The following is a 115,343-nucleotide window of genomic DNA, read 5'->3' as shown; positions in this document are numbered from 1 at the left end:
GGCCATATAACAGAAGCTTCTGCCGGTTGTAATTTAATAACTAAGAGCGGTAACGTACATGAATTAAAGGCCCAGGGTTGGAATGCTTTTAAAGAGTAAAGTACAAGCTAACAATCTTAATATTTATTTAAAACAAACTACCTATATAGCAAATAAAATATTTGTTATGTTTATGGAAATATTATTGTCATGAAAAAAACATTAACTGTATTATTCTTTTTTGTGTTAGTATACAGCGAGTTAAGAGCACAAAAAGAAGTTGTTTTTAAATTAAAAATTTTACCTAACAAAAATTATTCATCTGTTATAAAAATGGATATGAATATGGAAATGAATATGGTTGGCGATAGTGTTTTTTTAGACCAGGTAAAAAAAAGCGGGCAAACATTTCCAATGTTGATGACAATGCAACTGGGCTATAACTCAAATGTTAAAACCAAGACCGCCAATTTGCAAAAAGAAGTTCCTTTTGTGATGAATATTCAATCGTTGCCATCTAAAATGATTATTAATGGTAAAGAAAATGATACTGCTATACCCGCTACAAATCAAACCTTTTACGGTGCTTATACCAGTGAAATGAAAACCAAAATAGACTCGATACCGGGCAAGGTAATGGATGAAAACTTAAAAGAATCTGTTATAAAAATGGTAGAGGGTATACAGGCAAATATTAAATTTCCAGAAAAACCTTTAAAAATAGGAGATACTTTTTTACAGGATGTGCCTATGGAGATACCTTTGGGAGGTATGTCGGCTAAAATTGTATGTAAAACCACTTATAAACTGATATCTATTGCAAATAACAAGGCCAATTTTGATTTAAAATATGTGATGCAGATGGATGCGTCAGGTCAAAATATGTCGTTAGATATGTCGGGCAGTGGCGATGGAAAATTTATTTACGACATGATTAGCAGCTATCCGGTTAATATGGTTAACAACATGAGCATGACTTATGCCATGGTGATGCCGCAATCAGATAAAGTAAAGATGAATGGCAAAGCCAAAATGGTGATGAGCAATCAAACTACCGTAGACGCAGCAAAATAGACCGTTCTAATCTGTTGATTGGTTAAGATATTTTTGATCAATCTGTTTATCAGCTTTAGCGCCCAGTTTTTTTATTTTATCCGACGTAGTCATTAAGTTACCACGGCCGGTTGATAGCTTATTCAGGGCCTTATCGTAATTATCCTGGGTTGATTTGATGCTTTTGCCGATGCCTTCCATGTCGGTAACAAAGCCTGCAAATTTATCATACATTTCGCCGCTTAAACGGGCAATTTCCAATACATTGCGGTTTTGCCTTTCCTGCTTCCATATACTGGCTATGGTGCGTAAGGTTGCCAATAAGGTTGAAGGGCTTACAATAACTACTTTTTTATCCCAGGCATAATTAAATAATTCGGCATCTAATTGTACCGCTATACTGAATGATGATTCGATGGGTACAAAAAGTAAAACAAAATCGGGCGAATTGATCTGGTACAGATCATGATATTTTTTTGATGAAAGTGAATTGATATGGTTCCGTAAAGACTCGATGTGTGCCCGGGCAAATAATTTCCGCTCCTCTTCGGTTTCACAATTAACTAAGCGCTCGTAAGCTACTAACGATACTTTTGAATCTATAACCAAGTGTTTTTCGTCGGGCAGATCAATAATTACATCCGGCTGATACCTGTTGCCATCTATTGTTTGCATACTGGCCTGTATGCGGTACTCCTGATCCCTAACTAAGCCCGATCGTTCCAGTACACGTTCCAAAATTACTTCGCCCCAGTTGCCTTGTTTTTTGCTGTCACCTTTAAGTGCCTTGGTTAAGTTATGGGCTTCGTCGCTGATCTGTTTGTTCAGATCCATCAACTGAGTAATTACGCCTTTTAAAATATTGCGCTCTTCGGCTTCCATTTTATAAACCTTATCTACCTTATCTTCAAAATCCTTCAGTTTTTCTTTAAACGGATTGAGTATGACATCCAGATGAGCCCTATTATGCTCAGTAAACTTCTGCGATTTATCTTCCAGTAGTTTATTGGCCATATTTTCAAATTCGTGCTTAAAATTTTTCTGCACTTCGTGCAGATATAGGTCCTGTTCAGCCAGGCGCTCACGCTGCGCCTTCAAAGCTTCATCTCTTTTAGAACTCAGGTTTTTTTCGGCCAGCAATTCCTTGTTTAATTCAGCGATCCCTGCTTCTAAGCGTAAACGTTCATTGTGCAATAATTGTGTTGCATTATCCCGTTCCGCAGCCAGGTTGAAAGCACGTTCTTCCATCCGGGCAAGCCTGATGTTTAAATCGTTATTGATTGCTTTAATCTTCAACAATTCTTCAGCCGAATCCTTTTCGGAACGCGGTTTGCTCAAAAATAAAACAACAGCAATAATTAATATAACAGCCGAAACCGATAACAGAATAATTTCCATTTGGTAAAAAAAATTAGCAAACAAAGTTACAGTAATTAATAAAAACTAAAAATTATAGTTATTATATTATCCAGTTGCTTTTTCCGGTAAGCCAGTGTTGCTCATTTGATGTGAACGATCATAGCCTCGTGTCAACGATAAAATGTTGGTCAGCCTTGAGTCAAGAGTTATTAAATGCGATCAAGAACAAAAACAACGGAATTTGAATCAAGATTAAATACCATCGACTTAACAGTAGCCTGTTTTAAATTTCGTGGGATATAAAGTAAGTTCAAGGTATAAACAAGAGCTGATAAGTGGTTGACGCTAAAGATGTTTTTAGTTATATTTGTTATATGTACAAGCAAATTTTAATACCGGACAAAAAGAACCACAGCATCATATTGCCTGAGGATTTATATGGTAAAAAAATTGAAGTAACTGTGATTGAGATTTTTGACACTTTATCAAAAGAAGAAAAAATAAAAGATCAATGTTTCTTGGATGATATACAACCCATACAGGATTTTCCTGGCATTGATGAAATACGAAAAGACGGATGGCCAAACCGATGGTAATACTGGATTCTTGTATTTTAATAGAAGTTCAGCGTGGAAACCGGGAGATTATTAAAAAAATTTATAAATTTTCGCAAGATGACTTATATATAACACCGGTTATTGTAGCAGAATTTTATAGGGGAGCACGTAGTAAAGATGAATTTCTGCAATGTAAAAAATTGGTTAGTAAATTTGCTGTACTATCTTTAACCAATGAAGTCACCTTAATTTTTGATAGTTTATTTAATGAGTATTCTTTAAGTCATCGTCCGGCAATACCCGATATGTTAATAGCTGCGGCTGCTTAATATTATAAAGCAGCAATTTATACGCATAACACCAAGGATTTTGTTTTTATAAAAGGTTTGAATCTGATAAAATAATTATTCAGCCTTTTCTACCCGTAAACCGGCATCGCTCACCTGGTGTAGAGGGTTATCGCGCATGTTTTGTTCAATACTGATATGATATTTCCCCTTCTCCGGGAATTTGTAGTTTGTTTTGAACGGGACCTGGTAATTATACAAGTTTCCGGTACCTTGCCCCAGCCATTCGCCATCCTTATTGGCCAAAGTAAATTCATAGCGGGTAGTTATCGTTTTTTTGTCGGGCCCGGTTTGGTGGATCAGCACAAAAATATTGGAGTATTTATAATCAGGCGTTACCCTTAAATTTAAGTACAGGTTGTAAGGTAAAGCTGCGTCATCTATAGTAAAATCGGTATTCACCTTATTATTGTACGACCAGTTTTGATTGTCGATCTCTATATTTTGATCAACAATCATTTTCTGATCTTTTATATTGCAACCATTGATAAACAATATTGTGCAGACTGCCATACAAACAACAATGGTTTTAAAAGCCTGGTTCATTATTCTTTTCCGTTTGGCTTAGCGTTATTGTTCGGATTATTATTATTGCGGTTTGGCCGGTGCCTGCGGTTATTGCGCTTGTTGGCGTTATTACCAGGAGCAACAACGGCTGTTCCTTCGGGTTTATTCACATCAATTACCCTGGCCGCCGGTTTTTGCTGGGCACGCGGTTGCTGCTGCGGCTTAGGCTGCTGTGGCTTATTAGCTTGTTGCGGCTGCCCTTGCCTTACTTCCGGTTTCTGGGGTTTACCATCCTGCGGTAATTTCTTTTTGTTCCGGTTTTTGTTATTTCTATTCTGATGGCGGTCATCTAACCTGGTCAGACTATCCTGACCTACCACGTTTTCGTAATCCGGTGCTTTAATTAACGACAACGCTTCAACCACTTCGCCTAAATCGGCTGGAATAATACCTTCCTTGTTTTGTTTTTGGATCTCTTTTACGCGATTAATTTCAACCGGAACCCAGTTATCATCCTTAGGATAGCTAAACCACATCAGCTTTTTAAAGATGTCGGTTTTTTGAAGCCTGGCCTCCCCTTTTTCCGTTTTTAAATAATTAACATTATCAGGGATGTGTTTTAAGGCATCCATGTAAGTATCCAGTTCGTAATTGAGGCAGCATTTCAATTTGCCGCATTGCCCGGCCAGTTTTAGGGTATTTAATGATAAATTTTGATACCGGGCGGCAGAGGTTGATACCGTTTTAAAATCGGTTAACCAGGTTGAACAGCATAATTCGCGGCCGCAAGAGCCTATGCCACCCAGCCTGCTGGCTTCCTGGCGCATGCCTATCTGGCGCATCTCAATCCTGATCCTGAAACTTTCAGCCATCCGCTTAATCAGCTCCCTGAAATCTACACGGCCTTCGGCCGTATAATAAAAGGTAGCCTTGGTTTTATCGCCCTGGTAATCCACATCGCTTATTTTCATGGAAAGGCCCAACTCAATGGCCAGTGTACGGGCCTTGTGCATGGTTTCCCATTCCAGGTCTTTGGCAATCTTCCATTTATCAACATCGGCAGCGGTAGCCTTGCGGTAAATCTTTTTAGCTACGTCGGCTTCGTTTACATGGCGTTTTACCATTTGCATCCGTACCAGTTCGCCCGTCATGGATACGTGGCCAATATCAAAACCACCTGTTGTAGTTTCAACGGCAACCAATTCGCCTGCTTCCAGGTAAAGGTTATCAATATTGTTAAAAAATTCCTTCCGCGAACCCTTGAATTTAACTTCGATGATTGGAAAAGGCTTATAATTAGTTGGCATATCCATATTGGAGAGCCAATCGTAAACATCTAATTTGCTGCAACCATTAGTAAGGCATGAACCGTTACTTTTGCAGCCTGCAGGCGCACATCCGCCTGTTGAACAACTTCCACATCCCATAATTTAGCTCGATATATAGTGAGTCCCCTGAGGGATCGTTTTAAATTTTAAAATCTTAACAATCTGTAAAGATACATCTAAAAATAAAATTTTTGGGTTTGCATTTCTCTCTACATGATAATGTGCTTTTTCAAGCAGTTCGCTTATGGCCTCGGCCATGGGCAAACTCATTACCTTGATCATTTTTTGAGCCGTATCCAGCTCTTTGGCAGGCAAATGTACCAAGTTACCTGCCCCTGCCAGTATCATACAGCATTCGCGAATATAGCTGATGCCGTAACGCATAAAATTTTTTTGATTTTCGCGGCCCAGTTTAGCAAGTACATCCACAAAATCAACAATCTCCAACCCTTTGTTTGAAAAACACATCCGCAGCCAGCGTAAAAAATAATCGTGATAGCTGTTTTCGTCGTTATTCAGCATGGCCAGTGCTTCGGTTAAGTTACCATCACTTAAAAAAGCAATTTCGGCAGCGGCATGTTCTGTTTGATGATGTTCTGCTATTAAATATTGTTTGATCTCGGCATCGTTAAGGCAGGGTACCTTGATCAGCTGGGTACGCGATAAAATGGTATTCAGTATCTGATCCTGGTTTTGGGCCACCAGTAAAAAAAGCGTATTGGGTTGCGGTTCTTCAATAATTTTAAGCAAGGCATTCCCTGTTTTATCCAGGTACTCGGGCAACCATAGTATCAGTATTTTGTAAGCCGATTCAAACGGTTTGAAACTTAATTTTTTGATGATCTGGTGGCACTCGGCAATGTTGATATTGGCCTGCTTGTTTTCGGCATCCAGGTAACTACGCCATAAATCAAGGCTCAGGTACGGGTTTTTTAATAAAGCCTCGCGCCATTGCTCAACAAAATTAAGCGCAGTATCATCCTTATGTTTAGCGAAGAAGGGATACGAAAAATGCAGATCCGGGTGAACAAGCTTTTGATATTTACGACACGACGAGCATACCCCGCACGAATCATTTTCCTGCTTATCCTCACACGAGAGATATTGCGCATAAGCAATGGCCAGCGCCAAACTTCCGGAACCTTCTGGCCCTAAAAATAACTGCGCGTGGCTAACCCGGTTCTCTTTCACCGTATTGATCAATCGTTGCTTGATCTCCTCTTGTCCTACAATTGAGCTAAACTGCATTTGGTGCAAAATAGTAAATTAGTATTGAGATATACGTATTGCGTATTGCGATTTTTTGATTTATGACAAAAAATGAATCTCAAATAGTATTGCGATAAGCGTATTGCGTACTGCGATTTTTAGAATAATGACAAAAAATGAACCTATAAAAGTAAGTCATCTACATTTTAGTATGTCGCAATACGCAATACTCAAATCGCATTACTAAATCAAATCATCTACATTTGTATGTCGCAATACGCAAATCGCATTACGCAATACTATCCATGAGAATAATGGCTTTTGACTACGGTACCAAGCGGATTGGTATAGCGGTGACCGATCCTTTACAGATCATCGCTACGGGTTTGGATACCGTACATCCGAAGGATATAGTTGAATATTTAAAAAAATATTTTGTGCTAAACCCGGTAGAACGTTTTATTGTGGGCGAACCTAAGCAGATGGATAATACCGCTTCGCAATCGGCACCGCATGTTAAAGGCTTTGTTACCATCCTCAAAAAAAATTTTCCGGATATCCCGGTGGAGATGCTTGATGAGCGTTTTACATCAAAAATGGCTTCGGCTGTTATCGCGCAAAGCGGAATGAAAAAAATGGACAGACAAAATAAAGCTTTGGTGGATACCATTTCGGCGACTATTATATTGCAGAGCTGGATGGAACGATTTAACCGCTGATTTAATTGATTTATGTGATTTCGTTGATTATACCTTGTATGATTTGATATTTTCTAATTAATCTGATTTTAGCGATAATTGATTACTTTTTTTGATATGATTAATAACAATTACAAACATTCTGAACTTACAGGCAAGATTATAGGATGTGCGATGAATGTTCATAATCAGTTAGGCAACGGATTTCAGGAAATAATTTACCAGCGTTGTTTAGCTATTGAATTAGTAAAGGTAAACTTGGATTTCACCCGAGAATTTGAATTGGATATTTATTACGATGGACTCAACGTTGGCACACGAAGAGTCGATTTTTTAGTTGAAGATAAAATTATGGTAGAGCTAAAAGCAACATCATGTTTAAACGATATGCATCTGGCACAGGCCATCAATTACCTTGAGGCCTATAAATTAGAAACGGGCCTATTGATAAACTTCGGTGCCAAAAGTCTCGAATTTAAACGCATCACCAACCAAAGAAAATTAAAAAGTCAGCCGCCACTATAAATTCTCTAAAGATCAGTCCATCAAAAATTAGATTAGCTAAAAAGGTAATCAGCGGGATCATATAAATCAATTAAATCAACGGTCAAAATCAGTGGTTATGGAAATACTACCTCCCCCCTTACAAGCTTATCTCGACGCACATTGCGACCCCGAACCTGAAATGTTAATAACTATTAACAGGGAGACACATGTAAAAGTACTTAAACCGCACATGCTATCGGGCCATTACCAGGGGCGTTTATTAAGTATGCTGAGCAAGATGCTGCAACCTAAATGTATACTGGAAATAGGCACCTACACCGGTTACGCTACGATTTGCCTGGCCGAAGGACTTGCCGAAGGAGGCGAAATACATACCATTGAAGTGAACCTGGAGATGGAAGAAATGATCAGAAAAAATTTCAAAAATTCGGGTTTCGAAAAAAAAATTTTTCCACATTTTGGTGATGCTCAACGAATTATATTGGAATTATCGGATAAAAATTACGATCTTGTGTTCATTGACGCTGATAAGAAAAATAATTACGCTTATTTTCAGTTAATTATAAATCAGCTAAAACCCGGAGGGGTAATTATTGTTGATAATGTCCTGTGGAAAGGAAAGGTGTATAGTGAAGCAAACGATACTGATACCCGACTGATTCGCGAGTTTAACGATTTGATCAGTGCCGACGATAGAGTAGAGAAACTAATACTACCCGTTCGTGACGGAATTACGCTGATCAGAAAAAAACAACTATGAGAAAATCCTTACTGATTGCATTGCTGTTCGTATCCGTACAAGCCTCAGCCCAAACCGCCTCAAAATCGTATATCGAGAAGTTCAAAGATGATGCCATTCGTATCATGCACCAGTCGGGAGTTCCGGCAAGTATCATTTTGGCGATAGCCATGCACGAGTCGGGCAGCGGAACGAGCGACATCGCCAAAAATCTCAACAACCAGTTTGGCATGAAGGGCTACTCTGCAATTGTTTATAAAAAACGTCGCAAAAAAGTTCGTACCATGTACAAACGCTACGATTCGGTTAAAGAGTCGTTCGAAGATTTTGCCCGTATCATGACCGAAAAGAAAAAATTTACAGGACTGGCTGAAACCTTAACTCATTACGATTATTTGGGCTGGGCACACGGTATACAGCGTGCCGGTTATGCCAGTAGCCGCAAATGGGCTTCACAGGTTTTGGGCCTGATAACCAAATACAAATTGAACGATTTTGATGAAAATCCAGATACCCAATTAAACCTGGCATCTGCCGCAGACGAGATCAAATAATATTCATGATCGCCTTACATTAGTCTGAAAGTGTATTTTTACTTTTGACGGTAAATAGCAATCGGTTTATGCGAAAATTAGTCTGCGCCCTCTCTGTCCTCGTTCTGCTGTCGGCATGCTCATCACGTAAAAAAACAATAAGCAACAGCCAGGCGCACCACAATAACAAAGAGATACAAAAGGCCCATAGCGACGCTATAGCCAATTACACCACTTACACAGCCGATCAGTACATCCAACGGTTTAAAACCATCGCCATACAGGAAATGAATGCTTATGGCATTCCGGCCAGTATTACTTTGGCGCAGGGGCTGTTTGAATCGGGTAATGGTAATGGCGACCTGGCGCGTATAGCCAACAATCATTTCGGCATCAAATGTACCGCCGATTGGAAAGGGAAAAGCTATTATAAGGACGACGACCAGGTGAATGATTGTTTCAGGGTTTACGATCATCCCGAAGATTCTTTTCGCGACCATTCTAATTTTTTAAAAAGAAAGCGTTATGCGGCTCTTTTTGAACTGGATAAAAACGATTACCAGGGTTGGGCTTATGGCTTAAAGGCCGCCGGATATGCCACGAATCCCAAATATCCGCAATTGCTGATCGGTGTGATCCAGAAATACAACCTCGATCAATATGACAGGCCTGAAGGCGAACTTCAAAAAATTAAACGCGAAGACCGTGTGCTTTCCCAAATCAATCAAAACATCGGCAAAGCCGTTAAAGATTCCATTATCCAGGTTACGCCCACTGATAAATTATACACCGTAAAACAGGGCGATACACTATTCAATATTTCTAAGCGTTTCGGATTAACAGTTGACGAGCTGAAGGCTTTAAATAACATGGGCGATAACAATATAAAAATTGGCCAAAAACTTGTTGTTATAAAGTAAGGGGGTGTTAATTTTTGTTAAAGATATGGCAATAAGGAGCGGAACGGTTAGTTTTAAGCCGATAATGAAAATAGGAGCAATATTTATTTTAGCTGTAGCCCATGTAGGCGCGGTGTTTGCCCAGGGAAAAACTGTTGACGGAATTGTTTTTGATAAGATTACTAAAGAGCGTATTGCCAAAGTAAGCGTTGTTGATTTAAATAGCCAGGCAAGCATCTACAATAACCTAAAAGCCGAGTTTACAATACCTGCCAAAAAAGGCGATGTGCTGGTTTTTAAGAAAGAGGGCTATTTTAACGATACCATCAAATTAAAAGATGACCCCACCCTGGCTGTTTATTTAACCCGTACCAGTATCCCATTAAAAACCGTATACATTCAGGGCAGGTTTTTAACACCTCAAAATCAATTAGAGATTAATAAACAACTATATAACAAAGCTTACGGCTCGCTCGCCGATCATGATCTGATCAGCATTAACCGAAATGGTGCGGGGCTAAGTATTGATGCCTTGTATAACATGTTAAGCAGGCAAGGCCGCAATGCCACACGTTTGAGGGGCATTATAGACCGAGATTACCATGAAAGCCTCATTGACGCCCGGTTTAACAATACTTTAGTAGCTTCTATTACCGGCTTAAAAGACCAGCAGCTTACAGATTTTATGTTTAAATATAGGCCGGGCTATTATTTTGTACAAGAAGCCAGCGATTACGATTTTATAAAATACATCCGGAATAATTTCAGGCGGTATCAAAGAAATCCAACGGCCTATTCTTTGGCGCCTTTGTATCAGGATAAGTTGGATAAATGAGAGATGGTTTTGTAATCGTAGTACCGGCGTTGCGGGTAGAAGGTATGGCTCTTTTTCCGTTTATACTTGTGAAGCACGAGTCGTTAAAATACGATGAAATTTTATTGCGCCACGAAAGGATCCACCTTAGGCAAGAGTTAGAATTATTGGTTATACCTTTTTATATGATGTATTTGCTACATTATTTGTATAATTTATTAAGGTATCTTGATAGCGGCAAGGCGTATTTAAATATTGTTTTTGAAAAGGAAGCATACGCTAAGGAAGCGGAAACAGATTATTTACAGCGAAGAAAATTTTGGGCCTGGTTAAATTTTTGTTAAAATTAACAGATAATGTGCCGATGGTTGTGCCTGTTTCAAAGGGTGCAAATCAAATTGTCGTTAGGCAGCGATATTATTAAAAGCAGCTTTAGCTTGTTCTGTTTTTATGAGATCAATCACTTTATTCCATTGATTGCTCATATATACTACCCTTAAATTGAGTACGTTCTGAGCACCTTTAATTCCCCCATCTTTGCCCAGATTGTTTAAGCCTCTTTTGAATTACTGTTCTATGGGCGGATTCAATGGCCCCAGAACCGATAATACCGGAACCGATTTTTGCATACCGTGCATAATCCATTCTCTCCTTATTTTGTTCATAATAGTTGATCAAGCCTTCCTTAGCCTCCTGCGCCTTTTTGTTTTCTGTACCGTGATTTTGTATCTCTTGAATGACTTGTTCAACTTTACTCTCCATTAATAGCTTTTCTATGCTTTTGCCCCATGTTCTGCCCGTTTCTATATCTTTAAAGGCCAATGTGATAAATCCATACAAGTGTTCAACAGCATGGTAATAATCTAATACATGAACCGCCTTAGGATAAATATCCTTACACCATTGGTGTATCCAGGTTGCTCCGTCATTGATCAGAACCAAGTGTTCACCCAAGGAATTGCCACCGTATGCATCCAGCAGTTCACTCATGGCACGGCAAAACGGCTTATTCCCTCCTAAATGAGCTATGTATTGAGATTGCAAGATACTGCCTTTGTCTGATCCATCCTTTATACAGTCACCTGACTTAAAGACCCGTCCTAATTTGGTTTCCTTCCATCCACCACGGGTCAGGATCATGCTGCCATCTACCATCGCATATACCCCTTCCTGCTTCACAGGTGGCCCTAAAGTACGCTTTGATTGGTCTTCCAATCCGAATTCTGCTCCATAAGCATTGGTTACCCGTAACACCTGTGAAGTAGAAACCTGCCTGTTAAGAAAAACCTCTATCAATTTATTGCAACTCCCATAGTTATCGTATTGACCTGCAAAGACCATCTTTTCCTGCATCAGGGGACTGATCTGAAAACCTTTTGCGCCCTGACTGTAAGGGTGGCTTTTGGCTATCTCTATTACTCCAGATTTGCAGAGAGTTTTTTTTACGCCTGTCGGCGGGAACTTTTCCTATTTTAGTCTCAAGCAGGTCCCTGGTCATGGCATCCATAATCTCCGAAAGCCGTTTCTCGAAATCATAAAAAACTCATCCCATCATTCAGGGCATTCACTTCTTCATAGCGCTTACGTGCTATCGACTAAAAACTCTTCTTCGCTCATAACTGATTGTTTTATAGATATTAAACATGTTTTTTCTAATACCTAAATTTAATCATTCTTTTTTATTCGCGACAATTTGATTTGCACCCGTTTCAAAATTGTCATCGATATTTTAAAAAAAATCTTTTATTTTGCCGTATGTCGAAAATTGGCTTTTGCATTTTTACAATAGCTTTGGTTTTTTCTATAAAGCAAAGTATAGCTCAAAAGGCCGATTCTGTAAAAATAGATACTACGCTGATCAATAAGTTAAGAATTGATCCTCCAAAAAATATTTTGCCGGTGCATAGCCGCCCGCTTTTAATACGCCCGCAACCTATACCGGTTACTATGTTAGATTACCAGGTAAGTTACTGGCGCAAATATTTAACAGTAGGCGTTAACTTAAACCAATCAGCTTTTAGTAACAATTGGAGTGGCGGAGGGGTAAGTTCTTTTGCTTTAGGCGCCAATATTGATTTTAAGGCTGAATACAACAAACAGCCGTTGAGTTATACAACAGAGCTTTTATTGATATACGGGATATCCAAAAACAAAGGACAGTTCTCGCGTAAAACCAACGACCGTATTTTTTACGATAATAAATTAGCTACCCAGCTATCAAAAAAATGGTATTTCTTCGGGTCTGTAAGTTTTGAGTCGCAGTTTGATGTAGGTTATCAGTATTCCGATGGTGTAGCTCCGTTGCTGATATCTAAATTTATGTCGCCGGGGTACTTAACGGAGGCTATCGGTTTTGAGTATAAACCCGTTAAATATATTGATATCCGTATCGGTACAGGCACAGCGCGCCAAACATTTGTGTTGGATACTACTATTTATCATAATATCTCGGGCAATTACGGTGTTACGCCAGGTAGTACTTTTCACAACGATCTGGCATTCCAGGTGGTATCTACCATTAACAAAGATATCGCCACCAACATGAACCTTCAGGCCAGGTATGCACTGTTTATACCATATAACAATATTATCCATAACACAACGCACAGGCTTGATGCTACCCTTGCCGCAAAGGTAAACCGTTTAATTAACGTTACCTTAAACGGCACAGTGTTGTACGATGCCACTACTAACACTAAGGTGCAAGCTACACAGGGCCTGGCCTTGGGTATCATTTATAAATTTCCTAATTGAGCCTCACAAATAGATAAGCAAATTGAAGCATAAACAACTGTGCTGATTTGCTTTAAAAGCATAACTTTGTGGGCTTAAATTTTATAATTTAAATAATAATATAAAGATGTTTGAAAATCTTTCGGATAAACTCGACAGGGCATTTAAAGTACTGAAGGGTCAGGGAACCATTACAGAAATAAACGTGGCGGAAACCATGAAGGAGATCCGCAAGGCACTCCTTGATGCCGACGTTAACTATAAAACAGCAAAAGCATTTACTGATGATGTTAGGCAGAAGGCGCTGGGCCAAAATGTATTAACATCAATATCTCCAGGCCAGTTATTAACCAAAATTATGAATGATGAACTTACCCAGTTAATGGGTGGTTCAACAGCCGAATTGAATTTTCCGGCTACACCAACAATAATTTTGATAGCGGGTTTAAACGGTGCAGGTAAAACAACCTTTACCGGTAAACTGGCTAATTTTTTAAAAACACAGAAAGGTAAAAAGCCTTTATTGGTTGCCGGCGACGTTTATCGCCCGGCGGCTATCGAGCAATTAAAGGTTTTGGGCGAGCAGATCGGTGTTCCTGTTTATGCAAACCTGGAATCAAAGGATCCGATAGCGATAGCCCGCGAAGGTGTGGCTTTGGCCAAACAAAACGGCAATAATGTGGTAATTGTAGATACCGCCGGTCGCTTGTCCATCGATGAGGCCATGATGGTGGAGATTGAGCAGGTAAAGGCCGCGCTTAACCCGCACGAGATATTGTTTGTTGTTGACTCCATGACCGGTCAGGATGCGGTAAACACAGCCAAAGTATTTAACGACAGGCTCGACTTTACCGGTGTGGTATTAACTAAATTGGACGGTGATACCCGTGGTGGTGCTGCCCTGTCTATTAAATCGGTAGTAAATAAGCCGATTAAGTTTATAGGTACCGGCGAAAAAATGGAGGCCCTTGATGTTTTCCACCCGGATCGGATGGCATCCCGTATATTGGGAATGGGCGACGTAGTATCGTTGGTAGAGCGTGCCCAGCAACAATTTGACGAAAAGCAAGCCGCCGAACTACAGAAAAAGATCCGCAAAAATAAATTTGACTTTAACGACTTTTATGGCCAGATCCAGCAGATCAAAAAAATGGGTAACATGAAAGATCTGATGGGAATGATACCTGGCGTTGGTAAAGCCATGAAGGATGTTGAAATTGACGACAATGCATTTAAAGCCATTGAGGCCATTATCCAATCCATGACTCCTTTTGAAAAAGAGAATCCGGATAGCATTAACCAAAGCAGGCGCAACCGCATAGCTAATGGATCAGGCACTAACTTGCAGGAGGTGAACCGGTTGATTAAGCAGTTTGATGATATGCGTAAAGTGATGAAGCAAATGAGTAACCCCGCCGCAATGGCCAGCATGATGAAGCGAATGCCCAAGATGTAAACATAATAACAAGAGGCTGTCAAAATGGTGTGACCCCAAAAAGTTGGACAGTTTACAAAATTAAGTTTTTTGTACGAGAGCTCGGTATTCCACCGGGCTCTTTCCATTTAACCTGTTTTTTATTCTTTCATTGTTATAGTAATGAATGTATTCTTTTAACGAAGTTATAAATTCTTCCGCAGTTTCAAAGCTCTGTTTGTACAGTAATTCTGTCTTTAAGATCCCAAAGAAGCTTTCGGCCAAGGCATTATCCAAGCAGTTTCCCTTTCTGGACATGCTTTGAATAATTCCATGTTTTTCCAAAGCCTTTCTATATCCATAATGTTGATATTGCCACCCTTGGTCAGAGTGAAAAATAAGTCCCCTTATATCTTTCACTTTATCAAAAGCCTCATATAACATTTCATCTATCATCTGCATATTTGGAGATTTTGAAATACTATAAGAAATGACTTCCCCGTTGAACATGTCAATTATAGGAGATAAATAGATCTTCTCCCCTTTAATGTTCATCTGAGTGACATCCGTAGCCCATTTCTGATTAGGCAGATTTGCCTCAAAATCCCTTTCAAGTACATTAGGGGCAATTTTACCAACCTCACCTTTGTATGAGCGATAACTTACTTTCCTGATATTGCATTTTAGGCCTAATGTTCCCATCAATTTTTGGACAGTCTTGTGATTTATGCTATAACCCCGGTTCTTCATTTCGGCGGTGACCCGCCGATAACCATATCTGCCTTTATGCAAGTGGTATATACTTGCGATCTCTTCTTTTTCATGCTTGTATTTATCATCATTTAGGCGCTTGCGATGATAATAAAATACAGAACGAGCCATCTGTTTGCAATCCAATAGAATTGAAACATCATGTTCGGGCCTTAGTTCTTCGATGGCTTTTGCCCACTCATGCGTTCGCGGGCTTCTTTTTCCTTGACTAAGGCCGTGACTTTTTTTAATAGTGCGTTCTCCGCCCGCAAACGGCTATTTTCCGCCTGGAGCTTCTCTACTTCTGTTTCAGGTTCAAGCTTCTTTGATCTTCCCATGCATTTAGGTGGTCGTCCAGGATTCTTTTGCTGGTATAGTACTGCATATCCCTCAACCCGTACTGATCTTACCCAGCGCTCTAAAGCAGTCTTGCTTAATCTATATTCCAGAACAACCTGATTTAAAGGTACTTTTTTTTCTATGACAAGCCTTACAACTTCTTCTTTGAAATCAGGCGTGGGCTTGACGTTAGGTTGTTTGAGCAGCCCACTTTCGCCATAAAGATCATATTTCCGAACCCATTCCAATATCATGCCTTCACGGATATGGCGTTCGCGGGATATCCGTAGAATCGGCTTTCCCTTTCTTACTTGAGAAACTACATCAAGTTTCTCTTCAAATGTGTGCTTTGACATAAATAATAAACCCCAAAAGTTTTTGTCTAACTTTTGGGGTTCACTTCAAAAAGGCAGCCTCTTGTTAAAAAAAAACGGATGTTTTCAATTAAAAATTTTGTATATTCATTTGAATTTCAGATATTTAAGTATAAATAGTTATGATTTATGGCATCCGGAAAACCAACTTTCAAGCCCTACTACCAATCCCAGGTCATGGCCATTCCGCCTACCTTAGATGAACTTGTAGCAAAAGGTCATCCTGTTCGTATTGTAAATGATATTGTTAACAGGATCAATATACAGGGTCTTTTGGACGCTTATCATATTAAGGGCACCTCAAGCTACCACCCACAGATGTTGCTAAAAGTTTTGGTTTATGGCTATGTCAGCAACGTTTACAGCAGCAGAAAGCTGGAAACGGCCTGTAAAGAGAACATCAACTTGATGTGGCTGAGCGGAATGAGCTATCCAGACCACAATACCATTAACCGTTTTCGTGGTGTTCGCCTTAAGGACGCCCTGCGCAGCGTTTTCGAGGAAGTAGTAAAACTGTTAGCCGAAGAAGGCCTGTTAAGCATTGAAGAAGTCTATACCGATGGCACCAAGATAGAGGCCAATGCCAACAGATACACTTTTGTATGGAAAAAGGCGATCCAGACCAATAAGGAAAAGATGAAAAAAGCGCTGGGTGAAATCTGGGAATATGCTCAAAGTATAGCCAAAGCCGAAGATAACCTCCCTGAACCACCGGATTTTACGGATATCAGCCCAAAAAGGGTACAGGATACGGTGGATACGCTCAACGCGGTACTGGCCGAGAAGCCCCATACCAGTAAAAAGATGAAGGCAAAGCTGAAATATGTAAGCAGGGAATACCCCAAGAAAATAGCCGAATATGAACGCAAAGAGGCCATTCTGGGCAATCGAAACAGCTTCAGCAAGACCGATACCGATGCAACCTTCATGCGGATGAAGGAAGACCACATGCAGAACGGACAGCTTAAAGCAGGCTACAACGTTCAGATCTCCACATCCAACCAGTTCATCGTCAATTACACCATCCACCCGAACCCCACCGACACCACGACATTACAAGCGCATTTAGAGCAACACAAGGCCAGTTATGGTAAAACCCTGGAAACTATTACTGCAGATGCCGGTTACGGAAGTGAAGAAAATTATGACCTGTTAGAAGCCCGGAATATTGAAGCCTATGTTAAATATGGGATGTTCGATAAACAGCAGAGCGAACATTACAATACCAAGCAGCCATTTAGTGCCGACAAACTGTTCTATGATCCGGCCCAGGATTGCTACATCTGCCCGATGGGACAAAGAATGCACTATATCGGTGATGGAAAGCGAAAAACAAGTACCGGCTTTGAGCAGACCAGCAAAAGGTATCAGGCAAAGAATTGTTCTGGCTGTCCATTAAATGGGGCCTGCCATAAATCTCAGGGGAATAGAATTATAGAGGTTAACGAAAATCTAAAGCGACATAAAGCAATAGCGTACGGACTGCTCAATAGTGAAAAGGGCATCGAAAAACGAAAGCAGCGATGTTATGATGTTGAACCAGTTTTCGGAAATATCAAACAGAACCACGGGTTCCGCCGCTTTATGCTCCGCGGCAAGGAAAAAGTGGCAATCGAATGGGGGTTATTGGCAATTGCACAAAACATCAGGAAAAAAGCAGCTTAAAAAAGCTGTTTTTGTGCCTCTTTTGAAAATAATCGGTTTAGAACAGCAAATTAAGACGGTACAGTCAAAGGATAATATAAAATCCAAAAAAACATAAAAAAGGCCATCTCAGTATTTTGAGACAGCCTCTTGTTATTAGCTGCAAATGTTAAATATTGCCTTCTACGCTTAAATATGCTATTTTCTTTGTAATTTTAACCGTCTAATCCCTTAATTACAATGGCTGAAAAAGTAGATCCAAAATTAGCAGCAGGCTGTGTAGCCCTTTACGAAAAAATGTATCAAAGCGATGATATCGCAAGTATTAAAAAAGCTTATACAGCAAATGTTTCATTTTCTGTAGAAGCGGTCAGATCACTTTTGGTTGACAAATTGGATACCGACAGAATTTGTATAAAACTCGGTATTTATACTAAAGAGTTTATAGAAGCTTACCCTGAAACAATGGGTAAAGAAGGTAGGTTAACCTCATTTCTATATACTGATTGTGATACTGTTACTGATGGTGGCGGTGGCGGTGGACCTGCGCCTCAAGACCCTTTAAATCTCGGAGAACTGAAGCCATAATTTAATGGAATTCAGACTTTTTGAAGTTTTTCAAATGTTAAGCCTTTTGATAGCAGTTTACTGTTATAAAGGGCTTAACAGGTTTAAGTTGTCCGCATTTATTCCTTTATTAATAATTGTAGTTGTCACAGAAAATTTAGCAGTTAATTGTGATAAACTTGGATGGCACACAAATTACTGGATATATAACACCTATCTGATTATATCTACCCCTGTTTCTTTGTGTATTTTTTTTCGAATGCTTTTGTTAAAAGGTAAAGGTCGTGTCATGTATTTGGCATTTAGTATTCTCCTGATGGCATGCCTGTTATTTAACATCTGCTTTTTTCAAGGAATTTATCAGGCTGATACTTATAGCATGATTTTGTGTGAGTTTGCAATGGCGGTTATATCCCTGCTTGCCGTAGTAAAATTGTTTCTGGAGGACGATTCTGCAATTATGTTAAACACTCACCCTTATTTTTGGATAAGTGCCGGAACCTTAATTTTTAGTGCCGGAGCCCTAATTATTATGGGGCTTCATCAATATATTTTGGTAAAAAACCTTCGATATTACGGGCTCAGGGTTGATAGATATGTTATGCCCACGCTAAACTATATTCTATATTCGTCTTACGGGTACGCTTTTATCTTATGCAGGAAATTGACAAACAAGCCTTCGCAACAATAATAGCTGCAGTAGTTTTATTGATTGTTATTGGCATGATTATGCTTTTTTTAGCTGTTTATTATACCAACAGGAAAAAAAAGCTGATGCGGGAGAAAGAGCAATTGAAAGTGGTTTATGAGCAGGCCATTTTGCAATCGCAGTTGGAGATCCAGGAACAAACCTTACGTAACGTGAGCAAGGAAATCCACGATAACATCGGCCAGGTATTATCCTACGTTTCGCTGAGCCTGGACAGGGCCGCAGATTTAAATGAGGACCAGAGAAAAGGCATCATAGCCGAAAGCAAATTGTTGGTAAATCAATCCATGAACGATCTGCGCGACCTCTCAAAGAGCTTTAGTTTAGATAATATAGCAAGCAAAGGCTTATCCGCCACAATTGAGGCCGAAGTTATCCGGCTGAACAAAAGCAGGCTGATTAGGGCGAATTTAAATATTGAAGGGCAACCTACCTCCTTCGGCGAAAACCGGGAGTTGATACTATTTAGGATACTCCAGGAATTTATCAATAACACCCTGAAACATGCCCGAGCCAAAAATCTCAATATCGATTTGAAATACCAGGCCGATAAACTACTTTTTAAAGTAGAGGACGATGGTATCGGCTTTAACCTGGATGATCCCCAGAATAATAATGGTTCTGGTATAAGGAATATCCGTACACGGGCCGGTATTATCGGGGCCGATGCTGCGGTACAAAGCAGGATTGGCGAAGGCTCGTCTATAACTCTAAGCCTTACCCTGGCTTAAAAACTTTTTTTGAAGCGCTAATACGTGGCTCATTCGCCATAAAACTTTGATCTTTTATAAAAGCTTGTTTTTTGCTAAGATAATTAGCAAATTTGTTTAATGGCACATGAGGATAATCCTGAGTATTTTAAGGGCAGAGGGGCGCAGGTAAACACACATAATAAGTTTCTGAAGAATAAATATGTGTTAGAGCATATTGAAGGGCTTGATGAACCCATGCTCGAAAACAGCCATACCCAGATATTTGAAGAGAACGCCAAAAAAATTGTAAGCGAATCCAACAGTCCTGATCTGCATTTTATGCACTCTATTAACCCTTATCAGGGTTGTGAGCATGGTTGTATTTATTGTTATGCGCGTAACACCCACGAGTATTACGGCTTTAGCGCCGGACTGGATTTTGAACGGAAAATCATAGTGAAACGCAATGCGGCCAAATTGCTGGAGCAGTATTTTAATAAAAAAAATTATAAGCCTGCTATCATTATGCTCTCGGGCAATACCGATTGTTACCAGCCGATGGAACGGAAGTTAAAAATTACCCGGTCACTGCTCCAGGTATTTTTAAAATACAAACATCCTGTAAGCATCATCACCAAAAACAATTTAATATTACGCGATATCGATATTTTAGAACGCCTTGCCGCTTTAGGTTTGGTGCATGTTAACGTTTCGCTTAACTCGCTCGACGAGCAGTTGCGCCAGAAATTGGAGCCGCGAACCATTACGGCTACGGGCCGCTTAGCTGTAATTCAAAAACTCTCCGAGCGGAATATTCCGGTAAGGGTAATGGTTGCACCGGTTATCCCGGGATTAAACAGTACCGAAATACCTAATATTATTAAAGCGGCGTCAGAACGGGGGGCCCGGTCTGCGGGATTTACCATTGTGCGGCTAAACGGCAGTATCGGCGAAATATTTACAGATTGGGTACATAAAGCGTTTCCGGAAAGGGCAGAGAAGGTTTTAAACATGATAGCGTCCTGTCATGGCGGACAGCTTAATGATAGCCGCTGGGGAACGCGTATGAGTGGCGAGGGGCATATAGCAGAATCCATACACCAGCTTTTTAAAATGGGCTGTACCCGTTTTTTAACTGGTCGGCAAATGCCTGAGTATAATTTTACTCATTTTACGCCACTAACAGGCAGGCAAACCGCGTTATTTTAAACTTAATTCTCGCCCAGGCGTTTAAGGCCTTCCTTAGCTTTTTGTTCAAGGCTGTTTCTAAACTGCTTATTTTTTAAATCGAGAACAAGTTGGTAGGCGTTGCGGGCTTTTGTATAATCTTTACGTTGCTCATATATCGCTCCCATTTTGGTAGCTGATGTTGCCGCGTAATGGTAGTTAGAGGCTTTACCAATATTGATGGTGTTTTGATAAAACTTTAAAGCCAGATCGTCATTATCCATCGCATCGTAAATTCGTCCCAGGCGGTAATAATACTCTATCTTATCGCGCCCCAGCGAAAAATCGTTCAAAGTTTTGCTATTCAGCAAGGCAATGGCCTTGGTATAAAAGCCGCCGTCGTATAATAAGCGGGCCCGTAATAGTATAACATTTGGAGGGGCATCGTTAGCTTCATCAAGCGCTTGTTTGTCTTTATCGTTATAAAGTGAGCCCTTGCTCTTAACCAGTTGTATAAAACCGTTATAGCGCCTTATATCGCCTTCCAGCAAACATTTCCAGGCCAGGTGCAAGTATGCATCTTTGATGAAATTGACGCCGTGATTGGTTTGTAAAAATTGGTTGAAGTAATTATTGCAGTCGGCGTCTTCCCTGTTCATCTTGGCTATGCCAACCAGGTAATCAAGATAAGGGTAGCTCTGGTATCCATCGCCCTGATGCCGCTTTTGAAGCCTGCTAATGGCCTCGCTGCTATGGCCGGTACGTAAAGAGATATAGCCGACAATATAATCGGTTAAGAGGCTTGTACTGTCGGCTTGAGTAACCAGGTGCAGCATTTTTGTATAAGCCAGCGGATCATTAACCACATCGGTTTGGATATAGGTTAAATAATAGATCAATTCGGTGTAATGATAGGCATATCCAGAACGGGGCAGGTCCGCAGAAAGCTTTTCGAGCATTTTAACCCCGGTTTGCGTATCACCTTTGATACCTAAAAAGCCTAATACTGTTTTAAGTGCCCCGCCAGGCAGCGAGCCTAATAAAACGTTAACAACCCCAAGCGGCATGTTATTTGGTAAAAAGGACGGAAATTTTTTATTATTGGCCTGCAACAATCGGTAGGCCTTATTAATTTCAAAGCCCGCGGTTGTATATTCACCAAAGTGGCTGCGCAGCAAAGCCCATTGCAGGTTTACCTGGGCTATTGAAAAATTATAGTAAGGAGATTTTTCGTCTTCGTTATCCAGCCGGTCTATTCTGGCAGCTTTATTGGCCTTTAGCTTATCAAAGCTGTCTTTGTTGCCAGATGTAAGTATTAAAAAAAAATCGTAATAATTATCAAGCAGTACTGTGACGGAGTTTTCAGGATGCTGTGCTTTTTCTTTATCAATTAATTGCCTGCCCTCGTTTAAACGGAGGCTAAGGATGTTTTTATACGCCAGAACACAATTGCTGTTAAAATCAAAATTTGCGGAGGCCCTGGTGCTGAGGCAAAGAACAAAGGTGGCTGCTAAAGATAGTTTTCTAAACATTATGCAATAAAAATGGCGCCTTTAGGGCGCCAAATCTATAAATTTAATACGATAAATCGGTATTAAGCAGGTTCAGCTTCAAGTGCCATCTGTTCATCAACCAAAATACGGCCACAATGTTCGCACACGATGATCTTTTTACGTTGACGGATATCTGATTGCCTTTGCGGCGGGATCTGGTTAAAACAGCCTGAGCACGAATCGCGCTGGATAGTAACTACAGCCAGGCCATTTTTTGCATTTTGACGCAGGCGGGTGTAAGCTATCAGTAAACGCTCTTCAATGTTTTCTTTTGCTTTATCGGCCAGGGCCAATAAATCTTGTTCTTCCTTCTGTGTTTCGGCGGTAATGGTATCCAATTCCGCTTTTTTAATATCCAGGTCTTTCTGGCGTTCTTCCAGGTCGGCTACAGCTTTTTCATAGATCTGGGTTTTAGTAGCTATTTCAAAGCCATATTCCTTGATCTTTTTTTCGCTTACCTGTATATCAAGGCCCTGAATTTCAATTTCTTTCGAAATTGCGTCATATTCACGGTTGTTCTTAACATCGTTCAGCTGGGCTTCATACTTTTTGGTATTTGCCTGAGCGTCTCTGATTAGATTTTTTCTGGTTACGATTGAATCTTCCAGATCATCCAATTCACTTTTTATCTTCTCAATACGGGTTTCCAATCCGGCAACATCATCCTCCAGGTCCGAAACTTCCATCGGAAGTTCACCTCTTACCTGGCGTATTTTGTCAACCTTAGTGTGGATTGTTTGTAGGTCGTATAAAGCTTTAAGCTTTTGTTCTACGGTTTGTTCCATTAAATCAAATATTTGATGGGGTTTGTATTTACTTCTGTTAAACGGACGGCAAAGTTAGCAAATTTTTTCCGAATAATTTCACATAATAAATTCTGCGTAAATTGCTCACTTTCAAAATGTCCGATATCCGCTACAACCAACTTTTCGTCGGCATCAAAAAACTCGTGATACTTAAAATCAGCCGTTATAAAAACATCCGCCCCGGCGGCTATGGCCTGCTTTAACAAAAAGCTCCCCGAGCCTCCGCAAACAGCTACTTTTTTAACGGCTTTACCCCTCAAATTAGTATGCCGTATTACGGGAGTTTTCATTTTATACTTAACCAATTGCAAAAAGGAGGCTTCGTCTATCGCTGTTTCCAGCTCTCCTACCATGCCCGAGCCTATGTTTTGATATTGATTGGTAATGGGATATAAGTCGTAAGCTACTTCCTCATAAGGGTGCTCCATAAATAAAGCCATCAGTACTTTACTTTCCAGGTTGGCAGGAAAAACGGTTTCCAGCCTTACTTCGGGCTCCAAATGCCGTTTACCCGGTTCTCCAACAAAGGGATCAGTATCGGCGCCTCCCTTAAAAGTACCGGTTCCGTTAGTGTTAAAGCTGCAATCGCTGTAATTGCCAATATGGCCGGCTCCCGCATTAAACAATGCATCGCGTACCTTGCCGGCGTAATTATCGGGTACAAAAGTAACCAGCTTTTTCAGCAGATTTTGTTTTGGCGAAAGGATGCGGCAGTTTTGTAAGCCAAGCGTTTGGCAAATACGCGCGTTTACGCCGGTATCCATATTATCCAGGTTAGTATGGATGGCATAAATAGCTATATCATGCCTGATGGACTTGGCAACAACCCGCTCGATATAAGTTTTGCCGGTAAATTTTTTTAAACCACGAAACACAATGGGGTGATGAGAAACAATGACCTGGCAGCCTTTGGCGATGGCTTCGTCAACCACAGCTTCTGTACAGTCGAGCGATACCAAGGCCTGATGGATATCTGCATCTGGGTTTCCAACAATTAAACCCGAATTATCGTATTCTTCCTGGTAAGTAAGGGGGGCGAGGCTTTCAAGATAACCGGTTAGTTCGGATAATTTCATAATGAGGATGATATGTTCCCAAAAATCAGAATAAACATCAACAGTGGCAAACCGGGTATATTAACTAACAGATAAAAATATAATTGTTGCTTTAATTCCCCGATTCTCCCTTGATTTTCCCGAATAGAGAAAGTAGCACGATTTAAATAGTGCTTTAAGCCCTTCTAAGGCATATTTAACTAATTGGTATTGAATTTGAAATAGATAATATAATGTTAAAAATCTCTTTCCCCTAATTGATTGTTAATTTGTTTTAGACTATGTATGGCTGCTGAGTATGAAAAATATTCTGTAGCCATTTTTTTTGCCAAATGATTTTATACTTTTTGATGACTAATTTCCGTTTTACAAGTATTAATTTTGTAAGGTAAACTTACAAGTTTAACTACTTAAAAAAATGAACGAGCAAAACCTGCAATTAGCATCAGACCTGCGAACAGTTATTACCCGCCTCAATAAGAAGCTAAGGAAGAAATCGGTATCGGCCGAAAAACTGTCGCTTACCGAACGATCAACCATTGCCCTGCTTGATCAGCATAAAACATTATTGCCGAGCGAGCTGGCCGCTATGGAGAAAATAACCACACAATCAATGTCGCAAATTTTAAATCACCTTTTTGAATTGGGGTGTGTAACGCGTACCCCATCCGAAACAGATAAACGGAAGGTATTGATTTCCCTTTCACCGGCCGGGCAGGAAATTTTGTACAAAGCAAGGACGGAGAAAGATGAGTGGCTCAACAAAGTTTTAACTGATCATTTTTCTGAAGCGGAAAGGGTATTGTTAACTAAGGCCGTAGGGCCGCTAACGCGCCTTGTAGATTTTGATTAAGTGAGTTTGGTAGGGTTACAATAACCACAATATTTTATATGCTATGAATATCAGTACATTTAACGCCTTTAAGAGCCGGAACTACAGGTTGTATTTTGCAGGCCAGTCAGTTTCGCTTATCGGCACCTGGATGCAAAAAACAGCTGTAAGCTGGGTAATCTATTCGCTTACACACTCTAAATTTATGCTGGGGCTTACGCTTTTTGCCAGCATGTTTCCCTCTTTTTTATTTTCATTTATAGGTGGTGTAGCTGCCGATAGGTATAACCGTTATAAACTTTTGCTGTTAACACAGGTAGCATCCATGATACAGGCGGTACTTTTAACAGCACTGATTTTTTTTAAGCATTATTCCGTTTGGGAAATTATCGCTTTAAGTGCCTTGCTGGGTTTAATTAATGCTTTTGATGTTCCGGCCCGGCAATCGCTGGTTTATGAAATGGTTGATGATAAGGCCGATTTGCCCAACGCGCTTGCCCTAAACTCATCCATGGTTAATTTATCCCGGTTGATTGGACCGGGGATAGCCGGTATTGTACTGGAAAAGCTTGGGGATGATGTTTGCTTTGGTTTAAACGCAGTAAGTTTTATAGCGGTAATAGGTTCAATTTTAATGATGAAGTTGCCCGCCTACGTAGCTAAGCCACACACCAAAAATGTTTTTGGTGAATTAAAGGAAGGTTTTGCCTACATCAAAAATACGCCATCCATCAGTTTTATATTAATGATGCTGGCCCTCATCAGCTTGTTTGTGTTGCCTTACAGTACCTTGATACCAGTTTACGCCAAAGATATTTTTAGGGGTACAGCATCAACATTTGGCATTATAGATAGTGTGATTGGGCTTGGTGCATTTTCGGGTGCTATTTTTCTGGCATCGTTAAAGCCTGGTCGAAACCTGAAGAAGATATTGGCCATTAACACCTTGATATTTGGTGCCGGGTTGGCACTCTTCTCTCACGAAACACATTATATCCTTGCCCTAATATTTGCCGCCATAGGCGGTTTTGGTATGATGTCGCAAATAACAATCAGTAATACCCTTATACAAACTACAGTTGACCCGGATATGCGCGGCCGGGTGATCAGCTTTTATGCGATGGCCTTTTTTGGAATGCAACCATTGGGAGGCTTAATTATAGGAGCGGTTTCGCAATGGATCGGGGTTCAAAATACTATGCTGGCCGAAGGGGGAGTTGCTTTAATCATCGGCTTGATACACCTGCGCTTTTTAAGAAAAAACAGATTGAAAAAGAAACAATTACCCCTGATGGAGCAGGCTCCGGTAGCCGCGCTACAATAATTATCTACTTTAAAAACAATTAACAAATGATAACTGCACTCGACAAAAACACAGCGCTTGTTTTAATTGATCTTCAAAATGGCATCGTACAATTGCCGCTGGCACATCCCGTTAGTGATGTTCTGGCCAATGCATCAAAACTGGTTGAGGCTTTCCGCAAGGCTGGCCTTCCTATCGTCATTGTAAATGTAAACCCTGCCGGAGCCGCCTGGACAAAGGCCCGTAAAGATTCAAACCCAACTGCCGGAGCCGCTTTTAAAGAGGATTGGCTTGATATTGCTGCCGAAATTAACACACAACCCGGGGATATTTTTATTACCAAACATACCTGGAGCGCTTTTTATGAAACTCAGATTGATGAGAAACTGAAAGAAAAAGGAGTTACAGGTATTGTATTGGCTGGCATATCAACCAGCATTGGCGTTGAAGGAACCGCTCGTGATGCAAGTGAGAGGGGTTATAACATAACCTTTGCCACCGATGCGATGACCGATATGTTTGCCGATGCGCACCATAACAGCTTAAAATATATTTTGCCAAGAATTGGCGAAACCGGTACTACTGATAAAATTATCGAGGTTTTGGGCTGAGGTTAAAAACAAAATGGGTGTTAACTTAAACACTCATTTTGGCCACTTGGTAACTTTCATAGGCTACCCTCCGCTGCCGCAAGGGTCTCCCTTGTGGCCCGCATGCTGAGTATTGGATATACCAATCCCGAATGTTATCATTATTCTGCAAATTGTATTTTTACTAAGTGAGCTCTAATTATAAAAATCGGGAAGGATTGTATTTTGTGATTTTTACAGCCGTGTTTTGGATAGATGTGGTTTGTGCGATTGCCGTATTTTGATGTTTGGTGCCCGAAGAATAACGTATACTTAGCACTTGGGCCACAAGGGAGACCCTTGCGGCAGCGGGAGTTTTGGGCTGAAGTTAAAAACAAAATGGGTGTTAACTTAAACACCCATTTTGGCCATTTGGTAGCTTTCATAGGCTCGAGAGACATCTCTCTGAAAAAACATAAAAACCCTGGCATAAAAACAATATTCGCCTGAATATGATAATTATTGCCGGGATGCCTAACCAATGCGCATGTAGCGAAGCCGGGATGTTGCCATGAAAAAGATACGAAATAGAGTGCCCAAGCCCACAACCAGGGCACCAGTTTATGCCCAATAGCTTTAATGGGCATAATTCAAAATGGGCCGCTTGATAGGGGTTGCTTAAACACAGCGTTAGCATAGCCGTAACCCAGAAAATCAATTCGAAATGATTAACGATAAACTTTTTGAAGTCGCGAGCGAAGCTTTTGTTCATTTTAAATTATAAACTATCGCAAGCTAAAATAACGAAAGATCAGGACTATATCTCGTATTTGAATACAGATCTGAGAATGCCCGGATCAAAGCCGGGCATTTATTTACATGTTTTTGCTTTTCGTCATTAACAGCAACGATACGCCGAGCGAAAATAATAAACCCAACAGCAAGGCTCCGAATATATAGCCCGAAAAATCGGCGATGGTACCGGCAGCTACGTAATTAATATACCAGATAGCAAAAGCCATGGTGATTATGCCCCCTACAACTAATATTTTAAAGCCTTCAACTAATCCCTCTAAAAAGCTCATCGCACCTCCTAAATAGTTTTCGCGGTAATTACGTACGCCAAAATAGAGGCCTATTAACGGTATTAAGCCCGATGTGTATTCTATCGGTTTGAGTTCGTGTGTAGATTCCGTAGAGCCGCCCGCCCAATGCATCACATAGATCCAGATACCACTTACTATACCTATAATTACTCCTGAGATAACTGCATTTTTCATAAAACATTGTTTTTAATAAGGTTGACTAATAGTATATATAAGATCGTTTATGGAAATTTGTTTGCTTTACTGTTAGAGTAGCAAATTTATCGCCTGCTTCACAATAGCTTTTTACTTATATTTGCATCGTTTTGAATATCCGTGAAATTTTAGAGCGCTATAAGACTGACGAACGCGTGCAAACGTTAGCAAAAGCGCTCAATAGTGTAAAACATCCGAGGGTGCAACTCCGCGGATTAGTCGGGTCGAGCGATGCGGCCATGGCGGTAGCTTTGTATTTTTTAAAGCACAGCCACATGTTGTTTATCCTTCCCGACAGGGAGGAGGCCGGTTATTTTCAGTCGGATCTGGAAAATTTGCTGGATAAGGAGATATTACTTTTCCCCTCATCATACCGTAAGCCTTTTGAATTTACCCAGCCCGATAGCAGCAATGTTTTGGCCCGTGCCGAAGTATTGAATGAACTGAACCATACCTCAGAATATGGCCAGCTGATTGTTACTTATCCTGAAGCATTAGCCGAAAAGGTGATTGACAGGGCCTCGCTCGAAAAAAACACCCTCGAAATTGGGGTTACCAATAAGCTGAGCCTTGATTTTATTAACGAGTTTTTAATTGAGTATGCTTTTGAACGAGTTGATTTTGTGTACTCGCCCGGGCAGTTTTCCATTCGTGGGGGTATTGTGGATATCTTCTCCTTCTCGCACGATCTGCCCTACCGGGTAGAGTTTTTTGGAGATTTTATTGAATCGATCAGAACTTTTGAGATAGAGAGCCAGCTCTCTGTCGAGCAGGTTAAAACCATTACCATTGTACCCAACGTACAATCTAAGTTTTTAACGGAGAATAACATTTCCTTGCTTGAATATATTGATCCATCAACACAAATTTGGATCAAGGATGTGCAGTTTACCCTGGATATTATCCAAAGTGGCTACAAAAAAGCCACCCAATTGTGGAAAGCCCTATCTGCCGAAGATAAGAATGCCAACCCCGATTGGATTGACCCCAAGTTTGGTTTTACCGACGAAAAAATGATTGCCGACCAGCTTCATGATTTTGGCTTGGTAGAATTTGGCAAGCAATTTTTTTACACCCCTACCGATAGCGTACAGTTTGACATCCGCCCGCAACCCTCTTTTAACAAAGATTTTAGCCTGCTGATCCATAACTTTAAAAATAACGAAGCGGAAAAGATAGAGAACTGCATTTTTACCGACTCCACCAGGCAGCTCGAAAGATTGTATGCCATTTTTGAGGACCTGGATAAAACTATCAAATTTACGCCGGTAAATATCTCCATCCGCGAAGGATTTATAGATTATGCTCAAAAGATAGCTTGTTATACCGACCACCAGATTTTCGACCGGTATTATAAATACAAGTTAAAAAAAGGCTACCAACGCTCGCAAGCTATTACCTTAAAAGATCTTCGTGAACTAAAACCCGGAGATTATATTACCCATATTGACCACGGTATCGGTAAATACGCCGGACTTGAAAAAGTTGAGGTGAACGGCAAAATGCAGGAAATGATCCGTTTGCTATACTCGGACAACGACCTGTTGTACGTTAACATTAACTCGCTTAACCGCATCTCTAAATACAGCGGGAAGGAAGGTACCGTACCCAAAATGAATAAGCTTGGTACCGATGCCTGGGAAAAGCTGAAGAAAACAACAAAAAAAAAAGTTAAGGACATAGCCCGCGACCTGATCAAGCTTTACGCTGTACGCAAAGCGCAGGACGGTAATGCCTTTTCGCCCGATAGCTATTTACAAACCGAACTGGAAGCATCCTTTATTTACGAGGATACACCAGATCAGGAAAAAGCGACCGTCGACTTTAAAAGGGATATGGAGTCGCCGCACCCTATGGACCGGTTGATTTGCGGCGATGTGGGCTTCGGTAAAACCGAGATAGCCATCCGCGCGGCTTTTAAGGCCGTTGCCGATAGCAAGCAGGTAGCCGTACTGGTGCCCACTACCATTTTAGCTGCGCAACATTATAAAACCTTTACAGACCGCCTGAAGGGCTTCCCTTGCAATATTGATTATGTTAACCGGTTTAAAACCAGCAAACAGATTAAAGATACTCTGCAAAGGCTGGCCGAAGGTAAATTAGATATTATCATTGGTACGCACCGCTTAGTAAGTAAAGATGTAAAATTTAAAGATCTGGGTTTGATGATTATCGACGAGGAGCAGAAGTTCGGCGTATCAACCAAAGAGAAGCTGAAGGCCATGCGCGTTAATGTAGATACCCTCACCTTAACAGCTACCCCTATCCCGCGTACACTGCATTTTTCGTTAATGGGCGCACGCGATCTTTCCATCATCTCCACCCCTCCGCCTAACCGCCAGCCCGTGGTAACGGAGCTGCATGTTTTTAATGATAAGTTGATTAAGGAAGCGGTTGAATATGAAATAGACCGTAACGGCCAGGTCTTTTTTATCCATAACCGGGTGGCCGATTTGCCCCAATTGGGCGGCATGATCAAGAAACTGGTACCCAAAGCCCGAATAGGAATAGCACATGGGCAACTGGAAGGAGACGACCTGGAAGATGTAATGCTCAAGTTTGTAAGTAACGAGTACGATGTATTGGTAGCTACCACTATTATTGAGGCGGGTTTGGATATCCCCAACGCCAATACCATCATCATCAACTACGCACACATGTTTGGGTTGAGCGATCTGCACCAGATGCGTGGCCGCGTTGGCCGGAGCAACAAAAAGGCCTTTTGCTATTTGCTGAGTCCTCCCCTGTCAACCTTAACATCCGAAGCGCGGAAGCGCCTGAGCGCGATTGAAGAATTCTCTGACCTGGGCAGCGGCTTTAACGTGGCCATGCGCGATTTGGACATCCGCGGAAGCGGAAACCTTTTAGGTGCAGAGCAAAGCGGCTTTATTGCCGAAATAGGCTTCGAGATGTACCATAAGATATTGGACGAAGCAATACAGGAGCTGAAAGATGATGAGTTTAAAGGTTTGTTTAAGGATGAGAAGCCAAGGCCGTTCATCTCGTTCACACAAATAGATACCGACCTGGAGATACTGATACCAGACGAATATGTAACCAGTATCCCCGAAAGGTATAACCTGTACACCGAACTATCAAAACTGGAGAATGAAACCGAACTGGCCGCCTTTGCCCAGCAATTGCATGACCGTTTTGGCCCTGTACCAAGGCAGGTGAACGACCTGATGAATACCATGCGCCTGCAATGGTTAGGTAAATCAATCGGGTTTGAAAAATTATCCCTCAAAAAGAATGTGCTGCGTGGCTACTTTATCGCCAACCAGCAGTCGCCCTATTTTGAAACTACACAATTTAGGCAGGTGCTTAATTTTATGCAGGCCAATCCCCGCCGCTGCAACATGAAAGAGGTGAAAAATACCTTACGCATCAGCATTGATAACGTGCGTACTATTGACGAAGCTGTAGCCATATTGGAAGAAATGATGGAGCCGGTTGTGGGATATAGTTGATGTTTGATGATTTTTATTCTGCCACATAGTTGGCTTTATCCTCTTTGCGTGATCCAACTCAGATAATTTTCCTGGTTTAAAATTGTAAATTCAGCCTCCGGATAAGCCTTATCAAAAGCAATGGGTTTCTTGGCTTTTGCATTTTTCCATTTACACTCAAAGGCATGTAGTTGGCCATTGTAAGATTCTACCAGATCTATTTCCTGGCCATCATAAGTACGCCAGAAAAAGTATTGCGGCTGATAACCAAGATAGGAATTACATTTAATCCGCTCGCTCAAAATATACTGCTCCCAAAGTTGGCCGATATCATTACGTTGGTGTAAGGGGCTAAAGTTATTGATGAGCGCATTTCTCAGTCCGTTATCATAAAAATACCATTTTTTACTTTTGGTCACTTCTTTACGCAGGTTATTGCTGTAACCAGTTAGCGGATAGATAATAAATACTTTGGTCAGCAAATCCATATACCTTTCTACTGTAGCCCGGTTAAGTTGCAGGCTGTTACCCAGTTCTACCGTGTTTACCTGGCTTCCCACTTGCCAGGCCAGCATCTGTAATAATTTATAAAGTACATCCGCCCCTCTTACCGTTTCCATAGTCAAAAGATCCTTAAGCAGGTAACTGTTAACCATCTGTTTCAGATAATTCTCTTTCTCCAAAAAATTATCGATGTGCCATAGTTCAGGATAACTTCCATATACCAATCTTTGCTCCAGGTTGCGTGTTGTGGTCATATAATCTTCAACAGTTGATAGCTCGGCCTGCGCTATAGGATATAAATGATATACAATGTTTCTTCCTACAAGGGGTTCTCCGGCAGCATAAACCAGGTCGAAACTGCTACTGCCGGTTACAATTATCGTTATTCCTTTAATGCCATCTATCATCAGCTTTAATATTTTGCCAATTTCAGGAATGGTCTGTGCCTCATCTATAATGATGATTTTCTTTCCGGCGGTCAGTTGTGTATAGTTAGCAATGGTTCTGCGCTGCAATAATTCCGAAACCTGCATATCTTCCCCTTGTAGCAACAAAGCATCATTTGGATATTTTTGAACGATGTTTTCTATTATCGTTGTTTTGCCTGTACGCCTGGTGCCGTACAGCATCAACACTTTTTGGCTGCCTATTTTGGCAACCATTTGTTGCTGTATTAACCGTGGAATATTCATTTTTTGTTAATTAGTTTAGTCGAGTAGGCTAATTTATGTAAATTAGTCTACTCGACCGTCGCAATTTACATTTTTTGGTGTGAAAAGTGAAATTAACACAAACTGAAACTTGCCGGATTGTTGTGCATAGATAATCACATTTGATCGTAGGGTTTACCACGGAGATCACACCAAGAGCGAAACACAGAGAGGCCAAAAGCTTATGGAATTCCTATCTATGTTATTATTACCCCTTATTCAATTTTCAAAACCGGCCATCCATCATTATCCCAATCCAATTGCTCTATCCTCAACTTTGATCTGCCATTGTCGCTGGCATCATAAGCGTGGAAAACAAGATAATCTATACCATCAAAACTGACAACGGCATTGTGGCCTACGCCATACCAATCTTTATCGCCGGCTAACACCAAAGTACCGCCTCCGTTTTCAAGCTTTACGCCTTCCCGGTCCAGATAAGGCCCGGTTATGTTCTTTGAGCGGCCAACCATTATCTTGTAATTACTTTTAGGGCCGCGGCAGCAGTAGTCCCACGAGGTGAAGAGGTAATAGTACTTACCCTTTTTAAATAAAAAGGGAGCTTCAATAGCTTTGCTTCCTGCTGTACTACCGGGTTGGTTTTTGTTGTGCGAGCGGGCTGCAATGATTCGCCAGGGCTTGGTGTCTATTACCGTTTTCAGGTCGTCACTTAGCCTCACTAAGGTTATACCGTTCCAGAACGAACCGAAAGTTAGCCAGGGTTTGCCCTGCTCGTCTAAAATTAAATTGGGGTCGATGGCGTTAAATTGGTCTTGACCGGGGATTGTCTTTACTACCATACCCAGGTCTTCCCACTTAAAATCCGGCGAGTCGGAATGCAGGGTTTTGTTGGTAGCGAGGCCAATGGCCGATGAATTTTTGCCGAAAACGGATGATGAGTAAAACAGGTAATATCGCCCGTGCTCATAAGAGATATCCGGTGCCCAGATATCATTCGCCTTGGTGTTGGGAACTTCTGTAAGCGTCCATGCCGGGGCCGTAGCTAAAACGGGTTTTTCCCGCTTCCAGTCTACCCGGTTTGTTGACGACCACACACTGACGCCCCTACCAGTACAGAAAATATAATACAGGCTATCTTGCTTAATCATCACAGGATCGTGGACGGATATGCGTTGCTGTGTTTGTCCGCATAACATAGTCGACGAGAATAAAAGCAATATGATGCAGCAACAGCGTTTCATACTATGGTATCGTCAGCTAATTAAATCGTTTAACGCAGTCGGCGATATTTAATCCTTAGGCTTACTATTTACCATTTCGGTAAAGCTTTTGGCGGCGTTGGTAAAGTCCGATGGTACCAAAACAATGGTTGTGGTATTGTTATCAATGCCGATCTCTGATAACATCTGCATGCGCCTTAATTCAAGCGCGATGGGGCTGCCTTCCATTTGTTTGGCGCCTTGGGTCAGTTTAATAGATGCTTCGAGCTCGGCCTCCGCTTTGATGATACGGGCGCGCTTTTCGCGGATGGCCTCCGCCTCACGGGCCATGGCCCGCTGCATGGATTCGGGTATCTCTACATCCTTCATTTCAACCATTTCTATTTTAATGCCCCAGGGTTCGGTGGCGCTATCCACAATTTTTTGGAGGGTACTGTTAATCTGCTCGCGCTCCCTTAAAACTTCGTCGAGTAAATTCTGACCGATAATGTTCCGTAACGCGGTAACCGAAAACTGGTAAACGGCCTGGTTGTAATTGGCTACTTTGATAATGGCTCTTTCCGGGTCGGTAATGCGAAACCAAAGTACCGCGTTCACCTTAATGGTCACGCTATCTTTGGTAATCGTTTCCTGCTGTTCCAGATCTACCGTTTTGGTACGGATATCCAGTTTAATTTGCGTGTCGATAAACGGAATGATCAGGTAAAGGCCCGGGCCCTTGGTTTTATGATACCGGCCAAGCCTGAATACAACGCCGCGCTCATACTCCTGAGCGATACGTACGCCCATTAAAATTAACACAAAAACAACAAAACCAAGGATAGGTAGCAGGTACATGATTTTTTGAATTGAAGGTTACAGAAATAATTACCCGGTAAATGTATAAATCATTTATAATGAATACATAAGGGTGGGATAAATAATTTTTATCCGGTGCGGAATTGACCCGAATAACATGAAATATCCTGGTTTCTTTAAAATAAATATTTGTAAATTTGAGTATGGTGACATTGACAGTTGAGCTCGATAAGGAAAAGGACCTGCCGGTATTACAGGCTTTATTGAATCGTTTGGAACTAAAATACCATATCGAAAATGAAGACTATCCACTTTCGGAAGCCGAACTTGAAGGTATTGCCAAAGGCATGGAGGATTTTAAAGCGGGCAGGGTACACACAACTGTGCAGGTACAAGCACGCATAAAGCAGAAGCTTGCGGATTTGCGTAATGGCTGAGACTCAATTATTGTGGTCGGACAGGGCTTTGAATGACTACGAGAATCTGGTAGCTTATTTATGGAGTGAATGGGGCGAACAAATTACTTTACGCGTCATCAATGAGTTGGAGGCTACAATAACACGTATTCAACATCAGCCGGAGCACTTTCCAATAGTTTTAAAAGACAAATCAATCCGCCGGTATGTGTTTTCTCCTCAAACCTCAATTTTTTTCAGGATCAACAGTGATACCATCGAAATTATATCACTGTTTGATAATCGCCAAAATCCAAATCAGTTAAAAAATTTGTAACTATAAATCCAATTCCAGCAATACCGGGCAATGATCTGAATGCCGAGCTTCGGATAGTATAGCCGCGCGTTTAATAAGCGGTTGCAAAGGCTGTGTTGCCATATTATAATCAATACGCCAGCCCAGGTTTTTGGCTCTTGAATTTGCCCTGAAGCTCCACCATGTATAATTATGGGGTTCTTTGTTTAAATACCTGAAGGTATCAACAAATCCCGATTCAATCAGGTTCTCCATCCATTCCCTTTCAGCCGGTAAAAATCCGGAAGAATTGGCATTTGATTTTGGATTATGAATATCTATTGGCCGGTGGCAAATGTTATAATCGCCCGAGATTACCAGGTTGGGGTAGGCCCACTTTAATTTGTTAATATACTCGCCAAACTCATCCAGAAACCGGAATTTAAAATCCTGCCGCTCATCGCCGCTTGATCCGGACGGGAAATAAACGCTCATCACCGATACATCGTCAAAATCAACACGGATGTTTCTACCCTCACGGTCAAAATCGCTGATGCCGCAGCCATACTCTATATGTTTTGGTGTTTGTTTGGTAAAAATGGCGGTGCCGCTGTACCCCTTTTTTTCGGCAGGATACCAGTAGTGCTCGTAGCCCAATTGTTCAACCAGTAACAGGTCGGTCAATACATCGGGTGTCGCCTTAATTTCCTGCAAACAAACTACGTCGGCATCCGAGGCTTGCAGCCAGGATAGCCAGTTTTTACTCATGGCAGAGCGTATGCCGTTAACGTTATAAGTGATGATCTTCATTCTGGTAATAAAATCTGTTTCGGTTATTGGGTATTGAGCAGGAGCAACTTATCCAGTTGTTTACATTCGCGTTTGCTCAGTAATTCAACGGATATGGCTACATCTTGCAAAGGGCGGTCGCGCTCGTCCTTTTTAATGGCGGCAATCCTGTCAACCATATCAATGCCGGTTATTACCTCGCCAAAAACGGTATAATTATGGTCAAGTTGCGGCGTGCCGCCTACGCTTTTATACCATTCGCGCTGCGATGGTGGTATTTTACGTCCTTGCAGGCGTTTTATCTCTACCTTATCCAGTTCCTCGTCGGTATAGCGCTTGCCTTCAACAATGTAAAACTGCGAACCGCTGGATGCTCTTTTAGGATTAACATCATCATTTTCGCGGGCGGCGCCTAATACGCCTCGTTTATGAAAAAGGCTATCGTTAAATTCAGCATCAATGGTATATTTTGGCCCCCCGTTGCCTAACTCAATAAGCGGTTTGGCATTTTTAGAATCCGGGTCGCCGCCCTGTATCATAAAGCCCTGGATAATGCGGTGGAAAAGCGTACCGTTAAAATAACCTTGCTTAGTAAGTTTAATAAAATTATCCCTGTGCTTTGGCGTTTCGTTATACAAACGGATAATGCACATCCCGTAGCTGCTTTTAATCCGGATGTATTGATTTTTAGGCGCTTTGGCAAATGCCGTGGATAATATTAATAAGGTTAGGCCCAGGGTAAAAAGTTTCTTCATATTCAGCTATTATAAATCTCATCAAAATAATCAATAATGAGAGATTTGATGAGCATTTCCTGTTCTAAAAGAGTATAGTTTGGTATCGGAACAATCATTTTCCAATGCGGCCAACCATCCTGGTCCAGCCCTTCCAGTTCATAAAAACCAAGTTTACTAAAAAGCCTGCAATTAGCAATATGCATCAGTTCTTCCTTTTGCCGCTTACTAAATTTTTTTGGCCCCTGCCCCAGTTCCTGCACACCTATTAAAAATAGCATCACCTTAATATCAGGAGTATCTGTATCAAAATCAGTTGCTATGCGTTGTTGCAGTTCGGTCCATTTAAAATTAACTTCAGCAGGTTTCATTCGGCAAATATAAGGTTAATATGACGATACCTTCGCGTTGGGTGCAATCGCCTTAAAACGGCATCACGATAATGTTACCAACGCATGACGGGTAAAAAAATCAATTTTGAAATAAAATATTACTTTTGTTAGCAGTTTGTTACTGATCAGGCGCTAACGGTAATAAAATAACGCGAATAAGTAATTAACCCTGTGTTGTAACGTTACACCATAAGTTGAAAAAGAAAAAACTCCATATCCGTTTTGCCTGGATCATATTGATCTGTTTTATAGCAGGGCAAACTATGGTGTATTCTCACCAGCATTTTCATTCTTTTAAAACGCCGGTTCAGCATACTGTAAAAGCTCAGCAACCGGTACAAACCGTAACCGACAAGTGTAATATATGCGATATGATGCATCATACACACATGGCTATATTTGGCAACGCCACAGTAAGCCCGCTGGTTACCATTTGCGATACGCATTACACCCGTCAGCACGATTATAAAGGCATCGCGCTCATCCTCTCTGCCGGGCGCTCCCCTCCCACCGTATAACATTTTTAAATTTTATTGTATCCAATTTTCCGGGGATGTTTCCCACGGGATGTTCTATTTATTCAATTTTTATATGTTATCATGAAATTAAAAATTTTTATAGGTTCATTTTTTGCCCTGTTTATCTATTTTTCTGCCTACTCAATTAACACCATTAAAGTTAACGGCGATGAGCCCAAAGCCGCCGCGACCGGCACACTAACCGGGCTGATAACCGATAAGGCCGACGGGCAGCCTTTAATTGGCGTAACCGTAAGCATACCCGATTTAAAAAACGCTACTACTACCAATACCCAGGGTAGATATATTTTAAACCGCGTGCCTAAAGGTACCTACCTGGTGCAGGTGCGTTATATTGGTTATGCCACCATCAATCAAAAGGTTGATTTTACAAAAAACAGTGTCATGAATTTCCAGATGCATGTATCCACCATTGAGGCCGGAGAAGTGGTTATAACAGGTGTTGCACGGGCAACCGAATTGAAAAAGAGCCCCATCCCCATCGTTGCCATCACCAAACAAGCGCTTGATGAGCGGGCCGGAGCGGGCAACGTGATAGACCAGATAGCCAACTTGCCCGGTGTAAGCGCGGTTACCACCGGTCCCAACGTATCTAAGCCCTTTATACACGGTTTAGGCTATAACCGGGTAATTACGTCGGTAGACGGGATACGCCAGGAAGGCCAGCAATGGGGTGATGAGCATGGTGTTGAGGTTGACCAAAACGCGGTTGACCGGATTGAAGTGATCAAAGGACCTGCAAGTTTAACTTATGGGTCTGACGCGATAGGCGGCGTGGTGAACCTGATATCGCCGGCACCGGTTGCGGAAGGGAAAATATTAGGATCGGTACAGGGTATTTACGGTACCAACAATGGTTTATACAATGGTTCGTTCCGTTTGCAGGGCAACCAAAATGGTTTGGTTTGGGGTACGGTAATCTCTGCTAAAGGCGCTAAAGATTATCAGAACCAGCATGACGGCCGTGTATATAATACCGCCTACCAGGAGCGTGATGCGCGGGTAATGGTGGGTATAAACAAATCATGGGGCTACTCGTACCTAAACGCTTCGGTATTTGACGATCAGCAGGAGATTCCCGATGGAAGCCGCGACTCGCTTACACGCCAGTTTACCAAACAGGTTACCGAAGCGGATGCCTTCCGCCCTATCGTATCCTCATCTGAGTTAAACTCCTACAGTATTTCTCCGCTGCATCAGCATGTGCAGTTATACCGCATTTATAGCAACAGCAATTTTGTATTTGGCGATAATGGCAGTTTAAGCGTAAACCTGGGCTATCAGTATAGCCATCGCCGGGAGTTTACACACCCTACCGCTACCGATATACCGGGCTTAAACCTCAATCTTAATACTTATACTTACGATTTAAGATACAACTTTAACCTCGCTAAGGATTATGAAACATCGGTTGGTTTAAACGGCATGTATCAAACCAATAGCCTGGGCCCGGGCACCAATTTTCCGATACCGGCCTACCACCAGTTTGATATTGGCCCCTTCTTTTTAATTAAAAAGAGCTATGGCAAATTAGATGTATCGGCAGGTGGGCGATTTGATAGCCGCTCATTTACCGGACAGGCTGCTTATGTTGATACTACCAATGCTGCTTTCCCATTATTATATACTGGTAGCAATCCAACCACCACGCCTAACGTGGTTTCGCAGTTTAATGCCTTGAGCAAAACCTTTACGGGCTTTTCGGGAAGCTTTGGCGCAACGTACAATTTCTCGAACGAATTTTTGATCAAGGGTAATATCGCGCGTGGTTTCAGGGCACCGAGCATTGCCGAGCTATCGTCCAACGGGGCCGATCCGGGTTCGCAGATCTATCATACCGGTAACAAAAACTTTGTTCCGGAGTTTAGCTTGCAGGAAGATATAGGGGCTTTTTTAACACTACCTAACGTGAGCGCCAGCGCGGAGGTTTTTAACAATAGTATTTCAAATTATATTTTTCAGCAGCAATTGCTTAATGCCGATGGTTCGCCGGTATTAACACAGGGGTATAACACTTTTGAGTATGTACAAACCAAGGCCCAAATTTATGGCGGCGAATTGAGCCTGGATATTCATCCTGTTAAATGGTTACACTTTGAAAACTCCATGAGTTTAACTTACGGGCAGAATAAAGGTACCGGTGGTAAGGTGCCCGATAGTTTAAAGTATCTGCCGTTTATCCCGCCTTTGCACACCCATTCTGAACTGCGCGGAAAATTTGACAAAGGGTTTGGCTCATTGAAAAACGTATATGCCTTTGTTGGTTTTGATCATTTTAATCCCCAGGACAGATTTTTTTCGGCGTATGGTACAGAAACCTATACTGCGGGCTATAACCTGATTAGCGCCGGTGTTGGCGGCAATATTGTTAACGCGGCCGGTAAAAAAGTGTTGGAGTTATTTATTGAAGGCACCAACCTGGCGAATGTAAATTACCAATCGAACATGAGCCGGTTAAAATATTTTGATAATGCTGAGCCGGGGCCGGGCGTTCAGCCTGGTATATTTAACATGGGCCGGAATATCAGCTTTAAGGTGGTAGTGCCTTTTGATTTTTCGCCTAAGAGTAAGGGGTAGGGGCCCCCTAATCCCCTGAAGGGGGAACAAGAGAGCATTGGCGTCTTTTTTTAACAACAAACCCGGCCTCGGCCGGGTTTGTTGTTTTTATTTCTCTGTTAATTTAATCTGGTCTGCTTCGGTAATTACAATTTCGGGTTTGCCTTTGTAATCAATTACCGTTCCGGTAACACAAACAGCTTTGTTTTTAAAGGCTACTTCGGGAGCATCCTTAAACTTTTTCCGGTCGTCGCCTTTAATCAGCAAGGTCAATAACTCGTTGGGGTGTGCTGCACCTAAATCCAGCAGGGTGATACCGCCGCCGCTTAAAAATTTACCACCATATATTTTATCGCAAATGGTTACTTTTTCGCCAATGTGCTTCGCGGCATCTTTGGCATCAATGGTGGTTTGCGCAAAAGTTTTAACGCTTGCAAAGCCTATCAATAGTATGAAGCCGATTTTTTTCATGTCTGTTAATTATTGTTATTGATAAAGTAACAGCATTTGCGGCAAATTGCCTAATAATTAAATGTAAATTGTTAGTGATGCTTTACCGTTTATAATATACAATGAGCGATGCTTTGCTGATCAGGTTATTGCTGATGGCAAACCCAACATAAGCCGGTGAAGCATTTTTATCTAGGCCCAGTTTGGCCGTTTTTAAAGCGTAAACCGTTATAATGTACGGATGCGGCGCATCGCCAACCGGTGGGCAGGGGCCGCCGTAGCCTGGTTGGCCAAAATCTGTAATGCTCTGGATAGCCGTTTGCGGTAACAGGTGTTCCTGGTTATTGCCCGCGTTTTGTTTTAACTCGCTTACCGTGGCCGGGATATCAAATACCACCCAATGCCACCATCCGCTGCCGGTAGGTGCGGCAGGGTCGTGAATGGTGATGGCGAAGCTCCTGGTTTCTTTAGGTGCGTTTTGCCAGTATAACTGCGGCGATTTGTTGGCGCCCGTACAACCGAAACCATTCAGGGTAAACTCATTGCTGAACTGCCCGCCGAGGTCGTTGCTTTTCAGGGTAAAGGTTTGCGCATTTACTGTCGCATCCGCGATCAGCATAAAAAAAAGAAAGTGAAATAAAGTTCTCATGGTCGTCAATTATTTTGTTGACCAAAAGTGCCTCAATATGTTTTTTTCATCAATTGAAATCAGGCCAAAAAAGGCTGCAAAAAGCTCAATCCTTATTTGGCCTGGAGCTGATATTGCTTAGGTGTTAAGCCGAATTGCTTTTTAAAGGCCGATGTAAAGTTGGACGCGCTCTCGTAGCCCAAATCAACATACAATTCGCTTACCCGTTTTCCTTGCATCAGCTCGGCGGAAGCGATTTGTAATTTGCGCTCGCGGATGTACTTGCCCGGGCTAAGGCCGTATGCTTTTTCAAAATCGCGCTTAAAGGACGATAAACTTTTGTTGGCTAAAAAAGCAATCTCGTCTAATGTTAAATTATTCACCAGGTTATTTTCAACCAGTTTTTTGAGCGAAAGTTCGCGGGTATCAATCAATGGTTTAAAAACCGAGGCCATTTCGCTGAGATGTTCGGCAGGGATGCTCAAAAAAAGCTCTTCAAGCTTATGTTTGCCCAGGGCAGTTGGGATGCTTGGCTGGTGCTGAATAATGTGCAGCAAACTTTGCAGATAACCGGCCTGGTAAGGTGTTTGCTTAAATTTTACCAGCTGGTTATCCGCATCAAATAATTCTCCGGGCTTTGGCGATATATCGGTCCGGTTTAAAAAATCAACTAAATAACGCGTCGGAAACAAAATCAGGATGCTGCTGTACTCCGACCGGTTGAGCGAATGCTCGGCGATGATGCTGTGCCCTTCGGTGATCAAAACTGCCTCTCCGGTATTAATAATGGTCCGTTGTGATGATTTATAAATATCCTTTACGCCATTAACCACAAAACTGATCACATTACAATTAAAAATCACCCGGTTCTTTTGAGCTTGTGAATGCTCTTTATATAGCACAAAAGCAATATCATCACAAGCAGTTTGCGGATGCTTTTTTATCGCTTGCGGAATATTGATGTGCTGCATATATACAAATGTATCATTTATGCATTTATTACATCATCTGCATTTTTCCATATTATAGATTTCCAGTATCTTTCACCGTTATACTAAACCATCATAAATTGTTAGTTAAAACCTTTGGCAGCGCTGTTTACGGAATTGAGGCCACAACCATTACAGTTGAAGTTAATATTGCATCGGGCACTAAGTATTCTATAGTCGGCTTGCCGGATAATGCCGTTAAGGAAAGCTATTTCCGGATACAGTCGTCGTTAAAAAACTGTGGTTACCACATGCCGAGGCAGCAGGTAATTGTAAATATGGCACCGGCAGATATCAAGAAAGAAGGCTCATCGTACGACCTCACCATAGCCACCGGTGTTTTGGCGGCATCTAACCAGATTACGCCTGACGAATTGGACAAGTATTTGATTATGGGCGAGCTCTCGCTCGATGGCGGGCTACAGCCCATTAAAGGCGCTTTGCCCATTGCTATCCAGGCCCGCAAAGAAGGGTTTAAAGGTTTTATCCTGCCAAAACAAAACGCGCGGGAAGCCGCTATTGTAAGCGATCTGGAAGTTTTTGGCGTTGAAAGCATCACGGAGGTCGTCGGCTTTTTTAACGGGACCGTTCAGCTAAAGGCCGAAATTGTGAATACCCGCGAAGAGTTTTATAACAGCGTTAACAATTACGACAGCGATTTTTCGGAAGTACGCGGGCAAGAGAATATTAAACGCGCCTTAGAAATTGCCGCCGCAGGCGGCCACAACGTGATACTGATTGGTCCGCCGGGAGCGGGTAAAACCATGCTGGCCCGCAGGCTCCCTTCCATACTGCCGCCCTTAAGTTTGCAGGAATCCTTAGAAACTACCAAGATCCATTCGGTAGCCGGGAAGCTTTCGGCAAGTGATGCGCTGGTTACTGTAAGGCCCTTCCGCTCACCGCACCACACCATCAGTGATGTGGCTTTGGTTGGCGGAGGCACCAATCCACAGCCCGGCGAAATATCGCTGGCACATAACGGTGTTTTGTTTTTGGATGAATTGCCCGAGTTTAAGCGCACGGTGCTCGAAGTAATGCGCCAGCCGCTGGAAGAACGCCGGGTAACCATATCGCGTGCGCGGATGTCGGTCGATTATCCCTCCAGCTTTATGTTGATAGCCAGTATGAATCCCTGCCCTTGCGGTTATTATAATCATCCCGAAAAGGAATGTGTTTGCCCTCCGGGGATGGTACAAAAATACCTGAGCAAAATATCGGGTCCGCTGCTGGACAGGATAGACCTGCATGTTGAAGTAACACCGGTAAACTTTACCGAACTATCATCAGACAGGCTGGCCGAAAAAAGCGAAGGCATCCGCGAGCGGGTGATTAGGGCAAGGGATGTACAAATAGCCCGGTTTGGCTCCCAGCAGGGATTACACTCTAATGCCCAAATGAGTACCAAAATGGTGCGCGACCTATGCAAGATAGATACAGCAGGCCAAACCTTACTGAAAAAGGCGATGGAGAAACTGGGCCTCTCGGCGCGTGCCTATGACCGTATCCTGAAAGTTTCCAGAACCATTGCCGACCTTGCCGGAAGCGAGAACATTGAAATGGAACACTTGGCCGAAGCCATCCATTACCGAAGTTTGGACAGGGAGAATTGGGCGGGATAATGGCCTTGCTGAGTAGTATAGCCTCCATTTACCAAAACAAATTAAAGTGTGTATTTGCCAAAGGAGAACGTTAAAATAGACACATTCAATTAAATAACCATCTGCAACAATGAACAGTTTTACAATTCAGTCACAACTTTTAAAAAGGGAATATCTTAAACTACATTACCAGCTTATGTTTGCCAGGGCCTGGATGTTATGTATGTGTGTATTTGCAGGGCTGTTTATAGTTTTTTCCACAGGGCTGTTTGTAACACACAACTACGCCATTTTTGATTCTGACCTCTATTATTACGGGCTAATGGTAACTATTTGGACTATATTAATCATCATAATTCCGTTAATCACGGTGCCACTAAGCTTTAAAAGTAACCAGATGCTGCAGGAAGCAACCAGCTACGAGTTTACAGAGGAGGGTGTAAATGTTACCGGCGAATCATTTACATCTCTTTATAAATGGGCTAAAATTTATAAGATCAAAGGAGTGAACGGCTGGATATTATTATATCAAAGCCACAGGTCGGCAAATATTATTAAAGTTGGTTTGGATAACGGCACGGACATCAGGGCTCTGAAAGATTACCTGAAGCAAAGCGGGTTTAAAATAAAAATTCAGTTGTAAATTGAAAGGCCTTATCCGCACTCCCGCAATAATATATATTTTCCTGATCATTCTATCCATTATCCTCGGCTTTTTATCCCGAATGGTTACGAGTGTTCCGCTTTGGGTGGGCGATGTATTGTGGGCAACTATGGTGTTTTTTATGGTTCGGTTTATTTTTATTAATCAAGCTTTAAAGCAAGTGGTCATCATCAGCTTATTGTTTTGTTATGGCATAGAGCTTAGCCAGCTTTACCAGGCAGAATGGATCAACCAGATCAGGCAAACTACGTTTGGTAAACTGGTATTGGGGCAGGTGTTTTCGTGGGGCGATATGTTGTGTTACACGGTGGGCATAGTTATCGGCGCTTTAATTATGAAGATGATCGGTGCTAATAAAAATAACAGCTTCCTGAACGGATAGTCAATACTTCAACTATCAATTTAAAATATTTTTTCTATCTTTTGGATGTATTAAAAAAGCAGCAAAATGAGTACCGTACCACTGATCCAGATCCGTAATCTTTCCAAATCATACGGATCAAAAATGGTTTTAAAGCATTTAACGCTCGATATTTTTCCGGGTCAGGTGATAGGCTACATCGGGCCGAACGGGGCAGGTAAATCAACAACGGTAAAAATTTTGACCGGCCTTATCCCCGATTTTGAGGGCGAGGTAATTGTTAATGGCCTTAACATGGCGCAAAACCCGCAGGACATTAAACGTTTAATGGGTTATGTGCCCGAAAATGCCGAGATATATGAGGTGCTTACGCCGATGGAATACCTCGATTTTATAGGCAAGCTATATGATATGGAAGAGGATGTAGTAACCGAACGTGCACAAAAACTATTGGGGGCCTTTGGCCTGAGCGCTAATTTGAACGACAGGATGGATACCTTCTCTAAAGGGATGAAGCAAAAGGTGCTGCTCATTTCGGGCATTATCCACAACCCGCAGATTATTGTGTTGGATGAACCGCTTTCGGGGCTGGACGCTAACGCCGTAATTACCGTGAAAGAATTAATTGTGCGCCTTTCGCAAGAAGGCAAAACCATATTTTATTGCTCGCACATGATGGATGTAGTTGAAAAAGTATCCGATAGGATATTGCTGATTAACAAAGGCGAGATTGTTGCCGACGGTACCTTTGAGTCGCTCAAGCAGAACCACAGTGATACGCTGGAGCAGATTTTTGCCAAATTAACCGGTCGTGATACTTCAAGTCATGAAACCGATGCCATTATGAACGCTTTTGACTGATCACAATGGATAAGCTTTTTTTACGATTAGTTGCCTTGTTCAACCCTTTTTTGGAACGAACCGGTGTTGATACCTACCAACTGCATGAGATCCTCCGGGTTAAACTCCTGATGGATAGCCGTCGGCCACCTGCCATGTTTGCCGGCCGTAGGCGTGCCACTACTACTTCAGCCTCCTCTTCCTTTAAGGTAACTGTTTTCTCGCTGATCTTCGGAGCGTTGTATGGCGCTGTTCTGTTTGTTTTCAACAAGCCCCTGGTTGGGCAAACGGTTTATTTTAGCGCCTTTATGGTGCTAATGTCCTTAACGCTCATTACCGATTTTACAACGGTGCTGATTGACGTGCGCGACCAATTGATTATAGCGCCCCGGCCCGTTAATGATCGTACGGTGGCTATAGCACGTATATCGCATATCAGCATTTACGTTTTGCGCCTGGCGCTGGTGCAAGGTTTGCCCGCCATGATTATGATTGGCTTTATTGATGGTGCCGCTGCCGTGCCCGTGTTTTTGATACAGGTTATTGTGGCTACGCTGTTAAGTATTTTTATCGTCAATATCATTTACCTGCTACTCATGAAATCGGTAAGCCCGCAACGGTTTAAAGATATCATCAGCTATTTCCAGATCGCGTTTTCCATTTTAATTTTTGCGGCTTATCAGTTGCTGCCCCGATTAATCAAAATGTCGGTACTGGCCGATTTTAATTTGATGGGGCATACCTGGTCCTATTTTTTACCGCCTGTTTGGATAGCTTCGCTTAACGAGGTATTGATACACCCTGGCCGGGCAACGTTGATAACCAGCCTGATGGCCATAACCGGTATTACGGTTCCGTTGGTAGCCATTTGGTTTGTGGTAAAGGTGCTGGCTCCCGGTTTTAACAGGCGCTTATCAATGATAGCCATGTCCGACGGGGCGACATCCGGTGTGCCGAGCAAAGCCGAAAAAAAATCAGGAATAATTGATAAAATCGCAAACTTTTTAGCGCCCGACCCGGTTGAGAATGCCGGCTTCCGGATCACCTGGAAACTGGCTGCCCGCACGCGCGAGTTTAAAATGAAGGTTTATCCGCAATTTGCCTTTATACCGGTGTACTTTGCTTACTTTACCTTATCAGGTAGTGGCGACGTTGCCGGGCAGTTTTACAAAATGCAGCATGGCAAAAGTTATATCTTTTTGCTCTACTTCAGCTCTATTGTACTGGCTGCCATTCTGCAACAGATCTCGCAAACCGAAAAGTATAAGGCCGCCTGGGTATACTATGCTTTACCCATCAGCAAGCCCGGTAAAATTTTGGCGGGTATGTACAAGGCCATTACGGCGCTCTACTTTTTACCCTATATGTTTGTTTTAGGCGCGGCTTGTGTGGCTGTATGGGGAACCGCCGTTATAAACGATATTATACTGGCCTTCCTGATGATCCAGCTTTATGGTATTGTGATGGCATTGTTTTTAGTAAAGGGGCTTCCCTTTTCAAGGCCGGTATTAAACAAGCAAGCTGGAGGGCGCATAATAACCTCGTTGTTAATAACTGCCCTTGCCGGTATATTTGGCTTCGGCCATTACGTACTTTCGCGATGGGAGATGGTGATCTGGATTGCCATTATCCCTGCGGCCTTGGTTTACTGGCTATTATTTAATTATTACCGCAAGCAAACCTGGGATAATATCGAACTAAACGAAATCGAATAGACTGATGAATAACAATCAACAACCGCCTTCATTTAAAGTAATACGAATTATTCACATCGCGCTTTGCACGGGCTCAACGCTATTCCTGGTGGTAGCTTCATCCATAAAACCGGGGCCTGTACACACCGCCATTGAGCCCGGCGATATTCCGTTGTTATACGTAGCTGTCGCTTTAGCTGCAATGATGGCTTTTGTAAGCGGTTTTCTGTACCATAAAAAGCTTGCCGAAATTAACTTTTCTGCGCCAGTAAGTAACAGGCTTACCCAGTATATGTCCGCCTGTATAATGCGCTACGCTCCGCTCGAGGGTGCTGCGCTATTTAATACGGCGGTTTGGCTTTTAACCGGCAACCTCATTGCTGCTATGGTGGCGGTGGCTGTCATCCTGTATTTGATTAGCGCGAGGCCTGTAAAAAGCAAAATAATAAGTGATCTTAAGATCACCTATCCGGACACGCTGGATTAAAAAACAATTGCAACTTTATTGCTAATTGTAGTTTGGCCGGTGCTTGTAATTATCGAAACGGATGATACGATTGCGTAGCGTGTTATAAATGGCGCAATTTTGTTAGATTTGATTTATTAACAAAATCAAATGTGGGTAGAAGAGATTTCTTTGGACAATATTAAGTGCTTTGAAAAGCAGACCATTAAATTAGGCACAAAAAAAGAACCATATCCCTGGATTAATCTGTTAGGAGAAAATGGTACCGGAAAAAGCACCATATTACAAGCGTTGTCTTTGCTATTAGCTGGCCCTGAGGGAGCTGCACAGCTTCTAAAACCTGATGGATGGCTAAAAGATAATTTTAAACCAGGAAAAATGACCATTGTATTACATCAGGGACTAAATGATCCTGGACAGTATGGCAATGAGAAAAAAGAGCGGAAAATGTTTAGATACACTTTTTATGTTACAGGAAGTGAAAAACTGACAATAAATAACAAAACATTTACAGAGCCTATAATTACAGAGGATACCAATAGCAGAGTTATACCTTGGTTGAGGGAAAATGCTCTGTTGCCAAAAGGGAAAGGGTGGTTTGGTGCAGGATATGGAGCTTTTAGGCGACTCACTCGTGCTAATAGGATATTAGTACCTTCCCTGCAAACCCCATTGCGCTATACAAACTTTTTCACGCAGTTTAGAGAGGACCAAGCGTTAGAAGCGTTTGAAACTTGGATGGTATATCTGGATTATAGAATATCAAAATCTGATGATTCAATAGCAAAAAAACAAAAAGAGTGGGGTATTAAGGCAATTAATAAATTACTACCAGAGGGAAATTCATTTGATTCTATCGACGGTAACGGACGGATTTGGTTTAAAGTACAAGGTTCAAAAGTTTCCACCGTAGCATTGTCTGATGGTTTTAGAAGCGTATTAGCACTTGCAGGAGATTTAATTTGGAGATTAATTGAAGCATTTCCATTGAGTGATGATCCGTTAAATGAAGAGGGGGTTGTTCTGATCGATGAGTTAGATATACACCTGCACCCGACATGGCAAAGAACAATTGCAGGTTTGTTGAGACAAACTTTTCCTGGAATGCAGTTTATTATGGCTACGCACAGTCCACTAATTGCTGCCGGATCTGGTGAAGATGCCGTTACATACCGTTTTTATCGTAAAGATAATAACACTATTGTAGAGGAGATAAAAAACATTCATGCATTAAGTGTCGACAAAATTCTACAAAGTGAGGCATTTGGACTGATTTCTCCTTTTTCTCCTGAGACGCAAAATAAATTAGACAGGTACTTTCAATTGAAAAAAAAGAAAACACTTAATAATTCCGAACAAACAGAATTGGATCTTGCGATCCCATTAGTGAGAGAGGCTTTAGGTGAGCTGCCTAATGAGAACTCATTAGATTTTAAAGTTCAGGAATTTCTTATGGATAAATTAAATGATAAAAATAAATAGAACAGGAAAACCATCTGTTTTACAAAAGAAGGAAACTATTTGGGTAGAAAAAATCAAAAATGCCTCATCTGCGGATGAACGACATAAAGCTATTAGCAAATACCGCCATCCTGAGATAAAAGCATTTTTAAGCGAAATGTTTAATGGAAAATGCGCTTTTTGTGAGTCTTATATTGAAAATGTCGACTATGGTGATATCGAACATTTTAAACCTAAAGCAAAATTTCCTTACGAAGCAGTAATTTGGGAGAATTTGCTATTGTCTTGCAAAAAGTGTAATGGTGCCGGGCAGAAAGGAGACGAGTGGCCATTAGAAAGTGAGGGAGGATTGTTAATTAACCCTTGTGAAGAGGATCCTAATGATTTTTTTTCGTTTGAGTTTGATGCAGAAACCCTTGTTTCGATTGTTAAACCTAAAAATAAACGTGGAGAGACATCCGAAAGAATTTATGGACTAAATAAGCAAACACTAATTAAGGACAGGAATCAAAAAGTAAGAATATTCGTCTTCTTAGCGAGCTATTATAATATTGATCCGAGAGCAAGAACTTTTTTAGATGAATTTATAGAAACTTCAGGGGAATATTCGGCCTTTGCAAAAATGATTAAAGAAAAATACGTTGATAACGCTTCTGAGAATAATCAACAGCGCTGATTCATCCTCTTATTTGAGAATTGGAATTAGTAGCGCATGTATTCAAAATGATTGAAGGGGTTATGTTAAGGCAGAACCCCTTCAAATCAATAAAAAAGCTTAGATATGGATAAACAAATCCGATTTAGGCCTGCGTACTTTGGCTAATTTACTATAGCTGTCGTCCTCGGCACGGAAACCGATTGTAGCGATAACCGATGTGGTTAATCCTTTTTCTTTCAAGCCCAATATTTCATCAAACTTACCTGCCAGGAAACCTTCCATGGGGCATGCGTCAATGTTCATGTCGGCAGCAGCGGTTAACAACACGCCTAAGGCAATATAGGCTTGTTTGTGCGCCCAAACAATTTTCTCACCTTCGCCCTGACCGTTAACACTCGCTAAAACCATTTGTTCAAAAGCGGCAAGGTGTTCGCGGCCAATCTCGCGTACTTCGGCTATGCGGTCTATATACTTCTTTCCAAAATCTTCGTCAAGGTTAGTTTCGGCAGCAAATACAATCAGTTGTGAAGCCTGGGTTATTTGTTGCTGACCGTAACCGGCCTCGCGTAATTGCTCACGGATCTCGGCGTCTTCAACAACCAATATCCGGTAAGGTTGTAAACCCATTGATGATGGAGCCAACTGAACTGCACTTAACAAACTTTCTAATTGTTCAGCACTTAACTTTTTAGTGTGGTCAAATTTTTTGGTGGCATAGCGCCAGTTTAATTTTTCTATCAGAGACATGGTGATTTTCTAAATAATAATCAAATATAGGTGTTTGAACATGTATTTGGGTCACCCTTATGTCAATACTAAAAAAGCCCGTTTTCCTGGAGTTTTTTCTTGGCTTCTTTTTCTTTACGGCGCTGTTCGCGTCTTTCCTGGCGAAGTTCTTTTTTGCTCTTGCCTGCGGTATCAATTACCTCTTTTTTATTGGTAGTATCTTTTTTACCAAACAGGCGCTGAAAAAAATTAGGTTTCTTTTCGGGCTGCGGTACTACCGGGACGGCATCGTTATCCTCATCGTCCTGGTTCATCTTATCCAGCGCGGCAGTATCAACTGTAGCCACCTTTTGCCTTAATGCCGACCGGAGCCTTACATCGTAAAAGCCGTAGTTGCTGCTATCGCGCTGAGTATAACCGTTCATTGCCATCATGCTGCCAAGGCTGTTAAAATAATTGGCCAGGTAACCCTTCAGGCTACCGTCAGGCTCAAACGCGTATAAGCCGGTTTTGGGCTTGGGTACAATGCTCGCCATATAAATACTTTCGCCAAGGTTAAGCTCAGATGGGCTTTTGCCAAAGTAATAACGGGATGCCTCACCTACGCCGTAAACATTTTTGGCCCATTCAATAATGTTGAAGTATACTTCCAGCATCCTGGTTTTTGATATGATGTGCGTATTTTCAATCATCCAGACAATCAGCGTTTCTTCTACCTTACGCACCATGGTTTTTTGCCTGCTTAAAAAGGCGTTTTTTACCAGCTGCATTGATATGGTACTGCCGCCCCGTTTAAACTTCTTCTCTTTAAAGTCGATAGCTATTGATTTGCGCAGGGCTTCTTCAACAAAACCGTTATGTTTAAAAAAGGTAGGGTCTTCGGCCGTCATTACAGCGTGTTGCAGGTATGGCGAAATCTTTCCGATCGGGGTATAATCGGGGTTCGATGGGCCAATCATCCGCGAGGGCATCGGCTTGCCTTTTTCGTAGGGCGTATATACAAACGGGCCGTTCAGTTTATTCAGGTCGGTACGGCCATATTTCACAATGTGGAAGTTATCCTGTTTCAGGCTCGAATCAAACTGAACATCGTCGGGCTTCGAGGTATCCAGGTAAAAATTAAGATTGTAAGATAATTTTCCGGCAACCTGTATACCCTCGAGCGCATCGAATGTACCTATCGGGAAAGAACTAAAAATCTTTTGCGCGTCAATAAAATCGGTATGCAATTTTACCTCGTAAACTTTTACTGGTTTTAAGGTATATTTAATATAAGGGTTGGCAGTTACATCCTTGATATGGATGGCCGACGAACTATCGATTGAAACATAATTTTCGCCTATAAAAATGTTAGCATCGATGGAGCCCGAAGGGATGATAATATCGTTTGATGCTATTTTAGGATGATTGATCAGCAGGTTTTTTACAGCCCAATAACCATAAATGCGGGTTTCGCCATCGCTGCGTTCTACCTTTTTAAGTTCGGTGCTGATGGTATCGAAACTAAGCTTCATGCCGAATTTTTTCTGGATAAATGGCAGTTCCACCTTTTTGTTGTCAGCATAAAATTTAACATCGATGTATTTATCCGAAGGACGCATTTTGCCGGTGAAATGCAGCGTTGATTCGCCGTTGTTGACTATGATGGCCGAGCTGAGGTTGCTGTTTTTGATCAGCGCGTATTGGGTTAACAGCTTTACGTTGATGCTATCGTCGTGAAACTTAATGGTAAAGTTTTTGATATCGAGTTCGTCCGGAATTTTATAAAGTACCTGGTTAATCAGGTTATTGGCCACAACAGATATATCCCCTCCCGAATGGGTGTCGGTAGTGTCTTTTTTCTTTTTAAATAGAAAATCAAAATTCTTTACGCCCTTTACGTTGCTTAGGTTTAATACGCCGTTATCAAGCTTAACCGATGCCAATTTCATATTACCAAACAACAATGGCCATAATTTTACACTTACCTCAAAATTGCTGATGCTTACCAGGCTATCCCGGTTTTCCGGCACTACTGTAATTCCGGAAAAAGACACCGTGCTTAAGCCCGAAAAGTGGGCAGAACCTATTTTTACATCTAAATTATAATCTCTTTTGGCTTTTGCAGTAGCTTTGCTGATAGCAGATCGCAACAACTTTTCGCGCTTGGAGAAGGCTATAATGCCAGCTATCAGGCCGATTATAAATAAACAAAGAAATGTTATTCCGGCAATACGGATATATTTAGGGTTGAGACGGCGCATCAGTAAATTTTAACTAAAACTAATAATCTTATCTTTACAACAGTTTTCTGCATTCAATTTTATTGTAACAAACTCCCGCATAAGCTGTTTTATATTTATTCTATTTAAAAATGATCATCACTACAGACCAAGTACTTGCCGCACTGAGCCATGTTGAAGAACCCGATCTGAAAAAAGATTTGGTTACACTCAAAATGATCGAGGATATCCGCATTGATGGCCTTAAGGTAAGCTTTTCCGTTATACTAACTACACCGGCATGCCCTCTGAAAGCCATGATTGAAAACGCGTGCCGCAACGCGATATTGCATTTTATAAGCAAAGAAGCGGACGTTAGCATTAATATGACATCCCGGGTGACAACCCAAGCCAACAATAGTTTACCTGGAATTAAAAACATTATAGCCGTGGCATCCGGTAAAGGCGGCGTAGGTAAATCCACTGTGGCAGCCAACCTGGCGCTGGGCTTAGCCCATACGGGCGCAAAAGTGGGTTTGATAGATGCTGATATTTACGGCCCATCGGTACCTATTATGTTTGGCCTGGTTGGTGCCAAACCGAGGGCAAGCCAGGAAAATGGTAAAACGCGGATTGAGCCTATCGAAAAATACGGCATCAAGTTATTATCCATTGGTTTCTTTACCGACCCGGATCAGCCGGTTCCGTGGCGTGGGCCAATGGTATCAACCGCGGTAAAGCAACTATTTAATGATGCCGAATGGGGCGAGCTGGATTACCTGGTTGTTGATTTGCCTCCGGGTACGGGCGATATCCACATCACCATTACACAGGGTTTCCCGATAGCAGGCGCAGTAATTGTAACTACCCCGCAGGATGTTGCCCTGGCCGATGCACGTAAAGGCATAGGCATGTTTTTAATGCCGGCCATTAACGTACCTATACTGGGCGTTATTGAAAACATGTCGTACTTTGTTCCGGCAGAGTTGCCCAACAACAAATACTATATTTTTGGTGAAGGCGGCGGTAAAAAGCTTGCTGAGCAAATTAACGCTCCGTTTTTAGGACAGATCCCTTTGGTAAAAGGGATTACCGAATCTGGTGATGCAGGCAAGCCGCTGATATTAGACGATAATAACCCGATGTCGGCAGCGTTTATCGATCTGGCTAAACGGGTGGCCCAGCAGGTGGCCATTGTGAATGCCAGGCCGCAGCAAGCAGCACAAATGCAATAAATTATTTATATTTACAGTAAATTATAAGCAATGACAATTTTAGATCAGGTGGAAGCAGCTTTAGATACCATTCGTCCGTATCTGGAAACTGATGGCGGGAATGTTTCGGTTGAAGAGATCACCGCAGACAATGTAGTAAAATTGAAATTATTGGGTTCGTGCGGATCTTGCCCGATGAGCATCATGACGCTTAAGGCAGGCATAGAGCAAGCAATAAAAAAAGCCGTTCCGGAAGTTACAGGGGTTGAAGCCATTAACCTGACGGATATTGACGATCCAGCGGCAGTTTTGCCCGAGAACCTAAGATAAGTTAAACTGTGTTAAATTATTGAGAGGTGGATATACTTTTGGCCCAGAAATTGCGTAATTTGCATATTGATTTTAATATTTTTTAACAAATTGACTCATCCAAAATATAGCATATCATTAATGAAGCGTTTGATCTTGATATGGTTTACCTTAATTGGCGTATCGGCTTTCGCACAAAAAAACGAAAGGCCGCTGGTGCAATTTACTGGTGTTGTATTAAGTGCCGATAGCAGCACCGTAATACCGTATGCAACAATCACCAACTTATCTGCTAAGGGGCAGAGTACTTTGGCTAACTATAAGGGTTATTTCTCTTTTGTAGCACATGAGCGTGATACCTTGCGTTTTACATCTATTGGTTATGCCTCTACCCTGGTGGTAATACCATCAAACACCAAGGACAGGAGCTATACGCTGCATGTTAAATTAAATGGGCAATCCATCAATTTACCTGTGGTTCGTATTTTTCCATGGGCTACGACGGACGAATTCAGGAAGGATTTTTTAACGTTAAAAATAGCCGACGATGACCTGGAGATAGCACGTAAAAACCTGACCGGAAAATCTATCGCATCATTAACACGGTCGCTTCCGCGGGATAGTAAAGAAATTCAAAATGCTTTTTTTCAGGATGAGCACAATGCTATTATCAACCAGCATTCGTCGCTTAGCAATCCGTTGTTTAACCCTTTTGCATGGGGTGCTTTAATCAAAGAAATTAGCGAGGGTAACAAAAGCCGCGGCGTAAGCGATAATTAATACTTTAATCTATATTATCCTGCTTAATATCATATTAAGCAGGGCATTCGTTACATATTTCTCTATTTCGGTGAGGCTGATTTTGGATACCTGATAATCCATTAACGACCCTTTTTAGCAGCCGGGAATTTCATTTTATATTCCACATTCACAATCCCTTTCGAAATATCGGTCAGCTTCTTCTGGATCAAACGTTTGCGCAACGGGCTCAGCTTATCGGTAAACAATTTACCTTCAATGTGGTCGTATTCGTGCTGAATAACCCTTGCCGCTAATCCTTTAAAGGTTTCTTCATGGTGTTTCCAGTTTTCGTCGTAGTACGACAGGCGGACCACCGGTTTACGATAAACGTCTTCCCTGATATCGGGGATGCTCAGGCAGCCTTCATTAAAACTCCACTCCTCGCCTGTTTCTTCTAATACCTTGGCATTGATAAAAACCTTTTTAAAATCCTTTAGTTCGGGTTCGTCATCATCAAACGGTGTGGCATCAATAACAAATAAACGCATAGATAAACCCACCTGTGGAGCAGCCAAGCCAACACCGCGGGCGGCATACATCGTCTCGAACATGTTTTCAACCAATTCCTTAATGTGTGGATATTCGTCGGGTTCAATATTTGTTGCTGCTCGTCTTAATACCGGGTCGCCGTAGGCTATAATGGGATATTTCATCACTGCAAAAATAAGATATTTAATTTTTTGATGGAAATTTTAATGGTTTTATGAATGTGAGTTGATTTTATAAACAAAAGGATGGCAAACCATTTAAGAAATTTACCAATAGATTTAATTTGGAAGGCAGTAAGTAAATAAAATACGCTGAGCCAATCATTTCGTTAACAATTCGTATCAATCCACAAGGCTGTGACTGTTAAAAAAGAAAACTAAACCCAGACCCCTTTGACGGATTTTTCATTTCCTCAAATTTTTCAATTTCCAGCTCAAGCAGCAAAGCATATTCACCGCTCATAAAATCGCGAAATATTTGAATATTTTGCTGCTGACGTGTATCAACAAGAGCCTGGATATAGGCTGCTTTGTTTTCGCTTTTTACAATAGCCAAAGGTAGGTGGTAATAAGCCTGAATATAATTCATAAGTAACCGGGAAGTACGGCCATTGCCATCGTAATAAGGATGTATACTAACCAAGTTAAAATGAGCATCAAAAGAGAGGTTTATTTGCTCAGCTATAGTTAAAGGGGCGCGCATTTCATCATTTACCTTTTTTAGCAAGTCGCTTGTTAAACGCTCCACTTTGTCAAAATTGGGGAAGTAAGAAACACCCGCGGTAACATTGCCCTTGCGAAATGCTCCTGTTGCCGAATCGATAACGCCAAAAATGGTATGATAAATTTTGCCAGTGTTTTTCATCACCAGGGCATTTACTTGCTGTAAAAAAGAAACGGTTAGTGATTTTTTTTCTTTCGCGTTCAAAAGGGTAAATAAAAGGGCGGCATGGTGGTCTGTCACCATTAAGCTTTCTTCCAATGGCTTTCCATTGGGCGTTCGGCCTTCAGTAATTAAAACCTGTGTTTCTACCTCGGTAAGGGTTGATCCCTCCAGCCGGGTTGAATGATGGTCGATAGCGATCAGGGTAAACCGGCCATGGTCTATCACATCGGCTATGCCAAGCTCATTATATCGCGCTATCAGTTTAACCAGGTCTTTCATTTTAATAAAACAAAATTAGTTATAGTTTTTAATACCTGGCCAGATAAAACATTGACTAAATGTTAATGTTATCAAATGGCCCGGCTAAGTGCCGGCCATTTATATTCACATGGCACGTAACCCATTACTTGAATTTACAGATACCGGAATTTACTGCGCCGAGGGCAAATTTTATATCGACCCCTGGAAGCCGGTGGATGATGCTGTGATTACTCATGCCCATTCTGACCATGCCCGTTGGGGCAGCAAACGCTACCTGGCTCATAAGCTATCAGAGCAGGTGCTGCTATACCGCTTGGGCGACATACAGCTCCAAACAGTGGAATATGGCGAAAAGATAATGAAGAACGGTGTGGAGATCACTTTGTTCCCGGCAGGGCATGTGATAGGTTCGGCCCAGATCAGGGTGTGTTATAAGGACGAGGTATGGGTGGTATCCGGAGATTATAAGGTAGAAGACGATGGGATCTCTACCCCCTTTGAGCCGGTACGCTGCCATCATTTCATTTCGGAGTGTACGTTTGGTATGCCGGTTTATAAATGGAAACCCCAGGCGCAAATATTTGATGATATGAATAGCTGGTGGTGCAACAATATAAAGGAAGGCCGCGCCAGCGTGGTAGTGGGCTACTCGCTGGGTAAAGCTCAGCGTATTTTGCAGAACCTGGATCTCTCCATCGGCAAGGTTTATACCCACGGCGTTATCGAAAACACCAACGAAGCACTCCGCAGAAATGGCATTCAACTCAATCCAACACATCGCATCACCATAGATACGCCTAAGGAAGAAGTCCGCAAAGGGATCATTATTGCCCCGCCATCATCCGTAGGATCACCCTGGATGCGCCGTTTTCAGCCTTATGATTTTGGCTATTGTTCGGGATGGATGAGTATCCGCGGCGCCAAAAAGCGCCGCGCGGCCGACAGGGGCTTCGTCCTCTCTGACCATGCCGATTGGGACGGCTTGATCAGCGCGATTGACGCTACCGGTTGCGAAAAGGTTTACTTAACCCACGGTTATACAGCCAGCTTTTCGCGATATTTATCTGAAATTGGCTTCGATGCCCACGAGGTGTATACCCTGTATGGCAACGATGAAAGCGAAGAAGATACAGCTCCTGTGGCCGCCACACAGGCAGATGACCCGGTTACAAACGATCATAACTCCCTCTCCTTTGGAGAGGGCCGGGGTGAGGCCGGTACCTTATGAAAGCCTTTGCCCAACTTTTCCTTTCGCTCGACGAAACCAACAAGACCAATGAAAAGGTAAGGATCCTGAAAGATTACCTCCTTTCGGTGCCCGATACGGATAAGATGCACATGCTGGCGCTCTTCTCCGGCAGGAAACCCAAACGGCAAATTAACGCTACACTTGTACGCACCTGGGCCATGGAGGCATCCCACATCCCGGTATGGCTGTTTGAAGAGAGCTACCAGGTAGTTGGCGATCTGGCCGAAACCATCGCTTTGCTGCTGCCACAAAATAACAACAGCAGTAATAAAACGCTTACCGAGTGGATAGCCGAGATCAATAGCCTAAATACCAAAACAGAAGAGGAGCGCAAACAATGGCTGCTGGCTTCGTGGGCGATGCTGGATACGCAGGAGCGCTTTGTATTTAATAAATTGCTCACCAGTAGTTTCCGTGTTGGGGTATCGCAAAGTTTAGTGATCAAAGCCCTGGCCGATATTTCAAATCACGATGCGGCAACCCTAACCCACCGCATGATGGGTAAGTGGGAACCGGAGAGTTATACTTTTGATCAGTTGGTTCAGGCTGAAGGCGCGTCCGACGATGTGTCACGCCCCTACCCTTTCTTTCTGGCCTATCCTATTCAGGAAACATCCGAAAAGCAAAAATCGCCCGACGAACTGCAAGCATCTTTAGGCAATGCGGATGAATGGCAGGCCGAATGGAAGTGGGACGGCATCAGGGCGCAAATGATTAAGCGCGATGGGCAGATTTTTATCTGGAGCCGGGGTGAAGACCTGGCCACAGATAAGTTTCCGGAGTTGCATCAATTTCTGTATGCTTTACCCGAAGGCACTGTAATAGATGGTGAAATATTGAGTTTTAAAAATGGGATGCCTCTGCCCTTTAATGTGCTGCAAACCCGGATAGGGCGAAAAAACCTCAGTAAAAAGATATTGGAGGATAGCCCGGTGGCTGTTATCGCCTATGATTGCCTTGAATATCAGGGCGTGGATATCCGGGGCAAAATGCAAACTGAAAGACGGGCTATTTTGGAAGAGCTACAGTTGGCTACCACGCATCCTGAAATATTCCGGATCTCGGAGATCATCACTTTTGAGAGTTGGAACGAGCTGGAGCGGATCAGGACACAATCCCGGAGCAGGATTGCCGAGGGTATTATGCTGAAGCGTAAAAGTGCTCACTACCAGGTGGGCAGAAGGCGGGGCGACTGGTGGAAGTGGAAGATAGACCCACTATCCATAGACGCGGTGATGATTTACGCACAGAAGGGACATGGGCGCAGGGCCGATTTGTATACCGATTATACTTTTGCCGTTTGGGATGGCGATAAGCTGGTGCCCTTTGCCAAGGCTTATTCGGGTTTAACCGACGAAGAAATACGTAAGGTAGACAATTTTGTAAAGCGCAATACGCTTGAAAAATTTGGCCCGGTGCGTACCGTAAAGCCTCAACTGGTTTTTGAGATAGGCTTTGAGGGGATTAATAAATCAACGCGGCATAAATCGGGTATAGCGCTGCGCTTTCCACGGATATTACGCTGGCGCACCGATAAGCCAATGGAAGAAGCCGATACTTTAGAAACCCTGAAGGCATTATTGGGATAGCTGGTTCTATTATTTATATTCGGGATTTTATACAAGCAGAAATAAAAATGGCATCAAAAACATATATCATTAGTGGTGCCGGCAGCGGCATTGGCAAGGCAATAGCTCAAAAATTAGCTGAACAGGGCCACAATTGTATTTTATTAGGGCGCAACAAGCCGGCCTTACAGCAAACACTTGCTGAACTAAAGGGGAGCGACCATCAAATATTGGTAGCCGACATCCGTAATAAAGAAAGTTTAGTGGAAGCGGCCCAACAGATAGGTGGTTTGGTAATTAACGGACTGGTTGCCAACGCAGGCATCGGGGGCGAGAATTACTGGGGCGAGGCCGACAGGTGGGACGACATTATTGCCACTAACCTAACCGGTACCTATAATTTTGTGAATACGTTTTTGCCACAATTGATCAATACCGGCGAAGAAAAGCAGATCATTATCACATCATCTGTGCTGGCCCGGTTAGGCGTTGCCAATTATTCGGCTTATTGCGCTTCAAAAGCGGGCCTATTGGGTTTGATGCGCTCGTGGGCGGTGCAATTTGCACCCGAGAATATCCTGGTGAATGCCATTTGCCCTGGATGGGTAGATACCGAAATGTCGCAAGAGGGTTTGCAGGGGATTGCCGACGGAATTGGAATGACCAAGGATGAGTTTTACGAAATCGCTATGCAGAGCGTACCCCTACGGAGAATGAGCCAGCCCGAAGAAATTGCCGACCTGGTTGAATACCTCATCCGCCAACGGTCAATTACCGGGCAATCCATTGATATCAATTGCGGCGCAGTGATGAATAGTTAACAATAACCATTATTTGGTATTGGCCGTTGCCGCTGTTGATGGGTAGCTCTCGTTCTTCAACCTGTCAATAGCGGTAACTACGTACTGATAAGTTTTCCCTCTTTCAATAGCGGTATCCTCAAAGCTGGTTTCGTCGCTGTATAAAATGCGGAGGATGTATTTAGGGTCGTCAACGTTTATTTTCTCCCCTTCGTTAAAGCGGTAAACAACATAGCCGTAAACTTCTTCCTCGTCTTTAGCTAAGTCGGGCTCTTCCCAGGTGAGTATAACCGATTTCGGCTTTAGTTTAACCGCCAATTTTAAAGGTGGGTTAGGCGATATAGAATCAAGCCAGAGCATGGGTGGAGGTAATGCCGGGTGCCTGTAATAAGTTTGTTTTAACGAATCGGCAAAGCCCAGTGGGTTTTTGGTTACCGATTTTGAACTGAAGAATACACTGCCCTGTACCCTGGTATTTTTGCGGATATATTTAATTTGATCCGGCAGCTGCGTTCGGAGCCTGAAAGCAGCGCTCGTATTTTCAATAATACGATAAGGTGCCTGCCCTATGTACAAATGCCTGCCATAGGCATTATCGCTCCACCAGTCAACCACTTTTTCAAAGGCAGCCAGTTTGTGGCCCAGGTTCCAGTAAATCTGTGGGTTCATGTAATCAACCCAGCCCGATTTTATCCATTTCCGGGTATCTGCATATAACTCCGAATAGGTTGAAATTCCGTTGGTTTCCGAGCCATGCGGATCTTGCCTTATGTTTTTCCAGATCCCTATCGGGCTAACCCCAAATTTTAAATAAGGTTTATGGTCGTGAATGCTGTCGTTAAGCATCTTGATCATCACATCAACGTTGTTTCGGCGCCAGTCGTCAATGTTATCAAATTTAGCGCCGTATTTTTTATAGGCGTCAGCATCGTTTATTTTTTGCCCGTGAATGGGGTAAGGGTAAAAATAATCATCCATGTGGATGCCATCTATGTCGTAGTTATCAACCACATCCAACACAATCTTTAAAATATACTCACGCACTTCGGGCAAACCCGGATTGAAAATTTTTTGCCCGCCATAGGTAAAAAACCATTCCGGTTTTTGATTAACAATGCTGTTGGGTGCTACGCTGCTACCGGGCGAAAAGGTTGCCCGGTAGGGGTTAAGCCAGGCATGCAGTTCCATCCCCCGTTTATGTGCTTCGTTAATAGCTATCTCCAAGGGGTCGTAAAGAGGGTTGGGCGCCTTACCTTGCACCCCGGTTAGCCATTGCGACCAGGGCTCATGGCTTTTGGCGTATAAAGCATCGGCCGCCGGGCGAACCTGGAACATGACCGCGTTGATACCTGTTTTTTGGTGCGAATCTAAAATGTCTGTTAATTCTCTGATCTGGGTAGATGATGATGATGAACTGCTGCTGGGCCAGTCGATGTTAGTTACCGTTGCTATCCAAACGCCTCTGAACTCTCTTTTAGGATCAGGTTTAACCTGTGCTGATGCCTGCAAAAATTGAATGAAAGAACAGAAAACAAGGAAGAGCATTTTTTTTGACAAACCCATCAGGTATTAAATTTAAAGCCGCAAAGATATTAAACTGTTAGTAAAGCAGGTTTATTATTGCCCCGTAGTTTTAATGAATGTTTTTAAACAATGGTTAATGTAAATCAGTATCATACATCACTACCAAACAAAGCTGCAGTTTTTTTGTAATGATTATTTGCAAGTGCATTTTTACACCATGGGGCGGTGTTTTTTTGCGCGATATATTTCAAAATATGGCCGGCGCAATTTTTTAATTTAAAAAAAGACTTATAAAAATATATCTTAGAGGCTTTATCGTAAAGGAAACATTACAATCAATACACCATTTTTTAATTTAATACGTTTTAGCCTTAACCACAACTTAAATTATATAGAGTATGGAAAACAAAACAGATAGCGCACCTAAAAGAAACTCGAACGTTATTTACTTTTTAATAGTAGTTGTTGTAGCCTTATTGGGGACTGATGTTTACCTGTATTTGAAGAAAAACAACGACGAAGTAAAGATAGTTTATCAAAACGATGAAAAAACGAGGCTGCAAACCGAATTGGATAGCCTTGAAACACAAATAGAACAGGTTAACGCCGGTAAGACGAAAATGTCGGCCGAGTTACAGGCCAAAAACGATTCGCTTAAGGTTAAGATCCAGGAATTAAGAAGGCAGCTTGATAAGGGCAAGTTAACTGTTGCTGAACTGGCCAAAGCTCAGGAAGATGTTAAACAATTGCGCTACTTTGTTACCAAGTATACTGCCGATATTGAGGAGCTAAAAAAACAAAACGAATCGTTAACTACTGAAAGGGATACTTTAAAAAATAACCTGACTACTGTAAGCCAAAAAGCAACAACTCTTCAAAAACAAAACGAAGATTTGAACAGCAAGGTGCAAATTGCTTCTGCATTAAAAATAGGCAGTATTAACATTACCCCCTTAAAGGTAAAATCAAGCGGAAAGGAAGTTGAGAAAAACCGTGCAGCCGTAACAAAAAAAATTAAGATAGATTTTACTATCCCGGGTAATCCAGTAGCCGAAAAACGCATGCACGATGTTTTTGTGCGTTTAATTGACCCCACCGGAAATCTGATCACCCAGGATGACTCGGGCAATTTTCAGGCCGATGGGCAGAATTTTCAATATACTTTTAAAGCCGCTATTGATTTCAAAGACGACGGCAGCGGTTACAGTATTGACTGGGTTAACCCCGGATCGTTCCAAAAAGGCGCTTATACGGTTCTACTCTATTCCGACGGTTATACCATGGGTAAGGGTAGCTTTACTTTAAAATAAGAATTTTATTAGTACCCCACAGTGGTATGCGATGCCTTACATCAAAATTGTATTATCAATTTGATGTAAGGCTTTTTTTTGTGATAGCATTGAATTTTAAACTGTAACTGTTTGAGATACCTGGGCAGCAATATTGTCGGCAATGTTTTTTACCCGCTCAATTAATGTAGCAGGCTTAACAATGCTTGCCATATCGCCATACATCATGTACCAGCGGGCAAAGCCTTCAAGCGAAGAGCTAAGAAAAACCATCTCCACCCGGTTGTCAATCTGCTGTTCAGAAATATACCCATTGTAATATTTCTGGTCGGTTAAATAGGGCGCGACTTTTTTATCCACCCGGATCACTACTTCGTGCAGGTCTCTGCCTTCGTACATTTTTTTAAGATACTCCTTTAGGGGAGGATGTTCCTGTTTGAACGTTTCGTTAGTTAAATCGATGCCCGATATGCGGTCAAGCCTGAAATCCCTAAAATCGTTTCGTAAACGGCAAAAAGCTATCAGGTGCCAAAATCCCTCCAAATAAAATACGCCCACCGGCTCCACGTGGCGCTCGGTTTTTTGCTGGCGGTGGTAGGCAAAATAGGCCATGCGGATCACTCTCTTGTCGGCAATACTTTTCAGCAGGGGCTGGATAAGGTCGGGGTTGGAGCTGCCCTGTCGCCTGCCTTTTAATACCTCAATATGGGTATCCATGTTTTCAATCAAATCCTTTTCAGTTGTGCGCAATACAGCTTTTATCTTGTACATGGCCGACCGGTAATTGGTGCTGTTGGCAGAATCGGTTAACTGTTCAACCAGTTTTTCGGCTGTTAAAAAAGCAATAGCTTCTTCGCGTGTAAACATCACAGGCGGTAGCCGGTAGCCTTCCATAATTGAGTATCCCACACCGGCTTCACCAATAATAGGTATCCCTGCTTCTTCTAATGTTTTTACATCGCGGTAAACTGTTCGCAAGCTGATGCCAAACCTGTTGGCAATATCCTGGGCTTTGATTATCCTGCGCGATTGTAACTGTATCAGTATAGCGGCAATACGGTCTATCCGGTTCATGAGTTAAAGTTCTTAATAATATAACAAAGCGGCCTCATTTAAAACATTTAATAATCCAACAGGTTAGGTGTATATATAACAATGTGAATTTTTAAATTCGAAACCAAATTTGATATTTATATAACTATATAAATATCATTTGCTTAGCCAATTTTTAATAGTATATTAAACCTGATAAAATTTATTATATGGCTTCAACCGAAGATATCCATAAGCAGATTAATTCGCTGCTGGATGATGCGTACGCGTGCCGTACCAGCAATTTAACGCAAAGCAAGGTACTTGCCGAAAAAGCTTTATTGTTGAGCCACAAACTTCAAAATAAGGAACTTATAGGGAGATGCCTGAACAGGCTGGCATTGTTTAAGATGATACAAGGCGAGTACGATAAATCGCTCAGCATGTCTGAAGAGGCAATTAAATATTTTGAAGATTTAAAAGACGATAAAGGTATAGCCGATGCTAAATATAATATAGCGGGTATTTTTTATAAAACCGACAATTTTCACCTGGGCCTTATTTACCTGATTGATTGTTTGGCAACCTATCGTAAATACAACGACTATCATAACCAGGCCCGGGTAGAAAAATCATTGGGTACTATCTACGAGTATTTTGGTGATGAAAAAAATGCCATTAAATCATATGAGTCGGCGGTGCAAACCGCCCGTATAGCGGAAGACAGCAACCTGGAATCCAACGCTTATAATCCACTGTCGGGAGTGTATCTTAAACAAAAAAACGCGAAAAAGGCACTTGAAATTATAGAGCTTTCCATCAGAATGAAGGAGCAAACCGGCGATATCCGCGGGCTTGCGTTTTCCATCTATGGCCGGGCTAAAGTATATACGTATTTAAAACGATTTAAAGAGGCTGAACGCGACTTTGAAAAAGCCGTCGCCATCCATCAGGAGATGGGCGAACGGCTGGGGCTCGGTATGGCATATTGCAAATTAGGGGCTATGTACATACAGCATGGAGCTTTGGATAAGGCAAAAATTAGTTTAGCCCAAGGCCTGCAGGTAAGCGAAGCGTATAATATTGTGATTATTAAAATTAAGTGTAACTACCTTTTTTACCAGGCATACAAGCTTGAAAACAACCAGGGTAAGGCGCTTGAGTATCTTGAGCGCTATCTGGAGCATAAAGAAGCGGTAATTAATACACAAACATTAAAGGTTATAGAGAATTATGAGCTGATAACAAAAATGGAAACTCTTGAACAGCAGGCGAAAGCGCAGGTTGAAAGGGCGGATATTATTGACAAAAAGAACAGAGCTGAGCAGGCGGCACAGGTGAAGCAGGAGTTTTTATCAACCATGAGCCACGAAATACGCACACCGCTAAATGCGGTAATCACTATTGCAGCGTTACTTGGAGGTAAAGTGAAAAAAAAGGAGAAGCAATTTGTTGATTCGCTCAAATTTGCCGCAAACAATTTATTGCTGATCATTAATGATATTCTGGATTTTACCAAGCTGGACACCGGCAAATCCAACCTTGAAATGCGACCCGGCAATTTTAAAGTGTTGCTCGAAAACATCAAAAATACTTATGAGAACCTGGCGAAGGAAAAAGGAATAGGGCTGTTTTTAAATATTGATCCGGATGTTGCCCAATCTTACCATCTGGATGAAACTAAACTGTCGCAGATTATAAGCAACCTGATTACTAATGCTATTAAATTTACTGATGCGGGGCATATTGATATCAATATCACAAAATTGAGCACAACAGAAGAAACCGACTGCTTGCTGTTTGAGATTAAGGATACCGGCACCGGAATTGCGAAGGGGCATCTTGAATTGATTTTTGATAGTTTTTCGCAACCCCAAACAATCACCACCCGGAAACAGGGCGGCTCGGGCCTGGGCCTGGCTATCGTAAAAAAATTGGTTGAACTACATGGTAGTACCATCCGCGTAAGCAGTGTGCCGGGTACTGGTTCTGTGTTTTATTTTGAATTGAACCTCAAAAAGTCAAGCACTCCGGTTAAGATGGCCATCATGCATGCCGACCAGTTAAAGGATAAAACAGTTTTGCTGGCCGAAGATAATATGATTAATGCTATGGTAGCCATGAAGCTGCTCTCGAACTGGAAAATGAAAACCGAACACGCCACTAACGGCTTGCAAGCCGTTGAGAAGGCGCGCCTAAAAGATTTCGATTTTATTTTGATGGATATCCATATGCCCGAAATGGATGGTTTTGAAGCTACCCGAAGCATCAGGGACCATAAAGGCTGCAATGCCAACTCACCTATATTTGCATTAACAGCCGATATTACAGCCAAACATAAAGAAGAGTATAAGGATTATTTTAACGGGTTTTTAACCAAACCTATCGAAATAAATAAACTATACGAAGCTTTGCTGGCCACCTCAAGCTAAGGATGGTTCAAGCCTACTTTACGCTCTTTTTTTGTACTATAAAAAACCCAGCTATAAAAAAGACGAGGGCTACAGCCAAACTGACGTATATTTCCTGGGTGAACAAGTCAACACTTAGCACCGGTTGCCCCGGTCCCTGGCGTTGCAGTAAACCCTTGATAGCCAATAGTGGGTGTGCATAAGGCACCAGGTAACCATACTGCCACCCAGTGGTTACCATGATAATGGCCGAAATAGTACCTATAAAGCCTATCCCCATAGGTTTTAAAAAATCAGACCAAACCAGGCTCAGTAAAAATTGAATGGATAGGATGCCTAACGAGGATAAAAATAATTTGAAATATACCTGCCCTAAAAAACTTTCCATATGAAACTCGTTAAACTTGAGTTCTGGTTTTAAGGTGTTAAGCAAATTGCCGCTTGCGATGGTAAAAAGAAAAAATAGCAACAAGCACAGGAAAACCAAAAATAATGCAAAAAAGTACTTGGCTGAGTATACAGACCATTTGGATATCGGTAATGAGAATAAAGTTTTCCAGGTATCCGCCTTATGCTCAATGCTATTCACAGAGTAGGCTACGAATATAACATATATGGGCAATAGCAATAAGCCCATAATGTTTAAAATGCTGTTGGCATACATCATCCATAAAAATTGCCCGGGTAAGCCGGATGCTTTTTCGCTATGAGTTAAAAAGCCCATAAAAATTAGCAGGCAAATTAATAAGGGCAGCAAAATGGAACACCAAAAACCCAAAGTTTTACGGCTTTTATAAAACTCAGATCGTACCGATAATATAAATCCTTTCATCATCAGGTGTTTTGGGTAATTGATAAAAATAAATTTTCAAGGTCCTTTTGTACCTTACCTATGGCGTAAACCGTGTAGCCATTTTGATTGAGCAAGGTGTTTATTTTACCCATTTCTTCCTTGGATGTATAGGGGACGAAGATATTGCCTTCCTGCACGTCGCCCACCGTAAACCCCTCTCTATTCAGCAGGTTGGCGGCATCGGCGCTGTCGTTCAATTCAATATGGATGAGGGGCTTGCTTAATGCCTGCAGCTCCTCAATACTTCCCTGGAAAACCATACTGCCATGATTGATAATGCCAACGTGGGTGGCCATCCTTTCAATCTCGGCCAGTAAATGGCTCGAAACAAAAACGGTTTTGCCCTGCTCGTGTACCAATTTCATCAACAAGCGCCTTATCTCGATAATGCCGTTAGGGTCTAAGCCGTTCGTAGGTTCGTCCAGGATGATCAGTTTAGGATCAGAGAGGAGCGCGAGCGCAATGCCGAGGCGTTGTTTCATCCCCAACGAGTATTGCCCGGCCTTTTTATTGGCTGCTTGTTTTAGTTGTACAAGTTCCAGCATTTCGTCAATACGGGATACCGCAACTTGTAATAGCATTGCCCGATTGCAAAGATTTTCTTTACCGGTGAGGTGATTGTAAATGGCCGGCTGCTCTATCAGCGAGCCTGTTTGCGAAAGAATTTCTATCCGGTTGGATTGCAGGTCTTTTTCAAAAATTTGTACCGTGCCGTTTTGGGGGTGCAACAGGTTAAGCAACAATTTAATGGTAGTTGTTTTACCCGCACCATTTGGCCCAAGGAAACCATAAATGCTTCCTTGAGGTACCTGTAGTGATATGGATTTGACGACTTGCTGATCGCCATAGTTAAAGGAGAGCTGGTTGGTACTGATTACCATACACTTTGTTTGTTAACGGAGCATACCGCTTTAAACAAAGTTATACTTTTATTGAATAGTGAGGTTGCTTGTTTGCCTGAATACGCGGCTTTTTGCAATTCGTTAGTTTTTTGTTTTACCTGGTAGCTCACTCCCATAGCCATGGCGAATAGTACAGGCAGCAATAATAATATGAATGGATTGGTGTTGGTAATTATTTTTTTCATGACAGGTATTGTTTTGATTTGATGATACAAATGAACGGCAAATGTTGATGCAGCCAAAATCATTTAGACCAACACACAGTAATTATAGATGAACGGGTAATAATGGAGAGGAATGGTTTGTCGGCGCAAATTCGCCATTCATCGTTAAAAACGGATAGTATATCTAAATAGAAAAAGGACTTCTCGTTATTTTTTTACATTAGATGAATAACTATGGCGGTATAATCAATCAAACCAGATTGCAATATGTTGTGATAGTTGTTTAGGCCCCGATGATTGATTAAATGAAAAAGATTTGGCAAGTTTTCTGGCATGTGTTTTTTTGGGTAAGCATGATTGCTTTTTTTGTATTTATTACCCACTCCAATACTAAAATAAGCGTAGGAGGCTTAATTGTGATCTTTGTTGTTTACGGCCTGATTAACATCGGTCTGTTTTACGTTAACTTCCTGTTGTTTATTCCCTGGTATTTAAACCAGAAGAAATATCTGAGATATAATATAACCATACTTATTTTTATGCTGGTGCTCGGCTTTATTAAGTATGGGGTGGCACTGATATTTAAAGACTATATTTTGATTCGCAACAAGGGTAATCTGCATGAGGTTACCAGTTTTGGCCATTACTATATCAGCGCCTTTTTTACCAGTTTAGTTTTTGTGTTTCTGAGCACGGTGCTTAAATTTACATTAGACTGGTTTTTGAACGAAAGGATACAACGCGACCTGGAAAACCAACGCCTTAGCGCCGAACTGGCTTTTTTAAAATCGCAAATTAACCCCCACTTTTTATTTAACTCCTTAAACAGTATTTACTCGCTGGCCTACCAGCGATCAGAAACTACGCCTGATGCTATACTAAAACTCTCGGAAATTATGCGCTACATGCTGTATGAGTGCAATGATAACCGGGTTGATTTAAGTAAGGAGCTGCTATACCTGGAGAATTATATTGGCCTGCAAAAGATACGCTACGGCAATAAAGCCTTTGTTGATTTTAATGTGAACGGCATCATCAATAACCAGCAGATTGTACCGCTCCTACTGATCTCGTTTATCGAAAATGCGTTTAAGCATGGTGTAGCTAATGATCCGGCGACGCCGATACATATTAAAATGGATGTTGAACCTCATCATTTATACTTTAAAATGGAAAATAAAAAGCACCGGTTTAACAAGGATTCCGGTGGTGGTATTGGCCTTAACAATGTGAAACGCAGGCTCGATCTGTTATATCCGGGGAGATACCAATTAAAGATAGATGATGGGGAAGAAGTTTATACCAGTGAATTATCCTTAGATTTATAGCATGATCAGATGTTTGGTAGTTGACGATGAGCCCTTGGCCTTACATATTCTGGAAGATTATATCAGTAAAATTCCGTTTTTAACCTTAGTTAAATCAACAACAAATCCCATAGAAGCACTTTCGCTGGTTCAAAATGGCGAGGTTGATCTGGTTTTTCTGGATGTGCAAATGCCAGAATTAACCGGGATACAATTTTTAAAGATTGCCAACGGCAAGGTAAAGGTTATTTTAACTACCGCCTATTCGCAATATGCCCTTGAGGGTTATGAATTAGATGTGGTTGATTATCTTTTGAAGCCTATCGCATTCGATAGGTTTTATAAATCGGTACAAAAAGCTCAAACCATTATCAGCCCGTTAACGGCACCTGCGGTTGTGGCAAAGGAAGAGGCACCGAAGCAAGATATATTAACAGATTTTATTTTTGTTAAAACTGAGCATAAAATTCAAAAAGTTTACCTGCACGACATTTTGTTTATTGAAGGATTAAAGGATTATATTTCTATTTTCACATCTACCGAACGCATCATTACGTTACAGATTATGAAGAAGATGGAAGAGGCGCTACCCGAGAAGCATTTTATACGCGTGCATAAATCGTACATAGTAGCCCTAAATAAAATTGACAGCATAGAGCGCAGCCGCATCTGGATTAAAGACAAGATCATTCCGGTAGGCGATACTTACCGCGATCAGTTTTTTAAAATCATTGATGCTAAAAATATTTAATTTTTGATTGGCATCATTGATTGCCAACACTTCCTTATCAATTTTTGTACAATATTTTGCCTCACCGGTTCATTAATTTGGCCGGGTTTGTTTTTTATATTGAAAAAAACGTGACACCCGACACTTTCAGGAAACGAAATATTGGCCTATCGTAAAATAAAATTTTACGATGACCGTTATGATTACCAAGATCAAAATTACCTAAAAGAAAACAATTTATAATTTCAATTAATATTAAGCGATATATTGCATCGAAACATTTAGTTTATCACTTTCGTATAACGACATAAAACTAATTAATAATTAAAACTATTTTTTTGAGTATGAGAAAAACATTGTTGTGGGTTCCGTGTGCTTTGTTTGTTTTTTCATTAGCTTTAACCAGCCCGGTTTACAAATCAGAAAATCTATCCTTTAAAGATTCAACATCCAATTCCTCTCTTTCTTTATCCAGCCAGCTGTTTAATCAGTATGTTGATAACATTTATCAAATTGCCAGTTTACAATCAGTTGGTTTAGATGCTGCTGTGTTTAAAAAGGCCATTACCGGGTATTATAATCTAAAAATGGCCAATAAACTGTCGGCTAACAGTTCTGTGATCACCATTGTTGATCTGGCGAAGTCGAGTTGTACCAAACGGATGTGGATAGTTGATCTGCTCAGTAAGAAACTGTTGTTGAATACCTGGGTGGCGCATGGGCAACGGAGCGGTGATGATATGGCATGCCGTTTCTCTAACGATGTAGACTCTTTTGAAAGCAGCATTGGTTTTTATGTTACAGATAATGTTTACATGGGTAAACACGGGCGTTCGTTAAGGCTTAACGGCATGGACGAAGGTTTTAACGACCGGGCCAACGAGCGTGATATTGTTTTGCACGCCGCAGAATATGTTGGCCCGGGTTCCATCAAGGCATTAGGGCGCTTGGGGCGCAGCCAGGGCTGTCCGGCGGTTTCTCCGCTGGTGGCCGATCGTATTATCAATATCATTAAAGGCAAAAACGTTTTGTTTGTTAATGGTAATGTTGATAACTACAATTCAAGGTATCTTAATCCTGATCAGGCGGCGCGTATTGCTTTCCAGGATAACGAAGAATCGTTGGAAAGAAGGGTGTTATAGTCACTTAAGCCGATAAAAATTTTTGCAGGTGGGCATATAGCACAATATCCAGTCCATAAATATCTTTCCGGAATTGTAACGTTCCGCTATCATCACTCCAGCAGGTAAAATAGGTAATGTAAACCGGCACCTTGTTATTGAGCGATAAACTTGTTGGTTCCGGGTTATCTTCAACTATACATTTTTCTATCGTTTTATATTTAGCGCTGTCGCCAAACAGGGCATGCGCAAAATCAAGTGGTTTTTCTAAACGCACACAACCATGGCTTACCGCCCGCATCGGTTTAGCAAATGCCTGCTTGGCCGGAGTATCGTGAGGTAAACATTGGTAGAATTTTTAAACAAAAACTTAATTTTGCCTAATGAATTGTCGTCGCCGGGTTTTTGTTTAAAAGAGTACGATGCCTTTTCATTTTCTGATAATGTCGCCCATTTGATGGTTTCAGGGTCTTCTACCTCTTGGCCACCTTTGTATACTACAATATTTTTATTTGATAAGTAATAGGGGTCCTTTGCGGCCTCTACTATAATTTCTTTGCTGGCAATGCTTTGCGGAATATTCCATACGGGGTTTACTTCGGCAACATAAATCATGCTGTTTAACTGGGGTGTTTCACGGGAAAAAGGCCTGTCTATCTGATAGCTGTCATCATACTCAACCAGGTTGTGGCTGTGGTCTTTATTGCGGCCTTCGCCTACACAAACCTTCATATTCAAGATAGATTTGCCATTGTCCATAAAGTTTAATTGATAATCAGGGATGTTCACTAACACATATTTGCTTTCAGAAGGTTTGTTTTTCCAGCGTAAGCGTTCCAGGTTAACCAATATGGCACGCTGAGTTTCTTCTGCCGACATGCCCGGTGCGGCAGTAGTTCCCACCAATGCTTTTTGCAGAGCAAGGTATTGGGGGTCCTTAGGTTGAATACTGTCTAAAAAAGTTTTAAAGCTTTTAACTTCAAAAACGTGGCTCATTGATATACTGTCGGGCCGCTTGGTTTGGGTATAATAATTGGCATAAATACGTCGCGGATTCATTACGCCAAACTGTAGGGCGTTTGAATAGTTGATAAGCGAGTTAGCCATGGTTAGTTCCAACTCAGCCATATCCTGGTAGGCTTCGTCGATGGTTTTGATACCGTTTTTGTCGTACAGCTTAGCAAGCATCGCTTTTAATTTTTCGGTTTGGAACATTTTGGGGTCCAGGCCATGCTCGTTTGATTTTTGCAGATACTTAGGCAAAACCTTCAAGTCCTGTTTATCTAAATGCTCCATGATCAAAACCGGATCATAGTCATGCTGCTCATAATAAGCTACAATAATTTTAGGGTTGGTTAGCCTGGCTTTTTGATCAATAAGTTTTTTTTGAAATACAGCCGAGAATCCCTCGGGTGTAATATCTTTAAAAACCTTATTATTGGTTGTTGCGAAGAGGGCCTTGCCCATATCTGAGCGGCTCTTTTTCTTACAACTTTGTAATGTAAATACAATGGAAAGGCCCATAACAGCCGAAAATAACAGTATTGATTTTTTAGGGGATAGCATATTTAAGCAGATATACCTGCTTAAAGCAATCATTATACCATTAATGTAATTTAAAAGAAAATGTTATAGCCTCAGGGGAAATATTGAGCTATCAGGCCTGACCTAAAGCTCGTTTAATATCCATTTCTGCTTTTAATACCAATTGTTCAACCGGCGTGTTGCCGGGCTCAATTGGTGGCAATACTTTAAGTGTAATATGCTCTAAAGCGCTTAACGGAAAAAAGCCGTACTGCACCATACGCCACGAATTATCAATAGCCAAAGGAACCAGTAAAGCCTGCGGACATTTTTTTAATATAGTGGCTACGCCGCCTACCTGGAAAGTTTTGGCCTTACCATCTTTGGCTCGGGTGCCTTCCGGGAAAATTACGGCCGACCAGTTGTTTTCCGTCATGCGGTTGGCCAGTTTTACAATCTCCATAATGGATTGTTTGGTATCCTTCCTGTCGATATTGGCGCCACCACCGTGCCTTAAATTATACGATATGGAAGGGATACCTTTGGTAAGTTCAATTTTTGAAATAAATTTAGCATGGTGCTTCCTTAGAAACCAGATAATTGGCGGGATATCATACATACTTTGATGGTTGGCCAAAAAAATAATGGGTCGGTTGGTTGGCAGCGTTTGCACATTAGTAAAGGTTACCCTGTTACCCAATAAATAGCAGGTGGCTACCAAAAAAAAGTTCATCAGGTCAACAACTGCTTTATGGGCCTTATAGCCGCCTATATTGTAGGCCAGCCATTGGGTAGGATGAAATATGCCCAGCCAAAACCAAAAAAACAGGTAATAACCAGGAGTTAGCAGGTATCCAAAAAATTTGTTCATCGGGGGTAAAATTAGTATTTCCTCAACACAAATTAAAAAAGCATATTCTCCATCAGCATAATCTTTACTTTTAAAACGGCAGCTACCGTCATTGAATCTGTTACCAGGCCGCTACACACCATTTGATACAACTCCTCAAAAGGTAATTTTTTGATCACCAGTTGCTCTGTTTCTTCAGGTTCCGGTTCAAATTGCTCCAGATGCTGGGCCAGGTACAAAATACTCAATTCATCAGATACAGAATTTGAAAGATGCATGCGTTGTATTTCGGTCCATTTGTTAGCCTTTAAGCCGGTTTCTTCTAAAAGCTCCCGTTGTGCGGACGCCAAAGGAGTGGCATCAAAAGCCCCGCCCCCTTCGGGCATCTCCCAGCTATATTGGTTAAGCGGGAAACGGTATTGGCCTACCAGGTAGGTGTTCAGTTCATCGTCGAGCGGTAAAACGCCAATGGCCAGGTTTTTAAAGTGAATCTTTCCGTAAATACCCGGATTGCCAGCAGGATTAAGCACCTGGTATTCCGTTACATTAATCCAGGGGTTATCATAAATAGCGCTTTCGGAAGTGATTTTCCAGGGATTTTCTTCGGGATTATGCATGGTGCAAAATAGGCGAATAGGGAACGTTAAAAAAAATTATTTTTTAGCTGTTTCCGGTAAAACCAGCCTGCGCTCATAGTTTTCGGTTGTTAAATATTTGTTAGCCCATGTTTTGATGCTTTCGGGCGTAACCTGGTCTGCCATTGCTGCATAGTTGAGCACTTCGGTCGCATCCGCTTGATTAACGTATTGTTGAGAAAGGTAATTGAGCCAAAAGGTGTTATTGTTGAGCTGAGTTTCCATTAAACGTTTCCGGGCAGCCTTGTACTTTTCAACATTAACCGCATCCGGGCCAGTATTTTTAATCTGAGTAATCTCATCTAAAGCGTCCATGCTTAGTTTCTCCACATTCTGGGGGGCGCAAACAAAATTAATTGTAAATGTAAACCGGCTGTTGGGTACGGTAGTTATGTTATAATACACATCTGTATGATAAATTGCCCTTTCCTGCAAGCGAAGGCGTTCAACCAGGCGTATTTTAAGTACCTCGGTTAGTGCCTGTAGTTGGGTGTTGTTTTCATTGCTGTAGTTATAATTTCCCAAAAAGCGCAGGGTTACATTGGCCTTTGGCTCGATGCCGGAGTAAGTGATTTTTGATTTCCGGATAAATGGCGCGGGTTTTACGGTTGCATAATTGTCCGGATGGCTGGTTGATGGCAATGAACCCAAATAGCGTTCTAATAAAGGGACAATATCCTTAACATCCAGATCGCCAACAAAAACAAAAGTGAAATCGGCGGCATTGCAAAAGCGCTCTTTATAAATATCATACACCCGGTTTAAGCTGATCTCATTTAAGTTGCGGCCCTTCGCCACTGAATCGTTATCTGGGCTGCGGTTAGCAGCGGCTGTTTTAAGTTTATTTAAATAAGTGTTATAGGCCAATGAGTCTTTACGCGGATTGGTAAAGTACTGGTTAATCATTTGTAACGCAATTTCCAGGTTTCGGGTAGTACAAGTGCCGGCAATACCCTCAAAGTATCTATCGATGTAGGGGCTAACTATGACCTGATGATTTTCGAGAAATTGTTTCAGCTGCGTAGCCGTAAAGTCGCCTAAGCCCCCGGCTTTGATAATTGCTGCCGAGGTTACAGCTGATAAACGGTCGGTACCCTGATCATACGGATCAGTACCGCCAATGCCAAATGATGTAAAGCGGATCAAACTATTTTCAAAGTGGGTTGGCTTAATAGCTACTTTTAAGCCGTTGCTCAGAACAAGCTCTGTAACGTGAATACCGTCTATCAATTTTTGAGATGTGATTTTGCTTTTAGACGGTTTTTTGGCTATCAACGGTTGGTTTTTAACATCAGCATCTGTTGGCACTGCAATATCTTCTTTTAATACATCGTTTAACCAGCCTTCCACGGTTTGCATATCCGGCAGTTCATCCTTATCTTTTTCTGCCCCCAAAATGATAATATCCCTGTTGGAGCTTGAAATATATTGATTACAAAATTGATCGACACTCAGTAAACTGATTTTGGGTAACAGGTATTCGGTTAGTTTCATATCCTCCCATTCGCCCGGAATAGCATCGCCTCTCAAAAAATTGTTTAAATATTGATTAACATAAGTCGCCGATGTGATTTTGTCGCGATGCTGATAAGCGTAGGTTTTCGATCCGTAAAAGGTTCTGTAGGCTTTAACAAATTCATCATGTGTAAAACCGAACTTAGCTGCCTTAACGGATTCGCGCCAGATGCTTTTTAAACTCGCTTCAAGGTTTTGTGGCACCGTGCCGACGTGTGCATCATAAACGTTGATGCCGCCGGGATATAATTTTACCCCTGCCGAGGTGTTTGCAATTTCTGGATTGCCGGAGATTTTTAATTCGCGATAGCGGCTTTGAATCAATATGTTAAACATCGATAGTGTAATATTGTTGATGTAATCGGCTTCGGTACGCATAACCGTAGCCTGGCGCTTCAATAATATTTCGGCAGAAGTTCCGCGATGCTCTTGATCTGTTATTACTCCAAACTGATGGCCGTCTGTAAGCGATACATGATATACTGTTCTTTCCTTTTCGTTTTCAGGGTTTTTAAGATCGCTAAATTTGTCTTTAATGGTTTGTACAATTTTATCTACATCAAAATCGCCTACGGCAATAATGGCTTCCAGGTCTGGCCGGTACCAATCGTGGTAAAATTGTTTAATTGTTTCAGGCTTAACAGCGGTTAGTACATCCTCTGTACCAATGGGCATGCGTTTGCCATACCTTGAGTTGTTTAAAACTAACGGATATATCTTGCCGTTAATCCTCTCTCCACTGCCGCTTCTCAGTCGCTTTTCCTCTAATATAACATTCCGTTCTTTGTCAATCTCCGCCGGATCCAGCGTGGCCTCCTGTGCCCAATCCCTGATAATTTGAATGCCGTTGCTTAAAATCGACGGATCGTCTGTGGGTATGGGCAATTGGTAAACTGTTTCGTCAAAACTGGTGAAGGCATTTATGTCGGCGCCAAAGCGTACGCCAGCTTTTTGCAGGTAATTAATTAATTCGTTTTTGGGATAATGGGTTGTTCCGTCAAAGCCCATGTGTTCAACAAAGTGAGCCACCCCCCGTTGATTATCATCCTCCAAAACAGAGCCTATTTTGGTTGCCAAATATAAAATAGCACGGTTTTTAGGCTCCACATTTTTACGTACATAATAAGTAAAGCCATTAGGCAGCTTACCCACTTTTACATTAGGATCAACCGGAAGAGGATTTTCGTATTGGGCCATGGCGGCTCCCGATAAAAAAGAGAGCAACACAAAACATATGTGCTTGAGTTTGGTTAGGTTTGGCATGTAATTGTAGATCACTTATTAGTATAAATGTATTCACAATTTACATGATTTATATTAAGCCAAGTTTAAAAAAATACCAGTACCAAATGGCAGCAATGGGACATAAAAAAAGCTCCCGTGATCACGGAAGCTCGATAGCATGTTTATAGAAGTTAAATACCGAATGCGGCTTTAACCTTATCAGTATAGTCCAGCTTTTCCCAGGTAAATAATTCAACCTCCATTGTTTTGGCAGTACCATCGGGTAAAGTAAAGGTTTTACTAACCGTTTGGTGAGGTTTACCAAAGTGCCCGTAAGCGGCAGTTTCTAAATAAATGGGGTTACGAAGCTTAAAACGTGTTTCAATTGCGTAGGGCGTCATGTCAAATATCGCCTCAACCTTTTGGGCAATTTGGCCGTCGGTTAATTTAACTTTGGCAGTTCCATAGGTATTTACGTAAATGCCCATCGGCTGTGCCACGCCAATGGCGTATGATACTTGTACCAGAACCTCATCGCAAACGCCGGCGGCTACTAAATTTTTAGCAATGTGGCGGGTAGCATACGCCGCGGAGCGGTCAACCTTGGATGGATCTTTACCAGAAAAAGCGCCACCACCATGGGCGCCTTTGCCGCCGTAGGTATCCACAATAATTTTCCGGCCGGTTAAGCCAGTATCACCGTGGGGGCCTCCTATCACAAACTTTCCGGTTGGGTTAATGTGGTATTTAATATCGTCGTTAAAAAAGTGCTCGTATTTAGGATATTTGCTTTTAACGCGCGGAATTAAGATGCTGATAATGTCTTTTCGGATCTGCTCCAGCATGATTTTCTCATCGTCAAAATCATCATGTTGGGTTGAAACCACAATGGCATCAATGCGCACAGGCTGGTTATTATCATCGTACTCGAGCGTAACCTGCGATTTTGCGTCGGGCCGTAAATAGGTTACCTGGGTATTTTCACGGCGTATCTCGGCCAGGGTGATCAATATCGCGTGAGCAATATCTAACGCCAGCGGCATATAATTATCGGTTTCAACTGTAGCGTAGCCAAACATCATGCCCTGGTCGCCAGCCCCCTGTTCTTCTTTGGATTGGCGGTCAACACCCTGGTTGATATCCGGAGATTGCTCATGAATAGCCGATAATACACCGCAAGAACTTCCGTCGAACATATATTCGGCTTTGGTATAGCCAATTTTGTTAATTACATCGCGGGCTATTTTTTGCACATCCAGGTAAGTTTTTGATTTCACCTCGCCGGCTAAAATTACCTGCCCGGTGGTAACTAATGTTTCACATGCTACTTTAGATTCTGGATCAAATGCCAGGAAATTGTCAATTAATGCGTCGGATATTTGATCGGCAACTTTATCAGGATGGCCTTCTGATACCGACTCTGAAGTAAATAGGTATGACATACAATGAAAATTTAGTATAATAGACAGCAAAAATGGCTTTCAGATAGGATTGGAGTAAAAAAAGAAGCGGGGTTTAGCACTTTTTTACGTGGTTGCAATCCGGCCCTGATTACCAGAGCATTTTCAAATCAATCCACTTTCGTTCGGCGAAGTTAAAACAATTTTATAAAAGCAGAAAATACAACTACTTTTGATCGGTTGAAAGCATAAAATAGTTGAAAAGGAAAGCATTATTTATTATAAACCCGGTTTCGGGCGGAAAAACGAAAGATAAGGTACCAGACCTTATAAAAAAGCATCTCGACGGCGCATTGTTTGATTACGAGATCGCCTATAGTACTTTGGATAATCCGATCTCAGCAATATCAAAAGAGGGTGCAAAATCATTCGATTTGATTGTTGCTGTTGGAGGCGATGGAACCGTTAATGAAACAGCTTCGGCCATAGCGGGCACCGATAAGGTGCTGGCTATTATTCCGCTTGGCTCGGGTAACGGGCTCGCCCGGTTTTTAAATATCCCTTTGGATACTGCCGATGCTATAAAGAATATCAATACCGGTCGCGTTGCGCAGATAGACAGCTGTAAGATCAATGATCAGTGGTTCTTTAACATGGCCGGCATGGGTTTTGACGCCCACATCAGCGAAGTATTTTCGCATGGTAGAACCAGGGGGTTTAGGTCGTATTTTAAGTCGTCCGTACAGGAGATCTCGAAATATAAATCACAATCCTACCATATCGATATCGACGGTAAGGTATACAATCGGGAAGCTTTTATGCTTAGTTTCGCTAATTCGTCCCAGTATGGTAACAATGCACATATCTCTCCCCGTGCATCACTGCACGACGGGCTTATCGATGTTTGTATTATCAAGCCGTTCCCTGTATACCGGCTTCCGGAGATGGGGGTGCGGATGTTAACCAAAACCTCAGAGAGCTCGAGCTATGTAGAGATTATCCGCGGAAAGCATATTAAAATAGAACGAAAAGAAGCCGGGCCTGTACATTTAGACGGCGAACCGCAAATGCTGGGTAAGGAGGCCGAAATAAAAGTGATTCCACATTCGTTGAAAGTTATTGTTGGCAATAATTATAAAATGTAGTTACCTATCATAATGTCTAAAAAGAATAAAAACATTTCGGGTATCATGTATTCAACCGATCCCGACTTTCAATATCAGTATGATAATGGAGGGGAAGCCGAAACTCAGTCACCCAGGCAGCAAAATATCAAAATTTATCTCGACCGGAAAGGCGGCGGAAAGGTGGTAACCCGGATAGCAGACTTTATTGGCGCCCTGGAGGATCTTGAAGCGCTTGGTAAAAAATTAAAGTCGAAATGTGGTGTAGGGGGCTCAGTTAAAGATGGCGAGATTTTAATACAAGGCGACTTTAGGGATAAAATTTTGTTGCTTTTGCAAGCCGAAGGCTATAAAGCCAAAAAAGCAGGCGGATAGTTTAACACCTTAATACAATAAATATCAGCCTTAGACGTAATAGAATTGTTTTAGTTACAATTTTTTTTCAAATCAATCTTGCGATTGTAAAAAAAATTGGTTTCTATTGTAAAAAATTGTCTCAGTAAGGGCAATTTTTTTATTTAAATACGTTTTTAATTCACCAATTAAGATAAAGAGTAATTAATATTAATTTATTATAAAGAATAGCAAAAAGTGTTTTTTTAACGCATTTAAATTATAAATTTGCTATCCGGGCCAAGCAGCACATTTAATTAACTTATATTTATAAAACTAAAAACTAAAATTAAAATTTTAAAGTAATGGCAAACGCACCAAAACCAACTACCGTTAAAAAAGAAAGCTCAAGTGCATCGGGCATGTTTTCCTCACTGGCTATACCTATCTGTATCGGTATAAGCATATTAGTATACATTTTCATCTTAGGAAACAGCAGCCACTATAAAGGTGGTGATCCGGCAAATGAAGCAGTTGACGTTTTCGGATTGGTTCACAAAGGAGGTTTCATTGTACCTATCATTTTAAGCTGTTTATTAATGGTAATTACCTTTTCAATCGAAAGGCTTGTTGTTATCGGTAAAGCTTCTGGTACCGGTAGTGTAGATTCTTTCGTTAAAAAAGTACAATCATTCTTAAATGCAGGTAATATTGACGCTGCAAGCGCAGAGTGCGATAAACAAAAAGGTTCAGTAGCTAACGTAATCAAATCAGGTTTGAAAAAATACCGCGAAATGGAACTTGAGCCGGCCCTGGATGTTGATCAAAAAACTTTGGCTATTCAAAAAGATATCGAAGAAGCTACTTCGTTAGAAATGCCGATGTTAGAGCAAAACTTAACCATTATTGCTACATTGGTTTCATTAGGTACGCTGATGGGCTTATTAGGTACAGTATTGGGTATGATTGGTGCGTTCCGTACCATGGGTGCCGCTGGTGCTCCTAACGCGTCTGAGCTTTCTTCACACATCTCTGAAGCTTTGATCAACACGTTCTTAGGTATCAGTACTTCAGCGATATCAATTGTAATGTACAACATCTTTACATCTAAAATTGACAAGTTGACTTATGCAATTGACGAAACTGGTTTCAGCATCGTGCAAACATTTGCAGCATCACACAAGAACGTTGTTCGTTAATACTTTCTGTTTATATTAACAGCAAAAGTTTTAACGCGGTTTAAAAACTGGTTCAATTGATGCATTGCTGTAGCAATTGATATTTATTAAGATATTTAAAAATTAAATATGCCCAGAGTTAAGATAGCCCGAAAAAGCACAGTGACAGATATGACCGCCATGTGCGATGTTGCATTTCTATTGCTGACCTTTTTCATCATGACAGCCAAGTTTAAAGCGGAAGATCCGGTTCCTGTGGCTATACCTTCGTACTCTAAAACAGTTGTATTGCCTGAAGACAATATAGCCACAATAACAGTAGGTAGCGGTAAAGTTTTCTTTGGAGTTGAGGGCGTTAACATTCGCGCTTCAATTTTAGAGGAAATGGGCAAGCAATATAATATCACTTTTACGCCACAAGAAAAGGCGGTATTTGTTTCTTTGCCAACTTTTGGAATTCCTATGGGTCAGTTGAAAACTTACCTGAATTTGGAACCGGAAAAAATGAAAGCGTTTCCAACGCCCGGAATTCCTACTGATTCTGTAAGTAATGAGTTATACAACTGGATCCATAAGGCCCGTGAGGCCGATAAGGCTCTAAATAACAAAAGCTTGCGTATCACTATAAAAGGCGATAGTAAAGAAGAGTATCCAACCATCGGACGGATCATAGCGATTTTACAAAAGCAAGAAGTTAACAAGTTTAGTTTAATTACAGCGCCTAAAGGAGCACAATAAAAATAAGATGGCAGAATTAGACACCTCCGGCGGGGGGAAACATAAAGGTGGCAAGAAGGTAAGGTCGAAAAAAGCTTCAACCCGTGTTGATATGACACCAATGGTTGATTTGGCCTTTTTGCTGATCACCTTCTTCATTTTGACAACTACGCTCTTAAAGCCTAAAGCAATGGAGTTGGCGATGCCCGATAAAACGGAGCAGCATGACCAATTGCCTGTACCGGCTTCAAGAACCATGACGGTTTTGTTAGGTTCAAACAACAAATTGGAATGGTATATGGGAGAGCCTGGAAAATCGGCCCCTACTGTTGATAATTTTGGTAAAGAGGGCTTACGCAAAGCTTTGCTTGATAACTATGATAAGGTAAAAAAGGAGTCGGGCGGCAAGGAAATGATCGTTTTGATCAAACCGAGTGACAAATCAAACTATGCTAATTTGGTAGCAGCTTTAGACGAACTGAATATCACCAACATCCAGGAACATGCTATCGTTGATATCATGCCAGTGGAAGTTGAGGAACTTAAAAAGCAAGGGCTTTATCAATAGTAATAAAATAATTAATTAAACGTTAAATATAACGCCAAAAGCATAAGAGATGTTAGGATCAAAATTAGATATTTTTAATCCGGAATGGCTTGACGTTGTTTTTAAAGGCAGGAACCAGGCATACGGCGCCTATGAGCTAAGAAAGCAGAACCCTAAAACAACCAATAGGGCTTTGATTATAGCTACATTAGCATTCGTTTTTGTACTTGGTTTACCAACCATTATTAACATGATCAAGGGCTTTATTCCCAAGGCCGATGAAAAGGTCAAGATAACCGACGTGGTGCTGATGCCACCACCCCCCATTGATCAAACAAAACCACCACCGCCACCACCGAAGGAACCTGCAAAGCCTAAGGTTGACCAGGTGCGTTTCCCGCCTCCGATTGTAAAACCGGATGCAGAGGTACACGAAAAAGATCCACCTACCGAAAAGCAATTGGAAGTAGCCGATCCTGGACAAAAGGAACAAAAGGGTGACCCGAATGCGCAGATCAGGATTGATGAGCCGGTAGGTAATGCAGATATTACCGCGGTTACAGAGTCTGCTGGTGATGGAGACAAAATTTTCAATGCCGTAGAGATTAACCCTTCTTTCCCTGGTGGAGAGGAAAAATTTGGTAAATTTTTACGTGATCACATTCGTTATCCCGCTATCGCGAAAGAGAACAATGTTACAGGTAGAGTATTTATCCAGTTTGTTGTTGAGCGTGACGGTAGTTTAACAGACTTGAAAATTCTTCGTGATCCGGGCAGTGGCTTAGGTGAAGAAGCATTGAGGGTTTTGAAAATTTCGCCTCACTGGACACCAGGTATTCAAAACGGTAAACCAGTACGTGTACAATACACAGTTCCGGTTAACTTTAGTTTAGCTGAGTAATAACAAACATGTTACAGAATAATAAAAAGCAGAAATCGCTCAACAGGCGATTTCTGCTTATTTTAGGCGCTGCCGCTTTTGTATGTTTTTTGGTATTGGGCTTGATGATCATATTTTGGGCCAAGCTCCCGCTGGATATGCCCCAGTATCAAAGATGGATTTTTGGTGGTGTAATTATAATTTATTCAATTGTCCGTTTTTCAAGATTATTGAAAAAAGAACCAGATGAAGAATAGTTTAGTGCTGCTGTTTTCGGGCTTTTTTTTAATGGGGGCATTAATGGCCTGCCATCAAAAAAACGATAAATATGGGTATGATGATACCTATAAAACAGGATCAGCAAGCTTTGTAGCCGATGAATCCTTCTCTCCTATTATTGACCAGGAGATGTATGTATTTAAAGCTTTATTTAAAGAGGCGCACCCTCAGATCATTTACAAAACAGAGAACGATGCGTTAAGAATGTTTTTAAACGACAGCGTGCGGGTTGCTATATTGGCCAGAAATTTGACGAGCCAGGAGTTGGAGCTTCTCAAGAAAAAAGTATTATTGCCGGAAATAAATTGTTTTGCACACGATGCGGTAACTTTAATCGTTAACCAATCGTCGCCGGATACACTAACGTCTGTCAATGTCATTAAGGACATGTTGAATGGTAAAACAAACACAGATAAAAATATTGTTTTTGATAACGCAAAATCCAGCTTGTTGCGCTATTTAAAAGAGTTTTCAGGCAATAGTAAACTCGATCAGAAGAATATATTTGCATTAAAGTCGAATATTGAAGTTATAAAATACGTGGGGGAGCATCCTAACGCCATCGGTTTCATCAGCTACTCGTGGCTTTTGGAACCTGATAAAGATTATGCGGCGTTGGTGAATAAGGTGAAGATAGTTGGAGTAAAGGATGAAAGTAATAAAGCTAATCCCCAAACCTACTTTAAACCCTCGCAAAACACATTGGCAATGAGAGAGTATCCTTTGGTGCGTGGCTTGTATATTATAAATAGTACGGCACATGCAGGTTTAGGCACAGGATTTGCATCATTTTTAGTGAGTGAGCGTGGGCAACGCATTGTATTGAGATCTGGCCTGTTGCCGGATTCGATACCTACCCGCGAAGTAAGTTTCAGTAAATAACAAAAATAGTAACTATAAAAACAACCATGAAAGTAATAAATAAAGCATCTGCCTCTGTCTTAGGCCTGATATTTATGGGTTCATCGGTTTTTGCGCAAAGTCTTGCAGACGCTAAAAAAGCCATTGACGCCGAACAATATCAAAAGGCTAAATCAATGTTAAAAAACTTGACGGTAACACAGTCAAGCAAGGACGAAAACTATTTTTATCTGGGTTTGGTGTATCTTAAACAAGATTATGCTGATTCGGCAAAGTTAACCTTTAATAAAGGGCTTGCTGTAAATCCTAAATCAGCCTTAAACATGGTTGGCCTGGGTACTGTTGATCGCATCGATAAAAACGAAGCTTCGGCTAAAGCCAATTTCGACCGTGCTATTGCCGCTGCCGGTAAAGATGATAAGCCATATATTTATGTAGCAAAGGCCTATCTGATTAAGCCATACATGAGCAAAGAGGCTATCGCTATATTAGAGAAAGCTAAAACAGTGGGCAACGGAGCTAAAGATCCTGAGTTATTTGTAACCCTGGGCGATGCTTACCGTTCTCAAAGTGATAACAGCAATGCTTACGTAAATTACAATCAGGCAACTTCGCTTGATCCCAATTCGCCGGTAATCCCGGTTAATATAGGCGTGGTATGGAAACAAGCCAATAACTATGAGGATGCTACCAAGCAGTTTCAGGATGCGTTAACTAAAGATCCTAATTTTGGCCCTGCCTATCGCGAGTTAGCGGAGAGTGATCTTCAGCAGGCTAAATCCGACCCGAAAGTAGCTTCAGCAAAAATTAAAGAGGGCGCCGACTATTACAAAAAATACCTGGATCTTACTGACAGGTCTCCGGAATCGCGTATGCGTTATGCCGACTTCCTGATCCAGGCCGGTGATTATAAAGGACTGGAAGCTGAAGCAACTGCTTTAGCACAGGGTGATAGAGCTAAATCAAATTTAAGGGTATACAGGTACCAGGCCTACGCAGCTTACGAAAACGGTAATTATGCCGCCGGGTTAACCGCTATAAATACCTTTATGAAAGAGGCCGACCCTAAACGGATCATCCCACGTGATTACTTGTACCTGGGCCGTTTGCAATTAAAAACCGGTCAGGATTCATTAGGTATCCGTTCTTTGCGTAAAGCTTTAGAGTTAGATACAACACAAGTTGATTTGTATGGTGAAATTGCTGCTTCGTTGTACTCTAAACAAAAATTTATTGAAGCTGCGGATGCCTACGATACTTATATCAAAAAATCAAGAGCTCATAAATTAAGCGACTATGTTAACTTAGGACGCAGCTATTTTTACGCTTATGGTGCCCAGGAAGAAAACTTTGCTAAAACCAACGTTAAGGCCGATACCAGTTTGTTAACCAAGGCTGATACTGCCTTTAGTTATGTTAACCATAAAGTTGCAGCACCTATCCCTTCTATTACCTTGCTTAGGGCTTATGTAGCGGATGCTCGTGAAACCGACAGGCAAAATAATTATAAGGGGTATGCCAAGCCATTTTATGAAGAATACATCAATTTGGTAGCACCTAAAAACCCAACAGATGAGCCAACAAAAAAATCGTTGGTGGGCGCGTACGCGTATTTAGGTTATTATTACGAGTTTGTAGCCAAGGACGAAGCCAAGGCAGCCGAAAATTGGGGCAAAGCCAAGGAGCTTGATCCAACTAACAAACAAGTACAAGGTTACTTTAGCCGTAAAGGCGGCGGTGCCGGTAAGGGAAAATAATGAAAAGGCCTCATCACGAGGCCTTTTTTATTTAACATCTTCATTCTATATTTGAGCCATGGAATTACATAGTTTGCCCGTTAATTTTTTGCCTATCATATTTCAGATGATTGTGGCTATTGGTTTTGTTGTGATAACCATGTTTGCTACCCATAAGCTTGGTCCCAAACGTGTTACGAGCGATAAGCTTTCCACCTTTGAGTCGGGTATCGAGGTAATTGGGAACGCGCGCACGCCAATATCTATCAAGTACTTTTTGGTGGCTATCCTTTTTGTACTGTTTGACGTTGAGGTAATTTTTATGTACCCATGGGCCGTTAATTTTAAGGACCTTGGTACCGACGGCATGATGGAAATGTTTATTTTTATGGGAACATTGCTGTTGGGCTTTATCTACATCCTGAAAAAAAAGGCACTGGACTGGGACTAATTAGATTGATTCCAAATACCGGCGATAGTGTGAAAAAAACACTATTGAAAGCATAAATATTTTAATTTTGTACTCATCCTAACTTAAGGATGAGTTTTTGTTTCTGAACGATATGAGTGATATTCAAATTGTTGAAGCCCCACCGGGCGTTGAAGGCTCAGGTTTCTTTGCCACATCGCTTGATAAAGCCGTAGGTTTAGCGCGTTCGTATTCATTGTGGCCTTTACCATTCGCTACATCTTGCTGTGGTATTGAATTTATGGCTACCATGGGTTCACATTACGATTTATCCAGATTTGGCGCCGAGCGTTTAAGCTTCTCGCCACGCCAGGCAGATCTGTTGATGGTAATGGGCACCATAGCAAAAAAAATGGCACCAGTACTACGCCAGGTATATTTGCAAATGGCCGAACCACGTTGGGTAATGGCTGTTGGCGCTTGTGCATCCAGTGGCGGTATCTTTGATACATATTCTGTTTTGCAGGGTATTGACGAGATTATCCCGGTTGACGTATACGTGCCCGGATGCCCTCCCCGCCCCGAAGCTATTATAGATGGCTTTATGAACATTCAGAAGTTGGTGCAAACCGAATCGGGACGCAGGCGCGAAGACCCTAAATACCAGGAATTATTAGCTAAATACGGAATCCAATAATGGGTAAATTATCAAACGAAGAGCTTCTTCAAAAACTATCTTCTAAATTTGATGACCAGGTTAAATCGGTTACCGAGCCTTATGGCTTACTAACTTTTGAAACCGGGCGTGAGCAGTTAATTGAGGTTTTAACTTATTTAAAAACCGAGCTGCAGTTTATTCATCTCACCGATATTACAGCCATCCACTACCCCGAATTAGAAAAACCATTCGGTGTGATCTACCATTTGCATAGCTTGGTAAACGGTATCCGTGTACGTATCAAGGTTTTTTTGGCTGTAGATGATGTACATATCCCAACAGCTACTAACCTATGGAACGGCGCTAACTGGATGGAGAGAGAAACCTATGATTTCTTCGGAATTATATTTGACGGCCACCCGGATCTGCGCCGTATTTTAAATGTCGACGATATGACGGCATTCCCGATGCGGAAAGAATATCCGTTGGAAGATCCTAACCGAATTGATAAAAAAGATTACTTCTTCGGAAGATAAATATATTCAGTAAAGAATGCAAAATCATCTTTTATTAACAGACAACGACCCACAGAGTGAGCTCTCGACTTTAAACCTCGGGCCAACCCACCCCGCAACGCATGGTGTATTCCAAAATGTATTGCAACTGGATGGCGAAAGGATTGTGAGCGGTGTATCTACCATTGGATATATTCATCGCGCGTTTGAAAAAATTGCCGAACACAGGCCATTTTATCAGATCACCCCATTAACCGACAGGCTTAACTATTGCTCATCCCCCATCAACAACATGGGTTGGCACATGACGGTTGAAAAAATGTTAGGCATCGAAATGCCTAAAAGGGTTGATTATATGCGTGTCATCATCATGGAGCTCGCCCGTATAACCGATCACATCGTGTGTAACGGCGTATTGGGTGTTGATACCGGTGCGTTTACAGGTTTCCTGTACATGATGCAGTATCGCGAAGCGGTTTATGAGATTTACGAAGAAATTTGCGGTTCGCGCTTAACTACCAACATTGGCCGTATTGGTGGTTTTGAACGTAACTTTAACGATATCGCCTTCAATAAAATCAAGAAATTTTTAAAAGAGTTTCCACCGGTATTAAGGGAGTTCGAATCGTTATTTAACCGTAACCGCATCTTTGTTGACCGTACTAAAGGAGTAGCGGCGGTTACAGCCGAAGAGGCTTTGAGCTACAGCTGGAGTGGGCCGATTTTACGTGCTGCGGGTATTGATTATGATGTGCGTGCCCAGGAGCCCTATAGCTCATACGAAGACTTTGATTTTGAAGTGCCCGTTGGTACCAATGGCGATGTTTACAGCCGCTTTTTGGTGCGTAACGAAGAAATGTGGCAAAGCCTGCGCATGATAGAGCAAGCGATGGCCAAGTTGGAAAAAGAAGATTCATCTATCTTCCATGCTGATGTGCCTGAGTTTTATCTGCCTCCCAAAGAAGAAGTTTACAATAATATGGAAGCCCTGATCTATCACTTTAAAATTGTGATGGGCGAAATAGATACCCCTAAAACCGAAGTTTATCACGCGGTTGAAGGCGCTAACGGTGAGTTAGGCTTTTATCTGGTGAATGATGGTGGCCGCTCGCCTTACCGTTTACACTTCCGCAGGCCGAGCTTCATCAATTACCAGATGTATGCGCCGATGAGCAGGGGAATGGTGCTTTCTGATGCGATTATTAACATGAGTAGTTTAAACGTTATAGCCGGGGAATTAGATGCTTAGAGTTGAAGACACACAAACTTCGGTTGAGTTTTCTGAAGATTTGATCGCTAAATTTAATGATGTGGTAAGCCGTTATCCGGAAGGAAAACAAAAATCGGGCTTACTGCCGATATTGCATTTGGTGCAAGCCGAATTTGGCTGGGTTAGTCCGGTTGCAATGGATAAGGTGGCCGAATACCTGGGCATACAACACATTGAAGTTTACGAAGTAGCGAGCTTTTACAGCATGTACCTGCTTCGCCCGCAAGGGAAATATCTTTTAGAGGTTTGCCGCACGGGCCCTTGCTGCCTGGTTGGTGCCGAAAAGATAATGGATTATATTGAACAGAAATTAGGTGTAAAAGAAGGCGAAGTAACTCCGGATGGTTTGTTTAGCTGGCGCGGGGTGGAATGCCTTGCAGCTTGCGGCTTTGCCCCTGTTTTACAAATAGGTCCTGAATATACTTTCTATGAAAATTTAACACCCGAAAAGGTGGATAAATTAGTGGCAGATTTAACGGCTCAATCTAAAAACTAATTGACTGATTGAAACATGGCTCGTAAATTACTATTAGAACACATCAACGTACCCGGCATCAATACATTTGATGTTTACCGCTCAAAAGGCGGGTATGCCGCTGTTGAAAAGGCTTTGAAAACGTTAACCCCCGATGAGGTGGTTGAAGAGGTTAAAAAGTCGGGCTTGCGTGGCCGTGGCGGTGCAGGTTTCCCTACGGGGATGAAATGGAGCTTTTTGGCCAAGCCTGAAGGTGTTGCCCGTTACCTGGTTTGCAATGCTGACGAATCTGAACCCGGCACTTTTAAGGATCGTTTCCTGATGACCTATATCCCCCACTTGTTAATTGAGGGGATGATTGTGGCCAGCTATGCTTTGGGCGCTAAGGTATCCTATATCTACGTTCGCGGCGAAATGATGCCGCAGATCAGGATCCTGGAAAAAGCCATCGCGGAAGCAAAAAATAAAGGATTTTTAGGAAAAAACATATTGGGTACCGGTTACGATCTGGAGCTTTACGTTCAGCCCGGAGGCGGAGCCTATATCTGCGGCGAAGAAACTGCTTTATTGGAATCGCTCGAAGGTAAACGCGGTAACCCGAGGATCAAGCCACCATTTCCGGCTATTGCAGGTTTATATGGCTGCCCAACGGTTGTTAACAATGTGGAATCCATAGCAGCTGTTGTTCCTATCATTAACGATGGTGGCGAAGAATATGCTAAGATAGGTATTGGCAGAAGCACAGGTACTAAACTGATCTCAGCGTCGGGTAATATCAAAAACCCGGGCATCTACGAAATTGAATTAGGGGTTCCGGTAGAAGAGTTTTTGTACTCTGATGAATATTGCGGCGGCATGGCCAATGGCAAACGCTTTAAGGCTTTGGTGGCAGGTGGTTCGTCGGTACCAATTTTACCGGCTAACCTGGTTACTAAAACCATTAACCAGGAAGCCCGCTTAATGAGCTATGAATCCTTATCCGATGGCGGTTTTGCTACCGGTACGATGATGGGTTCAGGAGGTTTTATTGTTTTTGATGAGGATCAATGCATCGTTCGTAACACCTGGAACTTTACCCGTTTTTATCACCACGAAAGCTGCGGACAATGTTCGCCTTGCCGTGAGGGTACCGGCTGGATGGAGAAGGTTTTGCACCGCCTGGAATATGGCCATGGCAAAATGAGCGATATGGACCTTTTGGTTGACGTATCTAAAAAGATTGAAGGTAATACCATTTGCCCGCTTGGCGACGCGGCTGCATGGCCGGTGGCCAGTGCGATCCGTCACTTCCGTGACGAATTTGAGTGGCATGTAACCCATGCCGCCGAGGCAACAACAAGGAATTTTGGCCTGGCACATTATGCTGATCCAATACCAAAACCAGAGCCTGTAGCATAAGCTCAAGCAGCATCCTCCCCAGTAGGGAGGGCTAATGCAAGGCTTTAAATGATATGATTGATTAGAACCTGATAAAAATAAAAATCAAAAAGTCTCTCTTACTGGGAGAGATTTAGAAGGGGCTTTATGAAAGTTACAATAGACGGAATTAGCGTAGATGTAGAACCGGGAACCACCATCCTGAATGCCGCAAGGCTAATTGGGGGCGATATTGTTCCGCCTGCGATGTGCTATTATTCCAAACTGGAAGGAAGCGGAGGTAAATGCCGTACTTGTTTGGTTAAGGTAAGCAAAGGATCTGAAAAAGATCCGCGCCCTATGCCCAAGCTGGTAGCATCATGCCGCACTACAGTAATGGATGGTATGGAAGTACAGAATATCACTTCGCCCGAAGTTATTGAGGCGCGTAAGGGTATTGTGGAGATGTTGTTGATCAATCACCCCTTGGATTGCCCCATTTGCGATCAGGCCGGTGAATGTCATTTACAGGATCTGGGCTTTGAGCACGGTGCCGCTAAAACACGTTACGAGTTTGACCGCCGTACTTTTGATAAAATAGACATTGGCGACAAGATCCAGCTGCACATGACGCGTTGCATTTTATGCTACCGTTGTGTTTTTACTGCCGACCAGATTACCGACCATCGTATCCATGGTATTTTAAACCGGGGCGATCACTCTGAAATATCTACCTATATCCAGGCCGCTGTTGATAACGATTTCTCTGGAAACGTAATTGATGTTTGCCCTGTGGGTGCCTTAACGGATAAAACCTTCCGCTTTAAAAACCGCGTTTGGTTTACCAAACCCGTTGATGCTCACCGCGATTGTGATCACGAAAAATGCAATGGCAAAGTAACCCTTTGGTATAAAGGAGAAGATGTTTTAAGGGTAACTGCCCGCAAAGATGTTTATGGCGAGGTGGAAGAGTTTATTTGCAATACCTGCCGCTTTGATAAAAAGAAAACCGCTGATTGGGTGATTGAAGGCCCGCGCAAAATCTCGCATCAGTCAGTGATCAGCTCAAATCATTATGATACACTGCACCCGCTGCCGGTGGTTAAAAACAACCCGGTGTTGATTGAGGCGAATCAGGAACAATTTGAACGTAATACCCGCTTGTAATGGAATTAGCTGTAATTGGATTTGTAGGACAAAAATTTATATTGGTAGGAATCATCTTCGCTATCAGCCTGGTAGTTGCCATGTACTCCACTTATGCGGAGCGTAAAGTGGCGGCTTTTTTCCAGGACCGCGTTGGCCCTAACCGCGCAGGCCCGTTTGGTATACTGCAGCCCTTGGCAGATGGCGCCAAAATGTTTATGAAGGAAGAGATCATCCCAACCCGGTCAAACCCTTTCTTATTTATTGTAGGGCCATCACTGGCTATATTAACTGCTTGTATCGGCTCGGCTGTTATCCCCTGGGGGCAGCAAATCACGATAGGTAGCGTGGTTATGGATTTACAGGTAACCGATATTAACGTTGGTGTACTGTACATTTTTGGCGTAGTATCCCTCGGAGTTTACGGTGTAATGATAGGTGGCTGGGCATCTAACAATAAATATTCGTTATTGGGTGCTATCCGCGCGGCTTCACAAAATATCAGCTACGAAATTGCAATGGGCTTATCCATCATAGCGCTGCTGATGATTACCGGTACTTTAAGCCTTAAAGAAATTACCGAGCAGCAACACGGCTTCTGGAAGGACGGTTATTTTAGCTGGAACTTTTTTAAACAGCCTTTGGGCTTCTTATTATTTATTGTTTGCGCTTTCGCGGAAACCAACCGTACCCCTTTTGATTTACCGGAGTGTGAAACCGAACTGGTTGGTGGTTACCATACCGAGTACTCATCCATGAAACTGGGTTTTTACCTGTTTGCCGAGTATATCAACATGTTCGTATCATCTGCGGTAATGTCAACCTTATACTTCGGCGGCTACAACTATCCTTTTATGGATTTAGCGAGCAGTAGCTTTGGCGCTAACATAGCCGCGCTGATAGGTGTTGCGGTACTGTTTGGTAAAATTATATTTTTCATCTTCTTTTTTATGTGGGTACGCTGGACTATCCCGCGTTTCCGCTATGACCAATTAATGGATTTGGGATGGAAGATCCTGATCCCTTTAGCTATAGCCAACATTGTATTAACTGGCATCGGTAGTACTATTTTAACACATTTTGGATATTAAAAAATGGAGTCATTAACCAATAAACGGAAAGTATTAGAAGTAAAGCCGCTCAACTTTTGGGAGCGCGCTTATCTTCCTGCCATACTGAGCGGCTTGCGCATTACGGGCAAGCACTTTTTCAGGAAACCGGTTACCATCAGTTACCCCGACGAAAAAAGGGAGTTCTCTGAAAACTTTCGCGGTATGCATTCGCTGAAGCGCGACGAAGAAGGGCGCGAACGTTGCACAGCCTGTGGTTTGTGTGCCTTATCATGCCCGGCAGAAGCCATTACCATGATAGCGGCTGAACGCCAAAAAGGCGAAGAAAAACTATACAGGGAAGAAAAATACGCGGCTGTTTACGAAATTAACATGCTGCGTTGTATTTTCTGCGGCTTGTGCGAAGAAGCCTGCCCTAAAGAAGCCATTTATCTTGACGGAGATATCGTACCATCCAATTACCTGCGGAAGGATTTTATTTACGGTAAAGACAAATTGGTAGAGGCGCCATTAAATCAATAAGGAAGTTTTATACCTTTGCCCATCCTTAAAAAAGGACAAAGGTATTTTTGTAATTATAAAATGAGTTTATTTTACTTTGTAGCATTTTTGTCCATCCTGTTTGCACTACTGGTTATTTTTTCAAAAAATCCGGTTCACAGTGTACTGTATTTGATTTTAACGTTTTTTACGTTCACCATCCACTACATTTTACTGAATGCGCAGTTTTTGGCTATCGTAAACTTTATTGTTTACATGGGCGCCATTATGGTGCTGTTCCTGTTTGTGCTGATGCTGCTCAACCTGAATGAGGATTCGGAGCCGGTAAAAACAAGCATGGTTAAATTTGCCGCTATTATTGGTGGCGGCTGCTTGTTAATCACCCTGGCAGCATCGTTTAAGGTAGTGCACCCGTCAAGCGTTGTAGCGCTCACTAACGACAATTTAGGTTTGGTAAAAAATCTGGGTAAAGTATTGTTCAACGAGTTTTTACTGCCTTTTGAAGTATCCTCGCTGTTGCTCTTCTCGGCTATGGTAGGCGCGGTATTATTGGCAACTAAAGATAAATCAAACGTGTGATATGGAAACTTTAACACAAAACATACAGTCGATACCGCTTAACCATTACATCATCTTAAGCACCATCATTTTTTCAATCGGTGTAATGGGGGTAATGCTTCGCCGTAACGCCATAGTGATATTTATGTCGGTTGAACTGATGTTAAACGCGGTTAATTTATTGCTTACTGTTTTTTCTGTTTATCATAACGATCCGAGCGGGCAGGTATTTGTATTCTTCATTATGGCATTAGCTGCCGCCGAAGTAGCCATCGGTTTAGCCATCATCGTGATGATATACCGGAACACCAATTCGCTTGATGTTAACGTACTGAACAGGTTGAAGTGGTAAATCCTTTACCGGTCATCGCCGATAGGCGGAGTTAAATAAAGTAAGGGTACTCGTAGAAAAGTATAAAATAAAAAAACAAAAAATAAAAAAGTCATCCCTTACGGGGATGATTTAAAGGGGGCTTATATGAATAATTACATCTGGCTTATTCCAATATTACCGTTAATTGGTTTTATTATCAACGGACTGGGCCGAAATACGCTTTCTAAAGGTGTTATTGGTTTTATCGGCAGTACGGTTGTATTGCTATCGTTTGCTTTAAGCGTGGCCACTTTTTTACAGATCAACGCTACAGGAGTGGCCGTTAATGTCGACCTGTTCGACTGGATTAAAGTTGGAAGCTTAAATATCCCCTTCTCTTTCCTGATCGATCAGTTAAGCGCTATTATGCTATTGGTGATCACCGGTGTAGGCTTCCTGATCCATGTTTATTCCGTAGGCTATATGCACGATGATGCCGGTTTTGGTAAATTCTTTTCGTACCTCAACCTCTTCATCTTTTTTATGCTGCTGCTGGTGCTGGGCTCCAACTACGTAATTATGTTTATCGGCTGGGAAGGCGTGGGCTTATGCTCTTATCTGCTCATCGGTTTCTGGTTTACTAATCCCGCTTATGCGGATGCTGCCAAAAAGGCTTTTGTGATGAACCGCATCGGCGATCTTGGTTTTTTACTGGGCGTGTTTGTGATCTTCCATACTTTCGGCTCTGTTTCGTTTAACGAGATCTGGGATAAAGCTGCGCTGATGCATTCGGGCGATGCCACCTTGGTTTTAATCACTATCTTATTATTTATAGGTGCTACCGGTAAATCCGCACAGATTCCCTTATTCACCTGGCTGCCCGACGCGATGGCCGGTCCAACACCTGTTTCCGCGTTAATACATGCCGCAACCATGGTTACAGCAGGTATTTATATGATAGCCCGCTCCAATATTTTGTTTACGCTGGCGCCGGTAACTATGCACATCATCGCTATTATCGGTTTAACTACAGCTGTTTTTGCAGCGCTGATCGCGATTACGCAAACTGACATTAAAAAGGTACTGGCTTATTCAACCGTATCACAATTAGGTTATATGTTCTTGGGCTTGGGCGTAGGCGCCTATACCGGGGCATTTTTCCACGTGTTAACACATGCTTTCTTTAAAGCGCTTTTATTCCTTTGCGCCGGTTCGGTTATCCACGCGGTAAGCGGCGAGCAGGATATGCGTAAGATGGGGGGATTAAGAAAAAAACTGCCCATCACCTTTGCAACCATGCTGATTGGTACATTAGCAATCTCCGGGATACCACCCTTCGCGGGCTTCTTTTCAAAAGATGAGATATTGGCCGAAACATTTGCACATAACCAAACACTTTGGATAGTTGGCGTACTTACTGCGATGTGCACCTCCTTCTACATGTTCCGCATGATCTATCTTACCTTTTATGGTAAATTCAGAGGAACGCACGAGCAAGAGCATCACATCCACGAAGCTCCCGTTTCCATGACCTTTCCATTAATCGTGTTGGCTATATTATCTCTCCTGGGCGGTTTTATAGGCGTTCCCGAAGTTATGGGCGGACATCACTGGCTTCAGCATTTCCTGGCACCGGTATTTGAAAGATCAACCGCTTTGCAGGAAGCAACAGTTAATCATTTATCAAGGTCGACTGAAATTACTTTAATGTGTATTTCCGTTTTAGGTGCAATAGTGGCGGCGGTTTATGCCGCAGTTAAATATGGTGACAACAAGAATATCCCTGTTGCGGATAACGAAGAGCGTCCGGCTTTAACCAGCTTATCCTATCACAAATTTTATATCGACGAGTTATACGATACCGTGATCCGCAAGCCGCTGGATGCATTATCCGTGTTTTTCTATAAAGTGGTTGATCTGTTAGGCATCGACGGACTGGTGAACGGCTTGGGTAAAGGTTCTATCGAGGGTAGCAAAGGTTTGCGCTTATTGCAAAACGGTAACGTAGGCTTTTACATCTTTATGATGGTAATTGGCATTGTTGGCGTGTTGGTTTATAATTTATTCAGAATTTAAAGGCATTTACAATATATTAATGATGGTTATTATTCTACTTCTTTTACCATTACTGGGTGCGCTGGCAGCACTGTTGTTTAAAAACGGAGCGGCCAAAACGGTGGCACTGCTATTTGCCCTTGCAGAATTAGGCGTCGCTGTCTTCCTGCTTTCTCAGTTTATACCCGATGCCAGTACACAGTTTGCGGTTGATTATGCGTGGATAGAAAGTTTCGGTATCCATTTTAAGGCGGGTATCGATGGCATCAGCATGGTGATGGTTTTATTAACTACCATCCTGGTTCCGCTAATTATCCTGACTACCTTCAAGCACGAGTACAAAAACCAGCCGGTAATGTATTCGCTCATTTTGTTTATGCAGGCCGGGCTATTACTTGTGTTTACAGCGTTAGATGGCTTTTTATTTTATGTAGGATGGGAAGCCGCTTTATTGCCTATCTACTTCATCTGCGCCTTATGGGGCGGAGCAGATAGGGTGCGCATCACTTTAAAATTCTTTATTTACACATTTGCCGGTTCATTGTTTATGCTGCTGGGTATCATTTACCTGTACCTGCAAACACCCGGTAAAACATTTGCGCTTGATGCCTTTTATAATCTAAATTTAGATGCCTCACAGCAGTCGGTAATGTTTTGGGCCTTCTTTTTAGCTTTTGCTATCAAGATGCCTTTATTCCCGTTCCATACCTGGCAACCCGATACCTATACCGAAGCCCCTTCAGCGGGAACCATGATGTTATCCGGTATTATGCTGAAGATGGGTATCTACGGTGTTATCCGCTGGTTAATTCCTATATCGCCGCTGGGTTTCGACAGATGGGTTTGTACCGTCATTGTGCTGGCCGTTATCGGTATAGTTTATGCCTCGCTTATCGCCTTTAATCAAAAAGATGGCAAACGCTTAATAGCTTATTCATCTATCGGGCACGTTGGCTTAATTGCCGCCGGTATTTTTGCCTGGAATGTGCAGGGTGTGCAAGGTGCCATGATCCAGATGCTTAACCACGGTATTAACGTGGTGGGCTTATTCTTTATCATGGATATCATCAGTCGCCGTTTAAATACCCGTGATATTACACAAATGGGCGGTATTGCTAAAGTTGCCCCGCAATTTGCCATAGCCTTTTTAATTATCGTACTGGGTACTGTAGCCTTACCTTTAACCAACGGCTTTATCGGTGAGTTTTTACTGCTAAACGGCATTTTTCAATATAATATCTGGCTTTCGGCAGTGGCAGGCTTAACTATCATCTTTGGTGCCGTATACATGCTCAGGATGTACAAAAAGGTAATGCAGGGCGAAACCAACACCCTTACAGCCACATTTACAGATATTACAGGTTCCGAAAAAGTAGTGTTGGGCATTATCTGCCTGCTCATTATTGTTATCGGTGTTTATCCGCAGGTTATCCTGCATATCTCTGAAGCGAGCGTTACCAATCTAATTGATCAAGTGAACCAAAAAAAATTAATCTCAGTTAAGTAAACCATGAATACCTTAATAATCATTTCTGTTTTACCAATTGTTATTCTGTACCTTGGTTTATATAACGCTAAAAAAGCTTTATTGCCGGTTACTATTGTTGGGTTATTGGCGGCGCTTGGTTGCGCCATTGCCGAATGGGGCGCCAACGTGGGTCCTATTTTTCATGGCATGATGCTGTTTGATAACTATGCTATCGCCTTTTCAGCCATCACCATCTTATCAACCATATTGATACTGATGCTTTCAAAAGATTATTTTGAGAGAATAAGCGAGCATGTGGCCGAGTATTACGCGGTGATCCTGTTCTCGTTGGCGGGTATCATTGTGATGTTATCCTATCATAACTTAACGATGTTGTTTATCGGCATCGAAATTATGTCGGTTAGTTTATACATTTTGGCAGGTATCAAGAAGAAAGATTTTGCTTCAAACGAAGCCGCTTTAAAGTACTTTTTAATGGGCGCTTTCTCTACCGGGTTTTTACTTTTCGGTATTACGCTGATCTATGGCGCTACCGGATCATTCGATTTGGAAACCATCCGCAACTGGATCATCGAGCATCCGCGCGGAGCCGATCCTCTTTTATTTACTGGGATTTTGTTGATCATTGTTGGTTTATGCTTTAAAGTAGGCGCTGCGCCATTCCATTTCTGGACGCCCGATGTTTACGAAGGCTCCCCTACCCTGATCACTGCTTTCATGTCAACCGTAGTAAAAACAGCTGGCTTTGCCGCTTTCCTGCGTTTGTTTGCTACTTGCTTTAACCCTGTTTCCGATCTTTGGATGCCTACCCTTCTGGTCATCACAATCCTCACTTTATTTATCGGGAACATTACCGCACTTTATCAGCAGAGCTTTAAACGCATGCTGGCTTTTTCGAGTATATCACACGCAGGCTATATGTTGTTTGCTATTGTAGCTTTAGGTGCCAACTCATCAAATGCGGTGTTTGTATATGCCACGGCTTACTCTATCGCCTCTATCATCGCGTTTGGGGTATTGATATTGGTGCAGCAACAAGCCGGCAGCGATAACTTTACCAGCTTTGATGGCTTAGCTAAAAAGAATCCTTTTCTGGCCTTTGTATTAACTATTGCCATGTTATCGTTGGCTGGTATCCCCTTAACGGCAGGTTTTATAGGTAAGTTCTTCATGTTCTCAAGCGCCTTGTCGCAATTCCAAATAGCATTGGTAGTTATCGCCGTCATCAATGCCATCATCAGTATTTATTATTATTTCAGGGTTATTGTGGCCATGTACTTCCACTCTGCCGAGCGCACCGAATTAGCAGTTCCTGGGTATTTTACCTTTGTTTTGGCGGTATCGGCCCTGGTTACTATCCTGATAGGTATTTACCCGGTTTTATTGACCAACTTAATTTAATACATATCAGTAATACAAATTGATTTAATATTTGTAATTTTACTGATATCTGAATGGAAAGTTTCTGGGACCACCTGCAAAGTTTAACTGACGCTCAGTCTATTATAAGTCAGGGCGGCTTTTACTTGTTACTTGTTGTTGTTTTCGCCGAAACAGGAGTTTTTTTCGGTTTTTTTTTACCGGGCGACTATCTCTTATTTTTAGCCGGTTTATTATGCGCAACAGGGTTATTGAATGTCCCCATTTATATATTGGTTTCCAGCTTAATTGTATCCGGTTTTTTAGGCAACTACGTTGGCTATTGGTTTGGATACCGAACGGGGCATATTTTGTTTAGCAAGGACGATTCCTTCTTCTTTAAAAAGCGATACGTGCACATTGCCGAAAGCTTTTACAACAAACACGGTGGTATGGCATTGGTTTTGGGCAGGTTTTTTCCTATCATCAGAACGTTTGCGCCTATTTTTGCCGGCGTGGTAAGGGTTGATTTTAAAAAATTTAGTTTATATAATTTGATAGGCAGCGTTGCCTGGGTTACAACCCTAACGTTATCAGGCTATTACTTAGGTAGAAAATATCCTGATTTAAAAAATTATTTACAGTATATTGTAATTGGTTTAATTGTAATAACAACTATACCGCTTATTTTTGCCTTTTTAAAGAGTAAGCTGACGAAGAATACAAACGACGAAATAAAAACAAATACATAATATCCATTTATGAGTACACAACACCCTTGGCACCAGGTTTCTCCAGGTGAGAATATTCCAACCATTGTTAACGCTATTATTGAGATACCAAAAGGATCTAAAGCTAAATACGAGATAGACAAGGAGTCTGGCCTGTTGAAGTTGGACAGAATATTGTTTTCATCGGTGATGTACCCGGCAAACTACGGTTTTATACCCCAAACCTATTGCGACGATAAGGATCCGCTTGACGTATTGGTAATTTGCTCGGCAGATGTTTACCCCATGTCTATCATTGAGGCGCAGGTAATCGGTGTGATGCACATGATTGATAATGGTGAGCAGGATGATAAAATCATTGCGGTAGCAAAAAACGATATGTCTGTTAATTACATCAACGAGTTAACTGAGCTTCCGCCGCATACCATGAAAGAGATAGTACGATTTTTCCAGGATTACAAAAAGCTTGAAGGTAAAAACGTAACCATTGAGCATTTGATGGGACAGCGTTATGCCTACAAGGTTATAACCGAAGCAATGGACCTTTATAAGGCCACATTTCCAACTTATCAATAATTAAATGGCGCCACCCGATTTAGATATAAGTGTTTTCCATATATTTCTGACCATTTTTTTGGTTTTGCTCAACGGATTTTTTGTTGCGGCGGAATTTGCTATAGTAAAAGTAAGGGGGTCGCAAATTGAAATACAGGTTAAATCGGGCGGCCGCATGGCTAAAGTTGCCCGCAGCATTACCCATAACCTTGACGGCTTTTTGGCCGCTACGCAATTAGGCATTACCATTGCTTCGCTTGGGCTGGGCTGGGCCGGCGAAGAGGTAGTAACCACCATGATGTTGAACTTGTTTCACTTTTTTGGTGTGGTTATTACCTCATCTTTTATCATCAATACCAGCCACGTTGTAGCCTTTAGCTTAATTACATTTTTGCACATCGTTTTTGGCGAATTGGCTCCCAAATCGTTCGCTATACAGCGCCCTGTAGGCGTTACCATGGCCATTTCGGTTCCGCTCAGTATTTTTTATACCGTTTTTAAGCCGGTGATCTGGGTGCTCAACAATGTGGCTAACCTGGTACTCCGGATGTTTGGTATCAACGCGGTGCACGGCAACGAGGCCCACCACAGTTCGGAAGAATTGCAGTATCTGCTGGATCAGGGTAAGGAAAGCGGGGCCATCGATTCAAACGAGCACGAACTGATTAAAAACGTGTTTGATTTTAACGAGCGTGTGGTGAAAAACATCATGGTACCCCGAACTAAAATTTCGGGCGTGGAGATGAACTGCAGCCAGAAGGAACTGCTTGACGAAATTATAAGCGAAGGTTATTCGCGGATGCCTGTTTACGATGAAACCATCGATAAGATCATCGGGATAGTACATGCCAAGGATATTTTGCCGTTGATAGTAGGCCATGTTGATTTTAACCTGAAGGACATCATCCGTAAACCCTATTTTATCCCCGAAACTAAAAAGATCAATAACCTGATGGCCGAGCTGCAGCAAAAGCGGATCCAGATAGCGATTGTGCTTGATGAATTTGGCGGTACCGCGGGTATGGTTACCCTGGAGGATATTGTTGAGGAACTGGTGGGCGAGATACAGGATGAGTACGACGAGGAGAAGCCGATAGTTGAAAAACTAAGCGATCGTGAATTTGTGGTGAATGCGCTGGCTTCGATATACGATGTAAACGGATTTTTACCGCACGACCTGCCCGAAGATGGCGATTTTGATACCGTATCCGGCTGGTTGGGCGATGTGTTTGGCAAAATACCCGAAGTTGGCGAGCAGAAGGAAGCCAACGGTTACAATATTACTGTGTTGAGAAAATCCGACCAAAATATCGAATCTGTAAAGCTGGAATTACTGATTGACGAAGAAGATACGGTAGATCTGCATTAAAAATTGCCAAGCCGATGCAACTTTTTTATACACCTGATATTACCGATTCGCCTATTTATTTTTTGAGCGAAGAGGAAAGCAAACACTGCATTAGGGTATTGCGTTTGCAAATGGGCGACCACGTTCAACTGATTGATGGCCATGGAGGTTTGTACGAGGCCGAAATTGTTGATGCTCATCCTAAAAAAGTAGCACTCAAGTTATTATCGCTTCAGAACGAATTTGGCAGGCGGAATCATTATCTTCATATTGCGGTTGCACCTACCAAAAACCTGGAAAGGCTGGAGTGGTTTTTAGAAAAAGCCACCGAAATTGGTATCGACGAGATCTCGCTCATGATTTGCCAGCGTTCGGAACGTAAAGAGGCCAAGGCCGAAAGATTGAATAAGATCATCACTTCTGCTATTAAACAATCACTTAAGGCCTACCATCCCTTATTAAATGAGGTTACACCGTTTCAAAAACTGATCAACCAGCCTTTTGACGGGCAAAAGTTTATTGCGCACTGCGAGCCCGGCGACAAAGCTGAGTTAAGCAGCTTGTTAAAGCTACAGGGCTGCTACCTGATTTTAATTGGCCCCGAAGGTGATTTTTCGCCAAAAGAAATTGAAGATGCTTTGCAAAATGGATTTGAACCAATAACTTTAGGAAATAGTCGTTTAAGAACAGAAACGGCCGCACTGGAAGCTTGCTTCGAGATCAATTTTTTAAACCGCTGATGAAGTTAATAACCATTTTACCGCTTTGCTGCCTGCTGCTGTTCGGCAGTTTTAGCGAGCCTACCTACAAAATGGCGAAGGTGAAATATAGTGGCGGTGGCGATTGGTACGGTGACCGCACAGCCTTACCCAACCTGATTAAATTTTGTAATGATAATTTAAAAACCAACTTTCAGCAGCAAGACGAGGTGGTTGAGTTGGCAAGCGGCGAACTGTTCAACTACCCATTTGTTTTTTTAACCGGGCATGGTAACGTGATCTTCTCTGACCTGGAAGTAAAAAACCTGCGCAAGTATTTAACTGGCGGTGGCTTTTTGCATATTGATGATAATTACGGCCTTGATAAATACATCCGCATTCAGATGAAGCGGGTTTTTCCGGAACTTAATTTTGTTGAGCTGCCTGTCAATCATCCTATCTATCATCAAAAGTTTGATTTCCCTAATGGACTGCCCAAAATTCATGAGCACGATGGCAAGCGGGCACAGGGATTTGGCCTGATATACCAGGGTAGGTTGGTTTGTTTTTACACTTATGAGTGCGATTTAGGCAATGGTTGGGAGGATTATGGTACTTATGCTAACGACACCCAGGAGAGCAGGCTGAAGGCGCTAAAAATGGGCGCCAATTTAATCCAGTACGTTTTAACACAATAGCTATGTATAAGATTAAGGTAAACGGGAAATTTGATTACGAGCTGGAAAACAAATCGGGTAAGGTAACCCTGAACGGCGGCGATATAGCAGCCGATATGGTTAAATTCGATAACAATAATTATCACGTTTTACTTCGTTATCAATCGTATCAGGTTGAAGTAGTTGATTTTGATCAAACCAATAAAACGGCATCGATAAAGGTGAACGGTAACGTTTACCGCCTTGAGGCTAAAGACCAGTTTGATGCCTTATTGGAGCAACTTGGATTAAATAATCTGAATAGCAATAAAATAAGCGATATAAAAGCGCCAATGCCAGGCCTGGTACTCAAAGTATTGGTTGCCGAAGGTGATGAGGTGAAAAAAGGAGAAAGCCTTTTTGTACTGGAGGCGATGAAAATGGAAAACATTATTAAGGCACCGGCTGATGCTGTTGTGAAAACCATTAAAATAAAGCCTGCCGATAAGGTTGAAAAGGGGCAGCTGCTGATTTTGTTTAAATAGAGATTCCTTCGTCGTACCTCCTCGCAATGGCGTGCTGTTAAGTTTTTGATTGTCAATACTGAATTTCTCTCCATTATGTCATCCCGACGCGAGGAGGGCCCTTTTAAAAGCGGTAAGTATGCATTATATTCGGTGCGCTGATTATCAATGCACTATCTTTTCTCCAAAAATCAGTATTCTTAATTTAGAACATCGGCCCGCTCAATCGCCGCGGAAGAGCTTGTTACTTTTTGTCTTGACACAAAAAGTAACCAAAAAAGTCAAGACTGCCCGATCCTTCCGCCCAGAGGCCAACACCCGGCCCGGCGTGCAGTCGGGCCATTGCGCACATTTTTTATCTGCGCTTGATAATCTACAAGTTCCAAACATCATTCTTGTTTTTTTTCAGTTGACCGGATGGTATAACTACGGATGACAGCTTTCGCGCACAAAAAAGGGTGTCGTGCTGATACTTCGTCAGGCTCAGTAGTCGAAGCACGGTGCGGCGGCCTCTGAAAGCAGCATTCCCTTAGAATTTCAGCCTGTACAGGGTAGTTACTTGCAATAATATTGGTTTAATGATTTGATTATCAGGGTTCTGATTTCTTTCCCCGAACGTCATTGCGAGGGACGAAGCAATCTCTACATAGAGCGGCTCTGCAAGTTTGCCCTGTGTAGTATAGAGGTTGCTTCGTCGTACCTCCTCAATGATGTTGCTTTATGCGCTTATCTGCAGCAATACAGCCGCATAGCATCACTCAGATAAATAAAAGGCTTACTTTTTATTCTTATCCGCGAAAGCGAAAACCTTTTGTAAAAGCGGCGTGGTACGAGCTCCCAGGTTTTGGCGGATATTAATTTCTTCGGCGGCAATTTGGATAAACAAACCGGATATGGCTTTTTGGGTAACATAATCACTGATATCGGGATTTACCTTGCTCACAAAAGGTACTTTATTGTAAGTTGAAGCCACCTCGTTGTAATATTTGGTAGCACCTACCTTAGTGAGGCTCGCTTGTATTACCGGCCTAAATTTATCAGCTAATGCTGTAGTGGTTGTGCGTTTAAAATACTGTGTAGCTGCATCGTTGCTGCCTAACAAAATGTTGGTTACATCTTGCAATGTCATTTGTTTAACAGCGTCTATAAAAATGGGTTTTGCTTGTCCTGCTGCATCTTCGGCTGCACGGTTGAGCGAGAGTATTACGTTATCGCATAATTGGTTTAAGCCGAGTGATCTTAATGTTCTCTCAACCTTTTGGGCTTCGGGCGGGAAAAGTATTTTAACGGCCGCGTTGCCAAAAAAACCGTTTAAGGCAGATAGCTGGTCGGTGCTTTTGGTGGTTCCCTGTTCCAGTGCCTGTTTTAACGCGGAGCCTATTTCGAGCGTAGTAGGTGTTCCTTTCGTTGTTGTGGAGGTTGATTTCCCGGTGAGTTTTTGCAGTATAGATTGAAATCCCTGGCCGGACGACTGGATGTCTGTACCTATAATCAATGCACCAATCAGCGTAAGCAAACGTAATATCTTCATATATAGTTGTTTTTATCTTCTATTACAAAGCTATTCAATTTAAGTTTGAATATCGCTAATATCCAAAGTAATGCCAGTGTTATTAAAAGTTTTTTACCAAAGCAAAAACCAGTCCGGCAATTAACGCTGATATCGGGATGGTAATTATCCAGGCCCAGATCAGGTTAAGGGTAACCCCCCAGCGCACCGCCGATACCCTTTTAGTTAAGCCAACCCCAATGATAGAACCGGTTATGGTATGGGTTGTAGAAACAGGTATAGCGAAATACTCGGTTAAAAATAAGGTAACTGCACCGGCCGTTTCGGCACTTACGCCCTCTAAAGGGGTAACCTTGGTGATTTTAGAACCCATTGTTTTTACGATTTTCCAACCACCCGACATGGTGCCGAAAGCGATTGCAGAATAACAAACAAGAGGGATCCACTCGGGCATAGGCGCATCTTTGGCAACTACGTTTGATGCAACCAGGGCAACGTAAATAATACCCATTACTTTTTGGGCATCGTTACCACCGTGTGCAAAGCTTAAAGCGCCTGATGATACCAGTTGTAAGCGCTTAAACCATACTTCGGCCTTTGCGGGCCGGGCGTTTTTGCAGATATGCAATATAGCAATGTTGATAGCAAAGCCGATGATGCTACCGATAATTGGCGCTAAAAATATAAAAGCGACTATCTTGATAATGGGTGCTGAATTTACTGCGCTAAAGGCGTTTTCGTGCATAAATAAAGCATTGGTCATCCCCGCCCCTGCAAAGCCTCCAATTAAGGTATGTGATGAACTTGAAGGAATTCCGAACCACCAGGTGATGAGGTTCCAGGTAATGGCGGCAATTAAACCTGCCAATATAACGTCGAGGGTAATAAAATGCTCGTGAACGGTTTTGGCGATGGTATTGGCTACTTTATGATCCTTAATAAGAAAGTAAGCCAAAAAGTTAAACGCCGCTGCCCATAGCACCGCCATAAAAGGCGAAAGTACTTTGGTAGATACTACGGTAGCAATAGAGTTTGCTGCATCGTGAAATCCGTTAATAAAATCGAACACGATGGCTAAGATGATTACTACAACCAGCAATAAGGTCATGCGCTTATGCGTTTTTTACTAAAATGGTTTCCATTACATTAGCTGCGTCCTCACACATATCTGTCGCATTCTCCAGCGTAGCTAAAATTTCTTTGTATTTAATCAGTTTAATGGCGTCTTTCTCGTATAAAAAAAGATCTGCAACCGCCCTGTCGAAAACATAATCGGCCTGGTTTTCCACACTGTTGATGCGGATACAGGAGTCGGCAATGTTTCTCACATTTTTCAGATCCTTTAACTCCCTCACGGCTTTCTCCATATCAATGCTGCCCTGCAATATCAAATCGGCCAGTTTGCGGATGGGTACTGTAAAATCATCAATGCGATAAAGGTTCATCCGGTTGGCGGCACCTTGAATATTGTCGGCCACATCATCAATAGCTGTAGCCAAAGCATGGATATCTTCCCTGTCAAAAGGGGTTATAAAGTTTTTGCCCAGTTCAATATAAATCTGGTGGGTAAGCTCGTCGCCAATGTTTTCCAGTTTGTCAATTTGTTTGTAAAGCTCGTCGCGGGTAGCTGGGTTATTGGAATTTACGGTTTCAACCAAAACGGTGGCGATGGCCACTACATTGTTAGCCGCTTGCTCAAATAATGGAAAAAACACTTTTCTGTCTTTAGGGACAAAATATTGAAATATACTGTTTAGCGACATGACTTAGTTTGATGAGTCGCAAAGATAACCGCTTAGTGTTAAGTTAATGTTAAGCCGTTGCGTCTATCTAAATTCTTATCAATTTGTTAAATGGACTATTACGTTGCCATGGTATGGTTTAAGGCAATAATGGCATCGTCAAAATCTTCGCGGGCCACCAAAAACTGGATATTAACTTTGCGTAAGGCAAAGCCGGCGCTCTTGATATTGATATTTTTACCCGCCAATGCACCTGCCGATTTAGCCAATAAACCCGGCTGATCGATATTTGAGCCTATTAAACAAACCATAGCTACTTTTTCAACAGTTACTTTCTCAAATTTTTCTTCCAGGTCGTGTATCAGTTGTTTATGGAAATCTTTTTCCCATATCACGATGGAAATGCTGTTGGCGCTGGTGGCCTTAAAATTATAGCTTACGCCCAGGTTATAAAATACCTGCATAATCTGGAAATCCGAACCTACGTTACCAACCATCAGCGGATCGTAAATATCAATCATTACCAGTTTAGTGGTTCCGGTAATAACCTCCACCCTTTTTTGTTGGCTTACATAATCTTTGGTGATCAGGGTACCGGGGTGCTCAGGCTCAAACGTGTTTTTAATGCGAAGATTGATGTTGTTAATCTCCAGTGGCTTTGATGCTTTGGGGTGGATTGCCTCCATGCCCACATCGGCCAGCTGGTCGGCAACATCGTAATTGGTAAAACCAACCGGTACGCAATTATTAATACCTACCAACATAGGGTCGGCAGAGCATAGGTGATATTCTTTGTGGATGATAGCTTCTTCGGGCTTTACCGCTACGGCAATTTTGCAAAAGGTAACTTCAGAATAGCCACGGTCAAACTCGCGCATAATACCTTCGGTTCCTTTGGCGTATCCGGTTACAATACAAATGGTTTTGGTGAAATCAATATCACTGAAAGTGTGTTTGATCCGCTGATCGATGGTGTATGATTTATGATCGTGAAAGCCGCTCAGATCAACAAGAGTAGCATTGATACCCATGCTTTGTAAAATATTGGTGAATACAAAGGCCGAATGGGTTTCGCCGATAGAAGCCAGTATCTCGCGGGCGGCTTGCAAAATTCCTTCTTTACTTACATAGCCGGATGCCAATATGTTGGCCAGGTTATCCAGGTAATGGCGGGCATCGTGAATGCGTTGCTCAATAAACTTATCAGCTATAACCAAATCGAGCCCCAGGGGTTCATATTTTTTATTGATCTTTTGTAAACTGTTGATCAGTTCATCGAGCGAGTGATGAAAATCCTGGTATTTAACAATGCGGTGGTAAACCCCAGGTTCGCCCGTTTTTTTATTTTCAAGCAATAAGTTGGTTACGCCAGAAAATGCCGAAACAACAAAAATGCGGTTATACAATTCCTCGCCAGACCGTCTGAACAAAATGATGTTGTTGATGACGTCCTGAAGGGCACTCATGGATGTGCCGCCAATTTTTTCTACTGTTAACATGTTATCCCTTAATTCTAAAGCAATGCCGAAACTGAATTTTTGTTGAAATACGCCCCATCTGCTTCAAACAAAGCCACACAAAATAATCAGGCGGCAAATTTATAAAAATAGCTGAATAGATGAGGTTGAAGCCCGATTGATTTTCAGGTACCCCAAATAGCCTTTAATTATTTGTAAAACGGAAGATCAACCTTTTTTTAAGGACGATTCGCGAATAATCAATTCTGATTTTAAAACGATTGAATCGGTCAGCATCATATTCGATTCTCCTTTTAAATGGTTAATCAACGTTTTTGCAGCCACTTCGCCCATTTCGTAACTTGGATAGTTAATGGTAGTTAAATTCGGATCAACCAGGCCCGAGATGGGGTCGTTATTGAAGCCCACGATAGCAATATCCTGCGGTATAGCAATGCCGGCCTGCTTTAACTCGCGCATACAATAGGCAGCAAAGGCATCGTTGGTAATAAAAACGCCATCGGGCATGGGCTTCAGGGCCAGTAGCTGCTGGGCGGCATCCACATCGTGGCCTATGTGTTCGTTCAGGTAGTTGATGATCAGTAAATCGTCGGTGTACTCCAGGCCGCCGTCCTCCAGTGCTTTGCGGTAGCCCTTAAACCTGTCGGCATAAACATTGCGTTTTAAATCGCCGGTAACATGGGCAATTCTTTTGCAACCCTGTTCAATGAGGTGGGTGGTAATTTGGTAGGCCGATTTAAAATTGTCAATAACTACCGTAGGGCAGTTTTTATGTGTAAATACCCTGTCGAAAAATAACAAGGGGATACCCTTATCTATAAAAACGTCAAAGTGGCTAATGTCTTCGGTATCGTAGGCCAGCGAAACCATTAAGCCGTCAACCCGGCTGTTAAACATGGTATTGGCATTGGTAACTTCTTTGGCTGCACTCTCGAGCGATTGGCTTATAATCAGGTTGTAACCCAATTCGCTGGCCACTTTTTCCATTCCGGCCAGTACCATCGCCACAAAATAGCTGTCCAGCCGGTGTACAATTACACCAATGGTATTGGTGCGTTTTAAACGCAAACTGCTGGCAAAAGTGTTGGAGCGGTAGCCCATTTCTTTGGCCATGTCCAATATTTTCTTTTTGGTTTTACGGTTAATTGCCGGGTGGTCTCGCAGGCCTCGGCTTACCGTGGCCGGAGAAATACTGAGCGTTTTGGCTATATCGTAGATGGTAATTTCCTTATTCTTCATTCCGCGGGACACATATTCAGTGCAAGGTATCAATTATACGCAAATATTAATTAAATATAAAAAATTACAATCGGTTGCATTTTCAAAATTAATCTATAATTTTACCGTTGATTAGTGTTAAGTAAACACTAAGGTGCTTCAAAACCTTTTATAAATTAAAAAACCTGTACATGTTACTTCTCGGTATTGATATTGGTACATCGTCTATTAAAGTGTCTGTTGTTGATGCGGATTTGCAAACCTGTATAGCATCGGCCCAGTACCCCGAAACAGAGTCGGCTATTACCTCAAGGCAGGCCGGCTGGGCAGAGCAATCGCCCGAAATGTGGTGGGAGCATGTGCAAAAGGCCATCCTTTTAGCACAAATTAAAAAGCAATTAGATCCTAAAGATATCAGCGCTATTGGTATTGCTTACCAAATGCATGGCCTTGTTTTGGTTGATAAGGATCAAAACTGCCTGCGCGATAGCATTATCTGGTGTGATAGCCGCGCGGTTGAAATTGGCAACGATGCTTTTGACCACATTGGCCACGAAGTTTGCTTGAGCCATTTGCTTAACTCTCCGGGTAATTTTACCGCTTCAAAATTAGCCTGGGTTAAAGCCAACGAGCCCGATATTTACGCCAAAACAGATAAAATTATGTTGCCCGGCGATTTTATTGCTATGAAACTTACCGGTGAAATTACGACCTCAGTTTCGGCCCTGTCAGAAGGCATATTTTATGATTTTTTATGCAATCGGTTGTCTGCTGAGGTACTTGAATACTTTGGCTTTAGCGAGGATTTGTTTGCAGCCATAAAACCTGTTTTTGCAGATCACGGACATCTTAAACAATCGGTGGCTGATGCTTTAGGCTTAAGAGCCGGAATCCCGGTAGCTTACAAAGCGGGAGATCAGCCTAATAATGCCTTATCCTTAAATGTATTAAACCCAGGCGAGGTAGCAGCAACGGCGGGTACCTCTGGTGTTATTTACGGTGTAAGCGATGTTTTGGCTTATGATAAAGAATCGCGGGTAAACACCTTTGCCCACGTTAATTATACCGACGAGCAAAAACGGCTCGGTGTTTTGCTTTGCATTAACGGTACCGGAAGTTTAAACCGCTGGACAAAGACCGTTTTTGGAGCCGATACCACTTATCAGCAAATGAATACCGAAGCACGCCAAATCAAACTGGGCTGCGATGGTTTACGCATCCTGCCCTTTGGCAACGGTGCCGAGCGTATGCTGAACAATAAAATGGTAGGCGTACACTTTCAAAACATCGACTTAAATTTACATACCCGTGCCCACATCTTCAGGGCTGTGCAGGAGGGTATTGCCTTCTCGTTCAGGTACGGGTTGGATATTATGCGTGAAAATGGCATGAACCCAACCATCATCAGGGCCGGTAAAGCCAACCTGTTTTTAAGCGATTTGTTTACCGAAGCTTTTGTTAATGCAACAGGCGTGCCGGTAGAACTTTACAAAAACGACGGCAGCATAGGCGCGGCGTTAGGCGCCGGCATAGGTTGCGGTATTTATACAACCCCGCAGGAAGCTTTCAGCAACATGAAGGCTATCCAACTGGTAGAACCCTCAAACCCGGGCTACGAAGCCATCTACCAGGAGTGGAAAGGTTTGTTGGACAAACAACTGTTTGACTGTTAAGAAACCATAATCTTTATCTCAATAACAAATAACCCAATATCGAGGTATCATAATCCAGTAACCAAATAACCGGAACCGGTAACAAACAACTCAATAACAAATAACCCAGTAGCCAATAACTCAGTAACTAAATAACCAATAACAATAACCAGTAACAAATAATAAATAAATATTATGGCAAATATCGTTTTAGGAGAAAAGGAATTTTTTAAAGGCATCAGCCAGATTAAGTACGAAGGGCCGCAAACGGATAACCCTTTGGCATTTCGCTGGTATGATGAAAACCGCGTAGTAGCCGGAAAGACATTAAAAGATCATTTACGTTTTGCGGGTGCATACTGGCACTCGTTTGTAGGTAATGGTGCCGATCCGTTTGGCGAGCCTACCCACATTTTTCCGTGGAATGTAAAAACAGACGCTGTTGAGCGCGCCAAAGATAAAATGGACGCGGCGTTTGAGTTTTTAACCAAACTTAACCTGCCTTACTATTGCTTCCACGATGTGGATGTGGTTGATTATACCAATGATGTGGCCGATAACGAAAGACGCTTGCAAGCCCTGGTTGATTACGCCAAAGAAAAGCAAGCCGATAGCGGTGTTAAATTATTATGGGGCACAGCCAACCTGTTTTCAAACCGCAGGTATATGAACGGTGCTACCACCAACCCTGATTTCAATGTACTGGCACACGGCGGCGCACAGGTAAAAGCTGCCCTGGATGCTACCATTGCTTTAGGTGGCGAAAATTATGTGTTTTGGGGTGGCCGCGAAGGTTACATGACCTTGCTGAACACTAACATGAAACGTGAACAAGAACATTTTGCAACTTTTTTACATGCCGCTAAAGATTATGCCCGCAAACAAGGCTTTAAAGGTACCTTCTTTATTGAGCCTAAACCTTGCGAGCCATCCAAACACCAGTACGATTATGATTCGGCTACGGTAATTGGTTTTTTACGCCAGTACGATTTGCTGAACGATTTTAAATTGAACCTTGAAGTTAACCATGCTACACTGGCCGGCCATACTTTCCAGCATGAATTACAAGTGGCTACTGATGCAGGCATGTTGGGATCTATCGATGCTAACCGTGGCGATTACCAGAATGGCTGGGATACCGATCAGTTCCCTAATAATATTACGGAGATTGTTGAGGCCATGCTGGTAATTTTAGATGGTACCGGTTTACAAGGCGGTGGTGTTAACTTTGATGCCAAGATCCGCAGGAACTCGACTGACCCTGCCGATTTGTTTTACGCTCATATAGGCGGAATGGATATATTTGCAAGGGCTTTGATCATTGCTGATAATATCCTGCAGAAATCCGACTACAGAAAAATCCGTTCTGATCGTTACGCTTCGTTTGATAGTGGCAAGGGCAAAGAGTTTGAAGAAGGAAAATTGAGTTTGGAGGATCTGCGCAACTACGCCGCCGAAAATGGAGAGCCTGCGGTAACAAGCGGTAAACAAGAATATTTAGAAAACTTGATTAACAATTATATTTAATTTATAATTGTTGAATAAACGCTTAAAACCTAAATAACAAATATGAAAAGACTTCAAACCGGTGATTACATTGTATTTCTCGTTTACTTTTTAATTGTCGCCTTGTACGGCTGGTGGGTATACCAGCGCAAAAAGAATGTTAACGCAACATCACACGATTACTTTTTGGCCGAAGGATCCTTAACCTGGTGGGCTATTGGTGCATCGTTAATTGCATCCAATATTTCTGCCGAGCAATTTATAGGGATGAGCGGTTCGGGCTTTAAAATGGGCCTGGCTATTTCAACTTATGAGTGGATGGCATCGCTTACGCTGATCATTGTAGCCGTTTTCTTTATTCCGGTGTATCTGAAGAACAAGATCTTTACGATGCCGCAATTTTTAAAACAACGTTATAATGGTACTGTGGCCATGATTATGGCTATCTTCTGGCTGTTATTATATGTGGTTGTTAACCTTACTTCTATCTTGTACCTGGGCGCTTTAGCTGTAAGCAGTATTTCGGGTGTAAACTTCACGGTTTGTATGTATGGTTTGGCCATATTCGCTATTATCATCGCGTTGGGCGGGATGAAGGTAATTGGTTATACTGATGTTATCCAGGTGTTCTTTTTAATTTTGGGCGGATTGGTAACAACTTATATCGCTTTGGATTTGGTAGCACAACATTTTGGTAGCTCCGGCCCTATCAGCGGTTTCAAGTTAATGGCATCGCACGCTAACGATCACTTTCACATGATCTTTAAAAAGGATAATCCCAGCTATATGGATCTTCCTGGTTTAACCGTGCTGGTTGGTGGTATGTGGATTGTGAATTTAAATTACTGGGGCTGTAATCAATACATTACCCAACGCGCCCTTGGTGCCGATTTAAAAACAGCCCGTGGCGGTATCTTATTTGCGGCTTTCCTTAAACTAATGATGCCGGTTATTGTGGTATTACCTGGTATTGCAGCCTATGTATTGTATAAACAAGATCTTTTCCAGAAAGAGATGATGCACAACGGCGAGCTGAATCCGGATAATGCCTATCCGGTATTACTCGATTTATTGCCAACTTACATGAAGGGTTTATCTTTTGCGGCATTAACGGCTGCTGTGGTAGCATCCTTAGCTGGTAAGGTAAACAGTATTGCTACTATATTTACCCTGGATATTTACAAGAACAGCTTTAAAAACGATGCTTCCGAAAAAAATCTGGTTGTTGTTGGTAAAGTTTCAGTTGTTGTAGCTATGTTTTTAGGGATCATAATTTCACCGTATTTAGGCATCGATAAAAAAGGTGGTTTCCAGTACATTCAGGAATATACGGGCTTTGTATCTCCGGGTATCTTTGCCATGTTTATTTTAGGTTTCTTCTGGCGTAAAACAACTTCAAACGCGGCTCTTTTTGCAACCATAGG

117 protein-coding genes (2 of these 117 running past the window's edge) are annotated in these 115,343 nt (G+C 42.1%); 76 read left to right on the top strand and 41 right to left on the bottom strand.

Features of this window, described 5'->3' with window-relative positions:
• Together thiL and MUCPA_RS15845 are read left to right on the top strand one after the other, a co-directional pair.
• Positions 1-99: the final stretch of a thiamine-phosphate kinase gene (gene thiL, locus MUCPA_RS15850; protein WP_008507726.1), read on the top strand. Its footprint begins 942 nt before the window's first position; 99 of the gene's 1,041 nt are visible here — the last part of the coding sequence; its start codon lies beyond the left edge, outside the window; it ends in the stop codon at positions 97-99.
• Between the two features lie 90 nt (positions 100-189).
• A complete protein-coding gene (locus tag MUCPA_RS15845; RefSeq protein ID WP_008507722.1) occupies positions 190-1,053 on the top strand; it encodes a hypothetical protein in 864 nt (287 codons plus the stop codon).
• Between the two features lie 6 nt (positions 1,054-1,059).
• Here MUCPA_RS15845 and rmuC read toward each other — a convergent pair whose 3' ends face one another.
• A complete protein-coding gene (rmuC, locus tag MUCPA_RS15840) occupies positions 1,060-2,430 on the bottom strand; it encodes a DNA recombination protein RmuC (RefSeq protein WP_040626022.1) in 1,371 nt (456 codons plus the stop codon).
• A gap of 335 nt (positions 2,431-2,765) precedes the next feature.
• Between rmuC and MUCPA_RS15835 the strand changes: the two genes are divergently transcribed.
• Entirely contained in the window at positions 2,766-2,987 is a 222-nt protein-coding gene (locus tag MUCPA_RS15835; protein WP_008507720.1) for a hypothetical protein, read from the top strand.
• Positions 2,969-3,277: a PIN domain-containing protein gene (locus MUCPA_RS36160; RefSeq protein ID WP_008507719.1), complete on the top strand. Its 309-nt coding sequence runs from the start codon at positions 2,969-2,971 to the stop codon at positions 3,275-3,277. The genes MUCPA_RS15835 and MUCPA_RS36160 overlap by 19 nt, the downstream gene beginning before the upstream one ends.
• A gap of 75 nt (positions 3,278-3,352) precedes the next feature.
• Here the strand turns inward: MUCPA_RS36160 and MUCPA_RS15825 are convergent, their stop codons facing one another.
• From MUCPA_RS15825 to MUCPA_RS15815, 3 genes are read right to left on the bottom strand one after another with little or no spacing between them, the layout of a single operon-like run.
• The gene (locus MUCPA_RS15825; protein ID WP_040627530.1) at positions 3,353-3,808 is read right to left on the bottom strand and encodes a gliding motility lipoprotein GldH; all 456 of its coding nucleotides are present in this window, start codon (positions 3,806-3,808) and stop codon (positions 3,353-3,355) included.
• Between the two features lie 32 nt (positions 3,809-3,840).
• A complete protein-coding gene (locus MUCPA_RS15820; RefSeq protein WP_008507717.1) occupies positions 3,841-5,229 on the bottom strand; it encodes a PSP1 domain-containing protein in 1,389 nt (462 codons plus the stop codon).
• A gap of 3 nt (positions 5,230-5,232) precedes the next feature.
• A complete protein-coding gene (locus tag MUCPA_RS15815) occupies positions 5,233-6,378 on the bottom strand; it encodes a DNA polymerase III subunit (protein ID WP_008507716.1) in 1,146 nt (381 codons plus the stop codon).
• A 266-nt stretch (positions 6,379-6,644) separates the two neighbouring features.
• Here MUCPA_RS15815 and ruvX point away from each other — a divergent pair, with 266 nt between their 5' ends.
• The 7 genes from ruvX (at position 6,645) to MUCPA_RS15780 (ending at position 10,873) form a co-directional block, all read left to right on the top strand.
• Entirely contained in the window at positions 6,645-7,058 is a 414-nt protein-coding gene (gene ruvX, locus MUCPA_RS15810; protein WP_040626020.1) for a Holliday junction resolvase RuvX, read from the top strand.
• 96 nt (positions 7,059-7,154) lie between these two features.
• Positions 7,155-7,562, top strand: a complete 408-nt coding sequence (locus MUCPA_RS15805) for a GxxExxY protein (protein WP_008507714.1) — start codon at positions 7,155-7,157, stop codon at positions 7,560-7,562.
• 97 nt (positions 7,563-7,659) lie between these two features.
• Positions 7,660-8,304, top strand: coding sequence for an O-methyltransferase (locus MUCPA_RS15800; RefSeq protein ID WP_008507713.1), 645 nt, complete (start codon positions 7,660-7,662; stop codon positions 8,302-8,304).
• Positions 8,301-8,837 carry a glucosaminidase domain-containing protein gene (locus MUCPA_RS15795; protein WP_008507712.1) on the top strand — a complete coding sequence of 179 codons (537 nt, stop codon included), beginning with the start codon at positions 8,301-8,303 and terminating at the stop codon, positions 8,835-8,837. The genes MUCPA_RS15800 and MUCPA_RS15795 overlap by 4 nt, the downstream gene beginning before the upstream one ends.
• Before the next feature lie 68 nt (positions 8,838-8,905).
• Positions 8,906-9,736, top strand: coding sequence for a glucosaminidase domain-containing protein (locus MUCPA_RS15790; protein ID WP_008507710.1), 831 nt, complete (start codon positions 8,906-8,908; stop codon positions 9,734-9,736).
• A 64-nt stretch (positions 9,737-9,800) separates the two neighbouring features.
• Entirely contained in the window at positions 9,801-10,550 is a 750-nt protein-coding gene (locus tag MUCPA_RS15785; protein ID WP_040627529.1) for a hypothetical protein, read from the top strand.
• Entirely contained in the window at positions 10,547-10,873 is a 327-nt protein-coding gene (locus MUCPA_RS15780) for a hypothetical protein (RefSeq protein ID WP_008507707.1), read from the top strand. Before MUCPA_RS15785 ends, MUCPA_RS15780 begins: the two co-directional genes overlap by 4 nt.
• 178 nt (positions 10,874-11,051) lie before the next feature.
• On the opposite strand, the gene MUCPA_RS15775 is transcribed toward MUCPA_RS15780, so the two are convergent.
• A complete protein-coding gene (locus MUCPA_RS15775) occupies positions 11,052-11,882 on the bottom strand; it encodes a hypothetical protein (RefSeq protein WP_008507706.1) in 831 nt (276 codons plus the stop codon).
• 402 nt (positions 11,883-12,284) lie between these two features.
• Here MUCPA_RS15775 and MUCPA_RS15770 point away from each other — a divergent pair, with 402 nt between their 5' ends.
• Positions 12,285-13,283, top strand: a complete 999-nt coding sequence (locus MUCPA_RS15770) for a DUF3078 domain-containing protein (protein ID WP_008507705.1) — start codon at positions 12,285-12,287, stop codon at positions 13,281-13,283.
• 106 nt (positions 13,284-13,389) lie between these two features.
• Complete coding sequence (gene ffh / locus MUCPA_RS15765; RefSeq protein ID WP_008507704.1) at positions 13,390-14,718, top strand: signal recognition particle protein; 1,329 nt, start codon at positions 13,390-13,392, stop codon at positions 14,716-14,718.
• 60 nt (positions 14,719-14,778) lie between these two features.
• Here ffh and MUCPA_RS15760 read toward each other — a convergent pair whose 3' ends face one another.
• Positions 14,779-15,678, bottom strand: coding sequence for an IS3 family transposase (locus MUCPA_RS15760; RefSeq protein WP_157544057.1), 900 nt, complete (start codon positions 15,676-15,678; stop codon positions 14,779-14,781).
• Entirely contained in the window at positions 15,600-16,121 is a 522-nt protein-coding gene (locus tag MUCPA_RS15755) for a helix-turn-helix domain-containing protein (protein WP_008503751.1), read from the bottom strand. Before MUCPA_RS15755 ends, MUCPA_RS15760 begins: the two co-directional genes overlap by 79 nt.
• A gap of 147 nt (positions 16,122-16,268) precedes the next feature.
• Between MUCPA_RS15755 and MUCPA_RS15750 the strand changes: the two genes are divergently transcribed.
• From MUCPA_RS15750 to MUCPA_RS15730, 4 genes are all read left to right on the top strand, one after another.
• Positions 16,269-17,804 (top strand): IS1182 family transposase, encoded by a 1,536-nt coding sequence (locus tag MUCPA_RS15750; protein WP_008507703.1) that lies wholly within the window; start codon positions 16,269-16,271, stop codon positions 17,802-17,804.
• A gap of 219 nt (positions 17,805-18,023) precedes the next feature.
• A complete protein-coding gene (locus tag MUCPA_RS15745; RefSeq protein WP_008507702.1) occupies positions 18,024-18,371 on the top strand; it encodes a hypothetical protein in 348 nt (115 codons plus the stop codon).
• 633 nt (positions 18,372-19,004) lie between these two features.
• Positions 19,005-19,790 (top strand): sensor histidine kinase, encoded by a 786-nt coding sequence (locus tag MUCPA_RS15735; protein WP_008507700.1) that lies wholly within the window; start codon positions 19,005-19,007, stop codon positions 19,788-19,790.
• A 99-nt stretch (positions 19,791-19,889) separates the two neighbouring features.
• Positions 19,890-20,960, top strand: a complete 1,071-nt coding sequence (locus MUCPA_RS15730; RefSeq protein WP_008507699.1) for a PA0069 family radical SAM protein — start codon at positions 19,890-19,892, stop codon at positions 20,958-20,960.
• Between the two features lie 2 nt (positions 20,961-20,962).
• On the opposite strand, the gene MUCPA_RS15725 is transcribed toward MUCPA_RS15730, so the two are convergent.
• The 3 genes from MUCPA_RS15725 to MUCPA_RS15715 form a co-directional block, all read right to left on the bottom strand.
• Positions 20,963-22,450: a tetratricopeptide repeat protein gene (locus MUCPA_RS15725; protein WP_008507698.1), complete on the bottom strand. Its 1,488-nt coding sequence runs from the start codon at positions 22,448-22,450 to the stop codon at positions 20,963-20,965.
• Between the two features lie 62 nt (positions 22,451-22,512).
• Complete coding sequence (locus MUCPA_RS15720) at positions 22,513-23,256, bottom strand: zinc ribbon domain-containing protein (RefSeq protein WP_008507697.1); 744 nt, start codon at positions 23,254-23,256, stop codon at positions 22,513-22,515.
• A complete protein-coding gene (locus tag MUCPA_RS15715; RefSeq protein WP_008507696.1) occupies positions 23,256-24,353 on the bottom strand; it encodes a Nif3-like dinuclear metal center hexameric protein in 1,098 nt (365 codons plus the stop codon). The genes MUCPA_RS15720 and MUCPA_RS15715 overlap by 1 nt, the downstream gene beginning before the upstream one ends.
• A gap of 397 nt (positions 24,354-24,750) precedes the next feature.
• Between MUCPA_RS15715 and MUCPA_RS15710 the strand changes: the two genes are divergently transcribed.
• The 3 genes from MUCPA_RS15710 to MUCPA_RS15700 are packed head-to-tail and all read left to right on the top strand — an operon-like array spanning position 24,751 to position 27,078.
• Positions 24,751-25,185: a MarR family winged helix-turn-helix transcriptional regulator gene (locus tag MUCPA_RS15710; protein ID WP_008507695.1), complete on the top strand. Its 435-nt coding sequence runs from the start codon at positions 24,751-24,753 to the stop codon at positions 25,183-25,185.
• Positions 25,186-25,228: 43 nt separating this feature from the next.
• Positions 25,229-26,488, top strand: a complete 1,260-nt coding sequence (locus tag MUCPA_RS15705; protein ID WP_008507693.1) for an MFS transporter — start codon at positions 25,229-25,231, stop codon at positions 26,486-26,488.
• Positions 26,489-26,514: 26 nt separating this feature from the next.
• A complete protein-coding gene (locus MUCPA_RS15700; RefSeq protein ID WP_008507691.1) occupies positions 26,515-27,078 on the top strand; it encodes an isochorismatase family protein in 564 nt (187 codons plus the stop codon).
• Between the two features lie 400 nt (positions 27,079-27,478).
• Here the strand turns inward: MUCPA_RS15700 and MUCPA_RS37080 are convergent, their stop codons facing one another.
• A complete protein-coding gene (locus tag MUCPA_RS37080) occupies positions 27,479-27,733 on the bottom strand; it encodes a DUF2752 domain-containing protein (RefSeq protein WP_233276895.1) in 255 nt (84 codons plus the stop codon).
• 178 nt (positions 27,734-27,911) lie between these two features.
• Positions 27,912-28,316, bottom strand: a complete 405-nt coding sequence (locus MUCPA_RS15690) for a DUF4199 domain-containing protein (RefSeq protein WP_008507688.1) — start codon at positions 28,314-28,316, stop codon at positions 27,912-27,914.
• 131 nt (positions 28,317-28,447) lie between these two features.
• On the opposite strand from MUCPA_RS15690, the gene mfd reads away from it, so the two are divergent.
• Entirely contained in the window at positions 28,448-31,807 is a 3,360-nt protein-coding gene (gene mfd, locus MUCPA_RS15685) for a transcription-repair coupling factor (protein ID WP_008507685.1), read from the top strand.
• 35 nt (positions 31,808-31,842) lie between these two features.
• Here mfd and MUCPA_RS15680 read toward each other — a convergent pair whose 3' ends face one another.
• The 3 genes from MUCPA_RS15680 to MUCPA_RS15670 form a co-directional block, all read right to left on the bottom strand.
• Positions 31,843-32,982 (bottom strand): ATP-binding protein, encoded by a 1,140-nt coding sequence (locus MUCPA_RS15680; protein ID WP_008507683.1) that lies wholly within the window; start codon positions 32,980-32,982, stop codon positions 31,843-31,845.
• A gap of 233 nt (positions 32,983-33,215) precedes the next feature.
• On the bottom strand, positions 33,216-34,157 hold the full coding sequence (locus MUCPA_RS15675) for a family 43 glycosylhydrolase (protein WP_217220498.1): 942 nt from the start codon (positions 34,155-34,157) through the stop codon (positions 33,216-33,218).
• Between the two features lie 93 nt (positions 34,158-34,250).
• Positions 34,251-35,018 (bottom strand): slipin family protein, encoded by a 768-nt coding sequence (locus MUCPA_RS15670; RefSeq protein ID WP_008507679.1) that lies wholly within the window; start codon positions 35,016-35,018, stop codon positions 34,251-34,253.
• A 164-nt stretch (positions 35,019-35,182) separates the two neighbouring features.
• Between MUCPA_RS15670 and MUCPA_RS15665 the strand changes: the two genes are divergently transcribed.
• Together MUCPA_RS15665 and MUCPA_RS15660 are read left to right on the top strand one after the other, a co-directional pair.
• Positions 35,183-35,416 (top strand): hypothetical protein, encoded by a 234-nt coding sequence (locus tag MUCPA_RS15665; protein ID WP_008507677.1) that lies wholly within the window; start codon positions 35,183-35,185, stop codon positions 35,414-35,416.
• Positions 35,409-35,711, top strand: a complete 303-nt coding sequence (locus MUCPA_RS15660; protein WP_008507675.1) for a type II toxin-antitoxin system RelE/ParE family toxin — start codon at positions 35,409-35,411, stop codon at positions 35,709-35,711. Before MUCPA_RS15665 ends, MUCPA_RS15660 begins: the two co-directional genes overlap by 8 nt.
• Here the strand turns inward: MUCPA_RS15660 and MUCPA_RS15655 are convergent, their stop codons facing one another.
• The 3 genes from MUCPA_RS15655 to MUCPA_RS15645 are packed head-to-tail and all read right to left on the bottom strand — an operon-like array spanning position 35,712 to position 37,563.
• Positions 35,712-36,479, bottom strand: a complete 768-nt coding sequence (locus MUCPA_RS15655; RefSeq protein WP_008507673.1) for an exodeoxyribonuclease III — start codon at positions 36,477-36,479, stop codon at positions 35,712-35,714.
• A 23-nt stretch (positions 36,480-36,502) separates the two neighbouring features.
• A complete protein-coding gene (locus MUCPA_RS15650) occupies positions 36,503-37,213 on the bottom strand; it encodes a peptidylprolyl isomerase (protein WP_008507670.1) in 711 nt (236 codons plus the stop codon).
• Positions 37,214-37,215: 2 nt separating this feature from the next.
• Positions 37,216-37,563, bottom strand: a complete 348-nt coding sequence (locus MUCPA_RS15645) for a hypothetical protein (protein WP_008507668.1) — start codon at positions 37,561-37,563, stop codon at positions 37,216-37,218.
• Between the two features lie 215 nt (positions 37,564-37,778).
• On the opposite strand from MUCPA_RS15645, the gene MUCPA_RS37770 reads away from it, so the two are divergent.
• Positions 37,779-38,102, top strand: a complete 324-nt coding sequence (locus MUCPA_RS37770; protein ID WP_157543920.1) for a hypothetical protein — start codon at positions 37,779-37,781, stop codon at positions 38,100-38,102.
• A gap of 81 nt (positions 38,103-38,183) precedes the next feature.
• Positions 38,184-40,700, top strand: coding sequence for a TonB-dependent receptor (locus tag MUCPA_RS39250; RefSeq protein WP_008507664.1), 2,517 nt, complete (start codon positions 38,184-38,186; stop codon positions 40,698-40,700).
• Positions 40,701-40,787: 87 nt separating this feature from the next.
• Here MUCPA_RS39250 and MUCPA_RS15630 read toward each other — a convergent pair whose 3' ends face one another.
• The 3 genes from MUCPA_RS15630 to MUCPA_RS36155 form a co-directional block, all read right to left on the bottom strand.
• Positions 40,788-41,150 carry a hypothetical protein gene (locus MUCPA_RS15630; RefSeq protein ID WP_008507662.1) on the bottom strand — a complete coding sequence of 121 codons (363 nt, stop codon included), beginning with the start codon at positions 41,148-41,150 and terminating at the stop codon, positions 40,788-40,790.
• 82 nt (positions 41,151-41,232) lie between these two features.
• Complete coding sequence (locus MUCPA_RS15625; RefSeq protein WP_008507659.1) at positions 41,233-41,778, bottom strand: YbhB/YbcL family Raf kinase inhibitor-like protein; 546 nt, start codon at positions 41,776-41,778, stop codon at positions 41,233-41,235.
• Positions 41,779-41,870: 92 nt separating this feature from the next.
• A complete protein-coding gene (locus MUCPA_RS36155; protein ID WP_008507657.1) occupies positions 41,871-42,728 on the bottom strand; it encodes a helix-turn-helix domain-containing protein in 858 nt (285 codons plus the stop codon).
• A gap of 98 nt (positions 42,729-42,826) precedes the next feature.
• Here MUCPA_RS36155 and MUCPA_RS15615 point away from each other — a divergent pair, with 98 nt between their 5' ends.
• From MUCPA_RS15615 to MUCPA_RS15580, 8 genes are all read left to right on the top strand, one after another.
• Positions 42,827-44,365 carry a YifB family Mg chelatase-like AAA ATPase gene (locus MUCPA_RS15615; protein ID WP_008507656.1) on the top strand — a complete coding sequence of 513 codons (1,539 nt, stop codon included), beginning with the start codon at positions 42,827-42,829 and terminating at the stop codon, positions 44,363-44,365.
• A gap of 109 nt (positions 44,366-44,474) precedes the next feature.
• Positions 44,475-44,987, top strand: a complete 513-nt coding sequence (locus MUCPA_RS15610) for a YcxB family protein (protein ID WP_008507655.1) — start codon at positions 44,475-44,477, stop codon at positions 44,985-44,987.
• Position 44,988: 1 nt separating this feature from the next.
• Positions 44,989-45,390, top strand: a complete 402-nt coding sequence (locus MUCPA_RS15605; RefSeq protein ID WP_008507654.1) for a ribosomal maturation YjgA family protein — start codon at positions 44,989-44,991, stop codon at positions 45,388-45,390.
• A 66-nt stretch (positions 45,391-45,456) separates the two neighbouring features.
• On the top strand, positions 45,457-46,230 hold the full coding sequence (locus tag MUCPA_RS15600; RefSeq protein WP_008507653.1) for an ABC transporter ATP-binding protein: 774 nt from the start codon (positions 45,457-45,459) through the stop codon (positions 46,228-46,230).
• A 5-nt stretch (positions 46,231-46,235) separates the two neighbouring features.
• Positions 46,236-47,924 (top strand): hypothetical protein, encoded by a 1,689-nt coding sequence (locus MUCPA_RS15595; RefSeq protein WP_008507652.1) that lies wholly within the window; start codon positions 46,236-46,238, stop codon positions 47,922-47,924.
• A gap of 4 nt (positions 47,925-47,928) precedes the next feature.
• Positions 47,929-48,390 carry a hypothetical protein gene (locus tag MUCPA_RS15590; RefSeq protein WP_008507651.1) on the top strand — a complete coding sequence of 154 codons (462 nt, stop codon included), beginning with the start codon at positions 47,929-47,931 and terminating at the stop codon, positions 48,388-48,390.
• A gap of 129 nt (positions 48,391-48,519) precedes the next feature.
• Positions 48,520-49,851, top strand: a complete 1,332-nt coding sequence (locus tag MUCPA_RS15585) for an AAA family ATPase (protein WP_008507650.1) — start codon at positions 48,520-48,522, stop codon at positions 49,849-49,851.
• The gene (locus MUCPA_RS15580) at positions 49,835-50,506 is read left to right on the top strand and encodes an HNH endonuclease family protein (RefSeq protein ID WP_008507648.1); all 672 of its coding nucleotides are present in this window, start codon (positions 49,835-49,837) and stop codon (positions 50,504-50,506) included. The genes MUCPA_RS15585 and MUCPA_RS15580 overlap by 17 nt, the downstream gene beginning before the upstream one ends.
• Positions 50,507-50,605: 99 nt before the next feature.
• Here the strand turns inward: MUCPA_RS15580 and MUCPA_RS15575 are convergent, their stop codons facing one another.
• Complete coding sequence (locus MUCPA_RS15575; protein WP_008507644.1) at positions 50,606-51,235, bottom strand: NAD(P)H-dependent oxidoreductase; 630 nt, start codon at positions 51,233-51,235, stop codon at positions 50,606-50,608.
• 68 nt (positions 51,236-51,303) lie between these two features.
• Positions 51,304-53,457 (bottom strand): transglycosylase domain-containing protein, encoded by a 2,154-nt coding sequence (locus MUCPA_RS15570; RefSeq protein WP_008507643.1) that lies wholly within the window; start codon positions 53,455-53,457, stop codon positions 51,304-51,306.
• A gap of 110 nt (positions 53,458-53,567) precedes the next feature.
• On the opposite strand from MUCPA_RS15570, the gene MUCPA_RS15565 reads away from it, so the two are divergent.
• The 3 genes from MUCPA_RS15565 (at position 53,568) to MUCPA_RS15555 (ending at position 55,718) form a co-directional block, all read left to right on the top strand.
• Complete coding sequence (locus MUCPA_RS15565) at positions 53,568-54,650, top strand: Mrp/NBP35 family ATP-binding protein (RefSeq protein ID WP_008507642.1); 1,083 nt, start codon at positions 53,568-53,570, stop codon at positions 54,648-54,650.
• Between the two features lie 30 nt (positions 54,651-54,680).
• Positions 54,681-54,959 (top strand): NifU family protein, encoded by a 279-nt coding sequence (locus MUCPA_RS15560; RefSeq protein ID WP_008507641.1) that lies wholly within the window; start codon positions 54,681-54,683, stop codon positions 54,957-54,959.
• A 120-nt stretch (positions 54,960-55,079) separates the two neighbouring features.
• Positions 55,080-55,718 (top strand): carboxypeptidase-like regulatory domain-containing protein, encoded by a 639-nt coding sequence (locus tag MUCPA_RS15555; RefSeq protein ID WP_008507640.1) that lies wholly within the window; start codon positions 55,080-55,082, stop codon positions 55,716-55,718.
• Between the two features lie 101 nt (positions 55,719-55,819).
• Here MUCPA_RS15555 and def read toward each other — a convergent pair whose 3' ends face one another.
• Together def and MUCPA_RS15545 are read right to left on the bottom strand one after the other, a co-directional pair.
• Positions 55,820-56,392: a peptide deformylase gene (def, locus tag MUCPA_RS15550; protein WP_008507638.1), complete on the bottom strand. Its 573-nt coding sequence runs from the start codon at positions 56,390-56,392 to the stop codon at positions 55,820-55,822.
• 199 nt (positions 56,393-56,591) lie between these two features.
• Positions 56,592-57,392 (bottom strand): Fic family protein, encoded by an 801-nt coding sequence (locus MUCPA_RS15545; protein ID WP_008507637.1) that lies wholly within the window; start codon positions 57,390-57,392, stop codon positions 56,592-56,594.
• A 109-nt stretch (positions 57,393-57,501) separates the two neighbouring features.
• Between MUCPA_RS15545 and MUCPA_RS15540 the strand changes: the two genes are divergently transcribed.
• The 3 genes from MUCPA_RS15540 to MUCPA_RS15530 are packed head-to-tail and all read left to right on the top strand — an operon-like array spanning position 57,502 to position 61,012.
• On the top strand, positions 57,502-58,602 hold the full coding sequence (locus MUCPA_RS15540) for a ligase-associated DNA damage response exonuclease (protein WP_008507633.1): 1,101 nt from the start codon (positions 57,502-57,504) through the stop codon (positions 58,600-58,602).
• Positions 58,599-60,212, top strand: a complete 1,614-nt coding sequence (locus MUCPA_RS15535) for an ATP-dependent DNA ligase (protein WP_008507632.1) — start codon at positions 58,599-58,601, stop codon at positions 60,210-60,212. Before MUCPA_RS15540 ends, MUCPA_RS15535 begins: the two co-directional genes overlap by 4 nt.
• Positions 60,213-60,259: 47 nt before the next feature.
• On the top strand, positions 60,260-61,012 hold the full coding sequence (locus MUCPA_RS15530; RefSeq protein ID WP_008507631.1) for an SDR family NAD(P)-dependent oxidoreductase: 753 nt from the start codon (positions 60,260-60,262) through the stop codon (positions 61,010-61,012).
• A gap of 9 nt (positions 61,013-61,021) precedes the next feature.
• On the opposite strand, the gene MUCPA_RS15525 is transcribed toward MUCPA_RS15530, so the two are convergent.
• The gene (locus MUCPA_RS15525) at positions 61,022-62,554 is read right to left on the bottom strand and encodes a glycoside hydrolase family 10 protein (RefSeq protein WP_008507630.1); all 1,533 of its coding nucleotides are present in this window, start codon (positions 62,552-62,554) and stop codon (positions 61,022-61,024) included.
• 359 nt (positions 62,555-62,913) lie between these two features.
• On the opposite strand from MUCPA_RS15525, the gene MUCPA_RS15520 reads away from it, so the two are divergent.
• Positions 62,914-63,825 (top strand): hypothetical protein, encoded by a 912-nt coding sequence (locus MUCPA_RS15520; protein WP_008507627.1) that lies wholly within the window; start codon positions 62,914-62,916, stop codon positions 63,823-63,825.
• 96 nt (positions 63,826-63,921) lie between these two features.
• On the opposite strand, the gene MUCPA_RS15515 is transcribed toward MUCPA_RS15520, so the two are convergent.
• Complete coding sequence (locus MUCPA_RS15515; RefSeq protein ID WP_008507626.1) at positions 63,922-64,878, bottom strand: helix-turn-helix transcriptional regulator; 957 nt, start codon at positions 64,876-64,878, stop codon at positions 63,922-63,924.
• A 188-nt stretch (positions 64,879-65,066) separates the two neighbouring features.
• Here MUCPA_RS15515 and MUCPA_RS36150 point away from each other — a divergent pair, with 188 nt between their 5' ends.
• Positions 65,067-67,268 carry an ATP-binding protein gene (locus tag MUCPA_RS36150; RefSeq protein WP_008507625.1) on the top strand — a complete coding sequence of 734 codons (2,202 nt, stop codon included), beginning with the start codon at positions 65,067-65,069 and terminating at the stop codon, positions 67,266-67,268.
• Positions 67,269-67,281: 13 nt separating this feature from the next.
• Here MUCPA_RS36150 and MUCPA_RS15505 read toward each other — a convergent pair whose 3' ends face one another.
• The 3 genes from MUCPA_RS15505 to MUCPA_RS15495 are packed head-to-tail and all read right to left on the bottom strand — an operon-like array spanning position 67,282 to position 69,187.
• Positions 67,282-68,082, bottom strand: a complete 801-nt coding sequence (locus MUCPA_RS15505; RefSeq protein ID WP_008507624.1) for an ABC transporter permease — start codon at positions 68,080-68,082, stop codon at positions 67,282-67,284.
• The gene (locus tag MUCPA_RS15500; RefSeq protein ID WP_008507623.1) at positions 68,082-68,981 is read right to left on the bottom strand and encodes an ABC transporter ATP-binding protein; all 900 of its coding nucleotides are present in this window, start codon (positions 68,979-68,981) and stop codon (positions 68,082-68,084) included. The genes MUCPA_RS15505 and MUCPA_RS15500 overlap by 1 nt, the downstream gene beginning before the upstream one ends.
• Positions 68,975-69,187 carry a hypothetical protein gene (locus MUCPA_RS15495; protein ID WP_008507622.1) on the bottom strand — a complete coding sequence of 71 codons (213 nt, stop codon included), beginning with the start codon at positions 69,185-69,187 and terminating at the stop codon, positions 68,975-68,977. Before MUCPA_RS15495 ends, MUCPA_RS15500 begins: the two co-directional genes overlap by 7 nt.
• A gap of 284 nt (positions 69,188-69,471) precedes the next feature.
• Here MUCPA_RS15495 and MUCPA_RS15490 point away from each other — a divergent pair, with 284 nt between their 5' ends.
• The 3 genes from MUCPA_RS15490 (at position 69,472) to MUCPA_RS15480 (ending at position 72,345) form a co-directional block, all read left to right on the top strand.
• The gene (locus tag MUCPA_RS15490; RefSeq protein ID WP_008507621.1) at positions 69,472-70,494 is read left to right on the top strand and encodes a sensor histidine kinase; all 1,023 of its coding nucleotides are present in this window, start codon (positions 69,472-69,474) and stop codon (positions 70,492-70,494) included.
• Position 70,495: 1 nt separating this feature from the next.
• Positions 70,496-71,224, top strand: a complete 729-nt coding sequence (locus tag MUCPA_RS15485) for a LytR/AlgR family response regulator transcription factor (RefSeq protein WP_008507620.1) — start codon at positions 70,496-70,498, stop codon at positions 71,222-71,224.
• Positions 71,225-71,547: 323 nt separating this feature from the next.
• Positions 71,548-72,345 carry a murein L,D-transpeptidase catalytic domain family protein gene (locus MUCPA_RS15480; protein ID WP_008507619.1) on the top strand — a complete coding sequence of 266 codons (798 nt, stop codon included), beginning with the start codon at positions 71,548-71,550 and terminating at the stop codon, positions 72,343-72,345.
• Positions 72,346-72,349: 4 nt separating this feature from the next.
• Here MUCPA_RS15480 and MUCPA_RS39565 read toward each other — a convergent pair whose 3' ends face one another.
• The 6 genes from MUCPA_RS39565 to metK form a co-directional block, all read right to left on the bottom strand.
• Positions 72,350-72,625, bottom strand: a complete 276-nt coding sequence (locus tag MUCPA_RS39565; protein WP_394330563.1) for a hypothetical protein — start codon at positions 72,623-72,625, stop codon at positions 72,350-72,352.
• A complete protein-coding gene (locus MUCPA_RS15475; protein ID WP_394330562.1) occupies positions 72,613-73,791 on the bottom strand; it encodes a L,D-transpeptidase scaffold domain-containing protein in 1,179 nt (392 codons plus the stop codon). Before MUCPA_RS15475 ends, MUCPA_RS39565 begins: the two co-directional genes overlap by 13 nt.
• A 190-nt stretch (positions 73,792-73,981) precedes the next feature.
• Positions 73,982-74,719, bottom strand: a complete 738-nt coding sequence (locus MUCPA_RS15470; RefSeq protein WP_008507617.1) for a lysophospholipid acyltransferase family protein — start codon at positions 74,717-74,719, stop codon at positions 73,982-73,984.
• Between the two features lie 32 nt (positions 74,720-74,751).
• Positions 74,752-75,315: an NUDIX domain-containing protein gene (locus MUCPA_RS15465; RefSeq protein ID WP_008507616.1), complete on the bottom strand. Its 564-nt coding sequence runs from the start codon at positions 75,313-75,315 to the stop codon at positions 74,752-74,754.
• A 36-nt stretch (positions 75,316-75,351) separates the two neighbouring features.
• Positions 75,352-78,045 (bottom strand): M16 family metallopeptidase, encoded by a 2,694-nt coding sequence (locus MUCPA_RS15460; protein WP_169316179.1) that lies wholly within the window; start codon positions 78,043-78,045, stop codon positions 75,352-75,354.
• A 218-nt stretch (positions 78,046-78,263) separates the two neighbouring features.
• Positions 78,264-79,514, bottom strand: coding sequence for a methionine adenosyltransferase (gene metK, locus MUCPA_RS15455; RefSeq protein ID WP_008507614.1), 1,251 nt, complete (start codon positions 79,512-79,514; stop codon positions 78,264-78,266).
• 215 nt (positions 79,515-79,729) lie between these two features.
• Here metK and MUCPA_RS15450 point away from each other — a divergent pair, with 215 nt between their 5' ends.
• The 29 genes from MUCPA_RS15450 (at position 79,730) to MUCPA_RS15310 (ending at position 104,834) form a co-directional block, all read left to right on the top strand.
• Positions 79,730-80,617 (top strand): diacylglycerol/lipid kinase family protein, encoded by an 888-nt coding sequence (locus MUCPA_RS15450; RefSeq protein ID WP_008507613.1) that lies wholly within the window; start codon positions 79,730-79,732, stop codon positions 80,615-80,617.
• 12 nt (positions 80,618-80,629) lie between these two features.
• Positions 80,630-80,971, top strand: coding sequence for a translation initiation factor (locus MUCPA_RS15445; protein ID WP_008507612.1), 342 nt, complete (start codon positions 80,630-80,632; stop codon positions 80,969-80,971).
• A 323-nt stretch (positions 80,972-81,294) separates the two neighbouring features.
• Positions 81,295-82,128: a MotA/TolQ/ExbB proton channel family protein gene (locus MUCPA_RS15440; RefSeq protein WP_008507611.1), complete on the top strand. Its 834-nt coding sequence runs from the start codon at positions 81,295-81,297 to the stop codon at positions 82,126-82,128.
• A gap of 150 nt (positions 82,129-82,278) precedes the next feature.
• Positions 82,279-82,845: an ExbD/TolR family protein gene (locus tag MUCPA_RS15435; protein ID WP_233276893.1), complete on the top strand. Its 567-nt coding sequence runs from the start codon at positions 82,279-82,281 to the stop codon at positions 82,843-82,845.
• A gap of 7 nt (positions 82,846-82,852) precedes the next feature.
• Complete coding sequence (locus MUCPA_RS15430) at positions 82,853-83,392, top strand: ExbD/TolR family protein (protein ID WP_008507609.1); 540 nt, start codon at positions 82,853-82,855, stop codon at positions 83,390-83,392.
• A 49-nt stretch (positions 83,393-83,441) separates the two neighbouring features.
• Positions 83,442-84,272 carry an energy transducer TonB gene (locus tag MUCPA_RS15425; protein WP_008507608.1) on the top strand — a complete coding sequence of 277 codons (831 nt, stop codon included), beginning with the start codon at positions 83,442-83,444 and terminating at the stop codon, positions 84,270-84,272.
• A gap of 8 nt (positions 84,273-84,280) precedes the next feature.
• Positions 84,281-84,508, top strand: coding sequence for a hypothetical protein (locus tag MUCPA_RS38285; RefSeq protein ID WP_008507607.1), 228 nt, complete (start codon positions 84,281-84,283; stop codon positions 84,506-84,508).
• Entirely contained in the window at positions 84,498-85,412 is a 915-nt protein-coding gene (locus MUCPA_RS15415) for a PstS family phosphate ABC transporter substrate-binding protein (protein WP_008507606.1), read from the top strand. The genes MUCPA_RS38285 and MUCPA_RS15415 overlap by 11 nt, the downstream gene beginning before the upstream one ends.
• A 26-nt stretch (positions 85,413-85,438) precedes the next feature.
• A complete protein-coding gene (locus tag MUCPA_RS15410) occupies positions 85,439-87,148 on the top strand; it encodes a tetratricopeptide repeat protein (RefSeq protein WP_008507605.1) in 1,710 nt (569 codons plus the stop codon).
• A 58-nt stretch (positions 87,149-87,206) separates the two neighbouring features.
• Entirely contained in the window at positions 87,207-87,578 is a 372-nt protein-coding gene (locus tag MUCPA_RS15405) for an NADH-quinone oxidoreductase subunit A (protein ID WP_008507603.1), read from the top strand.
• Between the two features lie 112 nt (positions 87,579-87,690).
• Entirely contained in the window at positions 87,691-88,233 is a 543-nt protein-coding gene (locus MUCPA_RS15400) for an NADH-quinone oxidoreductase subunit B (RefSeq protein ID WP_008507601.1), read from the top strand.
• Entirely contained in the window at positions 88,233-88,730 is a 498-nt protein-coding gene (locus MUCPA_RS15395; protein WP_008507600.1) for an NADH-quinone oxidoreductase subunit C, read from the top strand. Before MUCPA_RS15400 ends, MUCPA_RS15395 begins: the two co-directional genes overlap by 1 nt.
• 16 nt (positions 88,731-88,746) lie before the next feature.
• A complete protein-coding gene (locus MUCPA_RS15390; RefSeq protein WP_008507598.1) occupies positions 88,747-89,958 on the top strand; it encodes an NADH-quinone oxidoreductase subunit D in 1,212 nt (403 codons plus the stop codon).
• Entirely contained in the window at positions 89,951-90,475 is a 525-nt protein-coding gene (locus MUCPA_RS15385) for an NADH-quinone oxidoreductase subunit NuoE family protein (protein ID WP_008507597.1), read from the top strand. Before MUCPA_RS15390 ends, MUCPA_RS15385 begins: the two co-directional genes overlap by 8 nt.
• A gap of 15 nt (positions 90,476-90,490) precedes the next feature.
• Positions 90,491-91,852 carry an NADH-quinone oxidoreductase subunit NuoF gene (nuoF, locus tag MUCPA_RS15380; protein WP_008507595.1) on the top strand — a complete coding sequence of 454 codons (1,362 nt, stop codon included), beginning with the start codon at positions 90,491-90,493 and terminating at the stop codon, positions 91,850-91,852.
• A 126-nt stretch (positions 91,853-91,978) separates the two neighbouring features.
• Complete coding sequence (locus MUCPA_RS15375) at positions 91,979-92,977, top strand: 2Fe-2S iron-sulfur cluster-binding protein (protein WP_008507593.1); 999 nt, start codon at positions 91,979-91,981, stop codon at positions 92,975-92,977.
• The gene (gene nuoH, locus MUCPA_RS15370) at positions 92,977-94,047 is read left to right on the top strand and encodes an NADH-quinone oxidoreductase subunit NuoH (protein ID WP_008507592.1); all 1,071 of its coding nucleotides are present in this window, start codon (positions 92,977-92,979) and stop codon (positions 94,045-94,047) included. Before MUCPA_RS15375 ends, nuoH begins: the two co-directional genes overlap by 1 nt.
• Positions 94,048-94,050: 3 nt before the next feature.
• Positions 94,051-94,548 (top strand): NuoI/complex I 23 kDa subunit family protein, encoded by a 498-nt coding sequence (locus MUCPA_RS15365; protein ID WP_008507590.1) that lies wholly within the window; start codon positions 94,051-94,053, stop codon positions 94,546-94,548.
• Positions 94,549-94,608: 60 nt separating this feature from the next.
• Positions 94,609-95,106, top strand: coding sequence for an NADH-quinone oxidoreductase subunit J family protein (locus MUCPA_RS15360; RefSeq protein ID WP_008507589.1), 498 nt, complete (start codon positions 94,609-94,611; stop codon positions 95,104-95,106).
• A 1-nt stretch (position 95,107) separates the two neighbouring features.
• Positions 95,108-95,437, top strand: coding sequence for an NADH-quinone oxidoreductase subunit NuoK (gene nuoK, locus MUCPA_RS15355; RefSeq protein WP_008507588.1), 330 nt, complete (start codon positions 95,108-95,110; stop codon positions 95,435-95,437).
• Between the two features lie 126 nt (positions 95,438-95,563).
• Positions 95,564-97,474, top strand: a complete 1,911-nt coding sequence (nuoL, locus tag MUCPA_RS15350; RefSeq protein ID WP_008507586.1) for an NADH-quinone oxidoreductase subunit L — start codon at positions 95,564-95,566, stop codon at positions 97,472-97,474.
• 19 nt (positions 97,475-97,493) lie between these two features.
• Positions 97,494-98,960 carry a complex I subunit 4 family protein gene (locus tag MUCPA_RS15345; protein ID WP_040627506.1) on the top strand — a complete coding sequence of 489 codons (1,467 nt, stop codon included), beginning with the start codon at positions 97,494-97,496 and terminating at the stop codon, positions 98,958-98,960.
• Between the two features lie 3 nt (positions 98,961-98,963).
• The gene (locus tag MUCPA_RS15340) at positions 98,964-100,343 is read left to right on the top strand and encodes an NADH-quinone oxidoreductase subunit N (RefSeq protein WP_008507583.1); all 1,380 of its coding nucleotides are present in this window, start codon (positions 98,964-98,966) and stop codon (positions 100,341-100,343) included.
• 53 nt (positions 100,344-100,396) lie between these two features.
• Positions 100,397-101,053: a DedA family protein gene (locus tag MUCPA_RS15335; RefSeq protein ID WP_008507581.1), complete on the top strand. Its 657-nt coding sequence runs from the start codon at positions 100,397-100,399 to the stop codon at positions 101,051-101,053.
• A gap of 9 nt (positions 101,054-101,062) precedes the next feature.
• A complete protein-coding gene (locus MUCPA_RS15330) occupies positions 101,063-101,608 on the top strand; it encodes an inorganic diphosphatase (protein ID WP_008507579.1) in 546 nt (181 codons plus the stop codon).
• 4 nt (positions 101,609-101,612) lie between these two features.
• Positions 101,613-102,956, top strand: a complete 1,344-nt coding sequence (locus tag MUCPA_RS15325; protein ID WP_008507577.1) for a hemolysin family protein — start codon at positions 101,613-101,615, stop codon at positions 102,954-102,956.
• 14 nt (positions 102,957-102,970) lie between these two features.
• Positions 102,971-103,675 carry a 16S rRNA (uracil(1498)-N(3))-methyltransferase gene (locus MUCPA_RS15320; protein ID WP_008507576.1) on the top strand — a complete coding sequence of 235 codons (705 nt, stop codon included), beginning with the start codon at positions 102,971-102,973 and terminating at the stop codon, positions 103,673-103,675.
• Positions 103,675-104,331 carry a DUF4159 domain-containing protein gene (locus MUCPA_RS15315; protein WP_008507575.1) on the top strand — a complete coding sequence of 219 codons (657 nt, stop codon included), beginning with the start codon at positions 103,675-103,677 and terminating at the stop codon, positions 104,329-104,331. Before MUCPA_RS15320 ends, MUCPA_RS15315 begins: the two co-directional genes overlap by 1 nt.
• A gap of 2 nt (positions 104,332-104,333) precedes the next feature.
• Positions 104,334-104,834: an acetyl-CoA carboxylase biotin carboxyl carrier protein subunit gene (locus MUCPA_RS15310; protein WP_008507574.1), complete on the top strand. Its 501-nt coding sequence runs from the start codon at positions 104,334-104,336 to the stop codon at positions 104,832-104,834.
• A gap of 754 nt (positions 104,835-105,588) precedes the next feature.
• Here MUCPA_RS15310 and MUCPA_RS15305 read toward each other — a convergent pair.
• The 5 genes from MUCPA_RS15305 to MUCPA_RS15285 all read right to left on the bottom strand — a co-directional run bounded on the left by MUCPA_RS15305 (position 105,589) and on the right by MUCPA_RS15285 (position 110,782).
• The gene (locus MUCPA_RS15305; RefSeq protein WP_008507573.1) at positions 105,589-106,344 is read right to left on the bottom strand and encodes a DUF4197 domain-containing protein; all 756 of its coding nucleotides are present in this window, start codon (positions 106,342-106,344) and stop codon (positions 105,589-105,591) included.
• An 82-nt stretch (positions 106,345-106,426) separates the two neighbouring features.
• On the bottom strand, positions 106,427-107,431 hold the full coding sequence (locus MUCPA_RS15300; RefSeq protein WP_008507572.1) for an inorganic phosphate transporter: 1,005 nt from the start codon (positions 107,429-107,431) through the stop codon (positions 106,427-106,429).
• A gap of 4 nt (positions 107,432-107,435) precedes the next feature.
• Positions 107,436-108,086, bottom strand: a complete 651-nt coding sequence (locus MUCPA_RS15295; RefSeq protein ID WP_008507570.1) for a DUF47 domain-containing protein — start codon at positions 108,084-108,086, stop codon at positions 107,436-107,438.
• A gap of 98 nt (positions 108,087-108,184) precedes the next feature.
• Positions 108,185-109,564 carry an aspartate kinase gene (locus MUCPA_RS15290; RefSeq protein WP_008507569.1) on the bottom strand — a complete coding sequence of 460 codons (1,380 nt, stop codon included), beginning with the start codon at positions 109,562-109,564 and terminating at the stop codon, positions 108,185-108,187.
• A 186-nt stretch (positions 109,565-109,750) separates the two neighbouring features.
• The gene (locus tag MUCPA_RS15285; protein ID WP_040626006.1) at positions 109,751-110,782 is read right to left on the bottom strand and encodes a LacI family DNA-binding transcriptional regulator; all 1,032 of its coding nucleotides are present in this window, start codon (positions 110,780-110,782) and stop codon (positions 109,751-109,753) included.
• A gap of 170 nt (positions 110,783-110,952) precedes the next feature.
• Here MUCPA_RS15285 and MUCPA_RS15280 point away from each other — a divergent pair, with 170 nt between their 5' ends.
• The 3 genes from MUCPA_RS15280 to MUCPA_RS15270 all read left to right on the top strand — a co-directional run.
• Positions 110,953-112,434 carry a xylulokinase gene (locus MUCPA_RS15280; RefSeq protein WP_008507563.1) on the top strand — a complete coding sequence of 494 codons (1,482 nt, stop codon included), beginning with the start codon at positions 110,953-110,955 and terminating at the stop codon, positions 112,432-112,434.
• A gap of 174 nt (positions 112,435-112,608) precedes the next feature.
• Positions 112,609-113,940: a xylose isomerase gene (xylA, locus tag MUCPA_RS15275; protein WP_008507562.1), complete on the top strand. Its 1,332-nt coding sequence runs from the start codon at positions 112,609-112,611 to the stop codon at positions 113,938-113,940.
• A gap of 42 nt (positions 113,941-113,982) precedes the next feature.
• Positions 113,983-115,343, top strand: partial view of a sodium/sugar symporter gene (locus MUCPA_RS15270; protein ID WP_008507560.1) — the 5' portion only. Its footprint extends 310 nt past the window's final position; 1,361 of the gene's 1,671 nt are visible here — the first part of the coding sequence; the start codon lies at positions 113,983-113,985; its stop codon lies off the right edge, out of view.

Source organism: Mucilaginibacter paludis DSM 18603 (assembly GCF_000166195.2).
GTDB lineage: Bacteria > Bacteroidota > Bacteroidia > Sphingobacteriales > Sphingobacteriaceae > Mucilaginibacter > Mucilaginibacter paludis.
This window is presented reverse-complemented; position numbering and strand designations above follow the sequence as displayed.

Coding starts and splice junctions, on each gene's coding strand:
- MUCPA_RS15750 (WP_008507703.1), top strand. CDS start 16,269: ATGGCATCCGGAAAACCAACTTTCAAGCCCTACTACCAATCCCAGGTC.
- MUCPA_RS15715 (WP_008507696.1), bottom strand. CDS start 24,353: ATGAAATTATCCGAACTAACCGGTTATCTTGAAAGCCTCGCCCCCCTT.
- MUCPA_RS15440 (WP_008507611.1), top strand. CDS start 81,295: ATGGCAAACGCACCAAAACCAACTACCGTTAAAAAAGAAAGCTCAAGT.
- MUCPA_RS15385 (WP_008507597.1), top strand. CDS start 89,951: ATGCTTAGAGTTGAAGACACACAAACTTCGGTTGAGTTTTCTGAAGAT.
- MUCPA_RS15365 (WP_008507590.1), top strand. CDS start 94,051: ATGGAGTCATTAACCAATAAACGGAAAGTATTAGAAGTAAAGCCGCTC.
- MUCPA_RS15645 (WP_008507668.1), bottom strand. CDS start 37,563: ATGAAACCTGCTGAAGTTAATTTTAAATGGACCGAACTGCAACAACGC.
- MUCPA_RS15290 (WP_008507569.1), bottom strand. CDS start 109,564: ATGTTAACAGTAGAAAAAATTGGCGGCACATCCATGAGTGCCCTTCAG.
- MUCPA_RS15675 (WP_217220498.1), bottom strand. CDS start 34,157: ATGTTATGCGGACAAACACAGCAACGCATATCCGTCCACGATCCTGTG.
- MUCPA_RS15505 (WP_008507624.1), bottom strand. CDS start 68,082: ATGATGAAAGGATTTATATTATCGGTACGATCTGAGTTTTATAAAAGC.
- MUCPA_RS15690 (WP_008507688.1), bottom strand. CDS start 28,316: ATGAAAAATGCAGTTATCTCAGGAGTAATTATAGGTATAGTAAGTGGT.
- MUCPA_RS15700 (WP_008507691.1), top strand. CDS start 26,515: ATGATAACTGCACTCGACAAAAACACAGCGCTTGTTTTAATTGATCTT.
- MUCPA_RS15360 (WP_008507589.1), top strand. CDS start 94,609: ATGAGTTTATTTTACTTTGTAGCATTTTTGTCCATCCTGTTTGCACTA.
- MUCPA_RS15545 (WP_008507637.1), bottom strand. CDS start 57,392: ATGAAAGACCTGGTTAAACTGATAGCGCGATATAATGAGCTTGGCATA.
- MUCPA_RS15285 (WP_040626006.1), bottom strand. CDS start 110,782: ATGAAGAATAAGGAAATTACCATCTACGATATAGCCAAAACGCTCAGT.
- MUCPA_RS15330 (WP_008507579.1), top strand. CDS start 101,063: ATGAGTACACAACACCCTTGGCACCAGGTTTCTCCAGGTGAGAATATT.
- nuoK (WP_008507588.1), top strand. CDS start 95,108: ATGGAAACTTTAACACAAAACATACAGTCGATACCGCTTAACCATTAC.
- MUCPA_RS15340 (WP_008507583.1), top strand. CDS start 98,964: ATGAATACCTTAATAATCATTTCTGTTTTACCAATTGTTATTCTGTAC.
- ffh (WP_008507704.1), top strand. CDS start 13,390: ATGTTTGAAAATCTTTCGGATAAACTCGACAGGGCATTTAAAGTACTG.
- xylA (WP_008507562.1), top strand. CDS start 112,609: ATGGCAAATATCGTTTTAGGAGAAAAGGAATTTTTTAAAGGCATCAGC.
- ruvX (WP_040626020.1), top strand. CDS start 6,645: ATGAGAATAATGGCTTTTGACTACGGTACCAAGCGGATTGGTATAGCG.
- MUCPA_RS15845 (WP_008507722.1), top strand. CDS start 190: ATGAAAAAAACATTAACTGTATTATTCTTTTTTGTGTTAGTATACAGC.
- MUCPA_RS15665 (WP_008507677.1), top strand. CDS start 35,183: ATGGTGACATTGACAGTTGAGCTCGATAAGGAAAAGGACCTGCCGGTA.
- MUCPA_RS15590 (WP_008507651.1), top strand. CDS start 47,929: ATGAATAACAATCAACAACCGCCTTCATTTAAAGTAATACGAATTATT.
- MUCPA_RS15570 (WP_008507643.1), bottom strand. CDS start 53,457: ATGCGCCGTCTCAACCCTAAATATATCCGTATTGCCGGAATAACATTT.
- MUCPA_RS15805 (WP_008507714.1), top strand. CDS start 7,155: ATGATTAATAACAATTACAAACATTCTGAACTTACAGGCAAGATTATA.
- MUCPA_RS15775 (WP_008507706.1), bottom strand. CDS start 11,882: ATGCAGGAAAAGATGGTCTTTGCAGGTCAATACGATAACTATGGGAGT.
- MUCPA_RS15430 (WP_008507609.1), top strand. CDS start 82,853: ATGGCAGAATTAGACACCTCCGGCGGGGGGAAACATAAAGGTGGCAAG.
- MUCPA_RS15770 (WP_008507705.1), top strand. CDS start 12,285: ATGTCGAAAATTGGCTTTTGCATTTTTACAATAGCTTTGGTTTTTTCT.
- MUCPA_RS15520 (WP_008507627.1), top strand. CDS start 62,914: ATGGAAAACAAAACAGATAGCGCACCTAAAAGAAACTCGAACGTTATT.
- MUCPA_RS15630 (WP_008507662.1), bottom strand. CDS start 41,150: ATGAAAAAAATCGGCTTCATACTATTGATAGGCTTTGCAAGCGTTAAA.
- MUCPA_RS39565 (WP_394330563.1), bottom strand. CDS start 72,625: ATGCGGGCGGTAAGCCATGGTTGTGTGCGTTTAGAAAAACCACTTGAT.
- MUCPA_RS15310 (WP_008507574.1), top strand. CDS start 104,334: ATGTATAAGATTAAGGTAAACGGGAAATTTGATTACGAGCTGGAAAAC.
- MUCPA_RS36150 (WP_008507625.1), top strand. CDS start 65,067: ATGGCTTCAACCGAAGATATCCATAAGCAGATTAATTCGCTGCTGGAT.
- MUCPA_RS39250 (WP_008507664.1), top strand. CDS start 38,184: ATGAAATTAAAAATTTTTATAGGTTCATTTTTTGCCCTGTTTATCTAT.
- nuoH (WP_008507592.1), top strand. CDS start 92,977: ATGGAATTAGCTGTAATTGGATTTGTAGGACAAAAATTTATATTGGTA.
- MUCPA_RS15315 (WP_008507575.1), top strand. CDS start 103,675: ATGAAGTTAATAACCATTTTACCGCTTTGCTGCCTGCTGCTGTTCGGC.
- MUCPA_RS15320 (WP_008507576.1), top strand. CDS start 102,971: ATGCAACTTTTTTATACACCTGATATTACCGATTCGCCTATTTATTTT.
- MUCPA_RS15300 (WP_008507572.1), bottom strand. CDS start 107,431: ATGACCTTATTGCTGGTTGTAGTAATCATCTTAGCCATCGTGTTCGAT.
- MUCPA_RS15800 (WP_008507713.1), top strand. CDS start 7,660: ATGGAAATACTACCTCCCCCCTTACAAGCTTATCTCGACGCACATTGC.
- nuoF (WP_008507595.1), top strand. CDS start 90,491: ATGGCTCGTAAATTACTATTAGAACACATCAACGTACCCGGCATCAAT.
- MUCPA_RS38285 (WP_008507607.1), top strand. CDS start 84,281: ATGTTACAGAATAATAAAAAGCAGAAATCGCTCAACAGGCGATTTCTG.
- MUCPA_RS37080 (WP_233276895.1), bottom strand. CDS start 27,733: ATGCTAACGCTGTGTTTAAGCAACCCCTATCAAGCGGCCCATTTTGAA.
- MUCPA_RS15565 (WP_008507642.1), top strand. CDS start 53,568: ATGATCATCACTACAGACCAAGTACTTGCCGCACTGAGCCATGTTGAA.
- MUCPA_RS15660 (WP_008507675.1), top strand. CDS start 35,409: ATGGCTGAGACTCAATTATTGTGGTCGGACAGGGCTTTGAATGACTAC.
- MUCPA_RS15280 (WP_008507563.1), top strand. CDS start 110,953: ATGTTACTTCTCGGTATTGATATTGGTACATCGTCTATTAAAGTGTCT.
- MUCPA_RS15295 (WP_008507570.1), bottom strand. CDS start 108,086: ATGTCGCTAAACAGTATATTTCAATATTTTGTCCCTAAAGACAGAAAA.
- MUCPA_RS15610 (WP_008507655.1), top strand. CDS start 44,475: ATGAACAGTTTTACAATTCAGTCACAACTTTTAAAAAGGGAATATCTT.
- rmuC (WP_040626022.1), bottom strand. CDS start 2,430: ATGGAAATTATTCTGTTATCGGTTTCGGCTGTTATATTAATTATTGCT.
- MUCPA_RS15335 (WP_008507581.1), top strand. CDS start 100,397: ATGGAAAGTTTCTGGGACCACCTGCAAAGTTTAACTGACGCTCAGTCT.
- metK (WP_008507614.1), bottom strand. CDS start 79,514: ATGTCATACCTATTTACTTCAGAGTCGGTATCAGAAGGCCATCCTGAT.
- MUCPA_RS15555 (WP_008507640.1), top strand. CDS start 55,080: ATGAAGCGTTTGATCTTGATATGGTTTACCTTAATTGGCGTATCGGCT.
- MUCPA_RS15790 (WP_008507710.1), top strand. CDS start 8,906: ATGCGAAAATTAGTCTGCGCCCTCTCTGTCCTCGTTCTGCTGTCGGCA.
- MUCPA_RS15485 (WP_008507620.1), top strand. CDS start 70,496: ATGATCAGATGTTTGGTAGTTGACGATGAGCCCTTGGCCTTACATATT.
- MUCPA_RS15725 (WP_008507698.1), bottom strand. CDS start 22,450: ATGTTTAGAAAACTATCTTTAGCAGCCACCTTTGTTCTTTGCCTCAGC.
- MUCPA_RS15475 (WP_394330562.1), bottom strand. CDS start 73,791: ATGGGCAAGGCCCTCTTCGCAACAACCAATAATAAGGTTTTTAAAGAT.
- MUCPA_RS15375 (WP_008507593.1), top strand. CDS start 91,979: ATGAAAGTTACAATAGACGGAATTAGCGTAGATGTAGAACCGGGAACC.
- MUCPA_RS15820 (WP_008507717.1), bottom strand. CDS start 5,229: ATGGGATGTGGAAGTTGTTCAACAGGCGGATGTGCGCCTGCAGGCTGC.
- MUCPA_RS15815 (WP_008507716.1), bottom strand. CDS start 6,378: ATGCAGTTTAGCTCAATTGTAGGACAAGAGGAGATCAAGCAACGATTG.
- def (WP_008507638.1), bottom strand. CDS start 56,392: ATGAAATATCCCATTATAGCCTACGGCGACCCGGTATTAAGACGAGCA.
- MUCPA_RS15680 (WP_008507683.1), bottom strand. CDS start 32,982: ATGAATATTCCACGGTTAATACAGCAACAAATGGTTGCCAAAATAGGC.
- MUCPA_RS15465 (WP_008507616.1), bottom strand. CDS start 75,315: ATGCATAATCCCGAAGAAAATCCCTGGAAAATCACTTCCGAAAGCGCT.
- MUCPA_RS15835 (WP_008507720.1), top strand. CDS start 2,766: ATGTACAAGCAAATTTTAATACCGGACAAAAAGAACCACAGCATCATA.
- MUCPA_RS15405 (WP_008507603.1), top strand. CDS start 87,207: ATGGAATTACATAGTTTGCCCGTTAATTTTTTGCCTATCATATTTCAG.
- MUCPA_RS36160 (WP_008507719.1), top strand. CDS start 2,969: ATGGCCAAACCGATGGTAATACTGGATTCTTGTATTTTAATAGAAGTT.
- MUCPA_RS15745 (WP_008507702.1), top strand. CDS start 18,024: ATGGCTGAAAAAGTAGATCCAAAATTAGCAGCAGGCTGTGTAGCCCTT.
- MUCPA_RS15575 (WP_008507644.1), bottom strand. CDS start 51,235: ATGTCTCTGATAGAAAAATTAAACTGGCGCTATGCCACCAAAAAATTT.
- MUCPA_RS15595 (WP_008507652.1), top strand. CDS start 46,236: ATGGATAAGCTTTTTTTACGATTAGTTGCCTTGTTCAACCCTTTTTTG.
- MUCPA_RS15460 (WP_169316179.1), bottom strand. CDS start 78,045: ATGGCCCAATACGAAAATCCTCTTCCGGTTGATCCTAATGTAAAAGTG.
- MUCPA_RS15305 (WP_008507573.1), bottom strand. CDS start 106,344: ATGAAGATATTACGTTTGCTTACGCTGATTGGTGCATTGATTATAGGT.
- MUCPA_RS15730 (WP_008507699.1), top strand. CDS start 19,890: ATGGCACATGAGGATAATCCTGAGTATTTTAAGGGCAGAGGGGCGCAG.
- MUCPA_RS15410 (WP_008507605.1), top strand. CDS start 85,439: ATGAAAGTAATAAATAAAGCATCTGCCTCTGTCTTAGGCCTGATATTT.
- MUCPA_RS15755 (WP_008503751.1), bottom strand. CDS start 16,121: ATGTCAAAGCACACATTTGAAGAGAAACTTGATGTAGTTTCTCAAGTA.
- MUCPA_RS15390 (WP_008507598.1), top strand. CDS start 88,747: ATGCAAAATCATCTTTTATTAACAGACAACGACCCACAGAGTGAGCTC.
- MUCPA_RS15425 (WP_008507608.1), top strand. CDS start 83,442: ATGTTAGGATCAAAATTAGATATTTTTAATCCGGAATGGCTTGACGTT.
- MUCPA_RS15530 (WP_008507631.1), top strand. CDS start 60,260: ATGGCATCAAAAACATATATCATTAGTGGTGCCGGCAGCGGCATTGGC.
- nuoL (WP_008507586.1), top strand. CDS start 95,564: ATGAATAATTACATCTGGCTTATTCCAATATTACCGTTAATTGGTTTT.
- MUCPA_RS15495 (WP_008507622.1), bottom strand. CDS start 69,187: ATGAAAAAAATAATTACCAACACCAATCCATTCATATTATTATTGCTG.
- MUCPA_RS15345 (WP_040627506.1), top strand. CDS start 97,494: ATGATGGTTATTATTCTACTTCTTTTACCATTACTGGGTGCGCTGGCA.
- MUCPA_RS15325 (WP_008507577.1), top strand. CDS start 101,613: ATGGCGCCACCCGATTTAGATATAAGTGTTTTCCATATATTTCTGACC.
- MUCPA_RS15435 (WP_233276893.1), top strand. CDS start 82,279: ATGACCGCCATGTGCGATGTTGCATTTCTATTGCTGACCTTTTTCATC.
- MUCPA_RS15670 (WP_008507679.1), bottom strand. CDS start 35,018: ATGTACCTGCTACCTATCCTTGGTTTTGTTGTTTTTGTGTTAATTTTA.
- MUCPA_RS15480 (WP_008507619.1), top strand. CDS start 71,548: ATGAGAAAAACATTGTTGTGGGTTCCGTGTGCTTTGTTTGTTTTTTCA.
- MUCPA_RS15415 (WP_008507606.1), top strand. CDS start 84,498: ATGAAGAATAGTTTAGTGCTGCTGTTTTCGGGCTTTTTTTTAATGGGG.
- MUCPA_RS15710 (WP_008507695.1), top strand. CDS start 24,751: ATGAACGAGCAAAACCTGCAATTAGCATCAGACCTGCGAACAGTTATT.
- MUCPA_RS15580 (WP_008507648.1), top strand. CDS start 49,835: ATGATAAAAATAAATAGAACAGGAAAACCATCTGTTTTACAAAAGAAG.
- MUCPA_RS15780 (WP_008507707.1), top strand. CDS start 10,547: ATGAGAGATGGTTTTGTAATCGTAGTACCGGCGTTGCGGGTAGAAGGT.
- MUCPA_RS15500 (WP_008507623.1), bottom strand. CDS start 68,981: ATGGTAATCAGTACCAACCAGCTCTCCTTTAACTATGGCGATCAGCAA.
- MUCPA_RS15825 (WP_040627530.1), bottom strand. CDS start 3,808: ATGGCAGTCTGCACAATATTGTTTATCAATGGTTGCAATATAAAAGAT.
- MUCPA_RS15625 (WP_008507659.1), bottom strand. CDS start 41,778: ATGAGAACTTTATTTCACTTTCTTTTTTTTATGCTGATCGCGGATGCG.
- MUCPA_RS15720 (WP_008507697.1), bottom strand. CDS start 23,256: ATGGAACAAACCGTAGAACAAAAGCTTAAAGCTTTATACGACCTACAA.
- MUCPA_RS15735 (WP_008507700.1), top strand. CDS start 19,005: ATGCAGGAAATTGACAAACAAGCCTTCGCAACAATAATAGCTGCAGTA.
- MUCPA_RS15490 (WP_008507621.1), top strand. CDS start 69,472: ATGAAAAAGATTTGGCAAGTTTTCTGGCATGTGTTTTTTTGGGTAAGC.
- MUCPA_RS15535 (WP_008507632.1), top strand. CDS start 58,599: ATGAAAGCCTTTGCCCAACTTTTCCTTTCGCTCGACGAAACCAACAAG.
- MUCPA_RS15470 (WP_008507617.1), bottom strand. CDS start 74,719: ATGAACAAATTTTTTGGATACCTGCTAACTCCTGGTTATTACCTGTTT.
- MUCPA_RS15600 (WP_008507653.1), top strand. CDS start 45,457: ATGAGTACCGTACCACTGATCCAGATCCGTAATCTTTCCAAATCATAC.
- MUCPA_RS15445 (WP_008507612.1), top strand. CDS start 80,630: ATGTCTAAAAAGAATAAAAACATTTCGGGTATCATGTATTCAACCGAT.
- MUCPA_RS15400 (WP_008507601.1), top strand. CDS start 87,691: ATGAGTGATATTCAAATTGTTGAAGCCCCACCGGGCGTTGAAGGCTCA.
- MUCPA_RS15705 (WP_008507693.1), top strand. CDS start 25,229: ATGAATATCAGTACATTTAACGCCTTTAAGAGCCGGAACTACAGGTTG.
- MUCPA_RS15515 (WP_008507626.1), bottom strand. CDS start 64,878: ATGAACCGGATAGACCGTATTGCCGCTATACTGATACAGTTACAATCG.
- MUCPA_RS15795 (WP_008507712.1), top strand. CDS start 8,301: ATGAGAAAATCCTTACTGATTGCATTGCTGTTCGTATCCGTACAAGCC.
- MUCPA_RS15395 (WP_008507600.1), top strand. CDS start 88,233: ATGGGTAAATTATCAAACGAAGAGCTTCTTCAAAAACTATCTTCTAAA.
- MUCPA_RS15540 (WP_008507633.1), top strand. CDS start 57,502: ATGGCACGTAACCCATTACTTGAATTTACAGATACCGGAATTTACTGC.
- MUCPA_RS15785 (WP_040627529.1), top strand. CDS start 9,801: ATGAAAATAGGAGCAATATTTATTTTAGCTGTAGCCCATGTAGGCGCG.
- MUCPA_RS15650 (WP_008507670.1), bottom strand. CDS start 37,213: ATGAAGAAACTTTTTACCCTGGGCCTAACCTTATTAATATTATCCACG.
- MUCPA_RS15585 (WP_008507650.1), top strand. CDS start 48,520: ATGTGGGTAGAAGAGATTTCTTTGGACAATATTAAGTGCTTTGAAAAG.
- MUCPA_RS36155 (WP_008507657.1), bottom strand. CDS start 42,728: ATGCAGCACATCAATATTCCGCAAGCGATAAAAAAGCATCCGCAAACT.
- MUCPA_RS15655 (WP_008507673.1), bottom strand. CDS start 36,479: ATGAAGATCATCACTTATAACGTTAACGGCATACGCTCTGCCATGAGT.
- MUCPA_RS15560 (WP_008507641.1), top strand. CDS start 54,681: ATGACAATTTTAGATCAGGTGGAAGCAGCTTTAGATACCATTCGTCCG.
- MUCPA_RS15525 (WP_008507630.1), bottom strand. CDS start 62,554: ATGGGTTTGTCAAAAAAAATGCTCTTCCTTGTTTTCTGTTCTTTCATT.